This window comes from uncultured Pedobacter sp., from assembly GCF_913776295.1.
Taxonomy (GTDB): Bacteria; Bacteroidota; Bacteroidia; order Sphingobacteriales; family Sphingobacteriaceae; genus Pedobacter.
Genome location: NZ_CAJYOJ010000004.1, coordinates 1 through 100,996 on the forward strand (window position 1 = coordinate 1; position 100,996 = coordinate 100,996).

The following is a 100,996-nucleotide window of genomic DNA, read 5'->3' on the forward strand; positions in this document are numbered from 1 at the left end:
TTTACATGCGGCAGGACTCTCCAAAAAAGAACCGTTCGGAACCGGAATGGAAGCTGTTTACCGGGTAATTGACCATTTGGGCTATGTACAGTTAGATACCAACTATGTGGTAGAACGGGCCCACCACCATGCCTTGTTTACACGGGTTCCGGATTATGAAACTGAATGGCTTACAGCCCTTTGCGATGATGGTGAGGTGTTTGAATATTTTACCTCCGATGCAGGATTTCTGCCTATGCACGATTTCCGCTTTTCGCTGCCGGTAAAAAAGGCTTTTGCAACGCAAGGTAGCCCCTTAACAAAAGTACAATCGGATTTGATGAAGCAGATTTTAGATCAGGTGGAGCGTGATGGGGCGGTGATGGTTGGCGACTTTGAAAACGACCGCATAGAAGCCAGTTCGGGTTGGTGGGATTGGCGACCAGCAAAGGTTGCGTTAGAAAAACTTTACCTGGAAGGCAAACTGATGATCAGCCGAAATAGCGCTTTCCAAAAAGTTTACCATCTGCCACTGGAGGTGGTACCACCTGATACCGACCAAACTATGCCGTCAGCTGAAGAATATGCCCGTTATGTGATCAAACGCACTCTTGGCGCACTCGGCATTTCATCGGTAAAGGAAATGGCCTGGCGTGCCCGCCGTGTAAAAGGGAATCTGGTAAAAAAAGAACTGGAAAAGATGCTTCAGGGGCAAGAAGTTAAAAAGGTGATGGTAGATGGTGTAAAAGGACCGCTATTCATGCTTTCGGACACCGAAGTTAATGTTAATATAGAAGAAGAGGTTTTCATTCTGTCACCTTTTGACATCCTGAATGTTTTCCGTTTCCGTTTAAAAGATTTTTTCGACTTTGATTATCAGATTGAGTGTTTTGTACCCGCTCCTAAACGAAAGTTCGGCTATTTCTCTTTACCGATTCTGGCCGGAGAAAGATTTATTGCCAGAATGGATGCAAAAGCCGACCGGAAAAAGAAAACACTGATCGTTCACAACCTCCATTTTGAGCCAATTGAAATTGATGAGATAACGATCGGTAAATTCGTCGATAATTTAAAGGAATTTATTTTGTTCAATAAGTGTAACGATGTGATCTTTAAAAAATCAAACCGTAACGATCTGCTTAAATGCATCAGTAAAGCATTTGCGGATGGATACTGAGTTTGAAAGATCCACATCTGGAAAAAACTAAACTCTTGTGATGTTAACGACCGTTTATTAAGAGATAGCCAACAATGTTTTTATTTTAAAAAAAGAATGTAGGTTAACTTCAGTAAAAAAAGGCTGTATCAGAAATGATTTTTGGATTTTTGGCAGCATAATATTTTGAAGGCCGTCATTCACGTGAAAACCTATCGAGTGGATATATCCTTCTAAGCCCTTATTTGTTCTTCAGCGCTAATTTCTAAGGCGATCGTCATGCTGAGCCATCGGATTTATTTTACAAATAGAAATATGGTTTTCAATCGCCTTGTAGCTACTTCGTGGACAACATCTTTCATGCTTTTAAATGCCGTTGATTAAGAAAAATTATTTTTGCACAAAAATATTGTTTTTCCGCTCTATGCCACGGGGCATGGTAGTTTTTCGCTGTCGTAGTTGTTTTAGCTGTGCTCAAGAATGCTACGCATTTTGGAGCGCCAAAGTACCCAAAGCGCTTCGTCAATCCACTAGGAGCCTTTCGCACAACCAAACTCACATCAAAAAAACAGCGGCACTTCGTTTTGTGTTCAATTTTCTTTAGCAATTAAATTAATACTACGAACACAAAACCACTGCGTTTAAGGTTTGGTAATGCTATTTTTTCTTTCCTACAACTGTTTTTTTGATAGCTCCGGCTCTTGGGATTGACGGCGTTCTTCGGTAAAACCTGTAATCTATCAAAGCAAGCTAGCAAAGCGTATAAAAAAAACCAAAAGATGTGTCTACATGATAAGTGAAAATTGGGAACCTTAAGGTGCTCACCGAAGCTAATCTTAATTCGATGGAACAGAAAATAAGTACCTTACTGCCAAATCATTAAGATGACCGACGACACCGCCAGATTTAATTCTTTTGCCAGCGCTAAATCTGTTATTTTGATACCGCCCAATAAACCCGTCAGAAGAATTTAAATACCTGGATAGCTTCTTACGGCGGATAGCATCCTACTTAAATTTGAGGTTTAGTGATAGGATATTGGAAACCAGACTTGTCGATCGCGAATAATGCCCATATCTCAACTCCAGCATATTAAGTCTTTGCCAGCCAAAAACACCTTTGGGTGGCGCAAAACGAATACCTGCACCATAAAAGTTGCTTGTTAGTGTAGAGAGATCATAATCACTGGTAAAATATTGTTCAGACGGAGCATGTTGCCCATAAGGTGCAAAATACTTCGTGCCCACCTGGTTATTATAACGGTAAAAAGGACTGATGGAAAAGAAAGAATTAATCTTAACCGGAATCTCTAGTTCAGCTGTATGCGCCCTGATGCCCCAGTTATCCATATAGTACCGGTAAAAAGTGCGGATTACAAAATGATCATCGAGAAAATAGTTCATCCTCAAGCCGATGGGCAGCTTATAACGTTTATCAGGTAAGGTTTCTGCCCGCAGCGAACCATCAGTAAAATAATTACGCTGGTATTTGGTCGCCAGCAATCCCTTCTGATAGGAAGGCTCTAAAATCAAAGCGGCCTGAAATTTTTGGTTAATGACCTGAGATAGAGAGAAAGACGCGCTGAACGAATTTCTTGGTGCCGTATCGTACTGTTCGTGTCCCTTACCTATATTACCCGTTCGCAGCTCAATTGGTAAAATCACTGTCCATTGATCGAGAAAGGCCTGCAGCTTAAAATCAAACTGTGTATTTTTATCTTTTGATAAACGGGTTAAATTAAAGGCTGCACCCATCGATTGGTAATCAAATTCAGTAGAATAAGATCCGGTGAAACCGAATGAATTACCGGTATCTTCATTAGAATGTGTCCAGTTCAATGATGGATAAATACGGGTATCTGCCGAAGAAGCGGAAGAAATAGTATTTGGATCAATTTTATCTGAAGAAGCCGATGTATAATGGTCGATACCTAGCTCAAAAAGAAAAGTATTTTTTTTGCCTCTTTTATTGAACCTGGACATTTGAAGATCAATCGTATTCGCAAAATCACTCAGTTTCTCGGTACCAATACCACCGGTTACCGCAGAATTATTGCCATTCTGATGATAATAAGCTGAAACCAGATTGATTTCATCTACCTTGAGCTTTCTCGACTGGTACTTGCTGCTATCTGCTTTTGCGGGTTCCGGTCTGCTTTGCGCATAAGTGCTTAATATACCGAAATACATAAAAAGCACGTGGAGATATATTTTTCTCATTTCCGATCAATTAATTACAGCCACAACCACCACCACTTTTACCACCGTTGGCACCCGAAGCACCTTCGCGGTAAAGCTGAAAACTTTGTTCAAATTTCTGCACCTTTCGGGCCGAAAGGGTCATATCGGCATCGTTTATCTTATTTTTCTGATAAGGTTTTACGCTACTACAGGCACTAAGCATGCTGATTAGTGAAACAGCGCTAACCGTTGCAAGGAAAATTCTGGAAATTTTCATCTATCTATGATTTATTTTATTGACGATAGTTTATGTTTTTTATGGTATCAATGAGCTCGCAAGCTCGGTTTAAAGGTGATGAAGCGATCATGATTTTAAATATTCATTCCACTGGGTTTTGGTAAAATCATGAAGGTTTCATATTATATCACATTAATATTTTTTGTGGTAAAAACCCGATCATCATCATCTATGACGATACACGCTACCTGTTTAATCTGGTTAATGAGTTCCAGCCCCACCTTTGCGCCCATCACCACAACAGGTGTAGCCAGGGCGTCGGCCAATTCAGCACTTGGACAAATGATGCTCACACTTTTTACGCCGCTTACCGGAAGTCCGGTTTTTGGATCGATGGTATGCGAATAGCGTTTCCCGTTTATGGTGACATATTTTTCATAACTACCCGAAGTGGCAATGGCCATATCACTAATTTTTAGTGCAGAAAAGGGCCTGTCGGTTTGTTCCGGATCAGCAATGCCAACCGTCCATGCATTCCCTCCTATTTGCGTACCCCATGTAATCAAATCGCCGGCAGCATTTACAATCCCGCTTTTAATACCCATCTGTTGCAATACTAATTTAGCCCTATCGGCTGCGTAGCCTTTTCCAATCCCACCAAAACCGATCCTCATGCCTTTATTTTTCAACAGCACCGTCGACTGCTTTTTATCGATGATCACATTTCGATAATCAATCAATCCGACAGATTTGAGCGCAGTTTCTTCATCGGGGAGGCTGGTCATGCCCTGATCAAAATTCCACAATCTTTTATCTATAGAACCATAGGTTATGTCGAAGGCGCCATCGGTAATTTCAGATATTTTGATCGATCGCTCAATCAGGCTGATCACTTCTTCATCAACCTTTACCGGACGCAAACCCGCGTTTGCATTGATCAGACTTGTCTGACTGAGGTCGCTAAATGTTGTAAGCAGATATTCTATCCGCTGCACTTCTTTTATGGCTGCATCTATTGCTGCATTTCCCTCCTGCTCATGTCCGGCAATTACCGTAAACTCAAAGCGGTTTCCCATGAGTTTAAGTATCCGGTTTACAGAAACAGATTTAGCCATCTCGATTAAATTATTTTTTTAACTGACCCAATTCAGATACAAAAGCCTCAGCACTTTCGTTAGGAAATCCATCCCAGGTTTTGAGTACCTTTCCATCTTCGTCAACAAGAAGCGTGTACGGAAACTTACCATCTTTATTGTAGATTTCTGCTAATGCTTCGTTAAGTTTCACCTGCTCTTTTGTTAGCTGGTTTTTCTTCTGCCGTGGAAAATCTGCCCTTACCAAAACCAGGTTTTTGGCGGCATACTGCTCAAAGCTTTCAGATTGGAGGATTTCTTTGCGCAGGCGGATACAGGGACCGCACCAGTCTGACCCTGAAAAATTAATCAGAATCTGTTTATGTTTATCTTTTGCTTGTTTTTGCGCTTCTGTAAAGTTTTCCATCCATACGGCAGGAATGGTAAAAAAACCCAATAGGGCAACCAAAAGTAATTTCATTATTTTTTCTTAATTAAAGTCAGCAATACGGGAAGATCATCCAAACATCTGGTCATAATAACCTCCTACAAGTAATAAATATAGCTCAAAAAATTGTGTAAAATTCTACCTGTAAAAATTTCTGATTTTATTATGCTATTAAATTTCCGTTACGAACAATATCAGCAGGTAAATCTTTAACAAAACTATTCATCAAGTCTGAAGACTTTCTGAAGTTTGGAGAGAAAACTGTTAAATCTCTGTTAAAACAAACCCAAAACATGCTGAATGCCTCTTTAGCCAATCCATCTCGCAATCAAAAAGGCTGCCCCGGCTGCAATAAGTCCGATGGCGGTAACTTTAAAGGCGCCCTTAACTGGTGGCTGACCGGTTAACCTGCTTTTAAAATAGCCAAATACAAACAAACATACGGTAGTGAGTAAAGCAGACAGCAGAAGCCCATCCTGTGGTTTAGTGGTGAAAAAATAAGCTGAAAGCGGCAGCATACCACCAATACAGTAAGATAAGCCTATGGTAACGGCACTATTTCTGGCCCTGTTGGCATCTGGTTTTTCAAGCCCGAGCTCGAATTTCATCATAAAATCTACCCATTGGTCTTTGCTTTTGCTCAATTGATCCACCAGTAGATCCTGTTCATAGTCGTCTAATCCATAAGCAGCAAAGATTTCCTTGACCTCCTTTTTTTCGATCTCCGGAACATTTTCAACTTCCAGGTATTCCCTTCTCAATTCGCTCTCATAATGCTCCTGCTCCGTTTTTCCAGACAGATAGCCGCCCAACCCCATGGCGATGCAACCTGCAATAATTTCGGCAATACCTGCAGTAATAATGATCGAATTGCTACTTACTGCAGCACTTAAACCTGCGGCCAGTGCAAAGGGTACAGTAAGCCCGTCACTCATCCCGATCACGATATCGGAAATAAATGCGGAACTTTTTAGATGTTCTTCTTTATGTGACTTTCTCATTTTTTCAAAAAATAATGCCTGTCATTTTGCGGTGTTGCTTAGCCGCCGTTAATCATATCCGAAACGATTCCTTTTCCATCCTTTCGTTCGGCCAGAAAAATGCCAGCCAAATGAAGAACAATAAAGCCAAGGATCAGGTACATGCAAAAACCATGGAATTCCTTTATACTGTGGTTAATATTTCTTGAAAGGCCGGTATAATCTTCGAAGGCCAGCAATAAGCCTGTAACTACCATAACCAACAACAAAAGATAAAAAATAAGATAAAGCCCTTTTACTACCAATTCGTGCTTTGCTGCCTCCCGTTCTTTTTTTAAGATAAAATAAGCCAGGTAAGCTTTTTTAATTTTTGGAGAAATTCTCCGGGTGGCAGGCAGAAAAAATTCAGCAATCAACCTGAATAAAAAAAGCGCAGCAAGGACATAGCCAAAATAGATGTGGATGCCCCAAACCTGGTCCTCAAGCCCGTGTATTACCACTCCGGCCTGCTTATCACTTACAGAGGCGCCCGCATTTACCAGCGCTGCCTTAACGACGGTACGTTGCGCATGATCAAAGAGCGTAGCGTTAATGAGTACCGTGAAGAGGGATCCGAAAAGCACCATAAAATTTACCCAATGCCAGAACCGCAGGGTAGCAGGATATTTCTTCCCGGTGTTGATCGCTCCGATTTCCTGATTAACAGGTTCGATAATAGCCATATTCACTTAATGTTTAAATGTAATAGTAAAAGTATGCAAGTCTTGATGATAGGTATAATGTAACAGGTAATGCTGGCGGTTACAGATCTGCTTCAGTATCGCAAGCCCCAGTCCTGTACCTTCAGAAGCATGATCTTTATAAAAACGATCGAATATTTTTTCAGGATCGAGCGCCGGATGATGGCTGGTATTGGCAAATATCATTTTCTCATGATCCAAACGGATTTCAATCTGTCCGCCATCATAATTATGCCGGATAACGTTACTAAATAGGTTATTGATTAATATCTCCAGAAGTTGCTGATTTGCATAAATGCTTACATCCGTTAGCGCAAATTCAACATGTATATTCCGGGCATGGATAAGCTCCTGAAAATAAACGCATTTTTCTTCGATAAGCGACTTCAGGTTTATTTTTTCTCTATCCTGGAGCAAATTATTGTCAATTTTCACCAAAAGCAGTAATGATTGATTAAGCTTTGTTAAGCGAGAGGTAGCTTTGTACAACTCACCAAGCGTTTCTCCGTGTTCTTTCCCCAAAACATTCGACTGGAGCATATTATCAAGTTTTGAGTTAATCACCGCAAGGGGTGTCATCATCTCATGTGAGGCATTCTCCGTAAACAGCTTAATCTCATTATAGTCGGATTTAACTTTACCCGAAAGCTCCACCAAAACCTTGTTCAGCTGACGGAATTCAGCAACGGGCATTTCTACGGGTTGGTAGGGCACTTCATGATTAATATTAAATGCCGTAATATTTTTCAGCAGCTGTTCAAAGGGTGTCCAGATTTTCTTGAGCAAAATCCGGTTCACCAGCAGCACTAAGGCAAAAAGCAGCATCACCGGGATGAGAATAATCAGGCAGATGTTCTGGATCTGTTCCTGGCGCTCAGTTTTTGAGGCAATTACCAAAATCTGATAGGGTTGCCCCAAAAGTTCTAGTTCTGTTTTCAGGTATCTTGCGGTCTCCTTATGATGCTTTACCGGGTTATAGAAAATGGTATCGGCATAGCTGCTGGAAGGATTGGCTTTTTTTATTTTTTTGTATTGAACAACCAGATCCTCAAACTCATGGGGCTGGTAAAAATTTCCTTCTGAAGCATATTCTTTTACTTCCATAATCTCTTCTACCAGATCATGATCAATCTGCTGATCGAGATAATAGCCCAGCAACCGATAAAAAAGAGAACCGATCAGCAACAGCCCGAAAAGGCTGATCGCCATCAATATGATATTATACTTGGTAAAAAGCTTCATATCTCCATAAATTTATATCCCACACCATATACAGATTGGAAATAATCGCCACTTCCGGCATCAGTCAGTTTTTTTCTGATGTTTTTAATATGGGTATAAATGAAATCAAAACTATCGGCCATATCCGAATCATCGCCCCAAATATGCTCTACAGCTGCCGATTTAGAAATTACTTTCCCTTTATTGGCAACAAAATAAAGCAGGAGGTCAAACTCTTTTTTGGTCAGGTAAACCAATTTACCTTTTACCAGAACCTCTTTGGCATCCAAATCAATGCGGATTTCCTTAAATTCAATGTGGCGTTCCCCATGCGCACTTTTCCGCCGTACGATTGCAAGTATCCGGGCATTAAGTTCAGAAAGATGGAAAGGCTTGGTGAGGTAATCATCTGCGCCTAAACGCAAACCTTCTATTTTTTGATCAATCGAATTTCTTGCCGAGAGAATAATTACGCCCTCTGTCCTGTTTAGTCTTTTTAAATAGTTTAATAATTGAAGTCCTTCCCCGTCAGGCAAACCAAGATCAAGCAGGATGCAATCATAATCATACAGTTCTAACCGTTCAAGTGCCTGCGCATAAGTTGAAGCCAGACTGCACTGGTTGCCTTCCGACATCAGGTATTGCGCAATACTTTGTTGCAAACCCGGTTCATCTTCAATAATCAGAATTTTCATGATCAACAAATATGGTATAAGATACTGAAGACATGTTGAAGTTTTGCATAAAAAATACAGCTGCTGTAAATTATCTGGCAGGTATTATCAAACCATGAAGCCATACAGTCCCTATTTTGCTAACAGGATGTTGGCCATGCAACATCCACAACTTATACCTGTCTTATATACAAATCCATTACAATAAAATGAAAAAAACAATTTTTGGCCGCTTGGCAGCGTTGGCCATTCTATCGCTGATTTGTATTCCAACCGTTTTTGCACAGCAGAACAAAAGTTTATCTTCTACAAAATCATATTTCCCGCAAGAAAGGACAAAAGTGTTATTTGTGGGGTCTTTTCATTTTCACTATCCCGGATTAGATGCGCATGTAACATCAAACGATGATAAAGTAGATGTTCTTTCACCAACCAGGCAAAAAGAACTTACTGATCTGGTAAACTATATCAAAAAATTCAGACCTACAAAAACTGCAATTGAGGCTTTACCTGAATGGAAAGCGACACAGAAATTAAACGCCTACAAAAAAGGAGCCTATCGGACGGAACGGGATGAACGCTATCAGCTTGGTATGCGGATTGCAACTGAACTGAAGCTCGATACCATTTATTCGATTGACGATCATTCAATGGTTTCGGAATTGAGCAAAATTGATCCGGAGTATTTTAAAGCTTTGTTTAAAGATTACGATTATAAAAGTGAAGACCCTTACTCCAAAATGTATGAGCGTTGGTATAAAGCTGAAGACAGTTTACGCGCTAAAACTTCCTTGCTAGTATACTTCAAACAGACAAACTCTAAACGCTATCACCAGCTTGGGCATGGTGCTTACCTGGTTGGCGATTTTAAGTTAGATGATAAAAGAGGTGCAGATGCCCTTGCCATAAACTGGTACAGCCGGAACCTGCGGATTTTTAGAAATCTTCAGGAGATCACCGAAAGTCCGAAAGACAGGATTCTGGTGATATTCGGCAACGGTCATGGTGCAATTCTCCGACAATTACTGGAGAGTTCGCCGGAATATGAGTTCATCGAATTCGACAGCCTTAAATAATACAAGTAAATTAATTTCTGAAAAGCCAAGGGTTTATACCAGTAAATAAATGGCTGTACCAATAACGAAACCAAGCAGCAAAATGGTGGCGAAAAAGATGGCCATCAACTTTTCAAAGGAATCTAAACTTTCCATAAAAAACAAAAAACGTATGGTATGTAAAAATCAGGTGAAAAATTAAGACAGCTTAGCTAAGGTCATGCCGAGAATGGCGCTGATGAATAAACAAATGAAAAATACATGTAAAATAATTGAAAGTAGCCTCTTAAAAGTTTCCATGCCCAAGAAACGAAATCTCAAGCATTTGGTTTTTGAAAATTTAAAAAAAATAACTGCCAATCCCTGTAAGCTGAGTTGATGAACAGTTAAATTGTTAAAAAAATAAAAGAGGCTGTATTAGAAATAATTTTGGAGATTCTCGGCAGAATAATATTTTAAAAGGTCGTCATTCCCGTGGAAACCTTTCGTGTGGACACATTTTTGTTAGCCATTATTTGTTCTTTAGCACGTATTTCTAAGGCAATCGTCATGCTGAATTTATTTCAGCATCTTCCTTGCTATTAATGCCAATGATTAGGAAAATTTTTTTCAACAAAAAGATTGTTTTTTCCGCTCTATGCCGCGGGGCATGGTACTTTGGAGCGCCAAAGTACCCAAAGCGCTTCGTCAATCCAGCAATGAGCCTTTTGCACAATTCCATGCGCATCAAAAAAACAGCGGCACTTCGTTTTGTGTTCAATCTTTTTTAAAAAATTAAATCATCGTCATGAACACAAAACCACTGCGTTTCAGGTTTGCTAGTGCAAGTTTATCTGGACTACTACTGTTTTTTTGATTTCCTGGCTCCTGGGATTGACAGCGTCCTTAGCTAAAACCCGTGCTTTATTAAAGTTGGTTAGCAAAATGCCCATACCATTCTCAAAAAAGATGTGTCCACACGATAGGTGAAAACGGGAACCACGAAGTGCCCAGCGAAGCTAATCTTAACACGATAAAACGACAAATAAGTAAGTCCCTACCAAATCATTAAGATGCCCAGTCAAGCTGAGCATGACGACACCGCCAAAGTCGATTCTTTTGCCAACTCTGAATCTGTTATTTTGTTACAGCCTCAATCTACGGATCTGCAGGCGTATTTTGAATATTTAAATTGCATGATTTGGAGTGGAAACCATTAATCGCACTCCAAAACTTTACTCACTAAGACTGAATAAACGCTAAAATATCTTTATTAATTGTTTCAGCTTCCGTAGTTGGCATACCATGGGGGAAACCAGGATAAGTAATCAGTTTTCCGTTTTTCAACAGTTTGGCCGATTTTACACCCGCATTTTGGTAAGGAACAATCTGATCATCTTCACCATGAAGCACCAAAACCGGGATATCAACGGCTTTTAAATCTTCATTAAAATCTGTTTCAGAAAAAGCTTTGATGCCCTCGTAATGCGCAACAATTCCGCCCATCATGCCCTGTCTCCACCAGTTTCTTTGCACACCTTCTTTTACAACTGCACCCTCCCGGTTATAGCCATAGAACGGAATGGTCAAATCAACATAAAACTGTTGTCTGTTGTTTAATGTCTGGTCTCTGATATCATCAAAAACAGACATAGGCACCCCATCCGGATTGCTTTCACTTTGAACCATAATCGGTGGAACAGCACTAATCAATACTGCTTTTTTTGCCCTGCCATTGGCGTATTTATGAACATAACGAATCACTTCGCCACCACCCGTAGAATGGCCGATGTGAACCACATCTTTCAAATCAAGAAATTCTACCAGCTCGGCCGCATCGGCCGCATATTGTTCAATCGTATGGCCATAAATATCCTGGCTGGAACGGCCGTGCCCTCTCCTATCGTGCGTAATTACACGGTAGCCTTTCTGTAAAAAGAAAATAACCTGTGCGTCCCAATCATCTGATGATAAAGGCCATCCGTGGTGGAACATTAAGGTTGGTCCCAGACCCTGATCTTTGTAAAAAATCTCTGTTCCGTCTTTTAATTTTAGTGTACTCATGGTTTTTAGTTTTTTGTTTATGGTTGATTATATATTAAGAAAATGTTTTCTGTTCTTATTATAAATCAAATGTAGTGTGGTAAACACAAATCAATCTTGACCTATGGTATCTTTCACCTTTATCTGGTAAATCATTGATGCTCATTTCTATTTGGCAAAAATTATTCTTCTTCGCCAATCAGTTGAAATAAATCCTCCGTAGAACTCGAGAAAAAACAACTATTTAACTATAAAAACTTTAAAAGACTCATCACCAGTTAAATATAAGGTTAAACCCTATCAAAATCAATAAATATTTCTTAAATGTTAACGCGGTTTTGATTACCTTAGCACTCAAATTACAAATCTCATTAATGCCTTCATTTCTTCAATTGGACAACACCCGCCTAAGCATTTTGCCCTTTACATTTGCTTTATTCTTTTTATTAGTATACGGAGTGGCCTGCAAGAAAGCCGAAGTAACTACCCCTACTCCTACTCCAACAGTTGTTGATGATCTTCCAAAAGCGAACAACATAACCGCTGTAAGCATCAATCAGATTACCTTTACAGTGTCTTATACCTTAGATTTCACCACCTCTGCCACTGGTGTTACCTATGCTGCTGATTCTATTTCGCTGGTAAAAAATGCCGGTACAGACGTACATAGTTTTGTTAATAAATTGTCCTATCTGGCAAAAATTGAGTTAAAGGCTTATCCTACCGAGAATAAAGTTTGGTATCGGGTATATTTTTTTAGCAGCAGTGGTACTAAGGTATATTCAAAAATTTATCGCCATGAATTCTCCCTTTGGCAAGTACAGAATAAATATATTGTTAACGGACTTGCCGTTGATAATAACCACCCGAAAGATGGACTGGTTACCTATGACCAAACTCCCTATACAGGTTTAGACAATTCATTAACAGTATCTATTTATATGCCGGGTTATAATTATGAGGGCTATAGGGCAAAGATTAACGGCATAAATGCACCGTTAGGCAAATTTGTAGACAGCTGGGGCGTTATTGAAATTAAAAAACTTGTGTTTGATGTACCTGAAAATATCCCGATAGGCAATGCCAAATTTGAACTATACAATTACAACAAGCTGGTATACAGTACCGATTTAGTGGTGGTAAATGGTGGTTTATTAAACAAGGTATGGCACCCTACAGGCAACAACCAGGGCGGCGATTATATTGTTCACAATAACGAACTTTACACTTATATTAATAGATGGGTAGGATCTGGTACCGAACAACCACAATTTCATAAATGGTCGCCAGCTACCAATACCTGGACCAAACTTCCTAACCCGCCAGAAACCCGGTATTCTGAATACAATGGCGGCCAAAGCATTAATGGACTCATTTATTTTTGTCCTAATGTAAAAGATTATGGCAGTACCTATCCCTTTTTGTACGAAGAATGGCTGTGGACATTTAATCCAGCTAGTAATGTATGGAAAAAAACCATTCTATCCAGTAACGGACCATCAAACCGAACAAAAATTGACGAACAATTTTTGGGTTGTTTTAGCCATGGCGGCAAATTATATTGTCTTTTAAGCTATAAATCTTTTGGCACTGATTATTATGAAATGCATGTTTATGATCCGTCAGCTAACAGTTGGAAGAAGTTTATGGATTTACCAAACGATAAAAACTCAATTACGGTTTACAAAACGGTTGTTAATAATGGCAAAGCTTATTTGCTGGTATCTAAACGGGTGAGCTCTTCATATTCGGGTAGGGTGACTAAAAATCAGTTCTTTGAAATGGATATGGATACCAAAACATTAATACCCCGGAACTGGATTACTGACCCAGGCAAAAGCTGGGTAATTGCTAACGACAATGAGTTTGCTGTTGCTGCCCCGAATCTGGCCAGTTACAGAGGAAAAATATATGTGTATGGCGGAGGGAATACCATTTTTAGTTCTATTTATTCTTCTGTTTTTGCTGTTTACGATCCTGATGCCAATAGCTGGAGCAGCGTAAGCAGCTATAGCTATTACTCAGGTTGGGTAAGCAATAATTATGGTTACTTCGGAACAATAGGCGACAAATTGTATGTTGGCTTTGGCTACGACAGGCAGCATATCGAGTCAGCTGCGCTATATAATATAGCTATTAAATAGGCTTAGGTTTCGGTTATGTATAAAACTTTTGATTCTTTCCTTTTAATAAAAGAAGATGGTACTTTAAACTAAATGAAAATGGTGTTTCATGTTTTAGGCCAGGAACCTCCGGTTGGAAATGGGCTATCATTCAAAATTACCAAATGGGGTTATCAAAACGTTTAGCAAGAGATTAGCTTGCATCAGGTACTTAGTGTTGATGTTCAGAAAGTATGCGCTTTGGCTTAGCTCACAATGTATTTCGAAGAAATCAACAATAGTAATGTCCTGTCAGACTTTGCTTCTTCATAGTTTTCTTTCAGCAATTTATTGATATGGGGATTATGGAGTCGGATTGCCGCCATTTGTAAAATCTGAAAAGAAGCCATTTCTACACTTTCGATGTTCTGGAGGTAGAATATAATCGAAAGGTCCTGAAGTTCTGCTTCTCCTTTTTGTTCGTTAATGGCTTCGAAGGCATCATCAATTAAGCCGGAGAGGCCATGAATACTACCTTTCGAAGGATCAGTATCGAGCAGGGTATAAATCAGTTGTAAGCGGGCAAGTTGCTTCTCCACATTTCCAACGGTATCGAAAATGGCATTGCGAAGATCTTTAAAACGGGCCTCTTCGGCCAGCAGCGGTAACTTATGGGTTAAATGTATTTTAGCGGCATAAATACGGTCGAGATGTTTAATAAAAAAAAGCTTTAACCTTTCAGAACCAAGGTTGATCCTTTCCCAGGCATTTGGCGGATTGGTTTGTTCGGACATAGTATTTTAAAATTGCCCTAAGTTAGCAGTTTCTTTACTTTATCCATCAGATAATCGATATTAAAAGGTTTTGCAATAAAATCATCTGCACCACAGCGCCGGGCCAGTGCATGTAAATTCGATTCTGCCGACACCAATAAAACCGGTTTATCGAATAGGTGCTTATTGGCTTTGATTTCTGTACAAATATCAACCCCACTTTTTGCATAACCGATAATGTTTACATCAAGTAATACCAGATCGGGTGCTGCAGCAATAATTTCTGCCAACGGAATTCCGGATTGATAAGTAACGGTCTCAATTTGCTCCTGGTTCAAAATCGTCTCGAAAAGCCATAAAAGTTCCTTATCATCATCAATAACCAATACTTTCTTATCCATATACCCAGATTAAAACATTTTAATTTACAGCAGTGCTGTAACATCAATTCCATAAATGTTATAGAACATTTTTTTAAACCGGCTGGTGGAGGAAAAACCTGCCATTCTACCTAAAGCAGCCGGGCTGTGTTCTTTTCCTTTCGAGATCATCTCCCACACCATGTGCATTTGTACCATGGTTATGAGTTTTTTTGGCGTCATCGAAACAATCCTATCAATATAACGGTAAACCTGGCGTTCGCTCATGGCCATTTCCGCACTCAAAAACTTTAAATTCAGGTTTGCCGTACCTGCATGTTTACGCACAAGCATTTCAAATTTTTCCATCCACTTATGGTCGGCAACCGCTAAGGTATCGTTCAGTCCCAACCACCTGAAATCAGGCACTTCAGGGTGGATTTCAGGATTGATAAAGGCAATTTCCTGCGAAAACCTGGCCTTTTGCTCTTCTCCCAAACGGTTGAGGATGGAAACAATGTGACTTTGTTCTTCTTCTTTTTTCTTGCTGGTGATATCTTTTGCAATCGAGAAAAAAACCTGGTCGCGCTCTATAAAAACAGATGACCAGGAAAGCCATACCGTTTTACCGTCTTTGGTCAGCAAGCGGTTATCATACTCGGCGAAATGTTGGCTATTTACCTGTGCAGTTCTCACATGAGAAGCCACCTCCCGATCATCGGGATGGATAAAATCATCTATAGGTGAATTAAACAGCTCTTCATCCGAGTAACCCAATAAATTTTGAACGGCAGGATTGATTTTCTTCAGCAATCCGTCTCCACCCACAATGCACAGCAGGTTTGGGTATTGTTCAAAATAATATTCGAGGTCAGCCTGGTTATTAACGTATTTATCTTTCATTTTACATGTTTCTGCATGATAAACAGGCATGTTCCCCGTTCATACCTTATGCATTTGCAACACATAGTTATAGCTATTGTTTCATAATTCAATGAGATATAAAATTTTGTCAGTTTTTGGTTTAATATGGCAGTTTTATTACTGGATTTTAGCCCAAATTATCACATCATTAATGCTTAACCGTGGTAATTAAGCTACATTTTGATAGAAATTTGTTGCAATGTGGGTAATCCATGCCCTATTTAGACTGAAAAACGATCAGCCAAAATTCTTCGGGTAATTTTTCAATTATTATTGGCGATTTGAAATTTTATTTCGATATTGCTGATGCAAACTGTTAAATAATATATTTTTTCATCAAACATCGGAGATCCAAAACAGCAATTAATTTTTAACAATATTCCTGGTCGAGTGGTAGCCCCACATTTCCTATATCTCTGAAAAGAGTTATTTGGCAGTTTGCAGCGACCAGGATACTTTTTAATTTTTAGGTTATGCAAACTGCCAAAAGTAAAAATCAACACACACAGCTCCCTGTTCAGGTTGCAGCTGTACCGGCCAACATTAATGTATTGCCTGCCATTTGCGCGGTAAAAGCCACCTTACATCACATTGATGGGCAGGTTTCAGAAATCACCATGACTTTGCCACGCTACAGCGGTTGGGCAGAATTTTTAGAAGATGGGCAAAATGCCGTTCGGGAATATGTTTATCAGCTCACCCGGCATTGGATCCAGATTAGCCATTTCTTTATCGAAACCGGAACCCTCAACCCCAATGGTACAATAGCCTCTTGTTTTTTGCCCCGCCGGTTCGATATCCCACTCGGCAAATTTTATAAACCAATGGTACCCGGCGCCTGGGTAACCGCCAATCAACACCCGCACCACCCCAAGTATAACCAAAAAGGATCAGGCAAAAGTTTAACAGAGTTAATGACTATTGCAAACCGCAGAAATGATGTTGTTTATCATCAAGTAGAACCTGATACCATCCTTTGCGGTGTTCCAATTGAAAGTCAATCTGCTTACTTTGAAAACGGGGATGTTCCTATCGGGTATTTTGAAAAGAATGGGATTGAGTATGTAGTGATTTACAGTTATGTTGTTGGGAAAGGGAGTTTTGAGTGATGAGGGAGTGAAATAAATTTAAGCCCTTGCAGAGATTGTGGGGGCTAACCTTTCCAATATCTTTAATAAGCATCAAGAAATCGTAGAAATAGCGCTGCTTTGTTAGTTAAATTTTGGTCTTAGCGGGAAGCTAAGACCAGGAGGATTATTTTATCCTTTTTTAGATAGCCTCTAAGATTAATTGCAAAATCTTTCTAGCAGGTATTTAGAATAAAACGGTGCAGTTACTATCATCAGCAATGAAAAAATAAAAAAGAAAAGACTGAATACAAACGAAGCTATGTTGCTATTAAATAATTTTGGTTTTTCATCAATAATACGCTCCATTCTTTTTGATTGATAATAAATTCGGTAATTGGCAATAATAATAGCTATTAAAACACCAATCATTGGCCATTTAGATATATTATAACAAAAAAGAAGGATTAATACGATATTCAGTAAACCATTAATGATGAAACTCTCCATTAAACTTAGACAAAAAATAACTGTTGAATGAGGTTGATCATCTGGAAGAGTCTTCGTATAAAATAGATAGTAGTAGTAATAAAGAATTTTCATTAAGGTTTCAATTTGTCAATCATTTCTTGCAATTTTTCATTATAGCGTGGGTATTCATCTCGTTCAACACCTAACAAATCCTGAATTACTGGTCTCACATTTTTTCTATACCCGGGATCACTCGCAATTTCCCTATCTGTCCGTAGAGTTAAGCACAGCGACTCTGCTGATTATGGTATAGTATTGAGTTTCTAAACCCAACTTGGTTTTCATCTCTATTCGTAATCTCATTACACTCAACCTAAGGCTCAAGACTACGGACAGACGGGGGCATGTGATAATGATCTCCATCATTTTTCCTAATGAAACCAAGCAAGTTATCCAACTCTCTTTCAGCTGAATCCCACCAATTTGTTGACCAAATTCTATGAAAAACGAAACCAAACTTTTCCAACTGTTCCTGTCGAAACAGGTCCCATGCATACGCTTCGGGACTGCTATGATATTTAGCTCCATCACACTCTATTGCGATCATAGGCTTGCCAGGAACTTTGGGCTTAATGACCATGTCTATTTTAAACCCTCCTATTTTGTATTGCTGCTCAATTCTATCTGGACCTATATGCTGAGCGAGGCGGTCAAATACCTCATCCTCAAAGACAGATTCAGAACCTATTCCTGGTTCTGAATGGTCATATTGTTTGTCTACACAAAATTCGCCCAATAAATTAAGGATATTTTCTCTCAATTCATGATTCTGATCACTAACTGCCTTGGCATAGGCAAGATAAGCATAAAGAACCGCTCTACCTTTGTTACCCTTCGCTTGGATTAATTGTGAATATTGTCCAACATACTCTTTGGGAAAAGAGTTGCAAATAATTAACTTATCTTTTGCTCTAGTTATAATTACATTTAGCATTCTATGGCCTTTTCCTTGAATTATGGGGCCGAAGCTTTGCGAAAATGTACCATTGACCTTTCTTCCGAATGTTGTAGATATGATGATAATATCACGTTCATCGCCTTGGATGTTCTCCAAATTCTTGACAAAAAAACTATCGCCTAACCTGCTAATCAAAAAATCAAATCTGGCAGACATCCTACGAGCTTCAGCAATTTCCTCAAGAATCAAGTTTCGTTGATAAATATTAAAAGTTGCTATTCCGACAGACGGAAACGTTCCATCTGAACGTTCAGAAATCTGCTCACCCAGAATTTTTACTATTGCTAAAGCTTCTTCTTTATTAATCTGATTATCGTATATACCATCCACCTGGATAAATTCAATTGGCGTATATTCTTTTGAAGCAGGAACCGGGATTAATCGCTTTCCGTAAAACGCATAGTTGCTGAAATCAATCAAAAACGGATGGCGTGACCTATAGTGCACTGTAAGATACGATTCTTTAAATCCTCTATCCACCGCAAATGCCAATAAGGATTCACTATCGGCCAGATTGATCTGTGAGCGCTGAAGGGAGTGCTCTGATTCAATATCATCATCGCTTTCATCTTCTCCTTCTAAAGGTTCTAATGACGCCCCACTACCCTCGAAATAAGATGATGGAGCCATTTGATGCTTATCTCCGGATACAATCTTCGCCTTTCCCCTGACCAGTGATGCATAGGTATCCTCAAGCCTCAACTGACTGGCCTCATCAAATATTACAATATCGAATATCCCCTCCTCTAAAGGGATGATAGAACTACAAACCGATGGATTTAACAAAACCACTGGAAAGAAATCAGTAAACAATTCAAACTCACTTTTTATGATTGTCCTCAGCGAGTTTCGTCTCATACCTTTTGACCCTTTTTTATTGAATAGACTATTAACTGCATTTCCGCGGGACTTAAAAAAACGCACACTGCCTAGCTGCTTATCTTTCCATTGGGCAACAATATTTTCGAGTTGTGCAGCGTTGAAATCTTCTTTCAGTTTTACAAACTGCTGTAATTCGTAATCATTTTTTGGCAAGTTCTGAGGTTCATGATAGGAAAGCACCCAAAACAAGTACCAACATTCAAAAGCTTTATCCCAATTTTTTTCGACATTCAGAGCGACCAAATCAACGGTTTTTTTCAAAGCAGGGCTTAGACCTTGATAAAAACTTCTCCAATCATAATACAAACGGAATAACGGTTGGAAAGTTATGAACGCAGTGGATGTTGTCAGCAGTTTTTCACAGCGCTCAATAGCACCAGCAAAACTATCATAGGATAGATTGAGCTCATGACAAACATTGATTTCGGCATTTGAAATATCCTCAAAATAGAGGTACAATTCATTATATGCCTGCGCTCTCGAATCCAAATATTGGCGGAATTCCCTGTACAAACCCAGGATGTTACCTAGCTTGTCGATAATATTCGGAATTCGATCAATCAGCATATTGACCTCATCTAAATGCTCGGCCTCCAGGATATGATCACGGTTTATCATATCTTGAACTAAATCGGTATATTTTTTTAACGCAGTTTTGGTTAGATCTTCGAAAGTCTGAAATCGCTCATGGAAATGTAGCTCTTTCATTTTGGACACATACTTTTCAATAGTCTCCGGCACGGTTGCTTTCCAGTCTTCCAATTTGTCTTTCAGTTCATGCAGATTACCCACAAATACAGAAAGATCGACCGCAACAATTTCGTCATTATAGCTATGGACAAGATAATTTTCCGTCAGGTGAGTTGTACGGATATGCTTAATCCTAGCGATAATATCACCTCTACCGATAGCGATATCCCTGTATTTTTTTAGGAAGAGGCCTAGAAACTTCGTCTTAAGCTTTTCGCCCGGCCCATTTGAAAACACAGACTGTCCGTGGATTGATACCAAACCATTCACAAACTGAAAATATTCGGACAGAGCGGTGCCCAAATTTTCACTGTATGTATTATAATGACTCGTTAAGTCATCCCGGTATTGCTGTTTGATTTTTTTTGACTGGGTGTGAAGTATCGCAAGTTCATCGATTAGGGCGTGAACGGCTTTCTCAATCCCAAACTCCGTTGAAATTTTTGCATTTAATTGTTCGCCGGCTAGAAATGGTAACAGAGGCTCGAATTCAGATTTTATTGCTTTTGGCAACACGTTCACAAAGTCCTGAATCCACTTATCGTATTGATCTGAAAGCTTATTAATGTGTGCATTTATTTTTGGAGCATTCGATGATACCTTGGCCGTAAACGCTTCCAGCCGAACTCGGGCTTCTCCTACCGTTGAACCTGCAAAAAGACGGTCGGCCAATATACTGAAAATTTCTTGGCTTTCTAAAGACTGACGATAAAGATTGCTTGCCTTAGAAAGCAGACTAATTAATGCGTTCAGCTCATTTTCATTCTTAATAAATTCAAAATCCTGTGCATCCAGAATTCCTTTCAAAGGAACATGGTTGAAATTTTTCCTAAGCGACAGATACCTTCCGACAATCATGTCCCAGGTCTGACCTCTAAGAATAGGTTTGGCCAATGCAACATGCTGAGCATTGATTATGCCCGTAAGCTCATTTAGTTGTTCACTAGCCAGGGAATATTTCGACTTAACACGGTCGACATACTGGTAAGCAGGCAACGAATTTTGTCTATCGCGTACCGAATCGACAATGGCCTCTCTATCATCGTTAACGTCGTCTATCACTGCAACCAGTGAGGCCATTTGTGGATTGGCTTTCTCTATATTGCGGCGAATGACGTCCAGTGCAGTCTTTTTCTCGCAAACGACTAAACATTTGAGTCCATTAGCCAACGCATTAGTTACTAATGCTGTCAGAGACTGGCTTTTACCGGTTCCTGGGGGACCCTGAATTATCTGGTTGGTATGATTTCCCAATGCTTCGATAATTGCCTGTTGAGCAGGATCGGTATTCACCGCACTAAAGGGAGAGTCAGATAAATTTTCCACTGTAAGGTTTTCAAACTGGAACTCCTCATGCCTTTCCAACAACCGTGCGATGTCTGTGATTATACTTTCTTTCTGGGCTCTAAATAAGCCAAAGACACCGCCAAAATGGATATAGGCCTTGTTATTAGCTATTGCATCGATTCCGGCCGCATCAGGAAGCCAGTCTACCGGCGTTTTAAATTTCTCTGTTAAAATAGCTTCGTAGTCGGAGATTGAGCCGGAATTCAGTGCATTCAATACCGCTCCACAGGCATCGATAAGCTCTTTTTCATCAATCACAGCATCTTCCAAAGCCTCCTCCGATAAACTGGGCAGAACAATATCGTCCTCACCCTTGATAAAAGATAACAATACTTCGTTGATCGAAACAGAGTGGATATCCGAATCTATGGTCTCGCCAGAGGGCTGAACTACCTTATTTCTCAGGAAAGACCATTCATTTACTTTATTGCGGGATTTAATGGCTTCCAAAGGCCAAACGAATAGTGGCGCTTTGATAATTTTGGTCGGATCTTTAACAGACCGTTTAATCAGTATTGGATATCCGAAACCCAATGTTTTGACACCATGCTCTTTATGATAATCATCATTTTCTATGATTATTGAATTCATTCGCTTAGCAATGAGGCCAAGGCGCTTTTGTTCATCCTGATTTAAAGTATTTAGATCTATGCTATCAAAGGTTACTTTAAACTCAAATGCTTGTTTAGCTAATAAAGTCTTTAAGAATTTTTCTGCTAAGTTATTTTCTATAAGATCGAACTGCTTTAAATCTAATCTGGTAGCAAACCTTCCAGGAAGGGCATTCAAATGGATTGATCGGGAACTACCACCTTTTAGTTTACTCTGCAAAGCCTGCAGAAATATTTTAGAGGACATATAAAAGCAATTAATCTAAACACCAAAAATTTGAGATTCATAAATGTACAGAAATTTTGGATATCTCGAAATGACACCGCATTTTCTACGCGGGGACGAAAAATATCCCTTACTAGCGCGAGTCTTAGTGCATCCAGGTTTAAGCAATGGACTGACTTGTGCCCTAATTAATCACAGATTAATCCTGACTAATTATTGGTAACTATTCACTTTTTTATTGGTCCGATTAAAGCCAGGTATGGCCAGCACTATAAAAAACAAAAGAGTTTGGTAAAACCAAACTCTTTGTACCCAGAAGCAGATTCGAACTGCCACGCCGTTGCCAGCGCCACCCCCTCAAGATGGTGCGTCTACCAATTTCGCCACCTGGGTTTATTTTATCATACTGTCACTCCCAATTTGATGGTACATCTACCATCCCGACAGCTATCCGCCCACCTGGGTTTGAAGTTTGCAAATATATAAATTAACCCTAGTGTGCTGCAACATTCATAAAATATTTTTTGAAGTAAAATTGCAGAAACCAGGTCCGAACATCGTAAACTTATCTCTGCATCCGGCAAATGGTAAACTTATTCCAGTATGGAACACTGCACTGAACATACATAATAGTTTAACCTTTCCAACGGACTTTCGCCGTACTTAAGTCGGAGTTTCGTCGGATTTATGACAATTGAATCCGAATTAAAGCCGATGAAATTTAAAAGTAAACACCTCTTATTTGTTTATTAATCAGCTATTTTCTATTTTGTAATACATAAATTAATACGTATCATGGGAAAAATAGAAAACGGAATTAACGGTGGCTTCACCGGCTCGGTGGGCGCCGTGACGGGCTATTACCTGAACGGGAAATGGGTGATCAGGAGCAAACGCAGAAAATCTATCAAAAACAAAACCGGTAGTGCTGATCAAAAGGCCTGCAGATCGCGTTTTACCATCATGCAGACCTTCTTAAGTCCTATTGTTGCTTTTATCCGCATCGGTTTTAACCTGGAGTCGAAAAAACGGATGATGACTGCCCATAATGTGGCGAAATCCTATAACATGCTGAATGCCCAAAACGCCGGCGGCGAAATCGACTATGCCGCTGTGCGTTTAACCTTTGGAAACCTCAGCGGTGCGGAGGGCATTAAGGTGGAACACGACGATGCGGGTGTACATTTCAGCTGGAGGGATAATTCAAATGGCTATCACAACAGAAAATATGATCAGGTCATGCTGATGGCTTATGATGTGGAAAACAAAATGGCTTTCTTCGAAACAAGCGGCGCCAGGCGATTTAAAGAAAGGGAAAGCCTGGAAATTCCGTCCCTTTATAAAGAAAAAACATTTCACACCTGGATGGCTTTTATTTCAGATGATAGAATGGAAATATCAATGAGTACCTATTGTGGCAGTTTCATTTTTTAATAGAACCGGAATTAATCGCTACATTCTACGATTTCAACACTCAAAAGATAGCCCATCATAAGCCAGCCTGATGTTCGATGGCAAGTCTTTTCCCACATCAGCATGTTTACCCAGATTATGGCTGATATGCGTTAAATAAGTGGTTTCTGCTCCAACCTTTTTGGCAAAGCTAATGGCTTCGCTTAAGGTAAAATGAGAAATGTGCGGTTCTCTCTGCAAAGCATTAATCACGAGGATCTTTGTGCCCTTTATTTTTTCAAAACTTTGTTCTGATATGGTTTTAGCATCCGTAATGTAAGTAAAGTCACCAATTCGATATCCGGTAATCGGCAATAAGTGGTGCATCACCTCGAAAGGTGTAATGGTACTTTCGCCAATTTTAAAATCTTGGCCATTAGTTACCGTATGGAGGTTAATCTGTGGTAATCCATGGTATTTGGTTTCAGCAAAAATGTAATAAAATTCCCTTTTTAGGGCCGTTTGCACCCTTTCGGTAGCATATACGTCTATTACCTTATGTAATAAATAATTAAAGGGACGGATATCATCTAAACCGGCAATGTGGTCTTTATGTTCGTGGGTAAATAAAACCGCATCCAGATCTTTCACCTTTTCGCGCAAAAGCTGGTAACGGAAATCAGGTCCACTATCTACTACAATGGTTTTATCAGCTGTTTCAATTAAAATAGATGTCCTTAAACGGTTATCGCGTTTATCGGTAGAACGACAAACGTCGCATTTACAAGCGATTACGGGAACGCCTTGAGAGGTACCGGTGCCTAAAAACGTGATCTTCAAATTGCAGCAGTAATAAAGGTGAATGGGCTATTAGGCCGCAATTTAAAGCTTTTTATTTAAATATCGCTCTAGATATGATCCCGATAAACGATTTTGGCAATTTATTCTCTTTACGCAAAGCTTATAACAAGCTGTTAAAACAATTCGGTTTGCTGCAGGGAGAGGTAAAACTGCCTTTGCTTCTCCTCCAGCAGGTTTTCCTCCACGGTGGTTTGTTTTACGAGTGTGACCAGCGCCGCAATTTTCCCTTCCAGATTAGAAAATTTATTGACTACGATGATTTTGTTATGCTCCAGCACACAGGAACCCGTTTTAAAATTCCCTTTCTCATAGCGGACTTTATAGCCCATGGCCAAAAGCAGGGCTTCTAATTTCTCTAAAGTATGGTTTGTTAGCGGCAATGACATTGAAAACAAACTTAGATAAATCTGCGCAGCATTCATAAATACGGGAGGAAAAATTTATCAACCAGTGCATTCATTTCCATCCTGAACAATGTTCTATCGATTATAATTACTACGCGGTCATTATGCTGAACTTGTCTTAAAAGTCAATAGCTACTTCGCCGTCAGCATCTTTCCTGCCGTTAACTTGTCTTAATTACTTAAAATAATTTTAGGTTAATATCAATTTCCGCTCTATGCCGCGGTGGCATGGTAGTTTTTCGCAGTTCTTGTTGTTTTTAGCGGTGCTCAAGAATGCTTCGCATTTTGTCGCGCCAAAGTACCCAAAGCGCTTTGTCAATCCAGCAATGAGCCTTTTACACAATCCCACACGCATCAAAAAAACAGCGGCACTTTGTTTAATCAGTTGTGTTTGCGTCCTTTTTGGCCTGATTGAGCCCTGCGGGATTTGTGTTCAATTCTTTCAAAGCTTTGAATCATTTCTGATGAACACAAAACCACTGCGTTTCAGGTTTGTTAGTGCCATTTTACCTGAACAGCAACTGTTTTTTGATTTCTCCGGCTCTTGGGATTGACAGCGTCCTTCGGTAAAACCTGTGTATTATTAAAGCGAGCTAGCATAGCGCCGAAACTACGCTCAAAAAGATCTCTCCCCGCCTGTACGGGCAGGTACTACGGAGATGACGATTCATGATAAACTTGTCATCAAAATCTTCTAAAATCATTGTTTCTTAAAAGGAACAAGCCACTTAAACCCGACAGCAGCGGCAGCGCCCGATTCTTCATCGGGCCTATAGCAAATGGCGGGACTGCAACAACCGAAGCATTACTGCAATTGCTTTTCAAAAAAAATGCTACCTGTTTACACGATTTAATTGTTGTCCATCAATAGCTACTTATCACTAAATAAAATACGACCCCCGATTTAGGTCCTGTAAACAAAAAAAGGTCCAGCTGTTTCCAACTGAACCTTTCAGGTTTCATCCCGCCTTGGCGGTAATTTCTATTATCTTAAATCTACCACTTCAACACCAGGGTATTTTTTTGCATCGAAAGCAAAAGTAGTTTCCGGTACATTCACATTTGGTGAAAAAGTTTTCACATTGTAAGTGTATTTATTTCCGTTTTTATCAAACAATACCACATTGGCAATTTGCTTAGCGGCTTTATCAATACTTAAACGTACTTTAAAAATCGATTTTTTAGCATCTACAGGAGTCAAATCAATCATTTGATAGGTTTTCGCACCCGCTTTTTGTTCTCCCGTATAAACGTATTTAAATCCTTTTTCGTAAACGGTGAAAATTTTGGCCGGATTAATGGCATCGCCACTGTTATCTACATTACTTACCTGCACCTCTTTATCTTTTTTCAGGTAAGTCCACTGGCTTTTGCCGTCACTAAACAATTCCTGATTGGTCATGGCTACTTTATACTTGTTAGAATTGGCTTTAACATATAAAGTACCTTGCTGGGTTTCTTTTACTTTAGCCTTCGGATTATCGAGCGTAAAGGTAAAGTCTGTTTTCACCACATTGTACGACTTGTATTTTTTACTCACCTCAGCTAAAATGGCTTTAGCTTTCGCATCAGTTTGAGCATAAGTTGAAGTTGTAAAAGCCACCACAACCATTAATGCCGAAATTAATTTCTTCATCTGTTCTTTTTTAAATTTTTCCTTTGAAACGTTAGAGTAGATTTTTCGCTATTGGTTTAATCTAATCTTTGTCATCCATACTATTCAAGAATTGTTCCAAAGAATATTCGTCGGGATATAAAACTTCACGTGCCTTACTTCCTTCAAAGGGGCCAACAATTCCGGCAGCCTCCAATTGGTCGATGATACGTCCAGCGCGATTGTAACCTAACTTCAGTTTGCGCTGAATTAACGAGGTTGAACCCTGCTGATGCATCACGATCAGCCTGGCTGCATCTTCAAAAAACTTATCGCGCTCATTGGGATCAAAATCGGCTTTGCTGCCCTCCCCTGCCTCATCAATATATTCTGGCAGTTGATAAGCATCTGCATAACCACGCTGGTTGCCAATATATTCAGAAATACGGTCTACTTCAGGTGTATCAACGAAAGCACACTGTAGCCTGATTAAGTCGCTGCCTGTAGATAAAAGCATATCTCCGCGGCCAATTAACTGATCAGCCCCCCCACTATCCAAAATGGTCCGCGAATCGATTTTCGACAATACCCTGAAGGCCAGCCTGGCCGGGAAGTTGGCCTTAATGGTACCGGTAATAATATTTACCGAAGGCCTTTGCGTAGCCAGCACCAGGTGGATCCCGATGGCACGGGCCAGCTGGGCCAAACGGGCAATTGGTGCCTCTACCTCTTTACCGGCGGTCATCATTAAATCGGCAAACTCATCTACCACCAGAACAATGAAAGGCAAAAAGCGGTGACCAAGATTCGGGTTAAGCTTGCGTTTAACAAACTTATCATTATACTCCTTTAAATTCCTTACCTGCGCATCTTTCAACAGGTCATAACGCTGATCCATCTCGATACAAAGCGAGTTTAGCGTGTTCACCACTTTTTTGGTATCGGTGATGATGGCGTCAGCCTCTCCCGGCAATTTGGCTAAAAAGTGTCTTTCAATCCTGTTGAATAAGGTTAACTCTACCTTTTTAGGGTCAACCAGTACGAATTTTAGTTGTGCAGGGTGTTTTTTAAATAACAGTGAAACCAGAATGGAGTTAATCCCCACCGATTTACCCTGACCGGTTGCCCCGGCTACCAATAAGTGGGGCATTTTAGCCAGATCCGCAATAAATACCTCATTACTGATGGTTTTACCTAAAGCAATGGGTAAATCCATGGTATTTTGTGCCCATTTTTCGGTATTTAGGATACTGCGCATCGGCACCATTTCAGGATGCTGGTTAGGTACTTCAATACCAATGGTACCTTTGCCCGGCATTGGTGCGATGATCCGGATCCCCAAAGCCGCTAAAGAAAGTGCAATGTCGTCTTCCAGGTTTTTGATTTTCGAAATCCGTACACCCGGGGCGGGAATAATTTCGTAAAGCGTAACCGTCGGACCGATGGTTGCCTTAATCTTATCAATTTCGATATTGTAATGATTAAGTGTTTCAACGATCTTATTCTTGTTGGCTTCCAGTTCTTCGGCATTTACCGAAATTTTATTGGTGCCATAATTTTCTAACAGATCAACAGTAGGGTATTTATAACCCGATAAATCCAGTTTTTCATCATAATTGCCGAACTGCTCAACCAAATCATCCGATTTTTTATCTTCTTCTGTTTTTTCGATCGTAAAGGCAGGTTCCTTTTCTACCTCAATTGGTGGTTCTACCGTTAAAGGCAATGATGAAGCGGCAGCAGTAGCCAATGGCAAATTAGTGGCTAGTGGAGACAATACCACCGGGGCTACATTTTCCTCTTCTTCTTCTTTTTCTTCATAACGGCTCGGCTGTAATACAACGTTTTGTTGTTTGCGTTCGTTAGCTACAGGCTTATCGCGCACCGGAAATTCAATAGGTGCTGAAGGTTCTTCGAAGGTTTTGTTTTTAACGGCCTGCTCCCTAATATCATTTACATAATCTGGTGTTTCATTATCCAGGTAAACTTCTTTCGCTTTACGTTCCGGAAATTTAAAATCGATATTATAGGCGATGATTAAAATGGTTAATCCGGCAAAAGCGATTAAGCCGGCAACACCTGCAGCACCAATTTGGGCACTTAACAATTTATTGCTCCAATAGCCAAATTCACCTTCTAAATAATGTGGTGATTCTGACCAGAAACCATGCGCAAAACCCAAGGTTAATGAAATAAATAGCAAAAAGAAAAAGCTATATCCTAATGTTTTAGAGATAGAAAGAATTTTGACCTTGAACAATAAACGGTAACCGATAATAAAAAAAGCCAAAACAAATAAGAACGATGCAATACCAAACCATTCGTAAATAAATTGGTGTGACAAGAGCGCACCAAACTTACCCAACCAGTTCTGAACAACAGGGGTGGTAACGCCTGCACCCTTTAACTCTTCTGCTGTTTTAAAAAGATTGCTCCAGCCGCCGTTGGCATCGATTACATAACTCTGGTCGTCCTGCCAGGTGAACAAATAAGAAGTAAAGGCAATTAAAAAATATAATGACAAGATTACAAAAAACAGACCTACAATTTTAACTGCACGGCCATCTGCTAAATCGAAGCTTGGCAAAAAGTCCATTTTTCCCTTTGGCTGCCTGCCTAATGATGATCTGCCGGGTGCACTTTCTGCACCTTTGTCCCTGAATGTATTGGCCTTAAACTGGTTACCCCTTACCGACATTTTCTATCCTAAATAATTTAATATTGAACAAACTTAGATAAAACTGCGCAGCATTAACGAAAGCCTGACAAAAAAAATAATCACATTTTATAAGCATTGCTTTTATACACTTTCTACCACGCCTCCTGTTATTAACAGCAATATATTTAGCTGGAGAGTTATACTTACCATTTTTAACGTGCTTAAATTAAATAAAAATTGTTCATCAGGCATTAAACCTTAAACAGAAAATCTGGTCTATTATTTTAACAACACACAAGTTGTAACGTTTTGTCAAATGAAACGGATTTTGTTTTAGGTTTTATCCCGTTTTGCCTGGATAGGTGAAACGGGATTTTTTTTTCGTAGACCTTTAAAGACTCTGCAGGTTTTAAGAACCTGCGGGATCCAATTTTGCTAATTTGCCGCATGCTACATATATTTAGGCAATAAAGTTTACAATTTCTTAATTTTCGTTAATTTAAAGCGATTTTTGAAACCATATTATGGATATAGCGCAACTCGAGGAACAAATTGAAGCCGGAAATTTCCAGGCAGTAAAAGGAATTTTGGTTGAAAACCCAAAATTGGCAAATGTGGATACTTCCCACCAAATTTCGCCACTTTTACTGGCTTGTTATTACAGAAAGAAAGAAATAGCCGATCTGATTGCCGAATTTGCAGATTATTTAACCTTATTTGAAGCCTGTGCAGCAGGCAAATTTGATGCAGCTACCTTATTGATTTTTCAAAACCCCGCCAGTATCAATGAATTTTCTAAAGACGGCTTCACACCCCTTGGTTTAGCCTGCTATTTCGAACACGAAGAATTGGCCCGTTTTCTGGTTTTAAAAGGTGCTGATGTTAACCTGGCTTCAAAAAATGGTTTTAATGTATTTCCCATCCACTCAGCAGTTGCGGCTAATAATTTCAACATCACCAAAATGCTTTTAGATGCAGGCGCTTATCCAAATGTTTGTCAGAAAGCCGGTGTAGCCCCTTTACACACCGCTGCACAATTGGGAAATATCGAATTGATTATTTTATTGCTGGAACACGGAGCAGAAGTTTCTTTACGCATGGAAGGCGGAAAACGACCGGCAGACTTAGCTGCAGAAAAAGGATTTAATGAAATTGCAGAAATTTTAAGAGACGATGACTAATTTACAGTTCACAGTTTATAGTTCGCAATTATCAGTTGATTTAAACTGAAAACTGCCAACCGAATACTGAAAACTGCCAACTGAAAACTGCCAGCCGGACTATTCCCAGATCCGCAGCCGCATCCTTTTCATATACGTCCTGATATCGAGTACAACAGCAGCCAGGAAATAGAATAATATCGGAAAACCTACCGCTAAAAAAGACGAGTAAATAAAAAACAGGCGCACTTTAGCCGTACTCATATCCAGCTTATTGGCCAAATAGGTAGAAACTCCAAAACTCTGCTGTTCAAAATAAGTTATAATTCTCTGGAACATGTTAAGCTTATTTTAAAATCTTATGCTCTTCACTAAATAGGAACGCTCCAAAACCGGAATCATTATTTGATCAGATATTCTAATTTAGGAAATTTAATTGGTTAAATGCAATACTAAAATTCAAATCATTTATTCCAGAATCAGTTTTTCAAAATCCTGTTTATCTTCATGTTTGATGAAAAGCGTTTGTTGTTCTTCCAGTCCCGAAAAATTTTTGATCAGTTCTGCCTTAAATTGATGGATATCAACATCACTTTTCAAAATAATCGTTAAGGCATCGGCATTGCCCCTTACCTCGATAATCTGATTAGGATATAGTTCTTTTAGCTCGTGTGGAAATTCCATAATACGGAAACAGATTACAGCGCATAATGTTTTGCCGGAAAGCAGAAACTGTTAAGCCTGTTTTAAAATTTTAATTCCAATACCACAGGACAGACATTTTTTCTTGTCGCAATAATGCTTTTTTAGCTGCAAAATTCCCTGAGAGGCAAATGCATTTTCCATCTTCACTCCCGCCCCGGTAAATTTACCGGTAATTGCATTTTCTTCAGCGGGCAAACTTTCTAACAGTTTTACCGCCCTACTGATAAAATATGGCGCCGCAGTATGTTTTCCGTAAGCAAATAAAAACAACGCTACGGTATTTAGCAGAATGTTGTCTACTGATGTTTTCCCGATCTGTGTATTTACCGAAGAAGTTACCTTTTTAAAATGATAATGCGTTTTCCAGTAATCGTTTACCGGTAGGTTTTCAAATAAGGTACGAAGCTCAGCCACCTGCTTGATGTCCATAATTTTTGAAAAAAGATGATTGGCCTTGGTAATTAATGCAGCAAATTGTGCCAAACGGATGGTTGGAAAATTTTGAGGGCGCATACGCATAAATTTCCACATGGAAACATCAATGGGCACAAGCTTATATTTCTTTTGGAGAAACTGAAATTCAGCTTTTAACTTTTGAGGATATTCTTCTTCAAAATGATCATTTAAAAAGCCTGCCGCACCAAAAACCAACGCTTCTATCTGATGTGAATTGTTTTTGTGCCTGGCATAAATGTGCTGCGGAACTGCTTTGGCAAAAAGTTCAAAGGGTAAAGCATTTATTTTGAATCCAAAATTACGCGCCATAAAACGGTAAAATGTCTCATCCCAATTTCCCTTTAATTCATTTAAGGTCTCGGTAACTGCACTGGTTTTCTGCTCAAAACGCTCAACCAAAGTTCTGGATAAAAAAGCCCCTACAATCAATTCATCTACCCTTCCTATCTGAGCAATGCAGGGAAAATCTGTTAAAGTAAGGAAGAGGTTTTCGTACTTTCTGATGAGATCGGCAGAAATGCGGTCTTTAAGTTCCAGAACCGGCAAAACGGTTCCATCCATCCTGCTTATTTCGGCATCATGTTGATAAACAACATGCAAAATCACATTTTCATATGCGGGATCAGCCTGATGGTTGTGTTTTAACCAATCAGAAGATTTTAAATGAATTTCTACATTTCCCGCCCAGGTGGTTTCACCTATCTTAATCTTCGCATGGTTAAAATCCGGACCTGCATTTCGGTTGAGCAATCCGGTATTGATAATTTCCAGGTTTTCTCCATCACAGGTCTGCAGTCCGTTATAATCAAACGACCTGAACTGCCATACATAATGAAGAAAGTCTTCCGGAAAATTCATCCTTGAAGATAATGAATTTATCTGGTATAACTAACTTATAAGTTTAAATTTTGAGCCTCTCTTTCCGTCACCCTGAACCGAACTTAGCAAGCTCACCGAAGTAATTTATTTCAGGGTCTTACAAGTAAAAGATGCTGAAACACCGGTCCGGGCGGAAGTTTAGCATGACGTTGAAGCGAAGTTGGCTTAATTAAATTAGTTCCGCCTTAACCAAAATCTGCTCCATTTCCTGTTGCAGTTTTAAAGCCTCTTCCCTGGCCTTTTCTGCAAAATCTTCACCCTGGCTGGCATAGATAATTCCCCTCGATGAATTGATTAATAAGCCACATTGCGAGTTTAATCCGTATTTACATACTTCATTTAAATCTCCACCCTGTGCCCCAACCCCTGGTACCAACAGAAAATGATCTGGTGCCAGTTTACGTACATCACCAAATGCCGCACCACGTGTAGCCCCAACTACATACATCATCTGCTCAGCTGTAGCCCAGGTTTGTGAAGTTTTGATCACTTTTTCGAAGAGCTTTTCTGCTCCAACTTCCTGCAATTGAAAATCGGCATGCCCCACATTCGAGGTTAAAGCCAATAGAATGACCCATTTATCTTTAAAAGTTAAAAACGGCGTTACCGAATCGCTCCCCATATATGGCGCAACCGTAACCGAATCGAAACTCATCTCAGAAGATGCTGCATTAAAAAATGTTTCGGCATACATGGCAGAAGTATTGCCGATATCGCCACGTTTAGCATCTGCAATGGAAAAAATGTCCTGTGGAATATATTTCCACGTTTCAGTTAAGGTTTCCCAGCCTTTTTTACCGTAACACTCATAAAAAGCAGTATTTGGTTTGTAAGCAACACACAAATCTTTCGTGGCATCAATAATCTGTTTATTAAATTCCAGGATCGGATTTTCGTACTTTAACAGGTGTTGTGGGATCTTATCTAGCGAAGAATCTAATCCAACACACAAAAAAGAACGTTTTTTTTGTATCTGCTCAAAGAGTTGCTGCTTGGTCATATATGTGCTTATTTGCTGCAAATATGAAGATTTTTAAGTTTTCCGAGCGACAAAATAATGCTCACATTAATTATTTTTATAAACATTTTAAACTTTTGCTTGCAGATTACGTTTCAAATACATACAATTGCACCATAATTTCTCAACCGTTTATCTGAATATCCCAGAAAAATTTATCAAGACTTGTTTTTTGTTACCATTTTTTAAAAGCAACTATTGCTTGTTATTCAGCTTGTAAACAATTATGAAACAATTTGAGCATTATCCCTAATGAACTCATTTAATGTTTTATAGCCTTAAGAATTTATGCACAATGAAAAGCCGGGCTTGCGCTAACACAAATATTTTTTAAGCCTGTGCCAATTTATAACAGAAAACATCCGTTATAAACAAATGAAAAATTTCTTGAAACATATATATTTAGAATGTTTAGTAAAACAGAATTAAATGATAAGCTCACAACAGAATTACGTGAGCTGGCAAAAAGCTATGGCATTGAAGGTGCCGACTCCCTAAGAAAAATCGACCTTGTTGAAGTACTTTTACACCAGCAGGAAATTATAAATGCTGCTAAATCTGGTTCAGATCCTTATAGCGAAACTGAACCTGTTACAGCTACACGTACACCTAAAACCAAAGCTGCAAAAGCACCAAAAGTTGCCGCAGCAGCAACAGCAGCTTCTTCGGTAATTAATGAAAAACCTGCTGCTACAGACGAAAAGCCGGTTAAAAAAAGAGCAAGATTAACCAAAACTGAAGCTGCAGCACCTGTTGAAAAAAGAAGAGAAACCGTTACTTTATTTGACGAGCCCCAGCGGGAAAAACAGCCCGACAGAACTACTGAAGAGGAAGAAAGTGTAAAACCAATTTCAGCTTTGATAGAAGAAAGTGCTGAAGTGCTTCCGGTGGCGCCAAAACAAAAACAAGAGCCTAAAGAAAAACAGGAAAAACCACAACGTGACGAAAACCGACAGCAAAAGCAACCAGGCGGCGGTAATCACCACAAAAACGAAAACAGTTACTCTAACCTGGATTTCGATAATGTGATTACCAATGAGGGCGTTTTGGAAATCATGCCCGATGGTTACGGTTTCCTGCGCTCGGCAGACTATAACTACTTGACTTCTCCTGATGATATTTATGTATCTCAGTCTCAGATCAAACTTTTTGGATTAAAAACCGGTGATACCGTAAAAGGCAGCATCCGCCCACCAAAAGAAGGCGAAAAATATTTCCCTTTGGTTCGCGTAGAAACCATTAATGGTAGAATCCCTGCTGAAGTTCGCGATCGCGTTCCTTTTGATTATTTAACACCACTTTTCCCGACCGAAAGATTAAACCTGTTTACGGATACTAACAACTATTCTACCCGTATTATGGATTTATTTACCCCGATTGGTAAAGGGCAGCGTGGTTTAATTGTGGCACAGCCTAAAACAGGTAAAACCAATTTACTGAAAGAAGTAGCCAATGCCATTGCTAAAAACCATCCGGAAGTTTATTTAATTATCTTATTGATTGATGAGCGCCCTGAAGAGGTTACTGATATGGCACGAAGTGTAAGGGCTGAGGTAATTGCCTCAACCTTTGATGAGCCAGCCGAACGTCATGTTAAAATTGCCAACATTGTTTTAGAGAAATCGAAACGTTTGGTAGAAAGCGGACATGATGTGGTGATCCTTTTAGATTCCATTACCCGTTTAGCCAGAGCATATAATACGACAGCACCTGCTTCAGGTAAAATATTATCAGGTGGTGTTGATGCAAATGCCCTGCATAAACCAAAACGTTTTTTTGGTGCGGCACGTAACATCGAAAACGGCGGTTCACTGACCATTTTAGCTACCGCCTTAACCGATACAGGTTCTAAAATGGACGAGGTCATTTTCGAAGAATTTAAAGGAACTGGTAACATGGAGCTTCAGTTAGACCGTAAGTTATCTAACAAACGTATTTTCCCTGCTATCGATATTACCGCATCAAGTACCCGTCGCGACGATTTATTGCATGACAGAGACACCTTACAGCGAGTTTGGATTTTACGTAACCACCTTGCTGATATGAATAGCCAGGAAGCAATGGAATTTGTTCAATCTCAGATAAAAGGAACAAAAAGCAACGAAGAGTTCTTAATTTCGATGAATAGCTAGTTTAAGGCTGAAAGGCAAAAGGTGTAAGGTTTAAGGTTCCTATTTGGATGCCTAAACCTTATACCTTAAACCTTAAACCCTATACCTCATGAAAAAGCATCTCCCTAATGCGATTACCTGTGCAAACCTTTTATCCGGTTGTATCGGAATCGTTTTTGCATTTAAAGGCCATTTAGAAACCGCAGCTTATTTCGTTATTTTATCCGGAATATTTGATTTTTTCGATGGTATGGTTGCCCGTTTGTTAAATGTGAAGTCGGCCATAGGAAAAGATCTCGATTCTTTGGCAGATATGGTTAGTTTTGGGTTCTTACCCGGGGTGATTATGTTTCACTTATTAAAAGCAAGCGATTATTCTTCAGAATACCTGCCCTACCTGGGTTTTATCATCACAGTTTTCTCTGCAATCAGATTGGCAAAATTCAACAACGATAGCCGGCAAACAGAAGATTTTATTGGCCTGAATACGCCAATGAATACCTTATTCATCTGTTCGCTGCCTTTTATTGCACAAGATTATCCACAGATTATTTCATCCAGCATTTTATTAATAGCCATTACAGCTATTACCAGCTTCTTACTGGTAAGTGAAATCAAAATATTCTCTTTAAAATTTAGCAATTTGAGCTGGGCGAAAAATAAAATCAAATTTATTTTCCTCATCCTTTCGGCCATATTGATTGCATTTCTACAATTTGCGGCGATACCTTTTGTACTGATACTGTATATTGCTTTATCTTTTCTACATTTTAAAGGAGCAACACCAGATCAGAAGATTTAGTCTTTCCAATACCTAAAGGGTTGGCTGAATGATTTAGCTATCTTCTTGACCAATTAAATTTTTTTAACCTCAAGCGGATCGCTTATATTTTTGCAGATCGACAACATGGTTTCTCCAAGCACAGGATGCAAAACATCAGGGGCAATCTCAGCCAAAGGTTCCATCACAAATTTTCTATGCTGCATATGCGGATGAGGCACCTGAAGTTTATCGGGAATGTTGATTACATGATCTCCAAAAAGGATAAGATCAATATCAATTAAACGCTCCCCCCATTTATCTTTCCTCACCCTCCCCAGCTCCTGCTCAATAGTTAATGCAAGATCCAAAACCTCCAAAGCACTTAAACGGGTTTGCAAAGCAACAGCCTGGTTTAAAAATGCAGGCTGGTCGGTTTTGCCCCAGGCAGCCGTTTCATAAAGGGATGAGATGGCCGAAACCTTCCCCACTTTATCATTCAGTAGGTAAATGGCTTTTTTCAGATTTGCCACTCTATCGCCTAAATTCCCACCTAGTAACAAATAAGCCGTCTGGTACTCTAAAGCTTGATTAAGCATCATGTATTTTTATATCTTTACAGCACAAAATTAAAATTTAAATGAGAGAATTCTTTAAGTATTTATTTGCCTCCATGTTGGGCTTTTTCTTATCAATCATAATCGTTTTTGTAATCTGCTTCATCGTTGTAGTGGGATTAGTATCTTCTATTGATACTGACAAAACCATTACGGTTTCTAACAACTCAGTACTATTTCTGAATTTAGATCAGGCCATTACGGAGCGCACACCCAAAAAAACATTTGGTAACCTTCCGATTGTTGGAGGCGACGAAAAAGATGCCATTGGCTTAAACGATTTTCTAAAAGCCTTGCAAAAAGCCAAAACAGATGATAATATCAAATGTATTTACCTGAACGTAAGTAGTCCGAATGCGGGTTTTGCTACTTTGCGTGAGGTTAGAAATGCACTGATCGATTTTAAAAAATCGCACAAAAAAATTATCGCCTACAGCGAGGTGTATACCCAGGGAGCTTACTATCTGGCTTCAGTAGCTGATAAAGTATATTTAAATCCTGAAGGCGCTCTGGAATTTAAAGGATTCAGCTCAGAACTTACTTTTTTTAAAGGCACATTAGAAAAAGTTGGTGTAGAAATGCAGGTGATTCGTGTTGGAAACTACAAAAGTGCAGTTGAGCCTTTTATTTTAGATAAAATGAGCGATTACAACCGTAAGCAGGTAACGGCTTATGTTGGTGGACTATATAACACATTCTTAAGTGATATTGCCGAAAGCAGAAATATCCAGAAAGACAGCCTGTACAGCATTGCCGATAACTATAAAGTACAACAACCACAGGATGCGGTAAACTTTAAAATGATCGATGCTTTAAAATATAAAGATCAGATTTTAGAGGAATTAAAAGGATTATCCGGCAGAACAAGGGGAGAAAATATCCGCTCGGTTTCCATTAATGATTATGCGAAGAATAATAGCGATACCGGAGAAGGTAAAGACAAAGTTGCGGTAATTTACGCCAATGGTGAAATTAATGGCGGCGAAGGTTCTGACAACCAAATCGGCTCGGAGCGCATTTCCAGGGCAATCAGGAAGGCACGTTTAGATGATGATATCAAAGCAGTTGTACTCCGCATCAACTCACCCGGAGGCAGTGCTTTAGCTTCTGACGTGATCTGGAGAGAGGTTGTATTGACCAGAAAAGAAAAACCGGTTATTGCCTCATTTGGCGATGTGGCTGCATCTGGTGGTTATTACATCGGTTGTGCTGCAGACAGCATTTTTGTACAGCCGAATACCATTACAGGCTCTATAGGGGTATTTGGCATTATCCCCAATTTCCAAAATCTAATGACCAACAAACTGGGAATTACATTTGATGGCGTTAAAACAGGTAAATATGCAGATATCATGGCCACTAACCGCCCTATGACTGCAGGTGAAAGGTTTATCATTCAAAATGAACTGAACAGAATTTATAGTGGTTTTGTTAGCAGGGTGGCCGACGGCAGAAAGAAAAGTAAAACCTATATCGATAGCATTGGCGGTGGCCATGTCTGGATTGGTACAGATGCCGTTCAAATTGGACTGGCTGATAGAATCGGAGGTTTTAAAGATGCCATTAAGGCCGCTGCCAAAAAAGCAAAACTAAAGAATTATAAGGTCGTAGAATATCCGGATGTAATAGACCCATGGAAATCGTTACTGGATGAAGGTACAGATAAAATTAAAACCTATTATACCAAACAGGAACTGGGTGATCATTATATGCTTTACCAACAGATGAAAAAAGTGATCGCAAGCTCCGGAATACAGGCACGAATGCCATTTGAAGCGGTAATTAAATAGAAAATTAGTAAGATGGACGATGTAAAATGGAAGACGGAACTACCCCCTATTCCATTTTACACTTTACTTTATCCTTAATTAATCAGTTTCCATTCCGGGTGCAAGGTCAGATAAGTTTGGTTAAGCGCAATATTTGCCGGATGTACCGTTAAGGCAATGCTTTTTCCTTTTAAAAACTCAAAACCAATCCCCTCTTTTTTCGCATCATAAATAACTACGGTATCTTTTTTTTCATTCAGATAAGCGTAAAGTTTGTTGATGCCCGGGAATTTTAGCTTAGTGTCCTCCAAACTAACTCCGGTAGCTAAACCATCCCTTGTTTTAAATTCATTTGAAGTGATTCTGATCTGCTTTACATCTTTCACCTGCATACTGGTATCTCTGTAAGAAGAATAAATAGCAACCTCATTCTTTCTATTATCCGTTGAATCGCTGCTGTACCAAATTCCCCAGGCTTTGCCCATGGCTGCATCGCTGAAATCAGGTCTTCCCAGTTTTGCGCTTACCTGCTGCATATCTTCGCCAAGACTTATCTCTCCTATTGAATGACCTGCGACAACCAGGAAACGATCATCAACAGCTTGTGAGGAAACAGAAGTAGTGCCTGTTAACGAATCTGCCTTATTTTTATCGGTTTTCTTTGCAGATTGACAGGCAAGGAAACTGATGCTTAGTCCTAAGAGGACAGTTTTTGTAAATTTCATGAGTGTAAAACAACGCTTTAATAAAATTGTGTTTAGAAACTGATCAGCATGATCAAAATTTGAGGCATTATTTCCTAATTTTACCCTTTATGGAAAATAAGACCATCGCCCGCACCTTACGCCTCTTATCGCAGCTCATGGAACTGCATGAAGAAAATCCTTTCAAGATAAAATCAGTGGCCAATGCTTACTTTAAGGTAGATAAACTGCCTTTTGCCTTAAAAGACAAACCCCTGGATGAACTGTATAAAATTGATGGTATAGGTAAAGGATTGGCTTCTAAAATCATAGAACTGCTGCAAACCGGAGAACTACAGGAGCTTAACGAAATACTTGCAAGAACACCAGAGGGTGTAGTAGAGATGCTAAGTATAAAAGGCATCGGACCGAAAAAAATATTTATCATCTGGCGTACTTTGGGAATCGAAAATATCGGCGAACTATATTATGCCTGTAATGAAAACCGATTGATTGAAGCCAAAGGTTTTGGCTTAAAAACCCAGGAGGAAATCAAAAATGCCATTGAATTTAAACTGGCTGCCAACGGCAGATTTTTATATGCACAGGTAGAAGGTTTTGCCAAAATTTTATTTACCCAGCTTGCAGACTGGACTGCAAAAATTGACCCTGCTGCACTTTTAGGCTTTGCAGGGCAGTACCGCCGTGCATGTGAGATAGTTGATGAACTTGAAATGGTGATCGGCAGTGAACATGTTGATGTACTTAAACAAAATTTACCTGCTTTTGAACAGCTTTCGCTTATTGAAGCAGAGCAATCCTACATCTGTACCACTGAGGCCGGACTTAGGATCAAAATCTATGCGGTAGAAAAGTCAGCCTTCTATTTAGAATGGTTTACTTTGACCGGAAATAAAGAACACGTTGAAAAAGTGCTGGCTTTAGCAGGCAGTGGTCCATTCGTAAATGAAGAAGAAATTTACAGCAAGGCTGGATTAGCTTTTATCGAGCCCGAGCTTCGTGAAGATTTGGATGAAATTGAACTGGCTAAAGCAAATAAACTCCCAACGCTGATCCAATATGAAGATTTAAAAGGCAGCTTGCATAACCACTCCACCTGGAGCGATGGTGTGCATACTTTAGAGCAGATGGCGGTTTACTGTAAAGAAAATTTAAATCTTCAGTATCTAGGAATTTGCGACCACTCTAAAACGGCTGTTTATGCCAAAGGATTAAACGAACAACGCGTTTTTGGGCAGCACCAGGAAATTGATGAACTGAATAAAAAACTGGCTCCATTTAAAATTTTCAAAGGCATTGAAAGCGATATTTTAAGTGATGGATCGCTTGATTATCCAGACGATATCCTTAAAACATTTGATTTTGTGGTAGCTTCTGTGCACAGTAACCTCCGCATGGACGAAGCCAAAGCAACGGCCCGTTTACTAAAAGCAATTGAAAACCCTTACACTACCATTTTAGGTCACCCAACTGGTCGGTTACTGTTAAGCAGGGCCGGCTACCCTATCGATTATAAAAAAATTATTGATGCCTGTGCGGCCAATAAGGTAGTGATTGAAATTAATGCCAATCCTTTACGCTTAGATTTAGACTGGCGCTGGCACCGTTATGCACTTGAAAAAGGTGTGTTATTATCGGTGAATCCTGATGCGCACCGCACAGAAGGTTTCCATGATATGCATTATGGTATTTTAGTGGCCCGCAAAGGTGGTTTAAGCCCCGCTAAATGTTTAAATGCTTTCACTTTAGAGGAAATTACTGCATATTTTGGTAGTAGGAAGGTTTAGGGTTTAGGGTTTAGGGTTTAGGGTTTAGGGTTTAGGGTTTAGGGTTTAGGGTTTAGGGTTTAGGGTTTAGGGTTTAGGGTGGAACAGAACTCAAGTAAGCTTGTTTAAACTATCTTCAAAAACATCGGTGAAATCTAATAATCGGTGTAATCAAACCATAAAAATCTTTTAATATCTTTGCCCCATGATCAGTGAAATTGCCAACCGCATATTTAATCAGGTTATTACAGACTACCATAAGTTTGATGATATTGACCATCCGGTTGAAAACCCTTACGATGCCGAAAGTTTAGAGCATCTTTTCTATATCAAAAACTGGATTGATACTGCTCAATGGCACATGGAAGATGTGGTGCGCAATCCGCAGATTGATCCTGTTGAAGGTTTAAGCTGGAAAAGACGGATTGATGCTCAAAACCAGGTACGTACCGATATGGTGGAGTTTATAGATGGTTATTTTTTAAATCTTTATCAAGGAATTACGGCTCTGCCGGATGCAAAAATCAATACCGAAAGTCCGGCATGGGCAATTGACAGGCTTTCTATACTAGCCCTGAAAATTTACCATATGAAGGAAGAGGCTGAACGCGAAAGCGCATCAGCCGGGCACCGTGCACAATGCCAAACCAAACTTAACGTATTGTTATCGCAACGTGAAGATCTTTCAACCAGTATTGATGAGTTACTGGCAGATATTGAGGCGGGCAAAAAGTACATGAAAGTGTATAAACAAATGAAAATGTACAACGATCCGAGTTTAAACCCGGTGTTGTACAACAAGGTATAGAAAAACAGAACGACCAAAGCCGAAAGCGAAATTCATGTCATCAACCCAAAAAATTATCGTATTACGTTTTTCGGCTATGGGGGATGTGGCCATGGTAGCTTCCGTATTACAAGAATTTTCGGAGCAGAACCCATCGGCTGAACTTATTATGGTCAGCCGGCCGGCTTTTAAGCCATTTTTTAACCATATTCCCAACCTCATCTTCCACCCTATCCAGCCAAAAACCATTCATAAGGGCATTAATGGATTATATAAACTTTATCAGGAACTCCGTAGCTATAAGCCCGATGCTATAGCCGATTTACATGATAATTTAAGAAGCAGGGTAATTTCTACTTTTTTTCGCTTAACCGGAACAACTATTAAAAGAATAGATAAGGGAAGAGGAGAAAAAAAAGCCTTGACGCAAACCGTTAATAAAGTTTTTAAACCTTTAAAGCAAACGGTAGAACGTTACGCCGATGTTTTCCGCGAATTGGGTTTTAGTATTAAACTCAGTCACCAGATCAGCAAATCTGCGCAAGCTTTACCTGAAAAGGCCAAAACCTGGTTTAGTGATCAGACCCCAAAAAAAATTGGTATATCTCCTTTTGCACAGCATATTTATAAAGTATATGCATTAGAAAAAATGGAAACGGTGATAGCCTCACTCAGCCAATTAGGGTACAATCTTTTTATATTTGGTGGTGGCGAAAGGGAACAGCATGTTGCCGAAAACTGGGCTAAGACATATCAAAACACCTATAATTTAATTGGAAACTTTAATTTAACAGAAGAGCTGGCCATTATCTCAAACTTGGATTTAATGTTAAGCATGGACTCATCTGGTATGCATATGGCATCGCTTGTTGGTATACCTGTGGTATCCATCTGGGGACCAACACATCCTTATGCAGGCTTTTTGGGATATGGACAACAAGAAAGCGATTGCATCCAGATTGATCATCCAACCAGGCCAAATTCTATTTATGGAAACAAACCCTGCCTTTGCGGTGTTGAAAATTGTATAGATTTAATCGAGCCGAAAACCATCGTTAACAAAATTAAAGAGAAACTAAATGGCTAAACAACTACTTCTCATCCGCCATGGTAAATCGGATTGGGGAAACATAAACTTAAGTGATTTCGATCGTCCGCTGAACAAACGTGGCAAGGAAAACGCACCAGAAATGGCAGAAAGATTGCTTAAACGCTGTTTTAAAATCGATCTGATGGTGAGCAGCCCCGCAAAAAGGGCCAAATCTACTGCCAAATACTTTGCTGAAGCTTATAATATTGATCACATCCAGTTCGAAGAATCTATTTATGAGGCCAATACCACAGCCTTACTTCATATGGTTAACCAGCTGAATAATGGTGCAGATCATGTAGTGATGTTTGGTCATAATCCTGGTTTTACCGATTTTGCGAATGAGTTATGCGATGCCGACATTTACAACATTCCAACTGCAGGTATGGTATTAATTTCTTTCCCCTTTGATTCATGGCAAATGGTAAGTAAAGGGACAGGAGAACTGGTGTTTTTTGATTACCCGAAAAATAGTGATGAGGTTTAAGTCTTGTTACCATTAAGTGATTAAGATCATTAAGGTAAGTAGATAGTTAATTAATTGCCACGGAAACACTGATTTGCACGGAAATTATCGTGGATTTGCATTTAACATGGCTTTAGCAACTATATAAATACTTAAACGGGCTTTAACCCATCGACGCTGAAAAGGCTTTTCCGACGAGCACAGTCCACAGTTTAATAAACCCGGTAGTAGCGGGCAGCTCCCGATCCTTCATTGAGACTGTAGCGGATAACGGGGCTGAATAAGCCAAGAACTATTGAACGAAAATCTACAAAAAAATCCAACTAAAATATCGCAATTTAGATAAGCATATTACGAATCAAATAATTTTAATTACCTTTGAATATAATATAAAAAACGAGAGTCCGGCAATAGACATTTCGGTGAATTCATAACCTAAACTCTTCTGGTTATTTCATAATTCGTATCGCCGGAGTATTTACCCATTAATTTATCTGTACATGAATTTTGACTATAATACTACGCGTAGCCATTTAATTTTATCTGAATATGGCCGTAACGTACAAAATATGGTGAAGTATATCTGCGAATTACCCACCATTGAAGAACGTAATAAATATGCCCAGGCCGTTATTGACCTAATGGGTTTTCTACAACCACATTTACGTGATGTCGCCGACTTTAAACATAAACTTTGGGATCACCTGCACATTATTTCTGGCTACCAGATTGATGTGGATAGCCCATATCCAAAGCCATTAATTGAAAATGCCTACATCAAACCGGAGCCCCTGGCCTATCCTCAACAAAGAATTACCTACAAACACTATGGTAAAACGGTAGAAAATCTGATTGAAAAAGCCATGCGTGAAGAAAATCCGGAAATTAAAAAGGCAATGGTGCAGAGCATCGCCAATTTTATGAAAATGGCCTATGTTACCTGGAATAAGGATAATGTGAGCGATGATACGATTATTAAAGATCTGAAATACCTTTCTGGCGGATTGTTATCACTTGATGAAGGTGTTAATCTGGCCAAGGTAGAATTCAGAACACAAAATCCTCGTCAAAGCAATAACAACAATAACCGGGGCAGAAACAATAATAATAACAACAACGGAAAAAACCGTCAAAATAACAACAACAATAATAATCGTCAACGTAACAACAACAATAAACCTAAATATTAAAGGAAAGGTAAAAGGCAGAAGGTAGACAGAAGGAAGGTTAAATGTACCCAATCTTAATACTTGATACTTAATACTTGATACTAATTACTACAAGAGATATGAACGCATTTGAAATAACAGGCGGAATTAAATTAAAAGGCGAAATCACTCCTCAAGGTGCCAAAAACGAAGCTTTACAGATTTTATCGGCGGTATTGCTTACCGAAAAGAAAGTAACCATCAGTAATATTCCAGATATTAAAGATGTAAATAAACTGATTGAACTACTTGGCGATTTGGGCGTTATTGTTGAACGCATGAATAAGGATACCTATTCGTTTGAAGCCAAAAACATCGATTTAAATTTCTTTGAATCTGATACTTTTAAAGCCAAAGGAGGTGGTTTACGCGGTTCAATTATGATTGTTGGACCATTATTGGCACGTTTTGGTAAGGCAGCAATCCCGAAACCAGGTGGCGATAAAATTGGTCGCAGAAGGTTGGATACCCACTTTATCGGTTTCGAAAAACTGGGTGCAAAGTTCGTTTACGACAGCAAAAAAGCTTTCTTTAATGTTGATGCTACCAATTTAAAAGGCGCTTACATTCTGTTAGATGAAGCCTCGGTAACCGGAACGGCAAACATTGTGATGGCCGCTGTTTTAGCCAAAGGTACTACTACCATTTACAATGCGGCCTGCGAACCCTACTTACAACAACTTTGTAAAATGCTGAACCGCATGGGTGCAAAAATTTCGGGCATTGGTTCTAATTTATTAACTATTGAAGGCGTAAAGGTTTTAGGCGGAACCGAGCACAGAATGTTGCCGGATATGATCGAAATTGGTTCTTTTATTGGTATGGCTGCGATGACAGAATCAGAAATTACCATTAAAGATGTTTGTTATGATGAACTTGGGGTAATACCGGAGGTCTTCAAAAAACTGGGGATCAAACTAGAGCGTCGTGGCGATGATATTTATGTCCCCTCGCAAAAACACTATGAAATCGATACGTTTATCGATGGTTCTATTTTAACCATTGCCGATTCACCATGGCCAGGCTTTACGCCTGACTTATTGAGCATTGTTTTGGTTGTAGCTACACAGGCAAAAGGAAACGTACTCATTCACCAGAAAATGTTCGAAAGCCGCTTATTCTTTGTGGATAAACTGATTGATATGGGCGCACAGATTATTCTTTGCGATCCGCACCGTGCTACGGTTAATGGTATTGATAAAAAATACAAACTTCGCGGAATCAGCATGACTTCTCCAGATATCAGAGCCGGGGTTTCCTTGTTAATTGCAGCTTTATCAGCAGAGGGTAAATCAACCATTTACAATATAGAACAGATTGAACGTGGTTACCAGGATATCGACACCCGTTTACGGGCATTAGGTGCGCAAATTAAACGTGTAAATGCGGATGCACCGAGCCATTAAAAACGTGAAAGGCAGAAGGTTTAAGGCTTAAGGTAGAACCCAAAGAGACAATAGCATAACGAGAAACGCCCCGGTAAAAATTTACCAGGGCGTTTTCTATGGTTAGCATATAAGGAGAATCGTCATGCTGAATTCATTTTACAAGTAGATATGATGTTTTCAATTGCCTTGTAGCTACTTCGTGGTCAGCATCTATCCTTTCTTAAGACCTTGAAATAAATCCGATGCCTATCGGATCAGGGTGACGACTTTGGAATACGCTAGCTAGTCGGGATTTGCAATCCCGTTTTTCAGGTGATAGCAGGAATTACATCATTGTCCAGTTCACATCTTACATGTTACATCTCACTACCCCGATATCGCGTTGATAATATCATACTGCGTGATAATCTCAATTTTACCCATTTCATCTTCCACTAAAACTGCCGAATTTTCTTTGTTAATTAAGGAAGAAATTTTATCAATAGAAGTATTCAGATCAACAAACGGGAAGGTAGCCGTCATAATTTCAGAGATCGGAGCTGACTTTAATCCCGGATTTTCCAATAAGGCACTTAAAATATCACTTTCGGCTACTTTACCCACAATCATCCCCTGCTGTGTTACCGGGATTTGAGAGATATTCATTGATTTAATGGTATTAATGGCCTCAAGCACCGTTTTTTGAGCGTCAAGGGTTACAATCTCTGCGCTTTCTTTTTTAGACAAGATTGATTTTGCGGTTAGTTTTTCATCCTGTAAAAATCCACGTTCACGTAACCAATCTTCATTGTACATTTTACCCATGTAACGGCTGCCATGGTCGTGAAAAATAACCACCACTACATCTTCCGGCTTGAGTTTATCTTTTAACTGAATTAAGCCACCAATGGCAGCACCGGCAGAGTTACCCACAAAAATACCCTCTTTACGTGCAATATCGCGGGTCATTAAAGCAGCATCTTTATCCGTCACTTTTTCAAATAAGTCAATCACATCAAAATTCACATTTGCCGGCAGAAAATCTTCGCCAATACCTTCGGTGATATAAGGATAAATTTCATCCTTATCAAAAATACCCGTCTCCTTGTATTTTTTGAAAACCGAACCATAGGTATCAATGCCCCAGACTTTAATGTCAGGATTTTTTTCTTTCAGATATTTCCCGGTTCCGGAAATGGTTCCACCTGTACCCACGCCTACCACCAGATGCGTAATTTTACCTTCTGTCTGCGCCCATATTTCCGGGCCAGTTTGTTCATAATGCGCCTGAGAGTTGGCTAAATTATCATACTGATTGGGTTTCCATGAATTTGGAACCTCGCGTTCTAAACGTGAAGAAACAGAATAATACGAACGGGGATCTTCAGGTTCAACGTTTGTAGGACAAACGATTACCTCAGCACCAAAAGCACGTAAAGCATCTACCTTCTCCTTCGATTGTTTATCCGTTGTGGTAAAAATACATTTATAACCTTTAATAATGGCGGCCATAGCAAGGCCCATACCGGTATTTCCGGATGTCCCTTCAATAATGGTTCCTCCCGGTTTTAGCTTACCACTTTTCTCCGCATCTTCGATCATTTTAACCGCCATACGGTCTTTAATGGAATTGCCGGGATTAGTAGTCTCTATTTTTGCCAGGATTGTTCCCGGAACTCCCTTTGTTATCGTATTTAATTTAACCAAAGGCGTATTGCCTATCGTTTCTAAAATATTATTGTACCACATGTTTACAAAATTAAGCAAAGGCATTAACTATTTTACAAACTATATTTTATTTAAAACATAATTTTAAAAAGTAAAAAATAAAAGAATTTAATTCTATAATCTATAATTATGATAGGCATTATAGATTGATTATTGGGTAAAATACCATTTCGGTTACAGGTACTTTGCCTATGTTAAGTATACCAAATTAAAATCTAGTTACGCATTGTTTCGTTTGAGATTTAAGCCAATTTATAAATTTTCCCCGGCAAAGACACAATTATGCCCTGCATCTCTAAGGTCAGAATCACAATGGCGAGTTTACTTTGCTGAATATTCAAATGATGGGAAAGCTCATCTATTGAAAGCTGACCATTTTGTAAAGCATCAATAACCCGTTGTTCATTAGGGGTAAGACTTAATTGTAAGGTAGTTTGTTGCGTATTGTGTTTAATCTTTATTTCATCATCCCAGCCCAGATAATAAATCAGGTCGTTAACATTGGTGATCAATCCCGCTCTGTTGGTTTTGATCAGGAAATTACATCCTTCCGAAAAAACGTCATTTGTTCGGCCAGGAAAAGCATATACATCTTTATTATAGGAATTTGCGATTTCTGCGGTAATTAAGGCACCTCCTTTTATTGATGCTTCAACTACAATTGTAGCATCTGCAATACCTGCAATAATGCGGTTTCTTTGCGGAAAATTGGGCCGGTCGGGATTGGTAAGGATGGGAAATTCGGTAAGCAGCCCCCCGTTCAAAACCATTTTCTGTGCAACCGTTTTATGGATTTTTGGATACATCCGGTCTAAGCCATGGCCAAGTACGCCAACGGTAGCGATCTGATTGGCCAGACATTCTTTGTGAGTGGTTACATCAATGCCATATGCGAGTCCGCTAACAATTAAAACATGGTATGGTGCTAAAACTTCGCACAACTCTTTGCAAAGATTTTTACCATAATTTGTTGCATTACGGGTTCCAACAACGCTGATGATACGAGGCTGGTTAAAATCAACGGTACCTTTTGCATAAAGCAATATGGGTGAATCGATACAATTCTTTAACCTTTTAGGATATTTTTCGTCTGAAAAAAACAATACCTCTATCCCATGTTTTTCCACAAAATCCAATTCCTGCCTGGCCCTGGTCAGCGCATCGGTACCGCGAATAGCTTCAATTGTTTTTTCTCCAACGCCCGGAATCTGCAGGAGCTGCTTTTTGCTTGCCGAAAATATATTTTCGGCACTTCCGCAGTAGGCCAGCAGGTTTTTGGCCGTTACCGGACCAATGGATTTAATAAAAGTTAAGGCAATTTTATGTAGCGTGCTCATCATCTAATAAGGTTAAATAAATTCGGGATGATTTATTTCCTTAAGGCAAGCTTAAAAATCGATATCAATTAAACTTTTTAATGGAATATGAATATTGTTTTTTAGCTGAATATATTTCTCTGTTACCGCCCAAACGGTAGTATCAACACGTTTCGGGCCGATGGTGGTATTAAAAGTAATGACGGCTTTTGATTTAAATTCATTACCTAATCTTTGTGCTTCATCAAGTTTGGTTTGCAGTTCCTGAGAATGATCTTCCTTCGCGTTGATAATATTTAAATAACTGATGTGTTCCTTTTCTACAATTTCTATCGGCATGGCTCTCTTTAACGATTAATGTTAAACAAGCTTATCAAATTTTTATAAAAAAAGCAATACCTATTTACTCAAAAATTGTAATTAATATATAAAAAGGGCCGGTTTTAAAATACAAAACCGGCCCTTTTAGTACAAAATATGCGTCAGTTATTTAAACTTCAGTTTTCTGGTTTCAACCATTCCTTTGAACTCGTGATCGAGTTTTTCGTTAGCTGTATCTGTCTGTTGTCTACCGATGCCGGAAGTACTGCTAATGAGGTTATCTTTAGCCAGTGCAGAGAAATTATTATTTGCAGAATAGTACAGCGCCTGAGCCAGCATTTTTTCTGATGGGTCACCAAAATCCCTGGTCAGGTCATCTGAAACATCTTTGTCAACGGTCATGCCCGCAAAATAATCGCCCTGATCTAACTGATTTTTAGTTTGGAACTGCGGAATGTACAAATCATTTTTATCAATTCGGATCGAAAAGAAACCTACGGGTTTGCCATAAGTGGTTTTACCGATTAACTTCACATCTAATACCGGTTTTAAATTATTGATTAATAATTCGCTGGCAGAAGCGGTGCCACTGGTAACCAGGAAATAGACGCGTGTTAACCCATTTAAAGATCCACGTTTGGCAAAAACTTCCTGATTGCCCGCTGCTATGGTAGGCTTATAGGAATAATCGAAATAGGAATAAAGCCTGGTTACACCATCATTCCCCTTAGCGTAAAATTTCTGGTTCTGTAAGATAGTTGCATTACCATCCTGCATGGTTTTGGTCCAGTAAGTCGTGTACATCACTTTACCATTTTGCGCAGGGGGTGCAATTAAGTTGGTAAACAATTCGGAAGTAGCCACAGAGCCGCCACCGTTATACCTTAAATCTACCACCAGCTCGGTAACGCCATCTGTAGTAAATTTCGAAAAAGCAGCATCTAAAGCAGCAGTAGCATTGGTGGTAAAACTGTTAAATACAATATAGCCTACTTTTTTTGCGCCAACTGTATAAGTATTCGTAAATAAAACAGGGTTGATGTTGTAGCTGGCGCGGTTAATAACGATATCCTGTGTGCCGCCACCGGGTTTTACAAAGGTTAGTGAAATTGAAGGGTTATCGCCAAATATAGAAGCATTTAAGTTGGCAATATCGGCACTTGATCTTGAAGTACCACCTCCATTAACTTTAGTAAGCTGATAACCACGCTTTAGACCTTTTAAATCAGCAGGAGATCCTGGATAAACATATTTAACCCGCAAAAGGTCAGATCCATCGAAATTAGCAGAAAAACCATAATCTTCACCTGCCCCACTAAGCTGACTGGCTACCGATCCGTCATCAATAAAAGAATATTTATCTTTTCCGCCAGTACTCGGCAAAGCTTTAATTGCTGCAATAACTGCATTGTTTGAGCTATATTTCCTTGGATTAAAGGTATCGTAACCTGGCATGCCCACGTTCCAATAATATGTTTGCTGTGCATAAAGATAAATCGAATCTTTGGTTAATTCATCCCTTGTTCCTGATGCACCTTGCGGCACACTTTCTTTATCAGGAGTGTTACTCGATTTTTTACATGATGCGGTAAACCCAAGCACAATAATCAAAGCACAGAAAAATGTGTTCTGTGAAATAAATTTTTTAAGCATACTTATTTGTAAATTTCTAATGATACAATATACTGCAAATTAATTGATTTGGATTGTTGCTCATCAAATTTATTTGCACCAACAACTAACGCCTGGTTCACCAATAAATTGTTGTCATTTAATATGTTCTGAAAAATTTCTGCTTTAGGCTGTCCCAGCTCATCAACAAAGTACACGGTAAGATACTGCTCCAGTCCATTCCATTCGGTTTGCTTAATTTTATTAAGCTGTTGCTCAGGATTACCCGCCGTTACAATAATGATTTTTTTCCGGTCTACCACGAGGTTCTGCATAAATCCGAGCATGTTTTTATAAAGCAATAGCTTTAAAGGCAAACGGGCATTTTGGTGCAGCAAATTGAAATTGTACTCATATTTATGATCAATGCCAAACTGCGTCGCAGTTTTTTCAAAAAGCCTATCAGCACCACTCACCTCATATTCGCTACGCATAAACTCCAGAATGGGTTGCGCATTTTTTTGCTCGGTATACTCTATAAATTGGGCAAACAGATAATAAACCTGCAGTAAATAATCTTTCTCCGGAAATAGCACATCATCCAGCTCAAAAATTACCAGCTGCTTATCTTTAGCATATAGGCTTGCTTCCATATTAAATTATAAAAAGTTTTAGTTCATCATCGGCGATATTATACCCAAACACACCATTCAATTTTTCATCAGTTCTGACAAAAATTTCTTCCCCGCTGGCAAAAATGCATTCGCCTGACACAAAAACAGCAAAATTTTGATATGCAGTTGCTCCATTGGCCAGATAGCCGGCTATTAAACTCGCATCAGGCAATAAAACCTGAATGCCATATTCGCCAAAAAGTACAGCCGATTTAGCGATTGGTTCCACTTCAAATTGGTGGAGCGGGATAATGGAATCAATCCCCTCTGTTATGCAAAAATTTAATAGAATATGGGCGATGCTTTCTTTGTTGAGCTGTCCCAGCGATGAAAAAGCATAGTTTTCGGTAACCATTCCCGGAACATCCCCGTAATCAGCCAATAAAACAAAATGAGTAGGAAAAGCTTTCATCAGCTTTAATGCTTTTGCATGATTGCCACCTGTAATGAGTATTTTCAAAATTTAATGATTGAATGAATAAATAGTGAATGATTAAATGGATTTTCTATTTCTTAAAATCCACAGCCCTTTAATCTTAAACGATCAACCCGTCTTTCATCATTACCACCCTGTCACTGGTTTTGGCCAGGTGTTCATTGTGCGTAACAATTACAAAAGTCTGGTGGAAATTATCGCGCAAACTCACAAATAATTGATGCAAGCCCGCGGCATTTTCGGAGTCTAAATTCCCCGAAGGCTCATCAGCCAATATAATGGAAGGATTATTGATCAACGCCCTTGCTATGGACACGCGTTGCTGTTCACCGCCCGACAATTGGTTGGGTTTATGCTGTGCCCTATCTTTAAGTCCGAAAAGATCTAAAAGTTCAAGCGCTCTTGTTTCAGCCTGTTTTTTGCTGGTCTTGGCGATAAACGCAGGGATACAGATATTTTCGATGGCACTAAACTCTGGCAGTAAATGATGGAACTGAAACACAAAACCAATATTCTGATTTCGGAAATTACTCAACAGATCGCCATTCAGTTTATTGATAACCGTACCTTTTAATTCTACAGATCCTGCATCAGGCTTATCCAACGTACCTAAAATATGCAATAACGTACTTTTCCCGGCACCAGATGGTCCAATGATACTCACGATCTCCCCTTTCTGTACTTCAAAATTTACTCCTTTTAAAATGTGTAGATTTCCGTACGATTTTCTGATTCCAGTGGCTTTTAGCATGGTTCAAATTTAGTAAAATGGTTGGTTAGTTCAATAGTTTATTGGCCAATGGTTTATTGGTTCATAGTTGATGATTTATTAGTTCATATTTACTTTTTCCAATAGTTTAATCGTTTAATGACTCATGAATAATCGCCTAATAGCTGATTAGCTTACGCTTTAACTGACAATAGTTTATTGCTTATTGCACATTGATTATTAGACAATTATTAATAAATGTATCTCTTGAATATTCAGACTATCAACCATGAACGATGTGACCATTAACCAACTACTAACCTACCATTAACCAACAAAATTGAAAAAAGATTTGGAGGAGTAAATTTTATATTTAACTTTGAAAAACAAAGTACTTTTAAAATGAACACTCCAGAAGAACAGTTAAACACCTTAAAAGATATCAGAAATATGATGGATAGATCATCCAGATTTATTTCTTTGAGTGGTTTGTCGGGTATTTTTGCGGGTGCTACAGCCTTGGCAGGTGCTTACTTTGCAAACAACGAAATCAACAAATTCATCCAGAAAAGAGGTTATGGCTATGGAGTAGGCGGAGAATTGGACCTGGAATTTAACCTGATCAAACTCGGGATTTTTGTATTGGTAATTGCTTTAGCCGGGGGTGTTTTATTTACGTATAGAAAAAGTCAGAAAAATAAGCTTCCCATCTGGGATAAAACCTCTAAATCACTTTTGATCAACCTATTTATTCCTTTGTTTGCCGGAGGACTATTTATTATCGCCTTATTGATCAACCATCCGAACACCTATAGTATCATCGCGCCAAGCTGCCTGATTTTTTATGGGCTGGCACTGATTAACGCCAGTAAATTTACCTATAGTGATATCCGCTATTTAGGCTTTTGCGAGGTGATATTGGGCTTGGTCTGTATGTTTTATGTGGGATATGGATTAATTTTCTGGGCTTTAGGCTTCGGTGTACTACACATTGTTTATGGTCTTTTGATGTATTTTAAATATGAGAAAGGTCAGTAAGGATGAAAAACCCGATAGCAGATTTAAATAAAATATTCGATAGCCGGATCAGGCTGGGCGTGATGTCTATGCTGGTGGTGAACAAAGAAATTGGCTTTAACGACTTAAAACAAATGCTCGAGTTGACGGACGGCAATTTGGCTTCACATCTAAACACCTTAGAACAGGCCGAATTTATCAAGGTACATAAGGGCTTTATTGGTCGTAAAACCAATACTACCTACTCCATTACCGATTTGGGAAGGCAGGCATTTAAAGCACACTTAGATGCACTTGAAAAAATGATCAGGAAGCTATAAGCTATTTTTTTTAAGCATTTACTTTGAAATACAAAGCACTTTTAAAAAACATAAAGATGGAAGATATACGAGAACCTCAAATGAATTACGTAGGCAAAAGACTCGCTTACTATTCTGCGCTCATGGGAACATTGATATTCATAACCTACCTGATATCAGGATCTTTTCTCCTATTAGTCACCGGAGCTGTTTTTACGCTAAGTGCAGCACTTATAAATATTACGGTAGTGGCGTTAATCGTAATAGAATTTATCAATTACCGAAATCATTGGAAAAATTCCCTGACCACAATCGTCTGCATGCTCTTGAACATCCCGTTAGCCGCTAGCTACATGCTTATATTAACTTATTTCCATTCTTAAATCTTAAATTAAATGAAAAATAAATCGAACCTCTTACTATTATCGGTCCTACTGGGCGGCCTCTTGTTTACTTTTCTTTTTTGGGAAGAAAGACTCGCGTTTAATCTCCTTATTTACAGTATCTATTTGCTGGCCATCACCTTTATTAATCCGGATGTGATTAAAAGTACCAAACTAAAAATTTACGGCCTGGCACACCTGCTGGCAGCGGTTCTGGTGGTGATTAACAATTCTGATTTAGCTTTGGTAACTTACTACATCAGCCTGCTCTTATTTATTGGTTTTGGTCATCAACAGCAAATCCGGACCATTTTTACTGCTTTTTTAGCAGCCATTCTGCAGATTGTCACTGTGCCTTTTAATGCGATCAAACGATTAAGCCAGGTCAGTGTAGGCAAAGTGAGCCTTAACCCATTTTTTACCCTAATCAAATACATCTTTATACCAGTTATCATTGTAATCTTCTTTTCATGTCTTTATGCAGCCGCAAGTAACGTTTTTGCACATTATGCAGAAACCATCTTAACTAATATTGGCGACTTCCTGGATCATTTGTTTCACTTCTTTTTTAAAGACCTGAGTTTTGAGCGCATCATGCATGTAGGCCTTGGACTGTTATTAACAGGAGGTTTATTGCTCGCATTTTTGGATAAAAGTCTCGAAAAAGCGGAACTGAAATGCAAAGAACAATTGGTAAGGATGAGAAGACGTATCGGACAAAAAACGGTATGGTACAACATCGCAGAAACATTTACCGGCAACCTGTTAACCCGGAAAATGGCTTTAAAAACGGAATATATTGTGGGCATTATTTCTTTTGCCGCACTTAATCTGTTGTTACTGATGTTAAACACCATCGATATCACAACACTTTGGTTTGGCTATGAACCTTCGGGCAATTTTTCTGAAGAACTGCACCAAGGTACAAATTCATTGATCCTTAGCATTGTAATGGCCATGGCAGTAATACTCTATTATTTCAGGGGAAACTTAAATTTTTATCCCAAAAGTAAAACGTTGAGGGTATTGGCTTACGCCTGGATGGTCCAGAATTTTATCCTGGTCATATCCGTATTTATTCGCGATGCTTACTATATCGAATTTCATGGTTTGACTCATAAAAGAATCGGCGTATTGGTATTTGCCACCCTTTGCATCATTGGTTTGGCAACAGTTTATTTTAAAGTAGCCAAACAGAAAACCATCTTCTATCTTTTCAAAGTGAATGGAAATATCTGGTTTGCCCTGCTGTTGACATTTAGCTTTATTAACTGGGATGTTTTAATTGTGAAATACAACCTCAATCATGTTGACGCTATTGCTATTGATCCTTATTATCTGACTTCCTTATCAGAAAAGACACTGCCTTTGTTAGATAAAAACCGGTCAAAAATACATCCTTCAGTCCACAACGATTCAGAAATCGCCAAGGTATACCAGCCAGAAGCAGATTTAATGAGAAAACTGGATCAACGGATCGATTATTTTAAGGAAAGGTATGACCGAGAAAGTTGGTTATCATGGAATTTACAGGATTGGAATACAGCAGAATATTTTGGGCTTAAAAAATAAGAAAATGGAAAAGAATCGTAATCTGATGTATTATTTATTTGGCATCTTATTATTCGTGTGTTTTAAGTTAGCCTATATAACAATGGATGCTGAAAAGTTATCATTTATACTTAGTCCAACTGATTACTTCGTTTCAAAATCAACAAATTCCAATAGCAGATGGATTGAGCATTTAGGTTATTATCATCAGGATCTTAATATTACAATAGAGAAATCGTGTTCAGGCTTCAATTTTTTCTCTCTAAGTTTTTTAATTACTTATTGCCTATCCATTAGCTATTTGAAGCGTTTTAAATTAAAATGGATTACATTACCCGGTTCCCTGTTATTCAGCTGGATATTAACCATATTCGTTAATACTTCACGAATAAGCTCTTCCATTTTTATAGCTAACAGCATCAATATTCCAAAGCAGTATCAACCGCTTGTTCATCAAGCAGAAGGTACATTCATCTATCTATTCTTTTTGATATTAACCTACAAATTAATTAATCATTTACTAAAAACATACGCTGTTCATTATGAAAAACCTGCTTAATCCAAAATGGCTTATCGTAATTAGCATTATTCCATCAATAATACTGCTGCTGCTTTTCTACGGCCAATTCAGCATTATTAAAAGTTTGCTAAAAACAGAAACTGTAGAAATATGGTTAAATTTTTCATTAACAATAATGCTGTTGACCTGTGCACAGTTGGCTTATACCCTATTTAGCAGATACAAGAAGTACAACATATCTATATTTTATGCTTTTTTTAGCTTGTTGGCTTATACTATTTTTCTATATGCATATGCACAATATGCCGATATAATAATTCCGTTCTCAGTTCCGCAATGGATGATTAATGTGGATGTAATTTTATATCCGGGCACCTTTTTAATGCCCACTCTAATTCATTCACTTTTTATTTTGGTCGAGTTTTCGAGCCGGAAAAGCAGATCATCGTCAGCCTGGTTAAGTTTTATGTATGGAATCTCAATACCTATACTAGGATATGTATTTTTACAGATTGTACTTCCCTTATGGAAAAAACCGGAAAGCAGTTTTGATACAAATGTATTGATGATATTATTCATCATTGCCTCTGTACTATTCCTATTCTTTATTTGTCGTGGCATCTATATTATTACAAAATTAAATACTCTAAAATTTTCAAAATATATTGTTTTCATCAAAGTACTAATTGCCATTATTTTACCAATTGTCGGATTATTGATTAACAATGGGAGACTTAGACTTACAGGTAACTTGGGTGAATCTATATTTGGAAATTTTAGCAGCATTTGGTTCTATATCATTGCTATCATAAATGGGATATTGGTATGTTTGCCCAGCTTCAGAAACGTCCATATACGTTTGCTCCGATTTTTAGCGCTTGCGATCTGCTTTCCCTATACACTCTATTTTTTTCTTGTCTTTTTACCTTATTTACCTTTAGCGATAATTGCAATAATTGTTATTGGTGCAGGTTTTCTGATGTTGGCACCACTCTGTCTATTTGTTGTACAGATTAATGAATTACTTAAAGATTTTAATGCTTTGGCAAGAAATTACTCCCGCACAAGACTAACAGCCTACACAAGCATTGCTTTATTAACCATCCCAGTTTGTATTACTACCCTTTATTTACACGACAGGTACGTCTTGAACAAGGCGTTGGAGTATGTGTACAATCCAGATTATGCTAAAAAATATAACATTGATAAGCAATCCTTAGCCAGAACATTGTTGAGAATACGACAGCAAAAAGGAAGAAGTAATTCCTTATCGGAAGAGAAATCGCCATTTTTAACACCGTATTATAATTGGCTGGTATTTGATAATCTGGTTTTGTCCGAAAACAAGATTAATACTTTAATGGCCATTTTTTTAGGCGAAAGTGAGCAAGAGCAAGTTCCAGCCATTCAAACCACCAGTAAAGTAAAAATATCTAAAATTTCGAGTGTAACTAAATTTAATCAGGCACAACAGGCATGGATCAGCAACATTGATCTTGAACTTACAAACCCCGAACAAACAAATTTAGAAAGCTATGAAACAGCATTTATTTTACCTGAAGGTTGCTGGATCAGCAATTTCTATTTAAATATCGGCAATAGAAAGGAATATGGAATATTAGCCGAGAAAAAAGCAGCACTTTGGGTTTTCTCACAGATCAGAAACGAGAACCGCGATCCCGGTATTTTGTATTATTTAACCGGGAATAAAATTGCATTTAAAGTTTTTCCTTTTTCATCCCGACAAACCAGAAAAAGTGGAATAGAATTAATCCATAAAGTGCCAATAAATCTCAAAATAGATAACAAAATTATTTTACTTGGCGATAGCAACACACCTAGAAGTCATAAAATCGAATCCATCAATGGAACAGTTTACCTACCTGCTGCTGAGAAAGCAAAGTTAAAACTGATTAAAAGAAGACCAGAATACCATTTTATTATTGACGTTTCCAAAACTTGCGCAACAAGTAAAGCCGAATATGTTAAACGCATCAATAATTTTATAAGCAAAAATCAAATCGATCAACAGAACATCAGATTAAATTTTGTGAGCACTTTTAATGAGGAAATAGCCTATACAGCCGATTGGAAAGATAAACTCTACAGACAAAGTTTCGATGGTGGTTTTTATTTGGAAGGAGCGATCAAAAAAATCTTAGTGGAGAACTATACAGCCAACAGTAGTGCACATCCGATTATGGTGGTGGTAAGCAATACATTAGCGAAAAGCATATTACAGAATGATCTTGCCAATTTTAAAATAACATACCCAGAAAGTGATGATTTTTATGAGCTTGATCAATCGGGTAACTTGTATAGCCATTCGCTAGTGAATAAACCCGAACAGCGGTTGAATGCCGTGCAGGCAATAAATAACCCCGCAGTTTACTGTTGGCCTGATCCGCTGAAAACGAAAGCTTATCTGGCGAATGATGGACAGCCTTCCATCATTATCGATCGCTCTATAAAAGCAGTTAGCCAAAATGCTATTGATAAAAGGAATTGGCTATCTGGCTTGAACTTACATGGAATGTGGCTTAAAAGCCAGATAAATTGCGAGCAGTATAACCAATCACAACTCAATCTAATAAAACAGAGCATGCGAACAGGCTTTTTATCCAGATCAACATCCTACTTAGTTGTTGAGAATGAAGCGCAAAAACAGATGCTAAAGAAAAAACAAAATCAAATTTTATCGGGTAACAAAAACTTAGATCCTGATGAAGACACGCAAAGCATGGACGAACCAAACTTATATATCCTCATTACCATAATAATCATGTTTTTCTTATGTTATTCCAGAAATAAACTAAACTTTTCATCTAAAACAAACAGTAATTAAACCCACTTACAATTAACCTCTCCACTCTTCCAGCCTAAGCTGGAATTTTCCCCTGATGCAACTGCTTCAGAGGAATTAAAAACAATTAATCGTACATTAAAAATCATGAAAAATTTAAAGTCAACATTTGTTTCACCGTCAACACGTATTGCCATCATCGTTGGGATTACAGCGTTCATTCTAAGCATTCCGCTTATCGCTATGCAATTTACAAACGAAGTGGATTGGACGCTATCCGATTTTCTAACCGCAGGAATTTTATTGCTCAGCACAGGTTTTGCCACTGAACTGGTTATTAGAAACCTAAAAACCGGCACATTAAGAACAATAATTCTCCTTGTCATTTTGCTAATGCTATTCCTGATCTGGGCAGAGCTTGCCGTGGGCGTTTTCGGAACGCCGTTTGCAGGCAGTTAACTGCTGCCATTAACTATTTGGTTCCCGCAGATTTAGTGTGATTAACGCCCAGGATTTTTTTTGCATTTGGCTACAATAACATTGTTTTTAGCCTGATTGCAGCGCTAAGCCCGGATCCCGATTTTTACATCGGGTGAGGACTTATAGCGGAAAGCAGGGCCGCCGGCCGCCATTAGTAACCGGCCCCTCACTTTCAAATAAAAATATCTGCTAAATCAGCCCGATACCATAAATCAGCATCCATTACCGATACCTATTCCCTGTTTAACACAAAACGCTCATTTTATTAAAAAATCGGTAAATTCTATTTGTTTAAAGGCTGTGAAATTGTAGCTTTGGGCAAATTTTGTAGCAAATGAACCCAATGCTGTTAAAACCATTATTTTGATAGTAAAAGGCTCCATCTGACAGATAAAGAAAAAATATAAACAGATGAATATTCACGAATACCAGGGTAAACAAATATTAAAAAGTTTCGGTGTTAACGTTCAAGAAGGAATAGTTGCCGATACTCCTGAGCAAGCTGTTGAGGCCGCTAAGCAACTGAAAACCGATTACAACTCTGACTGGGTTGTGATTAAAGCGCAAATCCATGCTGGTGGTCGCGGTAAAGGTGGCGGTGTTAAATTGGCCAAAAACCTTGAAGAAGTTAAACAACGTGCTACCGACATCATCGGCATGCAATTGGTAACGCCTCAAACCGGACCGGAAGGTAAAAAAGTGAATAAAGTTTTGGTAGCCCAGGATGTGTATTATCCAGGCGCTTCTGAAACCAAAGAATTCTATATCTCTGTATTATTAGACCGTGCTAAAGGCCGTAACATCATCATGTACAGTACCGAAGGCGGTATGGATATCGAAGAAGTTGCAGAACACACACCACACTTAATATTCAAAGAAGAAATCGATCCTAAAGTTGGTTTACAGGGCTTTCAGGCACGCAAAATCGCCTTCAACTTAGGTGTTAGCGGTAATGCGTTTAAAGAAATGGTAAAATTCGTTACTGCTTTATACAAAGCTTACGAAGCAACCGATTCTTCCATGTTCGAAATTAACCCGGTATTAAAAACATCTGATGATAAAGTAATTGCAGTTGATGCCAAAGTGAATCTGGATGAAAACGGTTTGTTCCGTCACCCGGATTATGCGGCAATGCGCGATGAAACCGAAGAAGATCCAATGGAAGTTGAAGCAAGTGCAAGCAACCTGAACTTCGTTAACCTTGATGGTAACGTAGGTTGTATGGTTAACGGCGCAGGTTTGGCAATGGCTACCATGGATATCATTAAATTAGCTGGTGGTGAGCCTGCTAACTTCCTTGACGTAGGTGGAACAGCAAATGCACAAACGGTTAAAGCCGCTTTCAATATCATTTTGAAAGATCCTAACGTTAAAGCCATCCTGATCAACATTTTTGGTGGTATTGTACGTTGCGACCGCGTTGCTCAAGGGGTTATCGATGCATACAAAGAAATCGGAAATATCCCTGTGCCAATTATCTGCCGTTTGCAAGGTACAAATGCCGAAGAAGCTAAAAAATTAATCGACGAATCTGGCTTACAGGTTTATTCAGCAATTGCTTTAAAAGAAGCAGCTGATCTGGTAACTAAAGTTTTGGCTGAGCAAGCATAGTGAGCTTAAAGCAAAAAGACTAAAGCTTAAAGCAATATATATTTTGAAACCTTTCAGTTTAAACTGGAAGGTTTTTTTATTTCGCTCTATCACAGGAGTGTCTGCAGGACCGGTGTCGGATGCAAATAATTTACTTTTGTTTCGGTTCATGGTGAAACGAAACTCGACTCAGTTAATTTTATTTCAATTGACCAAATTGCTTTAGTTGGACAATATTTTTTTTTTGGAAAGCAAGGTTCTGTACATTTCGGCTCCGAAAGCCCTGCTATCCCTCCAAGTCCTCGCTCATGCTTCGCTCCGGGCTTTCCGTTTTATCAGGTTTATGTAACCAGGGCAGCTGGTTCTTGGGAATATTCAAACCTCGCAGGTTTTTTGAAACCTCCGAGGTTTACTCAGCGCGGAATTCCAGGATATCACCAGGCTGGCAATCCAAAACCGAACAGATAGCCTCCAACGTTTCTAAACGGATCGCCTTTGCCTTGCCTGTTTTTAGGATAGACAGATTGGACATCGTGATCCCCACCCGATCACTCAATTCAGTAAGCGACATTTTACGCCGGGCAAGCATCACATCTAAATTTATAATTATGGGCATTTTGAATCGGTAAAGTTAGAAATGTTTTCAACTAACCTAAATGGTTAAATCGTTTTCTTGTTTAAGTTTTCTCGTGTACACAATAAACTGGTAAGTTGCATTTGCCAGTATAATCAAGCCCATTGAATAAAGGCTGGAAAAGCCGTGTGTATGGTCATGTTTAAATGATCCACCAGTTAAATTACCAACATATTCATCCATCACCGTCATGCCTCCGATACTTATAGCCAAAAATAAAAACATCACGATTACCAATAACTGATAAATATTCTGTTCTTCAAGCCTATCAATATTAATCAGCCTATACCTGATGGCCAATAAAATGGCGCTACCTAAAATGAGAAAAAAAAACAACTCCTGAACCACCATCATCAAAAATTTGATTTTCAAGGGCAAGCGATTGCTTCAGGCTGGGCCTTAACTGTATCTTTCCTACTCCGCTATTGGTAAAATTAAACCCCTTAATATTTAGTTTGCTTACCGGTGCATTCCTGACCACATTAATAGTTAAACTACCTTTGTTGAAATCTATAACAGCATAAATAAAATGTGCAAAAACAGAAACCAAGGCATAAAAAATCAGGCTGTAAGCCGAGTTTCTCAGAATTTTTATTGCGTTGCTCATGGTTAAATCGTTAAATCGTTTTCTGCCTGAATTTCTATGCCACTGTTTACCAGCTGTACAATAACAAAAAGTATAATGGACATAAAAAACCATACATCAGCGCCGCCAAGATTTAATGATTGAAGATTGGGTGTCTCAATTCCGTGTGCCGCTAACCAAATGATATACTTATTGCCTGAATAGGTGAACAACCCTATCCCTAGCGCTAGAAAAGCTTCTTTTGAAATAAAATGCCTTAATTCTATACCGAAAGGCTGAGTAATACTGATTTTTTTCTGGGTAAAAACTTGTATAATCAAATAGAATATTATGGCTTTTAATACAGCTACAATAATAATTACTGTAGAGATAACAAGAAAATATCCCTGATCGAGTTTGTAGACACGAGCTAAATAATCTGCGCCATCCCAAAAATTGCGTACTCCATGCATATGTATACACAATGTAGTAACCATGTTTACCAACATTCCGCCTGCTTCAATACATAGTGCAGTAAAAATCACCCAGGAAAGCACCTGTAATACCTTGAAAATCAGCTTACTTTTTATTTTAATTTCCATAGTTATATTTCATTTTAAAAGGTTTGTGTTAAGATTTGACCTGTAAATGGTCGAGTCGTTTTTTCCTTTATTTTTTATTTCTTATCAGGATTGCCAAAACATAGAAAACCGCCATAGACAACAAAGAGGACGCATAAAATAGTTGAGGTGAAATGTCTTTCCAATATTAAATCCCATAGTATCTAAAAAAATTCAAGAAGTAGAAAACTGCATTGATACCTAACCATCTGACAAAAATTCTTAAGCTCAAAATCAGCTGGTCAATGGTAGATGCAGTTTTAGCTTTAAAAAAAAGAAATTTAAGAAACGTCATATTTATTCAATTAATTCCTCAACAAACATAAAAAAATATTTATTACAAATCAAAATAAATTTATTGAATTACAATAAATAAATATTATAAAGCAGCTATATCAGGATGTATCAAACAAAATAGATCGAAAACTTTCTTGGAATGATTTTTGTTATAAGTAAAAGCATAAAAAACATGTGCAAACGATAACATTTTCAGCATTTTATCCTTTCGGATTGCCATACAAATTTCGTAACTTTGCACACTTCAATAATTAAAGAGCACACAAAACGTATAAATGAGACAACTCAAGATAACGCAATCCATTACCAACCGTGAAAGTCAGTCATTAGACAAATATCTGCACGAAATTGGTAAAGTAGATTTAATAACAGCAGAAGAGGAAGTAATTTTAGCAAGAAAGATTCGTGAGGGTGATCAGGCTGCATTAGAGCGGTTAACCAAAACCAACTTACGTTTCGTTGTGTCTGTTGCAAAACAGTATCAAAATCAAGGTTTAACTTTAGGCGACTTAATTAACGAGGGCAACTTAGGTTTAATTAAAGCTGCAAAACGCTTTGATGAGACTAAAGGTTTCAAATTTATTTCTTATGCGGTTTGGTGGATCCGTCAATCTATTTTGCAAGCTATTGCCGAGCAAAGTCGTATCGTGCGTTTGCCGTTAAACCAGGTAGGTTCCCTAAGTAAAATCAGCAAAGCTTTTTCTAAGTTAGAGCAGGAATACGAACGTGAACCTTCTCCGGAAGAATTAGCAGATATTTTAGAAACTACGGTTGATAAGATTTCAGATACTTTAAGTAATTCAGGCCGCCACGTATCCATGGATGCTCCTTTTGTACAAGGTGAAGAGAATACTTTATTGGATGTATTGGAAAATCACGAGCCCAATACAGATAGCTCACTGATCAACGAATCTTTATCTGAAGAGATTAAACGTTCTTTATCTACTTTGACCGAAAGGGAAAGAGAAATTATCGTTTTATTCTTCGGTTTGGGTTCTAACCACCCACTTTCGTTAGAGGAGATTGGGGAGAAATTCAACTTAACACGTGAACGTGTTCGCCAGATTAAAGATAAGGCGCTGCAACGTTTACGTCATACGTCAAGAAGTAAAATATTAAAATCTTATTTAGGATAATAAATCAGATTCAAACAGATACAAAAAGACCGGTTAAAGCCGGTCTTTTTTTGTTTATTAGGTTTCTCCTTTATAATGGAAATATCGATTACAGACTACTAATCTTCTTATTGCAGTAACTAAATTTATCGTTATGATTTTATATCTTTAAATCATGTCGGTTGCTTTACTCAAAAAATCTATAATTATATACAGACCCATTTTTTTATGGAATATACTAATTAGTCTTTTAACTGCGGTATTCTTCCTTTTAAATGGATTCCGGCAACCTGGAATTTATTCTTTATCCATTTTCATCAAACTTATCGGCTGGTCATCTTCTATAGGCATATATTATATGTTTTACCAATCTACCGCCTACTTTTTCAAAAATCAAGGTATAGGACTTAAAAAAATCATTGCAAACTTAGTTTTATATGATTTAATCTTTTTAATCGTAATCTTACTTATATCATTCATATGCAGAGACTTTTTATCGACAGTGTTAATCAATCTTTTGCAGACAGGGCAGTATTAAGCAGCGTTTATCTCAATTGCAATATTGGAGAAGTAGTTGGCTTGCTGGGCAGAAATGGTTCGGGTAAATCTACGCTGCTAAAAATCATTTTTGGAAGTGTAAGAGCCAAATTTAAATACCTGAATATAAATAACAAGGTTTACAGCAAAGGCTATTTATCAAAAAACCTCTCCTACCTGCCGCAAGATAGGTTTATCCCGGATCAGATTAACGTTCTGCAGGCAATCAATCTTTTTTGCAAGAAACACTTCGCCGAATTGCATCAGATTGAATTTGTTGCTAAAAATTTAAAATCAAAGTTCTACGATTTATCAGGCGGCGAATGCAGATTTTTAGAATGCCTGCTCATGATTTATAGTGATGCAGATTATATACTACTAGACGAGCCATTTTCACAGCTCTCACCCTTGCTGGTTGAAGAAATTAAAAGCCATATCCAGCTATTTAAAGCCCATAAAGGCTTCATCATTACGGATCATTTTTACCAATCTATTTTAGATGTTTCTGATAGAATTGTACTGCTTCATAATGGCTGTAATTATAACATCAGGAATGAGGATGATTTGGTATTATACCAGTACTTACCTGAATTTACGCCTTAAATCTAAAGACTGGGTGATGCTGATTCGATAGCCGGCTATTGGATTGATCTCATCAGATTATCGTTTAATAACTGAAGTTAAAAAATCCTGAAACACCCGTCCGCCCGGCCGGGCGGAAGTTCAGGATGATTAACCAAAAATCAATGCGTGATCTGATCAGATAGCTACTCCCAGCCTCAAAATATACTAAAGCCCCTTAAACACCCGTGTGACCGGCCGGGCGGAAGTTTAGAGTGACGATCATTACAGGATAACGTTTTTGTATTTAAAACAACAGATGTTTAACCGTTAGTCCGTTATTGATCAATTGCTTTAATGAATCGATACCGATACGCAAATGCGTTTCCACATATCTTTCGGTTACGGTACTATCACTTTCTGCAGTTTTAACGCCTTCAGGAATCATCGGTTGATCGGAAACCAAAAGCAAAGCACCAGCAGGGATTTTATTCGCAAAGGCCGTGGTAAAAATAGTTGCCGTTTCCATGTCTACTGCCATTGCGCGTAAAGTTTTCAAATACTTTTTAAATTCTTTATCGTGTTCCCAAACCCTACGGTTGGTGGTATAACAGGTTCCTGTCCAATAATCCCGACCATGATCACGTATAGTTGTAGAAATGGCCTTCTGCAGGGCGAAGGCTGGCAAGGCCGGTACTTCTGCAGGCAGATAATCATTTGAGGTACCTTCTCCCCTAATAGCTGCAATAGGTAAAATTAAATCACCCAATTGGTTTTTCTTTTTTAAACCGCCGCATTTACCTAAAAACAATACAGCTTTAGGCTTAATGGCCGTTAGTAAGTCCATCATGGTAGCTGCCAGCGGGCTTCCCATACCAAAGTTGATAATCGTAATACCGTTTGCGGTGACACTTTGCATCGGCTTATCTAAACCCATAATCGGAGCATGATCGTTCCACTCCGAAAACATGCTTACATATTTACTGAAATTGGTCAGCAGGATATAATCGCCGAATTGATCTAACGGCCTGCCAGTATAACGTGGCAACCAGTTTTTAACAATTTCATCTTTTGACTTTAGGCCTGATTTAACCGGACTTTCTACTTCTTTTACTTTTTTCGATTTCTCAACAATTTCCTCGTCTTTTTTTACGTCTTTTTCTTCGTTCATAATAATTAGTTTAGCGCTATGCGCCATGCGCTAAGTGTAATACAAAAAATCCTCCAGCTTTCGCGAGAGGATTTGAACTTTATGCGGCCTGCAGCTTTTTAAAGTCGGCCTTTTCAAATTTCTCTATCGCGTAATCGAGATTGATGTGCAACTCCTTTACGTCAGCCTGTGTCGGTGTATCAAACATCGCATCCAGCATAATTGCTTCACAGATCGACCTTAAACCACGGGCCCCTAATTTATATTCCATTGCTTTATCCACAATAAAATCCAAAACTTCATCGTCAAAAACCAACTTCACATCTTCGTAAGCAAAAAGCTTCACATACTGTTTGATCAATGAGTTTTTAGGCGCTGTTAAAATATTCCTTAACGACGCTTTATCCAATGGATTTAAATGTGAAAGAACCGGTATACGACCAATTAATTCCGGAATTAACCCAAATGATTTTAAATCCTGAGGGGTAATATACTTATAAAGATTTTTAAGATCCAATACCATCTCATCTTTCTTTACTTTGTAACCTACTGCCTGTGTACGTAACCGGTTGGCAATTTTCCGTTCAATCCCATCAAATGCACCCCCACAGATAAAAAGAATATTATTGGTATTTACCGGGATCATTTTCTGATCGGGGTGCTTGCGTCCGCCCTGAGGTGGAACGTTTACGACCGTACCTTCCAGGATTTTCAGTAAGGCCTGTTGAACACCCTCGCCTGATACATCGCGTGTAATGGAAGGATTATCGCTTTTACGTGCTACCTTATCTACCTCATCGATGTACACGATACCGCGTTCGGCAGCAGTTACATCATAATCGGCAGCCTGCAGTAACCGGGTCAAAATACTTTCCACATCTTCACCAACATAACCTGCTTCAGTTAAAACCGTAGCATCGCAGATACAAAATGGTACATGCAAAATTTTAGCGATGGTTTTAGCCAACAAGGTCTTTCCTGTACCCGTTTCGCCCACCAGCATGATATTGGATTTCTCAATCTCAATCTCGTCTTTATCAACCTTTTGATTTAAACGCTTATAGTGGTTATAAACCGCAACAGAGAGTACCTTTTTTGCATCATCCTGACCAATAACATACTGATCCAGATGTTGTTTAATTTCAAGAGGCTTCAATAAGTTGATGGCCTCCTGAATATTTTTTGTGCCTTTAGTGCCTAATTCCTGTGCAAGCAACTGATTGGCCTGGGTAACACATTTATCGCAGATAAATGCATCCATGCCTTCAATCAACATTAATGTTTCATGCTTGCCAGAATGGCAGAATGAGCAACGAGATTCTTTATTTTGTTTCGCCATCTTTTTTTGCGTTTCTCGATAATACTTCATCAACCATACCAAATCCTTTAGCCTCTTCAGCTGTCATCCAGTAATCGCGGTCTGAAGCTTTCTCTACCCAATCATATGCCTGGCCAGAGTGCTCAGAAATAATATCGTATAATTCTTTTTTCAATTTCAGCATCTCTCTTAAGTTGATCTCCATATCAGATGCTACACCTTGCGCACCGCCTGATGGCTGGTGAATCATTACTCTGGAGTGCGGTAACGCAGCACGTTTACCTTTAGCACCCGCCACCAATAAAACAGCACCCATTGATGCCGCCATACCTGTACAGATGGTAGCTACATCCGGCTGAATATATTGCATGGTATCATAAATACCTAAGCCTGCATACACAGACCCGCCTGGAGAGTTAATGTAAATCTGAATATCCCTATCAGCATCTGTTGATTGTAAAAATAATAACTGAGCCTGAATGATATTTGCATTCTGATCATAAATTGCATCACCTAAAAAGATGATACGGTCCATCATTAACCTTGAAAAAACATCCATCTGAGCCACATTTAACTGACGCTCTTCAATAATGTATGGCGTCATGTTCTGAGGGTTCAGATTAGCCTGTGCAATAAATTTATCTACGTGTAAGCCGCCAATTCCCTGATGTTTAACGGCAAATTTTCTGAATTCTTGTGAGTCTATGTTCATGATTATAGAGTTTGGCGTTTTGCGGTGAGCGTTAAGCCTTCCAAAAACACTATTTATTTTAATAAATATTTCCTGAAGTTGGTTAATTTCCGTGCCAATTTATCTAATTCTTCCAGATAATCATTCAACTCTGTGTCAGAAATATATTTTCTCCGTTCTAAAACTACTAAAATATTTGTATTCTCAAACGTAGAACGATGTGCAATATTCAGATAATGAGCGAATTCCTTATTGGAAACCGAACCTGACCCCTCAGCGATATTATTGGATATGCTAAGAGCAGCCCCATTGAGCTGCTCTGCAAATCTGTATTTTTTATCAACTGACAATCGGTCAGCAATATCTAGTAATTTATCAGTTAACTCGATTGATAACTGCCAAACTTCAAGCGATTGAAATTTAAATTGTGCCATAACTAAATATAGCAATAGCACAATCATTTACAAAACAGCTTAGGCACTTTGCTAAACGCTTAGCGCCACACGCTAGCCGCTTTTACTTTTTCTCCACTAGCGCCACAAACTTATCATAATCAATATCTTTTTGCTCCAAAGTCACAACAGATTTGATTTGTTCGAAAGTTTTTAATGCTTTTACTTCTTCGAAAACACGGTTTGCATTTTCTTTTTCCTGTAAAAATTGAACAGCATATTGTGCCAATTGATCTTCAGGAAGCGGGCTTGGGCTATACATTCTGAATTGTGCATCCAATTTAGCTTTAGCTGCCTGAACTACATCCTCATATTTGATTTCAATACTGTTATCTTTGATAATCTTGTTTTCGATCAAAGTCCATTTCAGGTTTTTAGCGAAATCATCATAACCTTCAGCCAATTCTTCGTCTGTTAATTTTTCATTTGTGGCTTTTAACCAACGACGTAAAAATTCGTCAGGCAATTCAAAAGTGTGTTTAGCTAATAATGCTTCATAAATATCGTTAGATAATTTACGTTCTGCATCTTGTTTAAACATGCTTTCTACTTCTTCGGTAATTTTTGCCCTGAAACCAGCTTCGTCAGTTACCGTACCCTCACCAAATAATTTATCAAAAAACTCCTGGTTTAAGTCAGATTCCTCTAAACGATTAACATTTTTGACATGAAGTTTAAAGCTTCCTTGCAAAGCTCCGGCTTCTTCTTCAGTAATATTGAGAACTTTTGCAATTACAGCAGCCTCTTCAAATGCTTTTTGGATATCGATGGTTACTTCATCATCTTTCTTTAAACCAATGAGCGATTTAAGGATTTTTTTATCTTTGATCTGATCTAAACGAACACTTCCGGTACTGGTAATGCCGCCTTCAACAGTGGTACCATCTTCAGCTACCTGGGTTAATTCAGCGTAAAGTACGTCGCCATCAGCTGAAACTTCAGGATTGGTCATTTTACCGTAACTACGACGGATATTTTTGATCCGGCTTTCTAAAGTTTCCTGATCAGCTTTAATTACGTATTCGGTAAATTTATCTTTAGATGAAAGATTCACGTCAAAAGCAGGTGCTAAACCCAATTCATAATCAAACTCGAAATCATCTGTATTATCCCATTTAAATTCGCGTTCATCATCCATTTTAGGAAGTGGTTGACCTAAAATCTCTAATTTTTGCTCAGCGATATAGTTAGATAAGGTATCATTCAACAAGTTGTTCACCTCTTCTACTAAGATACTTTTGCCATACATTTTTTTAATGTGGGCAGCAGGAACCATTCCTTTACGGAAACCAGGTAATTGTGCTTTTTTAGCTTGATCTTTAATGGCTTTCTCTACCTTTCCAGTGTAATCAGCAGGTGCGATCTTGATTTTTACAACAGCATTTAAGTTGCCGGTTTTTTCCTGTGTAATATTCATTTTTTCTGAGATATAGTACGATGTACAGTTAGACGGGAGATATGAGATATGAGATTTTAGAAAAAACCATATATCGCCATAACCGGCACAGTACATCAATTTTTATTAATCAATGTTTTTAAAAACAAAACCGTTCCGATGTAAACATCGGAACGGCCTTTATCTTGTTGTGCGGAAGAAGGGACTCGAACCCCCACGCCGTGAAGCGCCAGATCCTAAGTCTGGTGCGGCTACCAATTACGCCACTTCCGCAGTTAGGATGTTATAAGGACTGCAAAGATAGAAACAAGATTGAATAATCAAAAGGCATCACCCATATTTTAGTGCATATTCTTTAAAATAAATGCTAACTCATTAATTTTTAGAGAGAAAATTTTATAACCAGAAGTCTTTTTTAAGAGTATGAATCTGCTTCAACAAGCCTTGTCCTTTTGTTTATGATATTTTCAGCATGTGAAGACAACAGCGTATAGGAAAATTATAAAGGTTGGTGCCACATCAACTTTTTGTCTAGAATGAGAATATGAAAAAATACCAAACGTTCCTACGGAACGAAACGCCAATTGGCAATTGGCTACCGAGGAGTCGTCGCAAGGGGACGGTCTTTTTCTAAAGGTTGGTGCCACATCAACTTTTTATCTGGAATGAGAATATGAAAAAATATCAAACTTTCCTACGGAACGAAACGCCAATTGGCAATTGGCTACCGAGGAATCGTCCCGAGGGGACGGTCTTTTTCTAAAGGTTGATGCCACATCAACTTTTTGTCTGGAATGAGAATATCAAAACATACCATACGTTCCCACGGAACAAAACGCCAATTGGCTACCGGGGAATCGTCCCGAGGGGATGGCATGCAAAACTTTCAATTTAAAGGTTGGCGTCTTGCTGACCTAGTTTAAATGCATGAAACCAGAGGTTTAGTGCCCTCACCGATCTCCATTTCATGTTTCTTTCACTCCCGGTCATGCATGGTAATTGTTTATAAAAATTTGTTTCAGCCGATGGTAACGGGCAGATAAGATCAATGATCAGATTTGCAAACCAGGTCATCATCATCAATCCTTAACGTCATAAAAAAACCGTCCTGGGTTATCAGAACGGTTTATATATCGTGCGGAAGAAGGGACTCGAACCCCCACGCCGTGAAGCGCCAGATCCTAAGTCTGGTGCGGCTACCAATTACGCCACTTCCGCAGATAGGATGTTTTAAGGATTGCAAAGATAGAAACTTAATTGAATAATCAAATTTTTATCACTTATAAAAATTTATTCACATTGCCTGAGAGACCTTAAAAAAAACACAACTTGCTAATCAAGTCACATTTTCAAATTATCTATAATTTCACCAGTGTTACATCAACCAGTTCCGGTCCACCGTCAATAGGATAACCCTCCACTTTTTTCCCTTTAACCGTAACCTTTTTATCCAAATAAGTATCCAGGTTTACGGTTGCACTTTTTAAAGCGTAAGTTTTATTACCGGCTTTTAATAAATGTGTACCATATTGAAAAGTACTCATTCCCAGTTTTTGAATAGTTCCGCTAGCAGTAACCGAGGTGGTATCTTTTGTATCTTTGATGGAGCTACAGCCTGAAATTACCGCAATAAACAGGGCTAATCCTAATATTTTCTTCATGATGACTTAAACGGTAAAATTTAATTTTATGCTACAATTTAGAAAATTAAAACGCTATGCACCATCAAGTTGTTTTTGGAATTCGAAAAAATACTGAACAGCTTTAACCAGCCTGCTACCATACCAACTGAACATTTCCCCATCAACCAACATCACTTTAGCATCGGGAATGCCTGCCTGGATTTCTTCGATGTGTCTTTCGTTAAAAGGATAAGGCTCTGATGAAAGCAGGATAAGTTCGCAGTTCGAAATTTTCAGCTCCTCCAGTGTTATTTCCGGGTAGCGTTCCTGAGCGATAATGTTGGCCATCCCGTTGGTTGTCAAAACATCATCAATAAAAGTATTTTTTCCAGCGGCCATATAAGGTTTTCGCCAGATGAGATAGGCTACCTTCTTATCAATTTGATTTTGAAGCGCAAGTGTTTTCAGGTCATTAAATCCAGCTGATATCAGGTGATTGAGGTAGCTGGCTTCCGGCTGTCGGTTTACCAGCTCCCCGATCTGCGCTATGGTCTTCATGGCATCATCTAAGGTTAAGATATCACTCATCCATACCGGAAAATATTCGGCCAGTTCTTCTATATCATTCTGTGTATTTTCCTCTTTATTGCCAATAATGAGATCGGGATTTAAATCTTTAATCAGATCGATGTTTAGTTTTTTGGTACCTCCCACCTTCGTCCGTTCTGCAAACTTCTCTATCGGATGGATACAAAATTTGGTTAATCCGATAATTTCTGTATCGAGGCCAAGATCAAACAACAGCTCGGTTTGCGAAGGCACTACAGAAACAATCCGTTTGGGCGGAAAATTAATGGCAACCTCCCGACCCATCTGATCGGTAAACGTTTTTTGCATAGTACAAAGGTAATTAACCCCAGTTAAAAAGGGTTACTACCGGTGGAAATATCTAAGCTTTAACCGCCAAATCTTCTTTTACCACGCCATCGGCAATATGTAATATCCGGTTTCCATACTGCGCGTTCCTTTCTGAATGGGTAACCTGAATAATGGTAATCCCCTCCTCTTCATTCAGCTTTTTAAACAGCGTCATGATTTCTTCTGCCTGCGCCGATTGCAGATTACCTGTTGGCTCATCAGCCAGAATAATAGAGGGTTGTGCAGCCAAGGCCCTGGCAATGCCCACTAACTGTTGCTGACCTCCGGATAACTGATTGGGAAACAAATCCTTTTTAGCCACGATATTAAAACGGTCAAGCAAATCAGCTATCCTGCTGGCTCGCTCGGCGCTGCCTATCTTCTTGTATAATAGAGGGGCTTCAATATTTTCGTACACGGTCATTTCGTCAATTAAATGGTAAGCCTGAAATACAAAACCGATATGGTTTCGGTAAAGCTCAATTCGTTTACGTTCATTTAAACTGGTTACATCTTCGCCCATAAAGTAATAATTACCATAAGTGGGCTCTTCTAACATGCCTATAATGTTAAGCAAGGTAGATTTTCCGGCACCGGATGGCCCCATGATGGAAACAAATTCGCCTTGATTTATGGTAGTGGTGACCAGGCGTAATACATAATTTTTAACGCCTTTGCTGGCGTAGTACTTTTCGATATTGGTAAGTTGTATCATATTTTTTAAGGTTGAGGGTTAAAAGGTTAAAGGTTTGAAGGTTTTGGACAATTTCGCCTTCTACCTAAAAAACTTCTGCCTTCTCGCCGTTATTCATATTTAAGTGCATTCACCGGATCAGTCACAGCGGCCTTTCTTGCCTGTATACTCACCGTAAGGATGGCTATAATTACAGAAATTAATGTAGCAGCAGCAAAAGGCATAAAGGGTACGTCTATGCGGTAAGCAAAGCCTTCGAGCCATTGTTTTATAATGATGTAGGCGATAGGCCAGCTCACTAGGTTGGCCACGATAACCAGAATTAAAAACGATTTGTTAAGCAAACTTATAATCTGGATATTTGATGCACCGAGCACTTTCCTTACTGCAATCTCCTTGGTCTTCCGCTTAGTCACAAATGTAGAAAGCGCAAATAAACCAAGCAATGAAAGGGAAACAGAAACCAGGCTGAACAGGATAATCATGTTCATAAACCGCCTGTTTTCTTCCAGGCTTTTTGAAAAAGCATCATCCATAGAATAGTACTCTATCGGAAAGTTCGGATACAGCATTCTCCACTCCTTTTCAATTTTGCCGATGATCTCTTTAGGTCGCGCCGTATTGAAACGAACCAGTAAATTGTTTGTATTTGAAGTACCTCCAAGTCTGGTTACCTTATAAACCGTTGGCAAAACTGCTTTATCAAAGCCTTCGTTATGATAGTTTTTAATAATGCCAACCACCTGAAAAACATTGTTCTTCCCTTCCCAATCAGTTTTTTGATAGGTCTGCCCGATTAAATTTTTTCCGAATAAATTTGCCGCTGCTTCGTTTAAAACTACAGTATTAACCGTATCGCTTTTATATTCCCGGGAAAAAATCCGGCCTTGCAATACTTTCACACCAAGCGCCGGCAGAGCGTCCATCGTAACGGTAACGGTATTTAACTTTATGGGTTTACCCTTGTATTTAATTTCTTCAGGCACATTAAAACTATTTCCCAACACCTGCGTAGTAGTTGCGACATATTGAATGCCGGGTATTTTCTTCAGCCTATCGGCAAATTTGTCTTCATAACTGGTTTTAATATTGATCAGATTTCCTCTTTCAAAGCCTAAATCCTTGCTACTCATAAACCGGGACTGCATTTCCATTACACCAATGGATATGATAAACGTCACCGAAATGACAAACTGAAAGATAACCAATACGTTACGAAGAACTACGCCTCGCAAACCGTTTTCGTAATTGCCTTTTAAAACAGCTACAGGATTATAATTAGATAAAACCCAGGCCGGGTATAAACCGGCAAGCAAGGTTACAAACACAAACAGTCCTACCAGCTGAGCAATCAGGACCAATAACCTGGCATTGTGCCAAAAACTTAAAGCCACATTAAACTGCTGGTTAAAAGCTGGCAAAACCATTTCAATTAAAACAATACAGAGAAAAAGCGAAATCAGGCTCTGCAACCCCGATTCAACCAAAAACTGAGTGGTCAATTGGCTTTTATAAGAACCCAGTACCTTTTTTACCCCTACTTCCTTGGCCCGCTGAACAGATTGTGCCGTGGCCAGATTGATAAAATTAATGATGGAAACCAGGAGTAAAAATGCCGATATGGCCATTACAGGTTTTAACTTTTCGAACCAGCTCAGGGTATACGGCGGATTGGAATGCACAGTTGCTAACGGGATGACTTTTAAGCCCGGCAACTTTTTAGGTTTTTGCATATCTTCATAATCCTCCTCCTGTCCTTTCAATAAGTTTTTCCTGAAATCGACATATAATTTCTGTAAAGTCTGGTTCAATACCAACGTATCGCTGGCTTTATTCAGTTTAATGAACATCAGGCAATAATTGTTATTGGTCGGTTCATCAGGGTCTTTATCTTTAGTTCCGGTTCTCATAATGGCACTAAAATGAACACTTTGTGGCGTTTTAGGCTCACTGATTATTCCGGTAACCGTTAATACATTGCCTTTATCGTCCCTCCAGCGGATAATTTTTATTGTTTTACCCAAAGCTTTTGTTGTGCCGAAAAGCTTTAAGGCAAGGCTTTCTTTTAAAACGATCGTGTTCTTGTTTTCAAGCGCTTTATCGGCACTGCCCTGAACAAACTGATAATCGAAAACCTTAAAAAAGCTGCTATCCGAATCTTTGATCTTATTCACCATAACCGGATCGGCGTTGTCTGTTTTAACCGAATAACCACTGCCAAAACTCCAGTCGTTATCTACTTTAGTCACTGCAACTGCCTGTGGCAATTTCGTCCTGATCAAATTTGCGATGCGGCTATTTGAAACCTCATTCCAGTGTTCCTTATTATCAGGGGTAAAAAAATCATGTTTTTCTCTGATTTGATAAACATTTTTTAATTCGGGAGACCATTTATCGTAACTCTCTTCATGATTAATATATAAAATCATAAGCACAAAAGCAGTTAAACCAAGTGCCAGTCCGACGATATTGATAGCGGCATATACCTTGTTTTTCCAAAGGTTTCGTAAAGCGATTTTAAGGTTAAGTTTAAACATCTTTTTAAGGTTTAGGGTATGGCGTTTAGCGATGAGCGGGAAAATTACGCTGTACGCTAAGCGCTTACCGCAGGTTATTATTCATATTTAAGTGCATCAATGGTATTTGCCGAGGCCGCTTTATATGAGCGAACACTAACCGTAACCAGTGTAATTGCCATTGATATGGCCATAGCCAATGTAAATGGCCAGATACTGATATCAATTCGATAGGCAAAACCGGCTAACCATTTCGAAACAAAAAGGTAAGCCACGGGCCATGCCACAATGTTGGCAACGAAGACCATAACAAGGAAAGACCCATTCAGCATTTTTACGAGCTCAAGCGTTGAAGCTCCAAGAACTTTGCGGATAGCAACTTCTTTGGTCCTTTGTGTGGCCACAAATGAAATTAATCCGAATAAACCGATAAATGAAATGAAAATAATCACACCGGCAAATATTTTAAACAACACCCCCATAATCTGTTCGCTTTCATAATAACCGTTAATAGTTTCATTTACAAAAGCTGAATCAAAAACCCCATTAGGAAAAGTACTGTTCCATATTTCATCAATCTCTTTCATTGTAGCAGCAATTTGTTTGCTGTCTATTTTAACCGCCACATTCCAATACTCATTTTTTCCGGGAAAAATGGCAATTGCCGAAATCTGCTCGCGTAATGATTGGTCGTTAAAATCTTTTACCACACCCACAATCGGCACGGTATTTCCGCTCGTAACAATCACTTTTCCAATAGCCTCCTGAGGATTAGTAATTGACATTTTCTTTAAAAAGGTTTCGTTAACCACACAGCCATTTGCGGTATCACTCTTACGATATAATTTTCCGGCAATTAATTTTAAATCAAAAACCTTGAAGAAATTTTCATCTGCCCGAATATTCCTTAATTCGAAATCTTTGTTTTTGACACCATTATAGGTAAAATCGCTGGAGTTAATATTACTGGATAATGGCGGCGACTGGCAAAAACTGATGTTGTTAACACCCGAAAGTTTGCTTATCCGCTCTTTAAAAGTGTTGTATTTGATTTTACTTATACTGTCATTAGGGATACCAACCATAGCTACAGCACTGGGATTGAATCCCAGCGATTTTTGCTGCACGTATTCCATCTGCCTGATCACTACCAAAGTTCCGACAATAAGTGTTACTGTAATTGCAAATTGAGCTACCACTAAAATTTTTCGAAGGCTTAACCCTCCCTTATTCAAGGCAATTTTATTTTTTATGGCCAGTGCAGGTTTAAAACCGGAAATAACAAGTGCCGGATAAAAGCCAGCAAGAAAAGAAATGAATATAACCAGTATGGCCATGAATGAAAAAATTGATGGATGACCAAAAAGGCTGAATTCGATCCTGCCCCTGAAAAGATGCTGCATGGTCGGTATGGCGAGTTCAGTAACTACACATGCAATAAGTAAGGCGGCTAAACTGACTACAAAAGTTTCGGTTAAGAACTGATAGATCAGTTGGCTGCGTTTGCTGCCCATTACTTTACGAACCCCAACCTCTTTTGATCGGGTTACTGATTGTGCAGTACTTAAATTAATGAAATTAATACAGGCAGTAATGATCAGGAACAAACCAATTATAGCCAGCCCGTAAATCTGGCTTCTGTTGATGGAACTGTTTGCAAAATTATCGTATTTATCGCTGAAATGAATAGCTCTTAATAACTGTAATTTATTTTCTTGATTACCGGCTATTTTATTAACAGGATAATATTTCTTATTAAAGTTGGCTATTGATTGTTGCAAATCTTCAGCTTTAAGACCTTCTTTTAGCAGCACATAACTACAAAAGGCGGAGTTGACTGAATCCCAGTTACTATTAAACCGACCTTTGTAGGTTTCGTAACTAATTACAATTTTTAAAGGGAAACTACTGTTCTGAGGCATATCCTGAATAATGCCAGCTACTTTCAGGGTAATTTTTTCGCCAAGCCTGATATTATTTCCAATCGCTTCTTTCACGCTACCAAAAAACTTTTTAGCATATTGGGCTGACAGCACCACAGTATTGGGTTCTGCCAGGGCCAGTTCCGGCGCACTGTAGATCCACCTAATATCACTTAAGACATTAAAAAAATCGGGTTGCGCATAATATACAGCCTCCTGACTTTTCATTTTCTCTTTTCCGCTGGCATCGTTTATCTGTAGAAAGGCATTTCTTTTTACAATTGAACCCACTTTTTCAAATCCTGCAATTTCATTCCTGGCGGCTGCAGCAAAAGGTACGGGTACTCCTGAAGAAAAATCTTCGTAGGCGCTATATTTCCAGTCGGTAACTACCCGATAAATCCGATCCTCATTTTTATAACCTTCATCGAAACTGAGCTGAAAACGGATAAAAATGAAAATCAGGATACAGCTTGCCATCCCTATAGATAAGCCAAGAATATTGATCAGCGTATAACCTTTGTTTTTCCAGAGGTTTCGCCAGGCGATTTTGAGGTTGAGTTTGAACATATGGTTTAAGGTTTAGGGTGTAGGGTTTAAGGTCTGGGCGCTTTTACCTTACGCCCTCAACCTCCAAACCTTCTGCCTCATTCGTATTTAAGTGCATCAACAGCATTGGCTTTGGCAACTTTAAACGTTTGCAGGCTAACTGTAATCAAAGCAATCAGTATCGATGTTAAAAGTGCCAGCAAAAAAGGCCATGGGTTTATCGAAATTTTATAATCATACTTTTCCAGCCATTTAGCCACGAGGATGTAAGCCACCGGAATGGCAATCAGATTGGCAATAACCACCAACTTCATAAAATCTTTGTTCAGCAGGATTAAAATATCGGAAAGGTTAGCACCTAATACCTTGCGGATGCTGATTTCTTTGCTGCGCTGTTCGGCCATATAAAGCGCCAGCCCTAATAAGCCAAGGCACGATATAAAAATAGCGAAGCCTCCAAAGATATTAGAAAGTACACTTAAAAGCTTTTCGCTTTTTATTTTTTCAGCCATGCCGTCGCTTACCAATCTTATTTCTATTGGATATGCCGGATTTAAACGTTGACTGACCTGTTTAATAGTTTCAAGCGACGCTGTTAACGACTGCCTGGTATTTAGCCTAAGCAACAGTGTCTCGCTTTTTTTCGCATTATAATAATAAACGGTTGGTGAAACTCTGGCTCCTAAAGATTCGTTAAAGAAATCCTGTACAACTCCGACCACTTTTAGCGGTGGATTACCAGCCCATGTAATAACGGTTCCAACAGGATTTTTCAATTTCATTACCTTTACAGCTTCCTGATTTAATAATAAAGAAGTCGCTGTATCTGCAGGAAATTGCGGTGCGAAGTCTCTTCCTGCAACAATTTTAATACCTGCTGTATTGGCAAAGTTAAAACCGGTACTTCTATAACTGATGATCGAAACATCATTTTTGGGTTTATCAGGCCATGAAATATCGCTTGTAATGTTTCCACTACGCGTAAATGAACTGGCATATTCTGTAGCTGATTCAATTGCACCAGCACGTTTAAGCTCGTCCTTGAAAACTTCCAGTTTACTTGGATTTGTTAACATACCTTCCAAATCTATTTGCGCAAGTGCAGCAACATCAAATCCAAGCGGTTTATCCCGCATGTACTGCATCTGCTTATAAATTACTATGGCAGATATAATCATGCAGATGGAAAGACTAAACTGTAATACCACCAATGTTTTGCGGATAGAAAATGAACCTGTTGAACCTTTAAAACCTTTAAGCACTTTTACCGGAATAAAAGAAGAAAGGTAAAATGCCGGGTAGCTTCCGGCAAGTAAGCCCGTAATCAATATCATTGACAGTAACAGTACCCAAAACGGGTAAGAACTGTAATCAATCTTAATGGAAATATTAAGCAGGTTATTAAAATAGGGCAAGGAAAGTTCGAGCGTAATGAAAGCAATGGCCATCGCTACAACTGACAATAATAACGATTCGATCATAAATTGTCCCATAATGGTATTTCGGGTGGACCCCAAAGCTTTCCGCACACCAACTTCCCTGGCCCTTTTTTCTGATTTTGCCGTAGAGAGGTTCATGTAATTGATGCAGGCAATAAGCAATACGCAAATGGCCAGAAAAACAAATAGACGCAATTGATCTATTTTACCTCCAGCCGATTTTCCGTTCTCAAAATGATCGTACAAATGGAATTTAGCCAAAGGAAAAAGAAAAAGCTGGTATGTCATTTCTTTCAGATCAGCTTCTTTATTCACGATAAAGTTTTTAATGGCTGTGTTAGTAGCGGTTAAATCGGCATTATCTTTTAGCTGGAATAAAGTTAAACAGGTGATAGCGCCCCATCCGTTTTCTCTCTCGCCCGGATTTTCCTGTTCATAAAATGTCCAGGGCTGTAAAACATCAAACTGAATGGTCTGGTTTTTAGGCAGGTCTTCAATTACTGCACTTACCTTCAAACTGATTTTATTGTCGTAAGTAATAAGCTGGCCCAGCGGATTTTGATTGCCAAACAACTTCTTAGCTGTAGAGGTATTGATCAATACATTATTCGGTTCGGCCAATGCTGTTTCTGGATTACCATAAATAAATTTCTGACCAAGGATTTGCAAGAAACTTGGATCCGCACTTAATGCTTCCAGTTTAAAATGATTCTGATCATGGCTGTAAAGCCTGGTGTTGCCAGGCATGGTGATGCGTGCAGCATTTTTAATACCCGGAAGTTCAATCATGGCAGCATTGGCCAACTTATTTGGCACCGCCATGGTTGTAGCTAACTTGCCGTTATATTTCAGGTTTAAAGTTGCGAAATAAACATCATCGGCATTTTTATATTGTTTATCGAAACTCCATTCGTAATTGACATACAGCAATAACATTAAGCAACAAGCCATACCAATAGCCAGGCCACCAACATTGATTAATGTAAAGCCTTTGTGTTTCCATAGGTTGCGTAAGGCGATTTTTAGATTTAATTTGAACATAAGGTTTAAGGTTTATGGCATAAGGTTTAGGGTCTGGCGCACCTTACGCCTCCGACCTTTCAACCTTCTGCCTTATTCGTATTTTAAAGCATCAACTGGGTTGGCTTTCGCCGTTTTATAAGCCTGAAAGCTTACCGTAACTAAAGCCATTAGCAAAGTACCAAAAGTAGCTACCGGCATAATCCACCAGCTAAATTCTGTGTGATATTCAAAATTATTCAGCCATTTCCCCATTATATAATAACTTACTGGAATGGCAATTACAATGGCTACAGCGATCATTTTAAGGAAAGACAGGGATAGTAACTGCATTAAATTGGCTACCGATGCACCTAAAACCTTTCGAACACCAAATTCTTTGGTACGTTGTTCTGCACTGTAGGCAACCAAACCAAATAAACCCAGGCAGGAAACGAAAATGGCCAGGCCACCAAATAAATTGGAAAGAATACCCAAGGTTTTTTCTGATTTATATTTTTCCTGATATAATGAATTTATAAAGGTAATTTCCGTTGGATATGCAGGATTAAAAGCCTTTGTAATCCTGCTGATGGTTTCGATGTTACGCTGGAGGTTATTTTTATTATTCAAACGCATGGTGATGGTGCCTGTTTGATACTGATTTAAAAAGATCACCTGAGGGTTATTGGATTTGTAAGGTGAATCCCAAACGTAATCATCAAAAACCCCGATGATGTTTACATTCGACCCGAAAATCGTTATTTTTTTCCCGATAGGATCCTGGTAACCGAATACCTTCACAGCCGAAGCACTCACCATAACCCCGCTGGAATCGGAAGCAAAGTTTTTTGAAAAATCGCGGCCTGCTATCAATTTAATGCCATTTGTTTTGATGAAATCGTAAGTGGTAGCCACCTGGTTAAACATCACTGTATTTTCTGGCTTCGTCATGCCATCCCATTTGACATCCATAAAGTTACGCCCATGGTGAGACAGGCTGACGGACGACTGATACATCGACGTTACCGCACCCGACCTCAACATTTCGGTTTTGAACAAGTCAAATTTATTTTTCAGTTCGCCATCCTGAGGAAGTTCGACAAGTGTATTCACGTCGAAACCAACCGGTTTATTCTTAATGTACTGAATCTGGCGGTAGATGACCAAAGTGGCAATAATTAAAATAATGGCGAAACAGAACTGCCCGACAACGAGTACCTGCCTCAGGCTTATGTCCGCAACCCCCCGGGATGAGATTTTCCTTCTTAAGGTTTGAATCGGATTAAACGCAGACAGATAAAACGCGGGATAGCTCCCTGCAATTAAGCCGGTTGCAAAAACAATTCCTAAAATACCAAGCCAACTTGCTGAATTAAAATACGATATGCCCAGATTAATGTTTAACAGCCTGTTGAACGCCGGCAGGCATATCTCCAGCAATGCAATGGCTATGATGACCGCCACAAAAGTCAGTACCATCGATTCTGTTAAAAACTGCATCACCAGCGAGGCGCGGTCTGCACCGATTGTTTTCTTTATTCCAACTTCTTTGGCGCGTTTCTCCGATTTAGCGGTCGCCAGGTTCATGAAGTTGATACAGGCGATTAATAATATTCCGAATGCCATTCCTACGAAAAGCCAGATTTGTTCGATATCACCCCCTGCCGGTTTGCCATTATCAAATTTACCATAAAGATGCAATTTGCTTGCCGGATATAAAAAATTTGGTTGCCATTGCCCGTCCTGATCTGTATTTGCCTTAACCAGTGCTTCAATTTTCTGATTCACCAGTTCGATATCTGCATCCGGCCGCAATGAAACCATCGTAACAAAACTATAATTGGTCCAGTTTAAATCTCTTGCATTATCATCTACAATTTCGTAAAACGACCAGGGCATTAAAAAATCGAAGCGGTTGGAACTGTTTTCAGGTAAATCTTTGATTACTCCGGTAATGTTCAGGTTTTCCTGATCCTGGTAACGAACCGATCTGTTCAGCACGTTGGTGGTTCCAAATAAAGTCCTGGCGGTACTTTCCGTCAAAACCACTGAACGCGGATGACTCAGCGCCGTTTTGGCATCCCCGGCTATAAAATGATAGTCATACATTTTCAGAATGCCCGGTTCTGCAAATTTCGACTCTTTTTTATAGCTGTTCTGTCCGTTAGCAATCAGGCTTTTTCTGCCATAATCCATTCGGGCAATGTATTTCACTTCAGGCAGTTCCTGTTTTAACAGCGGGCCCAATGCAGTTGTCGAACCATTAAATGTTCCTGCAATTTTACCACCATCGCCCGGCACGTTCGTCATGGCAACATATACATTGCGCCAGTTTTTCGCCTGCCTATCAAAGTTCCACTCATAGGTTACGTAAAGTAATAACATCAAACAAGCGGTCAAGCCAATAGCCAGGCCAATTACATTGATGAAAGAAGAGGTTTTGTTCTTCCACAGATTCCGTAATGCGATTTTTAAGTTGAGTTTGAACATATTTTGAGATTGAGGTTAAAAAGGTTGAGGGTTGAGGGATTTGGGCGTTTTAACCTTACGCCCTAAACCTTTAACCCTACACCTTATTCATATTTAAGCGCATCAATAGGATTGGCCTTTGCCACTTTTACCGACTGCAAACTGACCGTTAACACGGCAATTAAAACGGAGATAACGATGGCTAGCAAAAAGGGAATAAATGAGATAGCCACACGATAATCAAAAGCAGATAACCATTTATTGATGATGACATAAGCTAACGGAAAGGCAATCATATTGGCAATGGCCACCAGCTTTATAAAATCTTTATTTAACAATACCAGGATATTGCCGGTGCTGGCACCTAAAACCTTACGGATACTGATTTCCTTTTTGCGTTGCTCGGCCATAAAAAGCGCCAGCCCCAATAAACCTAAACAAGAAATAAAAATGGCGAAACCACCAAACCAGTTCGAAAGTGAACCCAGTAATTGTTCATTTTTAAATTTTCCTTCGAACGATTCATTTACAAATTTGCGGTTAACAGGATAATTCGGTTCCATTTGCTTTACCAGGTCATCAATTTTAGCCAAAGATGAACTGATGTTTTGATTAGGATTTAACCTTACTATTAGCACCCGCGCATCGCCATTTGTATTTGCTCTGAAAATCATCGGGGCTACTCGTTGATAAGCACTTTCTACCACAAAATCTTTTACTACACCAACTGTAGTTAATTTTTTGCCCCAAAAAGTAATTACCTTGCCAATCGGATTTTTCAATCCCATCATTTTCACCGCGGCTTCATTCAACAATACACTTGCCGTATCATTTGGAAATTTTACTGAAAACTCCCGACCACTCATCATTTTTGTGCCGATCGTTTCAACAAAATCATATCCTATTGCCCTATGGTTAAAAGAAATAGCCTCGTTCGGATTTTTACCTTCCCAATCTACAGCCGTAGTATTGTCTCCACCTTCAGTAAAATCGGTACTAAAAGTTGTAACGTTGCTTGCTGCTCCTGATGCCAGAAGCTGGGTTTTAAGCAATTCCAGTTTAACGACATCATTTATCTTGCCTACCACGGCTATTTGAATCAAATTAGACTTATCATAACCGATGGGTTTATTCTTAACATAATTGAGCTGCTGATAAATAACTGCTGTACACACAATTAAACCAGCGGCAAAAACAAATTGACCTACCACCAGTACTTTCCTCACTAAAGCCGATGAATCGGTTTTAAGGGTAAAGCCTTTTAACACTTTAATTGGTTCGAAAGAAGATAGATAAAGTGCCGGATAACTGCCGGCAATCAATCCGGTCAAAATCATTAATCCCAATAAGGTTAACCAAAACAGGGTATTATGATAATCGATTGTCAATTTAATATCCAGCAAAGTATTAAAGTATGGTAAACTAACTTCAATTAAAATAAAAGCTAAAACTGTAGCGATAAAAGTGAGAAGCAAGGATTCTAAGAAGAACTGATTGATCAAAGCTTTACGTGTGGACCCTATTGCTTTACGTACACCAACCTCTTTTGCCCTGCGCTCCGAGCGTGCAGTAGATAAATTCATAAAATTGACACAGGCAATCAACAAGATGCAAAAGGCCAGCAATAAGAATATCCTAAGCTGATCTATTTTTCCCCCTACCGATTTGCCATTCACAAAATCATCGTACAGGTGCCATTTGTTTAATGGATGTAGTAAAGCTACAGACGTGTTATCTTTCTGATTGCGTTTATAGATATCATGCATCAAATTATTTGCAGCGCTGAAAAAGTTGTTATCCTGTAACTGAACAAGGGTTAAACACATATTATTTCCCCAATTGTCCTTCTTCATCCAGGGTTCTCGTTGTTCGAACAACGCCCAGGGCATAATACACTCAAAAGCCAAACTGCTATTGGCAGGCACATCTTCTATTACGGCCTCAACCTTTAATACCTCCTGATTTTCAAGCTTTACCATTTTATTAACAGGATCTTCATTTCCAAATAACTTTTTTGCAAAAGATTTGGTAAGGATGATGGTATTCACATCTTGTAAAACCTGGGCCGGGTTACCTTCAAGAAATTTATAATCTAATATTTTAGTAAAATTTCGATCAGCAAATATGGCACTGCTATTTATTTTATTGTCGCCGACAGTAATTAACTGTTTTCTTGGATAAGTAGTGTGGGAGGCATACTTAACCCCAGGAATTTTTTCCTGTACTTCTTTGGCCATCACATTAGGTGTCCACGCCCAGCTAAAAGTTTTACCACTTGCTTTCATGTTTTGATAAACTACATAAGTTTTATCGTGATTGGAGAATTGTTTATCGTAACTCCATTCGTAAGCCACATAAAGCAATAAAACTATACAACTGGCCAGGCCGATGGCAAGTCCGCCGATATTGATCAGCGAGAAACCCTTGTTTTTCCAGAGGTTCCGTAAAGCTATTTTCAGGTTTAATTTGAACATATTTGTTAAGGTTGAAGGTTGGAAGGTTAAAAGGTTTGAGCGAATAAACTATACGCCTTCTACCTTTAAGCCTTTTACCTTGTGGTTGCCAATCCCGGATCTCCCCATCCGGGAAGATCACTGAGCGGCTATTATTAACTAAACTAAAATCTCTTTTAGGGTTGGAAGGCGGTAAGGCGGAAGGTTAAAGGCCGATACAATTCCACCTTCTACCTTAAAACCTTCAGCCTCTCTCCTTATATCAATTCTTCATTCCTGCTTTTATTTATTTTTTCGGATATCACATGTCCGTCTTTCAGGTTGATAATCCGGTTAGAGAAACTGGCATCGTGACTGGAGTGGGTAACCATTATAATGGTGGTTCCGGTCTCATTCAGCTCGCAGAGCAACTCCATTACCTCATTACCATGCGAACTATCCAGGTTTCCGGTAGGCTCATCGGCCAGAACCAATTTTGGTTTGGTAACCAGGGCCCTTGCTACGGCTACTCTTTGCTGCTGTCCGCCGGACAATTGTTGTGGAAAATGCCCGCTACGGTTTACGATATTCATCCGCTCAATAATTTCATTTACGAGTATCTTGCGCTCGCCAGCAGGAATTTTGTTATAAATTAACGGTAATTCAATATTTTCAAAAACGGTTAATTCATCAATCAAATTGAAATTCTGGAAAACAAATCCCATATTTTTCTTTCGGAAATTGGAACGTTCCCTGTCGTTTAAGGTTAAGAGCTCTGTGCCTATAAATTTGTAACTTCCGCTTTCGGGCTTGTCTAATAAACCCATTACATTTAACAAGGTAGATTTCCCACAGCCGGATGGCCCCATGATAGAAACAAACTCTCCTGCTGCAACATGAAGGTTAATGCCATTAAGCGCTGTAGTTTCTACTTCTTCCGTTTTGTAAACTTTTTCCAGATTTTCTATTTTTATCATAATTCTAGTATCAAGTATTTTGTATCAAGTACTTAGTAGCAAGTATCAAGACCTGATTATTTTATATTAACTTTAAACCCATTTTCTTAAAAACGCCAAACGCCAAACGCCAAACGCCAAACGCCAAATGCCAAACGCAAACCCTATTTGTTAATCTCCACCTGATCGTATTGGTTAAACTGATCGTAAGATGAAGTAATCACTTCGTCGCCTTTCTGCAAACCATCTAATATTTCATAGTATAGATAGTTTTTCCTCCCGATTTTAACATTTTTCTTGATCGCTTTTCCGTTGGTTACCACAAAAACCCATGAGCCGCCTGTACTTTGAAAAAACTGTCCCTGGGCAAGAAGTAATGATTTGCTATTATCAGACAAAGTTAATTTTGTTTGTAATGTCAATCCACGGCGTAAACCTTCGGGTGCTGAACCTTTAAAAACCATCTCTACCTGGAACTGACCGGATGTAACCTCGGGAATTACTTTGCTTACGGTTAAGTTATAGGTTTTACCGTTAAATTCACAGTTGGCCGTTTGTCCTTCTTTAACCCTGTTGATGTAATATTCATCAACTCCCGCCTGCAATTTGTAGCCTTGTAATACGTCGATCTTCCCAATCATTTCGTTGGCATTATAAGATTTACCGATTACCGGATCATAAGAAGAGAGCTTGCCGGAAACCGGAGCTTTAATGGTCATATTTTCGATGTTTTTACGGATCATCTCCAAACTTTCGTTCATTTGCCCCATCGATTGGTCTATTTGAGCCAGTTGCATTTTACGGCTTTGATTTTCCTGTTTTATAGCCTGGCGTACAATTTTTAATTTCCCCTGGTAGTATTCGTAATCCTGATTAGATTTATTAAACTCCTGTAGCGTGATTACCTTTTTGGCAAAAAGTGCACTATCTAATCGATATTGGCGGGTAGCCGTACGTAAATTATTCTCTACATCTAATACATCCTGATTCAAAATTCGTTGATTCTGCTCCAAATCTAATCTCGATTTACGCAATTGGTTAATCTGCTCAGTAGCGGCTGTTTGTTGTGAGGTGTAGCCCAACATGGCATTCGAATTTGCGATCCGCAACAATGGTGTACCTTTCACTACAGATGCCCCATTTTCAGTAAAAATCTCCGCAACCGTTCCACCTTCTGATGAACTTACAATAACCGAGGTTAAAGGAACCACACTGGCATTTAACAGCACTACATCTTCGAAATCGCCATATTCTACTCTACTGATGGTTAATTTGTCGGCATCGGCACTATAAACTTTTTTGAGGGATAGAGTATAGCCATAAATTACAACTGCTACAAAAGCAAGTATGCCGCCTATCATTAACAGGGTTTTAGTGCTAAATCTTTTCTTCTCTATTTTCTTATCCATGTGTTCGGTTGTAGGGTCTGGTTTCACTAGTAACCAAGCATGTGCCAAAACCTAAAAAACACATAACAAACTGATTATCAATTGTAAATTAAATATTCTATTTTTTATATGTCCGTTATCGAACAGTTGATGTGCGCGAGCGGACAGTTTTATTAAATTTGCCCATTCCCTTCATCAACTCATAGAAGGGTTGAGTAAACTGGAATAATAAATAAATAAGGCTAGATGATGTTAGACGCCACTGTTTTAATTATTGATGATGATGACGATATCCTGCTAAGCGCCCGTTTGTTTTTAAAACAACAGGTAAAGCAGGTAATTACCTGCAAATCTCCTAAAGAGATCAACGTTTTATTGAGCAAAAATGAGATTGATATCATCCTGTTGGATATGAATTACCAGAAAGGTGCCAGCGATGGCAGAGAAGGCCTTTACTGGTTAGAACATATTCTGTCGATTGATAAGGATTATGTGGTTATACTAATGACTGCTTTCGGGAATGTTGAGCTGGCAGTAAAAGCCATAAAAAAAGGAGCTACGGATTTTATTCTTAAACCCTGGGAAAACGAAAAGCTCTTTGCCACCCTGTCTGCTGCATCCAGGCTTCGGGAATCAACCAGAAAAGTAAAGAAACTGGAAAAAATCCACAACTCATTACACAAAGATATGACCCGCGGTTTCGAACACATTGTCGGAGCAGCAGAGGGCATCAGGCAACTTCAGAATACACTCCTTAAAGTGGCCCCAACCGACGCCAATGTATTAATTTTAGGTGAAAACGGAACCGGAAAACAGGTGTTCGCCTATGAAATCCATGGCAATTCGCATCGTAAAAATCAGGTATTTATGCATGTAGATTTAGGCTCTCTGAACGAGAATCTTTTTGAAAGCGAACTTTTTGGTTATGCCAAGGGGGCTTTTACCGATGCAAAAGAGGATAAACCCGGCCGCTTTGAACTGGCCGATGGTGGAACAATTTTTTTAGATGAGATTGGAAATTTAACATTACCGCTCCAGGCAAAATTATTAAGTGTTCTACAAAACCGCACGGTTACCCGCCTGGGCGAAAGCAAGGAACGTAAAGTAAATGTACGCCTCATTACAGCAACCAATATGCCCCTGAATGAGATGGTTGCCAAAAATACATTCCGGCAGGATTTACTCTTCCGTATTAACACCGTGGAACTTTTACTGCCACCACTAAGGCAACGTGGAAACGACATCATCTTACTGGCCAATCATTTTATGCAGGCATTCAGTTCTAAATACCATAAGGAAATAAGAGGCCTAAGCCCCGGGGCCGAGAGCATGTTACTGAAATACAAGTGGCCGGGCAATGTACGCGAATTACAACATGTGCTGGAAAGAGCGGTTATTATGAGCGATGGAACAGACATTACCGAAAATGATTTGCAGTTAAGTCCAAATCGATACGCACAGAACAATGCGCTGCCAGATGAAATGGCTTTGGAAGATATGGAGAAAATGATGGTGCAGAAAGCCATTGATAAACACAAAGGAAATATATCAAAAGCTGCGGCAGAACTAGGCTTAACTCGTGCGGCACTTTATAGAAGAATTGAAAAATTTGGAATCTGAGAAAGGCTTGAGGTATAAGGTGTAAGGCATAAGGTAGAAAAGACCATTATCAGCCCAAAACCTTAAACCTTAAACCCTAAACCTTAACTATGTTCTACCAACGCTTTACCTTTCGTTTAATATTCCGCCTGCTGATCATTAATCTGCTGGGCTACTTTTTGTTCTACCTGATTAAAAACACTGAACTCTGGTTTACCATCATAGGGGTTGCACTGATTTTATTGGGTACCATTATATCCCTTTACTACTATATCAATCAGATCCGGTCGGATATCAACCGTTTCATATTAGCCGTAAAAACCAGAGATCACACTTTAAACTTCAGAAACAAAACAACAAAAGGCAGTTTCCCCGAATTATACGAATCGTTTGGTGATATTTTACAAGTACATAAACAAATCCGATTGGAACAGGAAGCTATGTTTCAGCTCATCAAAACCATTTTAGAACAGGTTCCGGTTGGTGTAATTGTAATGAGCCATTCAGCAGCAGAAAAAGGGGATGAAATTGCGTTTTTCAATCAGGCCGCTTCTAACCTTTTAAGCGTACCGGCCTATAAATACTGGCACCGGTTAAAACAGCATCTTCCGGTATTCGGGGCAGAAATAGAGCAGATTTCTACAGGTGGAAAACGGTTTCTGGAACTCAAAATTCAGGACAAACTGATCCAGTTATCTACTGAGGTGATTCCTGTAAACCTTTATGGCAAAAACTACATCATCATCAGCTTCCAGAACATTAAAGACGAAATTGAGCAAAAAGAAACGGAAGCCTGGAACAGATTAGTGGGCGTTATTTCGCATGAAATTTTAAACTCCATCACGCCTATCAGTTCATTATCGGATACGATTAATAAAATGGTAACTGATAAAAAGGATTTGACAGAAGACGAGATGGACGACCTCAAAACAGCGCTGCATACCATCCAAAGGCGTTCATCCGGTTTATTGGATTTTGTAAAAGATTACCGCTTAATTGCCGAACTCCCTACACCAAATCTTCAACCGCACACCATTGGCGAAATATTGAAGCACATTAAAGTACTGATGCAGCCATTTGCGAAAGTTAAAAATGTGGTGCTGGATGTAGAACAGACCTCATCAAAAATCACCATTCAGCTGGATTTGAAATTAATAGAACAAGTATTGATTAACCTGATTACGAATAGTATTTATGCCGTCGAAGATAAGGATATGCCTTATATCAATGTAAACTACCGTTTAGAAAACACGAAACTATATATAGATGTTACCGATAACGGAAAAGGCATAGAAACTGATGATCTGGAAAAAATCTTTGTTCCATTTTATACCACCAGGAAAAACGGATCGGGCATAGGATTAACCATTAGCCGCAACATTATGAAGATGCATAGGGGAAGTATCGAAGTAATTTCTACTCCTCAAAGTGGTACAACTTTTTCACTGGTATTTAATTATGTTTAATCATCTGAATGTTTTTTTGACCTAAAAATTCAAACAAAACCATTTTGATATGCTTTTAAAGATATAGATACATTCAATACGAGCATGAAGACAGTTATAATATCGAATAGACTCCCCGTTAAAATCATTGAAGAGAACGAAGAATACACGTTTATCCCCAGCGAGGGCGGCCTTGCTACCGGCCTTGGTGATGTGTACAAATCGGGCAACTCCATCTGGATCGGATGGCCAGGAATTGAGGTTCCGGAAGAACGTCAGGAAGAAGTTACACAAAAACTCGCCGGGTTAAACCTCTATCCTGTTTTCCTTACCCAAAACGAAATTAATTTATACTACGAAGGTTTTTCAAATGAAGTATTATGGCCTGTATTTCATTATTTGGTTACCTATGCGCATTATGAACAAAGTTATTGGGATTGCTACCAATCCGTTAATGAGAAATTTGCAAAAAGTGCCATGCAGGTGTTGGGCAGAAAAGATAAAATCTGGATTCAAGACTATCAATTGCTCCTTCTACCTGGCATTTTGAGAGAAAAACTACCAAATGCTACCATCGGTTTTTTCCAGCATATCCCTTTCCCGTCCTACGAAATTTTCAGGTTAATCCCCTGGCGGGAAGAACTGTTAAACGGCTTAATCGGTGCTGATTTAATCGGTTTCCATACCTATGATGATGTACGGCATTTTATCAGCACCGCCACACGTTTACTTCCTGTAAATTCATCATCAAACGTACTCAATAGCCACGAAAGGCAAATTGTGGTAGAAGCTTTCCCTATGGGGATTGATTTTGATAAATATTCTGATCTACCGGCTACAGAAAAAGTTAAAGAAGAAATTGATTATTTCAGGACTGGAAAAGAAGCGATGAAAGTAATCCTTTCTATTGATCGGCTCGATTATAGCAAAGGTATACTCGAAAGGTTGAAGGCTATGGAATTACTCCTTCAGCACCATCCTGAATATATAGGCAAAATCGAACTTTTCATGATTGTGGTTCCTTCACGGGATACCGTACCGCAGTATAGTGAGTTGAGAGATCAGATTGACCAATTTGTTGGAAATTTAAATGCCAGGTACCGCTCCATGAACTGGATTCCGGTAAATTATTTTTACCGCTCTTTCCCTATTGAGGTGTTATCTGCGCTTTATTCAACTGCCGATATTTGCCTGGTAACACCTATGCGAGATGGAATGAACCTGGTAAGTAAAGAATATGTGGCCAGCCGGAACAACAATGATGGTGTGCTGATTTTAAGCGAAATGGCCGGCGCTTCCAAAGAATTAACGGATGCCGTAATTGTTAATCCGAATAATATGGGCGACATTATGGAAGCGATTGTAACTGCATTAAAAATGCCGCTGGAAGAACAACAGCAACGAATGAAAGCCATGCGGGCTATAGTAGAAAAATTTAACGTTAAACATTGGGTTAACAATTTTATTTTAAGATTAAACGAAGTGAAAGATTCTCAAAAATCGTTATTGACCAAACATGCAGTAAATTCCATTAACGAAGTAATTGCTGCTAAATATGCCACAACAACCGATAGGGTTCTATTTTTAGATTATGACGGCACCCTGGTAGACTTTACCGGAAATATCGATGATGCCTCGCCTGATGATGAACTTTATGATCTGATCGAAAACCTTACTATTGATCACACCAATAAAGTGGTGATCATCAGCGGAAGGCGACATGAAACATTGGAAGAGTGGTTTGGCCATTTAAAGGTAGATCTGATTGCTGAGCATGGTGCATGGCAAAAATCGTATGGAGATAAGTGGAACAGTCTGCCCCTGCTCACCGACCAATGGAAACAGGAAATAAAGACTTTATTGGAAACCTATACCGATCGTACTCCAGGATCGTTTATTGAAGAAAAAAGCTACTCATTAGTGTGGCACTACCGAAAAGCAGAAGAGGGATTAGGTGATTTAAGGGCGAATGAAATTGTGAGCCACATGAAAATCCTCGCTGCCGATAAAGGATTGCAATTAATGCCAGGCAATAAAGTAATCGAGTTTAAAAATATAGAAGTTAACAAAGGAAAAGCTGCTTTAAACTGGTTGTACGATAAAAACCCAGATTTTATTCTGGCGTTAGGCGATGACCATACCGATGAAGACATTTTCAAAGTATTGCCAGATGATGCTTTTACCATAAAAGTGGGCAATAACATTTCGGAAGCAAAATACTACCTCAATGATTTTAAAGAGGTAAGAAAACTACTTTGGAGTTTGGTAAAAGAAGAGTTTGTAGAGCGGGGTTAATAAATATATAGTCAATTAATACCATGATGCCAAGGTCTGTGTCCCCAGAGATCTTTCTTAAATAGCTTCGACAACTTTGATATGCGGTGTGCGTGTTAAAGTTGTCGAAGCTTAATCTATAATCTTACAAAAATATCGGCCTGTCCAGCTTAATGGCAATGCGGTAAGCTGCGTTCATTAAACCTACATGACTATAAGCTTGCGGGAAATTACCCCATTGGCTACCTGTTTTGGCATCAACATCTTCGCTAAATAACAGCAGGTGGTTGCAATATTTAATGATATTTTCAAACTCTTTTATGGCTTCGTCAGTACGGCCCACACAGGCTAAAGCTTCTACATACCAAAAAGCACAGATTAAAAAGGTGGTTTTGGGTTTACCGAAATCATCAGCATGTAAGTAACGATAGAACAGTCCGTCTTCAGTTTTCAGCTCTTTTTCCAAAGCAATTAAATGGTCCTTTGCCCGATCAGAGGCTGGATCAAGATAATTCATCATAATCAATTGTAGCGTGCTGGCATCTAAATGCGGGCTTCCCACTGCATTGGTATATACTTTTCTTTCCGGATCGTAGCAGGCTTCTATATGTGCTGAAGCCTTATCAATCAGTACTTTCGCGCGCCTTTCAAAATCTTCATTACCAATCGTTTTGGCCATTTTTAACGCGGCCTGTGCGCCTGCCCATTGAAAAAGGTTACTATAACAATGTACATTGGCAATGTTTCTGAATTCCCATATTCCCGCATCTTTTTCGTCAATGGTACGCTCAATTTTGGAGAGTACACTTTCAATCCACTTTACCGAATCGCCACGTTCCGAAAAAACAAAACGATGATCGGTATAAAGTGGCAACATAGAAATTAAAACCTGCCCGTAAATATCATTTTGAATATGTTCATAGGCCTGGTTTCCTATCCTGATCGGCTGTTCTCCTTTATATCCTTCCAAATGATCGAGGGTACGCTCCGTAATTTGTCTCTCGCCCGCAATACCGTACAAAGGTTGGTAACGTACATCTTCAGCACGAGAAATATCAGAAAGGTAATTAAAATACCGCTCCATTTCCTCAAAATGGCCGATATGGTTTAATGAGGTAAGTACATAGTGCGAATCGCGAAGCCAGCAATAACGGTAATCCCAGTTTCGTGTGCTGCCTGGCGATTCTGGCAAACTGGTTGTACTTGCGGCTATAATCGCACCTGTATCTTCATATTGATGGATTTTTAAAACGAGGGCAGATCGGATGACAAATGGCTGGTAAAAACCTGCTATCGATGAGTGTTTAATCCATAAACGCCAGTAAGAAATCGTTTCCCTTAAAAAGTTTTCTGCTGTACTAACTATGGGGGCTTCCAGGTTTTGTCCATAAGTCATCACCAGGTACTTAGGCTCATTTAGAACAAATGCTTTCTCGTCAAAAATATAAGTAAGCGATACATTGGTACTTAAGCGAATATTTTCATCGCAACCCAGATAGTCGATATGATTGCTGCCCCTGCTCGATTTCATTTTACCGTTTCCATAGTCACAAACCGGCTCACATTTAATGGTAATGCGAGGGTTGCCCTCCAAAGGTTCAATCTTTCTGATAAACATCAGCGGTTTAAAATAGCGATCGTATAGATGGAAGCGTGGTGCAAAATCGGTAATACGGTATTTCCCATCCTCAGCAGTAATCTCTGTCCTTAAAACATTGGTATTTTCGATGTAATATTGATGAGAGGTGAATTCACCCTGTGGCAAAATCGAAAATTCGCCGCCTTTCTTTTCGTCCAATAAACTCCCAAATACAAAAGGGCTGTCAAAGCGTGGCCAGCAAAGCCAGGATATATCGGTATTTTTATTTACATGAGCAATGAAAGCGCAATTTCCTATAATTCCTGTTTGATAAAGGTGCTGTTCGGTCATAAACTATTTTTTGTTTATCTACTAACAAGCTTATAGGGAAAATGTTGGGTAGAAAGGTTAAAAAAGACTTTTTAGATATCTGGCCTTTTCAGTTTTAAAAATTGAGATCTTTTGATTGGCGAAAAGTTCATTTTTTTTTTGGAAAGGTATGGTTTTACTTTGATGGCGGCCAGCACTCCTGCTATCGCTTCAGGTCCTCGCTCGTTCCTCGCTCCGGGCTTTTCGCTTTATCACCTGTCCGTTGCAGGGGGGTTATAAATAAAGGGGGCTGTAATCACAATCTATAACAGAAAAGACCCTACAGGTTTTTGAAACCTGCAGGGTCTGTAAAGAATCATCAACACATTCAAGGTGACAAGGTATTTAAATTACGGTACCGCTTGGCACCACTGCGCCTTTTTTAATCACTACTATACCATCTTTAACAGCGTAAAGCTCGAAATCGCCGTCTTCCAAATGGTCGCCGCCATTAATTTTAACGTCATTTCCAATCCGACAATTTTTATCAATGATGGCGTTATTGATAAAACAACGATCGCCTATCCCGATCAAAGAATTGCCTTTACTGTTTTCTTCCTCAATTTCTTCCAGAGTCTGATACCGATCGCTACCCATAATATAGGCATTGGTAATTACCGTATCTTTTCCAATTCTCGACCTGATCCCCAAAACAGCGTGTTCTACTTTTTTGGCCTGAATAATACAGCCTTCAGCAATAATAGTTTTATCTAAAGTAGTACCCGAAATTTTCGATGGAGGCAACATCCTTGCCCTGGTGAAAATAGCATGATTGCTATCAAACATGTTAAATTTAGGTATTTCATCCGTTAAGCCTAAATTGGCTTCGAAGAAAGATGAAATGTTACCAATATCAGTCCAATACCCTTCATATTGATAGCTTAGGACTCTACTCTCTGTAATGGCTCTTGGTAAAATTTCCTTACCAAAATCCTTTTCTTCTTCATTCTCATTTAAAATGTTGATCAGGTATTCACGGTTAAAAACATAGATACCCATCGATGCCAGAAAATTACGTCCCTCGCCTTGCATTTCTTCGCCGGTATCCGAAACCCAGTCCTCCAACCCGGTCTTAGGTTTTTCGATAAAAGAGGTAATCATGTTTTCCTCATCAGCTTTTAGAATACCAAAATCAGTTGCATCCTTCGCCGTTACCGGAATGGTGGCAATGGTAATTTCCGCGGCAGCTTCGATATGTTTTTCAATCATATCTTTAAAATCCATCTGGTAAAGCTGGTCGCCGGAAAGGATTAAAATATAATCAAATTCATGAGAAACGATGTGATGCATACACTGACGGACAGCATCTGCTGTACCCTGGAACCAACCAGAGTTTTGTACCGTTTGTTCGGCAGCCAAAATATCAACAAAAGCCGTACTGAAGTGACTAAAATGATAGGTGTTTTTAATGTGTTTGTTAAGGGACGCCGAATTAAACTGGGTTAACACAAACATGCGGTGAATACCCGAATTGAGACAGTTCGAGATCGGAATGTCTACCAAACGGTATTTACCAGCTATCGGAACTGCCGGTTTAGAACGTGTTTGTGTGAGTGGCGATAATCTAGAGCCCTGGCCACCGCCAAGGATAACGCCTAAAACTTTGTCAGTCATGCTTAAGCTTATTTTAAATTTTGGTATAATTCTATATAATTCAAGGCTGCCCTGTCCCACGAATGATCGATTTTCATCATGGTTTTTCTTACAGCTTTAAAGGCTTTTTTATCATTGTAAAATCCAACAGCCCGGTTAATGGAATGGGTAACATCCCAAATACTGGTTTGATCGTGGCAAATCCCGAAACCATTGTCGCCGATATCAATTACCGTATCTCTCAGGCCACCTACCCTCCGCACAATCGGAACCGTTCCGTATCGCAAGGCATATAGCTGGTTAAGGCCGCAAGGCTCCACTCTCGATGGCATGATCAGGAAGTCAGCACCGGCATACATCTGATGTGAAACCTGTTCGTTATAACCGATATAAACATTGTATCTGCCGCCAAAGAAATCCTTCAACTGGTTTAACCTTCCTTCCACCCAGCTATCTCCCGATCCTAATACCAAAATATTGATGTTATCGCCATGCTGTTGCAAGGCGGTATAAAAAATGTCAGGTAAAATATCGGCACCTTTCTCATCAACCAATCTTCCTATAAAAGTAAACAGAGGCTTAGATGAATCTAACTGAAAAACATCACAAAGTGCTTTTTTGTTTGCCAGTTTTCCAGCTTCAACCGTTTTTAACTGATAACCTTTGTTTAACATAGGGTCTGTTTCCGGATTCCAGACTTCATTATCAATTCCATTTAATATTCCAACTGATTTCCACCGCTCCTGCCTCAACAAACTTTCCAGTCCACGGGCATTGCCCATCATTTCTTCCAGGTAAGTTGGCGACACCGTAGTTACTTTCCAGGCGCATTTAATAGCCGACGCCAATGGGTTTATGGCATCATCCCAACCCAGTAAGCCACCCTTCCACAAATCAAATGCGGGTAAATAGTATAATTTATCCCAGCCAAACTGCCCCTGATATTGTGCATTATGAATGGTTAACACAGTTGGAACATTACTTATCGGCTTGTATTTTACGCAATTTGAAACCATAAACGGCGTTAAACCGGTATGGTGATCGTGACAATGAATTACATCCGGACGATGTTCCCATTGAACAATCCAATCAAGTGTAGCAATCTGAAATGCAATGAATCTTTCTGTATCGTCATGATATCCATATACATTCGGGCGGTCGGTTAAGCCTTGTATATGCACAATATATAAATCAAAACCAAGTTTATTGGTCTTTTCTTTTAATATACGATATTGAAAGTGGTTATTTCCGTAGTTTGCCCAGGCATCATAGGTAACCTCAAATTCACTTTCGCGGATAAATTTGGTATCGTAAGCAGGAACAACCACCTTGGCAATATGGCCTAGTTTATTTTGGTATTTAGGTAAGGCCCCTACTACATCGGCTAAACCACCAACTTTTGCAACAGGGTAACACTCGGCACTTATGTGTATAATTTCCATCAAATATTTGGTGTAGATAACCCAAGTAAGTTACTAATTGTTTTGAGTTTTGCAAATAATGAAAATTATATTTTTAGTTGATTGTTTTAGGATAAAAATCGTTGTATCGACTGAAACCACGTGGGATGGGGAGCTAATTCAGTTAATTACTAAGCTTTTTTTATTTGAAAGTGAATGTTCAGTTTTTGTGGCGGCCTCCAGCCCTGCTATTCGCTGCAAAGCCTCGCTTCGTGCCTCATCTTCGGATTTTCCGCTGCTATCAGGCTTATGAACAAAGTTGGTCCCTATCAGATGCCAAAAAATGGAATTTGTGCCGATCTTTTTTAATCTGCGGGAATAAATTGCTTATCATCTCCCGCTGATTTCGCAGATAAACGCAGAGATTTTTTTAAAACAGCTATTTACTTCAAAAAAAAACCTGAAACAAGTGCAAGGTGACGTCACGTATGATATCAAATCTTTGATATGAAATTCAGCACATAAAAAAACCGCTTAAATCATAAGCGGTTCTTAACAACAAAACAAATATATTTTTTGGTTTACGATAGTTAATATTCTTCAGCGAGAATTTCATAGAAATCTCGGATAGGCTGAAACTGTGGGTGTAATGATACTACATCACCAAAAACCAATAGAGCCGGCGCCGTTATTTTTTTATCTTCAACAATCTCTGCGATGGTATCAACAATACCTACCACGATTTTCTCCTCAGGTGTAGATCCGTTCTGAATTACCGCAACTGGCAACAGATTTTTATTTTCTGCCTGAAAAATTGCTGCAATCTCTTTTACCTTTTCAATTCCATTTAAAACAACAATCGTCGCTTTGGTTTTCGCAGCAATGTACAAATCTTCCGAAATATCGCCTTTCGAATTTGTTCCGGTTACTGCCCAGAAGCTTTCGCTCATGTCTTTATAAATCATGGGGATCTTCTGCAAACTTGGTGCACCTGTAGCACTCGAAATACCCGGAATAATTTCAGTGGGAATACTATATGATTCTGCCGCATCTATCTCTTCATATCCTTTTGCAAAGAAAAACGGATCGCCACTTTTCAAACGTACCACATGGCCATAGTTTAACGCATAATCGATGATGAGCTTATTCACTGCATCCTGAGAAAATGATTCATCATCAGAACGTTTGCCCACATAAACTTTCGGAATGCCATCTGGAGCATGACACAATAAAGCCTCGTTCACATTTGCATCGTACAAAACAACATCAGCTGTTTTTAATGCTTTAACCCCTTTTAAACTAAATAAATCCGGGTCACCTGGACCTGCACCTATTAAGGTAATTTTTGGTTCAATGTTCGCTTTTTCTACTTTATTCAAAATCATAACTGAAAGTTTATGCTCGTTATACGTTTGTTTAATTACACAAATATATAAAGTCTATAGAAATTGTAGTAATTTATTTTAAAATATTTTTCCCTGTCATTCTGAACGAAGTGAAGAATCTTTCTATAGTTCTCATCCAGATCTTTTAACTATCGCTTGAAATGATAGTCAAGCGGCACGGGGCTTAACAAGCAAAAAAGCTAGCTTTCCGTGTCTCTGTGGCACAAAAACTAAACAGGGTCTTAGCCAGACGCTAAGACTAGAATTTTTGGAATGAAAGATCCTTCGTTACGCTACTATTGACGTTATTTTGTTATCTTTTGATAGTTAGACACTTGTGCGCAATGCATTTCCGTCTTACAAGGCCTTCGCACTGTGCTCCCGTTCTACTCAAGTCCGGCCTAACAAATTTTTCGGATTCCAATAACCGAGCCCTATTACTGGTTTGAAAGAAAACGGCGTAGCCCTCATGAATGCAGCTGAAAACTATTAAAACGAATGAATAAATTTTCAGCCGGCATTTTATTAATGTTTGTCTATTGTTTTTTATCTGTATTAATGAGCTCGGCAATGCCTCGGTTTTGTTACTTTTTGATGCCAAA

General features: G+C 39.0%; 80 protein-coding genes and 3 tRNA genes. 27 read left to right on the plus strand and 56 right to left on the minus strand.

Annotated elements, in window-relative coordinates; translation table 11 throughout:
• Window positions 1-1,156 (plus strand): crosslink repair DNA glycosylase YcaQ family protein (locus QZ738_RS00495; protein ID WP_293782895.1); only part of this gene is annotated, 1,156 nt, incomplete at its 5' end.
• 986 nt (window positions 1,157-2,142) lie between these two features.
• Here QZ738_RS00495 and QZ738_RS00500 read toward each other — a convergent pair.
• From QZ738_RS00500 to QZ738_RS00535, 8 genes are all read right to left on the minus strand, one after another.
• Window positions 2,143-3,354: a DUF3570 domain-containing protein gene (locus QZ738_RS00500; protein WP_293782898.1), complete on the minus strand. Its 1,212-nt coding sequence runs from the start codon at window positions 3,352-3,354 to the stop codon at window positions 2,143-2,145.
• 10 nt (window positions 3,355-3,364) lie between these two features.
• Window positions 3,365-3,592, minus strand: a complete 228-nt coding sequence (locus QZ738_RS00505) for a DUF4266 domain-containing protein (protein WP_090988009.1) — start codon at window positions 3,590-3,592, stop codon at window positions 3,365-3,367.
• A 143-nt stretch (window positions 3,593-3,735) separates the two neighbouring features.
• Window positions 3,736-4,629: an FAD:protein FMN transferase gene (locus QZ738_RS00510; RefSeq protein WP_293782901.1), complete on the minus strand. Its 894-nt coding sequence runs from the start codon at window positions 4,627-4,629 to the stop codon at window positions 3,736-3,738.
• A 49-nt stretch (window positions 4,630-4,678) separates the two neighbouring features.
• On the minus strand, window positions 4,679-5,107 hold the full coding sequence (locus tag QZ738_RS00515) for a thioredoxin family protein (protein WP_293782904.1): 429 nt from the start codon (window positions 5,105-5,107) through the stop codon (window positions 4,679-4,681).
• Between the two features lie 275 nt (window positions 5,108-5,382).
• Window positions 5,383-6,075, minus strand: coding sequence for a VIT1/CCC1 transporter family protein (locus QZ738_RS00520; protein ID WP_293782907.1), 693 nt, complete (start codon window positions 6,073-6,075; stop codon window positions 5,383-5,385).
• 38 nt (window positions 6,076-6,113) lie between these two features.
• Entirely contained in the window at window positions 6,114-6,776 is a 663-nt protein-coding gene (locus QZ738_RS00525) for a cytochrome b/b6 domain-containing protein (protein ID WP_293782910.1), read from the minus strand.
• 6 nt (window positions 6,777-6,782) lie between these two features.
• Window positions 6,783-8,036 (minus strand): cell wall metabolism sensor histidine kinase WalK, encoded by a 1,254-nt coding sequence (locus QZ738_RS00530; protein WP_293782913.1) that lies wholly within the window; start codon window positions 8,034-8,036, stop codon window positions 6,783-6,785.
• Window positions 8,033-8,710: a response regulator transcription factor gene (locus tag QZ738_RS00535; RefSeq protein WP_293782916.1), complete on the minus strand. Its 678-nt coding sequence runs from the start codon at window positions 8,708-8,710 to the stop codon at window positions 8,033-8,035. Before QZ738_RS00535 ends, QZ738_RS00530 begins: the two co-directional genes overlap by 4 nt.
• 188 nt (window positions 8,711-8,898) lie before the next feature.
• Here QZ738_RS00535 and QZ738_RS00540 point away from each other — a divergent pair, with 188 nt between their 5' ends.
• The gene (locus QZ738_RS00540; RefSeq protein ID WP_293782919.1) at window positions 8,899-9,765 is read left to right on the plus strand and encodes a DUF5694 domain-containing protein; all 867 of its coding nucleotides are present in this window, start codon (window positions 8,899-8,901) and stop codon (window positions 9,763-9,765) included.
• A gap of 1,200 nt (window positions 9,766-10,965) precedes the next feature.
• Here QZ738_RS00540 and QZ738_RS00545 read toward each other — a convergent pair.
• Window positions 10,966-11,787: an alpha/beta hydrolase gene (locus QZ738_RS00545; protein ID WP_293782922.1), complete on the minus strand. Its 822-nt coding sequence runs from the start codon at window positions 11,785-11,787 to the stop codon at window positions 10,966-10,968.
• Between the two features lie 353 nt (window positions 11,788-12,140).
• Here QZ738_RS00545 and QZ738_RS00550 point away from each other — a divergent pair, with 353 nt between their 5' ends.
• Window positions 12,141-13,910: a hypothetical protein gene (locus QZ738_RS00550; RefSeq protein WP_293782925.1), complete on the plus strand. Its 1,770-nt coding sequence runs from the start codon at window positions 12,141-12,143 to the stop codon at window positions 13,908-13,910.
• 224 nt (window positions 13,911-14,134) lie between these two features.
• Here the strand turns inward: QZ738_RS00550 and QZ738_RS00555 are convergent, their stop codons facing one another.
• From QZ738_RS00555 to QZ738_RS00565, 3 genes are read right to left on the minus strand one after another with little or no spacing between them, the layout of a single operon-like run.
• Complete coding sequence (locus QZ738_RS00555) at window positions 14,135-14,662, minus strand: DUF892 family protein (protein WP_293782928.1); 528 nt, start codon at window positions 14,660-14,662, stop codon at window positions 14,135-14,137.
• 17 nt (window positions 14,663-14,679) lie between these two features.
• Window positions 14,680-15,042 (minus strand): response regulator, encoded by a 363-nt coding sequence (locus tag QZ738_RS00560; RefSeq protein WP_293782931.1) that lies wholly within the window; start codon window positions 15,040-15,042, stop codon window positions 14,680-14,682.
• A 24-nt stretch (window positions 15,043-15,066) separates the two neighbouring features.
• Entirely contained in the window at window positions 15,067-15,903 is an 837-nt protein-coding gene (locus QZ738_RS00565; RefSeq protein ID WP_293782934.1) for a PAS domain S-box protein, read from the minus strand.
• A 494-nt stretch (window positions 15,904-16,397) separates the two neighbouring features.
• Between QZ738_RS00565 and QZ738_RS00570 the strand changes: the two genes are divergently transcribed.
• Window positions 16,398-17,033: a hypothetical protein gene (locus QZ738_RS00570; RefSeq protein WP_293782937.1), complete on the plus strand. Its 636-nt coding sequence runs from the start codon at window positions 16,398-16,400 to the stop codon at window positions 17,031-17,033.
• Window positions 17,034-17,835: 802 nt separating this feature from the next.
• Here QZ738_RS00570 and QZ738_RS00575 read toward each other — a convergent pair.
• Window positions 17,836-22,317, minus strand: a complete 4,482-nt coding sequence (locus QZ738_RS00575; RefSeq protein ID WP_293782940.1) for an AAA domain-containing protein — start codon at window positions 22,315-22,317, stop codon at window positions 17,836-17,838.
• A 288-nt stretch (window positions 22,318-22,605) separates the two neighbouring features.
• Window positions 22,606-22,689, minus strand: a tRNA-Leu gene (locus tag QZ738_RS00580).
• Window positions 22,690-23,091: 402 nt separating this feature from the next.
• Between QZ738_RS00580 and QZ738_RS00585 the strand changes: the two genes are divergently transcribed.
• On the plus strand, window positions 23,092-23,730 hold the full coding sequence (locus tag QZ738_RS00585; protein WP_293782943.1) for a DUF6266 family protein: 639 nt from the start codon (window positions 23,092-23,094) through the stop codon (window positions 23,728-23,730).
• Window positions 23,731-23,763: 33 nt separating this feature from the next.
• On the opposite strand, the gene QZ738_RS00590 is transcribed toward QZ738_RS00585, so the two are convergent.
• The 4 genes from QZ738_RS00590 to QZ738_RS00605 form a co-directional block, all read right to left on the minus strand.
• Complete coding sequence (locus tag QZ738_RS00590; RefSeq protein WP_293782946.1) at window positions 23,764-24,528, minus strand: MBL fold metallo-hydrolase; 765 nt, start codon at window positions 24,526-24,528, stop codon at window positions 23,764-23,766.
• Between the two features lie 134 nt (window positions 24,529-24,662).
• Window positions 24,663-24,935 carry a hypothetical protein gene (locus tag QZ738_RS00595; protein WP_293782948.1) on the minus strand — a complete coding sequence of 91 codons (273 nt, stop codon included), beginning with the start codon at window positions 24,933-24,935 and terminating at the stop codon, window positions 24,663-24,665.
• 1,003 nt (window positions 24,936-25,938) lie between these two features.
• Window positions 25,939-26,589, minus strand: a complete 651-nt coding sequence (locus QZ738_RS00600; protein ID WP_132401030.1) for an outer membrane lipoprotein carrier protein LolA — start codon at window positions 26,587-26,589, stop codon at window positions 25,939-25,941.
• Window positions 26,590-26,650: 61 nt separating this feature from the next.
• Window positions 26,651-29,245 (minus strand): DNA translocase FtsK, encoded by a 2,595-nt coding sequence (locus QZ738_RS00605; RefSeq protein ID WP_293782958.1) that lies wholly within the window; start codon window positions 29,243-29,245, stop codon window positions 26,651-26,653.
• 485 nt (window positions 29,246-29,730) lie between these two features.
• Here QZ738_RS00605 and QZ738_RS00610 point away from each other — a divergent pair, with 485 nt between their 5' ends.
• On the plus strand, window positions 29,731-30,387 hold the full coding sequence (locus QZ738_RS00610) for an ankyrin repeat domain-containing protein (RefSeq protein WP_293782961.1): 657 nt from the start codon (window positions 29,731-29,733) through the stop codon (window positions 30,385-30,387).
• A 99-nt stretch (window positions 30,388-30,486) separates the two neighbouring features.
• Here QZ738_RS00610 and QZ738_RS00615 read toward each other — a convergent pair whose 3' ends face one another.
• From QZ738_RS00615 to pyrF, 4 genes are all read right to left on the minus strand, one after another.
• Window positions 30,487-30,705 (minus strand): PspC family transcriptional regulator, encoded by a 219-nt coding sequence (locus QZ738_RS00615; protein WP_293782964.1) that lies wholly within the window; start codon window positions 30,703-30,705, stop codon window positions 30,487-30,489.
• Window positions 30,706-30,834: 129 nt separating this feature from the next.
• Window positions 30,835-31,050 (minus strand): hypothetical protein, encoded by a 216-nt coding sequence (locus QZ738_RS00620; protein ID WP_293782967.1) that lies wholly within the window; start codon window positions 31,048-31,050, stop codon window positions 30,835-30,837.
• Window positions 31,051-31,101: 51 nt separating this feature from the next.
• Window positions 31,102-32,385, minus strand: a complete 1,284-nt coding sequence (locus tag QZ738_RS00625) for a DUF2851 family protein (RefSeq protein ID WP_293782970.1) — start codon at window positions 32,383-32,385, stop codon at window positions 31,102-31,104.
• Window positions 32,386-32,575: 190 nt separating this feature from the next.
• Window positions 32,576-33,406 carry an orotidine-5'-phosphate decarboxylase gene (gene pyrF, locus QZ738_RS00630; protein WP_293782973.1) on the minus strand — a complete coding sequence of 277 codons (831 nt, stop codon included), beginning with the start codon at window positions 33,404-33,406 and terminating at the stop codon, window positions 32,576-32,578.
• A gap of 425 nt (window positions 33,407-33,831) precedes the next feature.
• On the opposite strand from pyrF, the gene rho reads away from it, so the two are divergent.
• Window positions 33,832-35,556, plus strand: a complete 1,725-nt coding sequence (gene rho, locus QZ738_RS00635) for a transcription termination factor Rho (RefSeq protein WP_293782976.1) — start codon at window positions 33,832-33,834, stop codon at window positions 35,554-35,556.
• A gap of 88 nt (window positions 35,557-35,644) precedes the next feature.
• Window positions 35,645-36,337 carry a CDP-diacylglycerol--serine O-phosphatidyltransferase gene (gene pssA / locus QZ738_RS00640; protein WP_293782979.1) on the plus strand — a complete coding sequence of 231 codons (693 nt, stop codon included), beginning with the start codon at window positions 35,645-35,647 and terminating at the stop codon, window positions 36,335-36,337.
• Window positions 36,338-36,390: 53 nt separating this feature from the next.
• On the opposite strand, the gene folK is transcribed toward pssA, so the two are convergent.
• Window positions 36,391-36,897 (minus strand): 2-amino-4-hydroxy-6-hydroxymethyldihydropteridine diphosphokinase, encoded by a 507-nt coding sequence (folK, locus tag QZ738_RS00645; RefSeq protein ID WP_293782982.1) that lies wholly within the window; start codon window positions 36,895-36,897, stop codon window positions 36,391-36,393.
• Window positions 36,898-36,935: 38 nt separating this feature from the next.
• Between folK and sppA the strand changes: the two genes are divergently transcribed.
• Window positions 36,936-38,702 carry a signal peptide peptidase SppA gene (gene sppA / locus QZ738_RS00650; protein ID WP_293782985.1) on the plus strand — a complete coding sequence of 589 codons (1,767 nt, stop codon included), beginning with the start codon at window positions 36,936-36,938 and terminating at the stop codon, window positions 38,700-38,702.
• Window positions 38,703-38,776: 74 nt separating this feature from the next.
• Here the strand turns inward: sppA and QZ738_RS00655 are convergent, their stop codons facing one another.
• Window positions 38,777-39,406 carry a hypothetical protein gene (locus tag QZ738_RS00655; protein ID WP_293782988.1) on the minus strand — a complete coding sequence of 210 codons (630 nt, stop codon included), beginning with the start codon at window positions 39,404-39,406 and terminating at the stop codon, window positions 38,777-38,779.
• An 89-nt stretch (window positions 39,407-39,495) separates the two neighbouring features.
• On the opposite strand from QZ738_RS00655, the gene QZ738_RS00660 reads away from it, so the two are divergent.
• The 6 genes from QZ738_RS00660 (at window position 39,496) to murA (ending at window position 46,108) form a co-directional block, all read left to right on the plus strand.
• Window positions 39,496-41,172, plus strand: coding sequence for a DNA polymerase/3'-5' exonuclease PolX (locus QZ738_RS00660; protein WP_293782991.1), 1,677 nt, complete (start codon window positions 39,496-39,498; stop codon window positions 41,170-41,172).
• Between the two features lie 184 nt (window positions 41,173-41,356).
• Window positions 41,357-41,959 (plus strand): DUF4254 domain-containing protein, encoded by a 603-nt coding sequence (locus QZ738_RS00665; protein WP_293782994.1) that lies wholly within the window; start codon window positions 41,357-41,359, stop codon window positions 41,957-41,959.
• Window positions 41,960-41,993: 34 nt separating this feature from the next.
• Window positions 41,994-43,025 (plus strand): glycosyltransferase family 9 protein, encoded by a 1,032-nt coding sequence (locus tag QZ738_RS00670; protein WP_293782997.1) that lies wholly within the window; start codon window positions 41,994-41,996, stop codon window positions 43,023-43,025.
• Window positions 43,018-43,515: a histidine phosphatase family protein gene (locus QZ738_RS00675; protein WP_293782999.1), complete on the plus strand. Its 498-nt coding sequence runs from the start codon at window positions 43,018-43,020 to the stop codon at window positions 43,513-43,515. Before QZ738_RS00670 ends, QZ738_RS00675 begins: the two co-directional genes overlap by 8 nt.
• Window positions 43,516-43,994: 479 nt before the next feature.
• Entirely contained in the window at window positions 43,995-44,684 is a 690-nt protein-coding gene (locus QZ738_RS00680) for a DUF4290 domain-containing protein (RefSeq protein WP_293783001.1), read from the plus strand.
• Window positions 44,685-44,782: 98 nt separating this feature from the next.
• Window positions 44,783-46,108, plus strand: a complete 1,326-nt coding sequence (gene murA / locus QZ738_RS00685; protein ID WP_293783003.1) for a UDP-N-acetylglucosamine 1-carboxyvinyltransferase — start codon at window positions 44,783-44,785, stop codon at window positions 46,106-46,108.
• A gap of 348 nt (window positions 46,109-46,456) precedes the next feature.
• On the opposite strand, the gene QZ738_RS00690 is transcribed toward murA, so the two are convergent.
• The 7 genes from QZ738_RS00690 to QZ738_RS00720 all read right to left on the minus strand — a co-directional run bounded on the left by QZ738_RS00690 (window position 46,457) and on the right by QZ738_RS00720 (window position 52,906).
• On the minus strand, window positions 46,457-47,818 hold the full coding sequence (locus QZ738_RS00690; protein ID WP_293783005.1) for a pyridoxal-phosphate dependent enzyme: 1,362 nt from the start codon (window positions 47,816-47,818) through the stop codon (window positions 46,457-46,459).
• 221 nt (window positions 47,819-48,039) lie between these two features.
• Window positions 48,040-49,134: a DNA-processing protein DprA gene (dprA, locus tag QZ738_RS00695; protein ID WP_293783120.1), complete on the minus strand. Its 1,095-nt coding sequence runs from the start codon at window positions 49,132-49,134 to the stop codon at window positions 48,040-48,042.
• A 51-nt stretch (window positions 49,135-49,185) separates the two neighbouring features.
• Complete coding sequence (locus QZ738_RS00700; protein WP_293783008.1) at window positions 49,186-49,452, minus strand: hypothetical protein; 267 nt, start codon at window positions 49,450-49,452, stop codon at window positions 49,186-49,188.
• A 147-nt stretch (window positions 49,453-49,599) separates the two neighbouring features.
• Window positions 49,600-51,087, minus strand: coding sequence for a S41 family peptidase (locus QZ738_RS00705; protein WP_293783011.1), 1,488 nt, complete (start codon window positions 51,085-51,087; stop codon window positions 49,600-49,602).
• A 2-nt stretch (window positions 51,088-51,089) separates the two neighbouring features.
• A complete protein-coding gene (locus QZ738_RS00710) occupies window positions 51,090-51,698 on the minus strand; it encodes an HAD hydrolase-like protein (RefSeq protein WP_293783014.1) in 609 nt (202 codons plus the stop codon).
• A gap of 1 nt (window position 51,699) precedes the next feature.
• Window positions 51,700-52,179 (minus strand): hypothetical protein, encoded by a 480-nt coding sequence (locus QZ738_RS00715; protein ID WP_293783017.1) that lies wholly within the window; start codon window positions 52,177-52,179, stop codon window positions 51,700-51,702.
• 76 nt (window positions 52,180-52,255) lie between these two features.
• Window positions 52,256-52,906 carry an ABC transporter ATP-binding protein gene (locus tag QZ738_RS00720; RefSeq protein ID WP_293783020.1) on the minus strand — a complete coding sequence of 217 codons (651 nt, stop codon included), beginning with the start codon at window positions 52,904-52,906 and terminating at the stop codon, window positions 52,256-52,258.
• A 360-nt stretch (window positions 52,907-53,266) separates the two neighbouring features.
• Here QZ738_RS00720 and QZ738_RS00725 point away from each other — a divergent pair, with 360 nt between their 5' ends.
• From QZ738_RS00725 to sucC, 7 genes are all read left to right on the plus strand, one after another.
• Complete coding sequence (locus QZ738_RS00725) at window positions 53,267-53,902, plus strand: hypothetical protein (protein WP_293783023.1); 636 nt, start codon at window positions 53,267-53,269, stop codon at window positions 53,900-53,902.
• A gap of 2 nt (window positions 53,903-53,904) precedes the next feature.
• The gene (locus QZ738_RS00730; protein WP_293783026.1) at window positions 53,905-54,201 is read left to right on the plus strand and encodes a transcriptional regulator; all 297 of its coding nucleotides are present in this window, start codon (window positions 53,905-53,907) and stop codon (window positions 54,199-54,201) included.
• A 374-nt stretch (window positions 54,202-54,575) separates the two neighbouring features.
• Complete coding sequence (locus tag QZ738_RS00735; protein WP_293783029.1) at window positions 54,576-56,135, plus strand: DUF4173 domain-containing protein; 1,560 nt, start codon at window positions 54,576-54,578, stop codon at window positions 56,133-56,135.
• Window positions 56,136-56,160: 25 nt separating this feature from the next.
• A complete protein-coding gene (gene xrtK / locus QZ738_RS21275; RefSeq protein ID WP_367268551.1) occupies window positions 56,161-56,673 on the plus strand; it encodes an exosortase K in 513 nt (170 codons plus the stop codon).
• Window positions 56,657-59,479 (plus strand): MSEP-CTERM sorting domain-containing protein, encoded by a 2,823-nt coding sequence (locus QZ738_RS00740; RefSeq protein WP_293783032.1) that lies wholly within the window; start codon window positions 56,657-56,659, stop codon window positions 59,477-59,479. The genes xrtK and QZ738_RS00740 overlap by 17 nt, the downstream gene beginning before the upstream one ends.
• A gap of 105 nt (window positions 59,480-59,584) precedes the next feature.
• Entirely contained in the window at window positions 59,585-59,896 is a 312-nt protein-coding gene (locus QZ738_RS00745) for a hypothetical protein (protein WP_293783035.1), read from the plus strand.
• 432 nt (window positions 59,897-60,328) lie between these two features.
• Window positions 60,329-61,528 (plus strand): ADP-forming succinate--CoA ligase subunit beta, encoded by a 1,200-nt coding sequence (sucC, locus tag QZ738_RS00750; RefSeq protein ID WP_293783037.1) that lies wholly within the window; start codon window positions 60,329-60,331, stop codon window positions 61,526-61,528.
• Window positions 61,529-61,916: 388 nt separating this feature from the next.
• Here the strand turns inward: sucC and QZ738_RS00755 are convergent, their stop codons facing one another.
• From QZ738_RS00755 to QZ738_RS00770, 4 genes are read right to left on the minus strand one after another with little or no spacing between them, the layout of a single operon-like run.
• The gene (locus QZ738_RS00755) at window positions 61,917-62,123 is read right to left on the minus strand and encodes a helix-turn-helix transcriptional regulator (RefSeq protein WP_293783040.1); all 207 of its coding nucleotides are present in this window, start codon (window positions 62,121-62,123) and stop codon (window positions 61,917-61,919) included.
• Window positions 62,124-62,159: 36 nt separating this feature from the next.
• Complete coding sequence (locus tag QZ738_RS00760) at window positions 62,160-62,513, minus strand: hypothetical protein (RefSeq protein WP_293783043.1); 354 nt, start codon at window positions 62,511-62,513, stop codon at window positions 62,160-62,162.
• Window positions 62,452-62,748 carry a hypothetical protein gene (locus QZ738_RS00765; RefSeq protein WP_293783046.1) on the minus strand — a complete coding sequence of 99 codons (297 nt, stop codon included), beginning with the start codon at window positions 62,746-62,748 and terminating at the stop codon, window positions 62,452-62,454. The genes QZ738_RS00760 and QZ738_RS00765 overlap by 62 nt, the downstream gene beginning before the upstream one ends.
• A gap of 2 nt (window positions 62,749-62,750) precedes the next feature.
• The gene (locus tag QZ738_RS00770; RefSeq protein WP_293783049.1) at window positions 62,751-63,308 is read right to left on the minus strand and encodes a hypothetical protein; all 558 of its coding nucleotides are present in this window, start codon (window positions 63,306-63,308) and stop codon (window positions 62,751-62,753) included.
• A 590-nt stretch (window positions 63,309-63,898) separates the two neighbouring features.
• Here QZ738_RS00770 and QZ738_RS00775 point away from each other — a divergent pair.
• Window positions 63,899-64,759 (plus strand): RNA polymerase sigma factor RpoD/SigA, encoded by an 861-nt coding sequence (locus QZ738_RS00775; RefSeq protein WP_010601359.1) that lies wholly within the window; start codon window positions 63,899-63,901, stop codon window positions 64,757-64,759.
• 459 nt (window positions 64,760-65,218) lie between these two features.
• Complete coding sequence (locus QZ738_RS00780) at window positions 65,219-65,878, plus strand: ATP-binding cassette domain-containing protein (RefSeq protein WP_293783052.1); 660 nt, start codon at window positions 65,219-65,221, stop codon at window positions 65,876-65,878.
• 265 nt (window positions 65,879-66,143) lie between these two features.
• Here QZ738_RS00780 and QZ738_RS00785 read toward each other — a convergent pair whose 3' ends face one another.
• The 17 genes from QZ738_RS00785 to QZ738_RS00865 form a co-directional block, all read right to left on the minus strand.
• Complete coding sequence (locus QZ738_RS00785) at window positions 66,144-67,007, minus strand: AMP nucleosidase (RefSeq protein ID WP_293783055.1); 864 nt, start codon at window positions 67,005-67,007, stop codon at window positions 66,144-66,146.
• Window positions 67,008-67,086: 79 nt separating this feature from the next.
• The gene (clpX, locus tag QZ738_RS00790; RefSeq protein ID WP_293783058.1) at window positions 67,087-68,325 is read right to left on the minus strand and encodes an ATP-dependent Clp protease ATP-binding subunit ClpX; all 1,239 of its coding nucleotides are present in this window, start codon (window positions 68,323-68,325) and stop codon (window positions 67,087-67,089) included.
• Window positions 68,309-69,016, minus strand: a complete 708-nt coding sequence (gene clpP, locus QZ738_RS00795; RefSeq protein WP_293783061.1) for an ATP-dependent Clp endopeptidase proteolytic subunit ClpP — start codon at window positions 69,014-69,016, stop codon at window positions 68,309-68,311. The genes clpX and clpP overlap by 17 nt, the downstream gene beginning before the upstream one ends.
• A 53-nt stretch (window positions 69,017-69,069) precedes the next feature.
• Window positions 69,070-69,429, minus strand: a complete 360-nt coding sequence (locus QZ738_RS00800; RefSeq protein ID WP_293783064.1) for a four helix bundle protein — start codon at window positions 69,427-69,429, stop codon at window positions 69,070-69,072.
• A gap of 82 nt (window positions 69,430-69,511) precedes the next feature.
• Window positions 69,512-70,864, minus strand: coding sequence for a trigger factor (gene tig, locus QZ738_RS00805; RefSeq protein ID WP_293783067.1), 1,353 nt, complete (start codon window positions 70,862-70,864; stop codon window positions 69,512-69,514).
• A 170-nt stretch (window positions 70,865-71,034) separates the two neighbouring features.
• A tRNA-Leu gene (locus tag QZ738_RS00810) sits at window positions 71,035-71,116 on the minus strand.
• An 863-nt stretch (window positions 71,117-71,979) separates the two neighbouring features.
• Window positions 71,980-72,061, minus strand: a tRNA-Leu gene (locus tag QZ738_RS00815).
• A gap of 140 nt (window positions 72,062-72,201) precedes the next feature.
• Window positions 72,202-72,504: a hypothetical protein gene (locus QZ738_RS00820; protein WP_293783070.1), complete on the minus strand. Its 303-nt coding sequence runs from the start codon at window positions 72,502-72,504 to the stop codon at window positions 72,202-72,204.
• A gap of 54 nt (window positions 72,505-72,558) precedes the next feature.
• Window positions 72,559-73,362 (minus strand): helical backbone metal receptor, encoded by an 804-nt coding sequence (locus QZ738_RS00825; RefSeq protein ID WP_293783073.1) that lies wholly within the window; start codon window positions 73,360-73,362, stop codon window positions 72,559-72,561.
• Between the two features lie 52 nt (window positions 73,363-73,414).
• Complete coding sequence (locus QZ738_RS00830; RefSeq protein ID WP_293783076.1) at window positions 73,415-74,098, minus strand: ABC transporter ATP-binding protein; 684 nt, start codon at window positions 74,096-74,098, stop codon at window positions 73,415-73,417.
• A gap of 89 nt (window positions 74,099-74,187) precedes the next feature.
• The gene (locus tag QZ738_RS00835) at window positions 74,188-76,614 is read right to left on the minus strand and encodes an ABC transporter permease (RefSeq protein ID WP_293783078.1); all 2,427 of its coding nucleotides are present in this window, start codon (window positions 76,612-76,614) and stop codon (window positions 74,188-74,190) included.
• A gap of 77 nt (window positions 76,615-76,691) precedes the next feature.
• Window positions 76,692-79,085, minus strand: coding sequence for an ABC transporter permease (locus tag QZ738_RS00840; RefSeq protein WP_293783081.1), 2,394 nt, complete (start codon window positions 79,083-79,085; stop codon window positions 76,692-76,694).
• A 77-nt stretch (window positions 79,086-79,162) separates the two neighbouring features.
• Complete coding sequence (locus tag QZ738_RS00845; RefSeq protein ID WP_293783084.1) at window positions 79,163-81,544, minus strand: ABC transporter permease; 2,382 nt, start codon at window positions 81,542-81,544, stop codon at window positions 79,163-79,165.
• Window positions 81,545-81,616: 72 nt separating this feature from the next.
• Window positions 81,617-83,995 (minus strand): ABC transporter permease, encoded by a 2,379-nt coding sequence (locus tag QZ738_RS00850; RefSeq protein ID WP_293783087.1) that lies wholly within the window; start codon window positions 83,993-83,995, stop codon window positions 81,617-81,619.
• A gap of 83 nt (window positions 83,996-84,078) precedes the next feature.
• Complete coding sequence (locus QZ738_RS00855) at window positions 84,079-86,448, minus strand: FtsX-like permease family protein (RefSeq protein WP_293783090.1); 2,370 nt, start codon at window positions 86,446-86,448, stop codon at window positions 84,079-84,081.
• 236 nt (window positions 86,449-86,684) lie between these two features.
• The gene (locus QZ738_RS00860) at window positions 86,685-87,383 is read right to left on the minus strand and encodes an ABC transporter ATP-binding protein (RefSeq protein WP_293783093.1); all 699 of its coding nucleotides are present in this window, start codon (window positions 87,381-87,383) and stop codon (window positions 86,685-86,687) included.
• 143 nt (window positions 87,384-87,526) lie between these two features.
• Complete coding sequence (locus QZ738_RS00865; RefSeq protein WP_293783096.1) at window positions 87,527-88,771, minus strand: efflux RND transporter periplasmic adaptor subunit; 1,245 nt, start codon at window positions 88,769-88,771, stop codon at window positions 87,527-87,529.
• 225 nt (window positions 88,772-88,996) lie between these two features.
• Here QZ738_RS00865 and QZ738_RS00870 point away from each other — a divergent pair, with 225 nt between their 5' ends.
• From QZ738_RS00870 to QZ738_RS00880, 3 genes are all read left to right on the plus strand, one after another.
• Window positions 88,997-90,370 (plus strand): sigma-54 dependent transcriptional regulator, encoded by a 1,374-nt coding sequence (locus QZ738_RS00870; protein ID WP_293783099.1) that lies wholly within the window; start codon window positions 88,997-88,999, stop codon window positions 90,368-90,370.
• Between the two features lie 89 nt (window positions 90,371-90,459).
• Window positions 90,460-91,815, plus strand: a complete 1,356-nt coding sequence (locus QZ738_RS00875) for a PAS domain-containing sensor histidine kinase (RefSeq protein WP_293783102.1) — start codon at window positions 90,460-90,462, stop codon at window positions 91,813-91,815.
• 84 nt (window positions 91,816-91,899) lie between these two features.
• On the plus strand, window positions 91,900-94,089 hold the full coding sequence (locus tag QZ738_RS00880; protein ID WP_293783105.1) for a bifunctional alpha,alpha-trehalose-phosphate synthase (UDP-forming)/trehalose-phosphatase: 2,190 nt from the start codon (window positions 91,900-91,902) through the stop codon (window positions 94,087-94,089).
• Between the two features lie 124 nt (window positions 94,090-94,213).
• Here QZ738_RS00880 and QZ738_RS00885 read toward each other — a convergent pair whose 3' ends face one another.
• The 4 genes from QZ738_RS00885 to cobA form a co-directional block, all read right to left on the minus strand.
• Complete coding sequence (locus QZ738_RS00885) at window positions 94,214-95,998, minus strand: glycoside hydrolase family 15 protein (RefSeq protein ID WP_293783108.1); 1,785 nt, start codon at window positions 95,996-95,998, stop codon at window positions 94,214-94,216.
• 363 nt (window positions 95,999-96,361) lie between these two features.
• Window positions 96,362-97,630, minus strand: coding sequence for a glucose-1-phosphate adenylyltransferase (locus QZ738_RS00890; protein ID WP_293783111.1), 1,269 nt, complete (start codon window positions 97,628-97,630; stop codon window positions 96,362-96,364).
• Between the two features lie 8 nt (window positions 97,631-97,638).
• Window positions 97,639-99,051, minus strand: a complete 1,413-nt coding sequence (locus tag QZ738_RS00895) for a glycogen synthase (protein ID WP_293783114.1) — start codon at window positions 99,049-99,051, stop codon at window positions 97,639-97,641.
• A 548-nt stretch (window positions 99,052-99,599) separates the two neighbouring features.
• On the minus strand, window positions 99,600-100,394 hold the full coding sequence (cobA, locus tag QZ738_RS00900) for a uroporphyrinogen-III C-methyltransferase (RefSeq protein ID WP_293783117.1): 795 nt from the start codon (window positions 100,392-100,394) through the stop codon (window positions 99,600-99,602).
• Window positions 100,395-100,996: the final 602 nt, after the last annotated feature.

Bases quoted from the DNA above. Each gene is read 5' to 3' on its own strand.
- QZ738_RS00500 (WP_293782898.1), bottom strand. From the start codon at position 3,354: ATGAGAAAAATATATCTCCACGTGCTTTTTATGTATTTCGGTATATTA.
- QZ738_RS00505 (WP_090988009.1), bottom strand. From the start codon at position 3,592: ATGAAAATTTCCAGAATTTTCCTTGCAACGGTTAGCGCTGTTTCACTA.
- QZ738_RS00510 (WP_293782901.1), bottom strand. From the start codon at position 4,629: ATGGGAAACCGCTTTGAGTTTACGGTAATTGCCGGACATGAGCAGGAG.
- QZ738_RS00515 (WP_293782904.1), bottom strand. From the start codon at position 5,107: ATGAAATTACTTTTGGTTGCCCTATTGGGTTTTTTTACCATTCCTGCC.
- QZ738_RS00520 (WP_293782907.1), bottom strand. From the start codon at position 6,075: ATGAGAAAGTCACATAAAGAAGAACATCTAAAAAGTTCCGCATTTATT.
- QZ738_RS00525 (WP_293782910.1), bottom strand. From the start codon at position 6,776: ATGGCTATTATCGAACCTGTTAATCAGGAAATCGGAGCGATCAACACC.
- QZ738_RS00530 (WP_293782913.1), bottom strand. From the start codon at position 8,036: ATGAAGCTTTTTACCAAGTATAATATCATATTGATGGCGATCAGCCTT.
- QZ738_RS00535 (WP_293782916.1), bottom strand. From the start codon at position 8,710: ATGAAAATTCTGATTATTGAAGATGAACCGGGTTTGCAACAAAGTATT.
- QZ738_RS00540 (WP_293782919.1), top strand. From the start codon at position 8,899: ATGAAAAAAACAATTTTTGGCCGCTTGGCAGCGTTGGCCATTCTATCG.
- QZ738_RS00545 (WP_293782922.1), bottom strand. From the start codon at position 11,787: ATGAGTACACTAAAATTAAAAGACGGAACAGAGATTTTTTACAAAGAT.
- QZ738_RS00550 (WP_293782925.1), top strand. From the start codon at position 12,141: ATGCCTTCATTTCTTCAATTGGACAACACCCGCCTAAGCATTTTGCCC.
- QZ738_RS00555 (WP_293782928.1), bottom strand. From the start codon at position 14,662: ATGTCCGAACAAACCAATCCGCCAAATGCCTGGGAAAGGATCAACCTT.
- QZ738_RS00560 (WP_293782931.1), bottom strand. From the start codon at position 15,042: ATGGATAAGAAAGTATTGGTTATTGATGATGATAAGGAACTTTTATGG.
- QZ738_RS00565 (WP_293782934.1), bottom strand. From the start codon at position 15,903: ATGAAAGATAAATACGTTAATAACCAGGCTGACCTCGAATATTATTTT.
- QZ738_RS00570 (WP_293782937.1), top strand. From the start codon at position 16,398: ATGCAAACTGCCAAAAGTAAAAATCAACACACACAGCTCCCTGTTCAG.
- QZ738_RS00575 (WP_293782940.1), bottom strand. From the start codon at position 22,317: ATGTCCTCTAAAATATTTCTGCAGGCTTTGCAGAGTAAACTAAAAGGT.
- QZ738_RS00585 (WP_293782943.1), top strand. From the start codon at position 23,092: ATGGGAAAAATAGAAAACGGAATTAACGGTGGCTTCACCGGCTCGGTG.
- QZ738_RS00595 (WP_293782948.1), bottom strand. From the start codon at position 24,935: ATGTCATTGCCGCTAACAAACCATACTTTAGAGAAATTAGAAGCCCTG.
- QZ738_RS00600 (WP_132401030.1), bottom strand. From the start codon at position 26,589: ATGAAGAAATTAATTTCGGCATTAATGGTTGTGGTGGCTTTTACAACT.
- QZ738_RS00605 (WP_293782958.1), bottom strand. From the start codon at position 29,245: ATGTCGGTAAGGGGTAACCAGTTTAAGGCCAATACATTCAGGGACAAA.
- QZ738_RS00610 (WP_293782961.1), top strand. From the start codon at position 29,731: ATGGATATAGCGCAACTCGAGGAACAAATTGAAGCCGGAAATTTCCAG.
- QZ738_RS00615 (WP_293782964.1), bottom strand. From the start codon at position 30,705: ATGTTCCAGAGAATTATAACTTATTTTGAACAGCAGAGTTTTGGAGTT.
- QZ738_RS00620 (WP_293782967.1), bottom strand. From the start codon at position 31,050: ATGGAATTTCCACACGAGCTAAAAGAACTATATCCTAATCAGATTATC.
- QZ738_RS00625 (WP_293782970.1), bottom strand. From the start codon at position 32,385: ATGAATTTTCCGGAAGACTTTCTTCATTATGTATGGCAGTTCAGGTCG.
- pyrF (WP_293782973.1), bottom strand. From the start codon at position 33,406: ATGACCAAGCAGCAACTCTTTGAGCAGATACAAAAAAAACGTTCTTTT.
- rho (WP_293782976.1), top strand. From the start codon at position 33,832: ATGTTTAGTAAAACAGAATTAAATGATAAGCTCACAACAGAATTACGT.
- pssA (WP_293782979.1), top strand. From the start codon at position 35,645: ATGAAAAAGCATCTCCCTAATGCGATTACCTGTGCAAACCTTTTATCC.
- folK (WP_293782982.1), bottom strand. From the start codon at position 36,897: ATGATGCTTAATCAAGCTTTAGAGTACCAGACGGCTTATTTGTTACTA.
- sppA (WP_293782985.1), top strand. From the start codon at position 36,936: ATGAGAGAATTCTTTAAGTATTTATTTGCCTCCATGTTGGGCTTTTTC.
- QZ738_RS00655 (WP_293782988.1), bottom strand. From the start codon at position 39,406: ATGAAATTTACAAAAACTGTCCTCTTAGGACTAAGCATCAGTTTCCTT.
- QZ738_RS00660 (WP_293782991.1), top strand. From the start codon at position 39,496: ATGGAAAATAAGACCATCGCCCGCACCTTACGCCTCTTATCGCAGCTC.
- QZ738_RS00665 (WP_293782994.1), top strand. From the start codon at position 41,357: ATGATCAGTGAAATTGCCAACCGCATATTTAATCAGGTTATTACAGAC.
- QZ738_RS00670 (WP_293782997.1), top strand. From the start codon at position 41,994: ATGTCATCAACCCAAAAAATTATCGTATTACGTTTTTCGGCTATGGGG.
- QZ738_RS00675 (WP_293782999.1), top strand. From the start codon at position 43,018: ATGGCTAAACAACTACTTCTCATCCGCCATGGTAAATCGGATTGGGGA.
- QZ738_RS00680 (WP_293783001.1), top strand. From the start codon at position 43,995: ATGAATTTTGACTATAATACTACGCGTAGCCATTTAATTTTATCTGAA.
- murA (WP_293783003.1), top strand. From the start codon at position 44,783: ATGAACGCATTTGAAATAACAGGCGGAATTAAATTAAAAGGCGAAATC.
- QZ738_RS00690 (WP_293783005.1), bottom strand. From the start codon at position 47,818: ATGTGGTACAATAATATTTTAGAAACGATAGGCAATACGCCTTTGGTT.
- dprA (WP_293783120.1), bottom strand. From the start codon at position 49,134: ATGAGCACGCTACATAAAATTGCCTTAACTTTTATTAAATCCATTGGT.
- QZ738_RS00700 (WP_293783008.1), bottom strand. From the start codon at position 49,452: ATGCCGATAGAAATTGTAGAAAAGGAACACATCAGTTATTTAAATATT.
- QZ738_RS00705 (WP_293783011.1), bottom strand. From the start codon at position 51,087: ATGCTTAAAAAATTTATTTCACAGAACACATTTTTCTGTGCTTTGATT.
- QZ738_RS00710 (WP_293783014.1), bottom strand. From the start codon at position 51,698: ATGGAAGCAAGCCTATATGCTAAAGATAAGCAGCTGGTAATTTTTGAG.
- QZ738_RS00720 (WP_293783020.1), bottom strand. From the start codon at position 52,906: ATGCTAAAAGCCACTGGAATCAGAAAATCGTACGGAAATCTACACATT.
- QZ738_RS00725 (WP_293783023.1), top strand. From the start codon at position 53,267: ATGAACACTCCAGAAGAACAGTTAAACACCTTAAAAGATATCAGAAAT.
- QZ738_RS00730 (WP_293783026.1), top strand. From the start codon at position 53,905: ATGAAAAACCCGATAGCAGATTTAAATAAAATATTCGATAGCCGGATC.
- QZ738_RS00735 (WP_293783029.1), top strand. From the start codon at position 54,576: ATGAAAAATAAATCGAACCTCTTACTATTATCGGTCCTACTGGGCGGC.
- xrtK (WP_367268551.1), top strand. From the start codon at position 56,161: ATGTATTATTTATTTGGCATCTTATTATTCGTGTGTTTTAAGTTAGCC.
- QZ738_RS00740 (WP_293783032.1), top strand. From the start codon at position 56,657: ATGAAAAACCTGCTTAATCCAAAATGGCTTATCGTAATTAGCATTATT.
- QZ738_RS00745 (WP_293783035.1), top strand. From the start codon at position 59,585: ATGAAAAATTTAAAGTCAACATTTGTTTCACCGTCAACACGTATTGCC.
- sucC (WP_293783037.1), top strand. From the start codon at position 60,329: ATGAATATTCACGAATACCAGGGTAAACAAATATTAAAAAGTTTCGGT.
- QZ738_RS00755 (WP_293783040.1), bottom strand. From the start codon at position 62,123: ATGCCCATAATTATAAATTTAGATGTGATGCTTGCCCGGCGTAAAATG.
- QZ738_RS00765 (WP_293783046.1), bottom strand. From the start codon at position 62,748: ATGAGCAACGCAATAAAAATTCTGAGAAACTCGGCTTACAGCCTGATT.
- QZ738_RS00770 (WP_293783049.1), bottom strand. From the start codon at position 63,308: ATGGAAATTAAAATAAAAAGTAAGCTGATTTTCAAGGTATTACAGGTG.
- QZ738_RS00775 (WP_010601359.1), top strand. From the start codon at position 63,899: ATGAGACAACTCAAGATAACGCAATCCATTACCAACCGTGAAAGTCAG.
- QZ738_RS00780 (WP_293783052.1), top strand. From the start codon at position 65,219: ATGCAGAGACTTTTTATCGACAGTGTTAATCAATCTTTTGCAGACAGG.
- QZ738_RS00785 (WP_293783055.1), bottom strand. From the start codon at position 67,007: ATGAACGAAGAAAAAGACGTAAAAAAAGACGAGGAAATTGTTGAGAAA.
- clpX (WP_293783058.1), bottom strand. From the start codon at position 68,325: ATGGCGAAACAAAATAAAGAATCTCGTTGCTCATTCTGCCATTCTGGC.
- clpP (WP_293783061.1), bottom strand. From the start codon at position 69,016: ATGAACATAGACTCACAAGAATTCAGAAAATTTGCCGTTAAACATCAG.
- QZ738_RS00800 (WP_293783064.1), bottom strand. From the start codon at position 69,429: ATGGCACAATTTAAATTTCAATCGCTTGAAGTTTGGCAGTTATCAATC.
- tig (WP_293783067.1), bottom strand. From the start codon at position 70,864: ATGAATATTACACAGGAAAAAACCGGCAACTTAAATGCTGTTGTAAAA.
- QZ738_RS00820 (WP_293783070.1), bottom strand. From the start codon at position 72,504: ATGAAGAAAATATTAGGATTAGCCCTGTTTATTGCGGTAATTTCAGGC.
- QZ738_RS00825 (WP_293783073.1), bottom strand. From the start codon at position 73,362: ATGCAAAAAACGTTTACCGATCAGATGGGTCGGGAGGTTGCCATTAAT.
- QZ738_RS00830 (WP_293783076.1), bottom strand. From the start codon at position 74,098: ATGATACAACTTACCAATATCGAAAAGTACTACGCCAGCAAAGGCGTT.
- QZ738_RS00835 (WP_293783078.1), bottom strand. From the start codon at position 76,614: ATGTTTAAACTTAACCTTAAAATCGCTTTACGAAACCTTTGGAAAAAC.
- QZ738_RS00840 (WP_293783081.1), bottom strand. From the start codon at position 79,085: ATGTTCAAACTCAACCTCAAAATCGCCTGGCGAAACCTCTGGAAAAAC.
- QZ738_RS00845 (WP_293783084.1), bottom strand. From the start codon at position 81,544: ATGTTCAAATTAAATCTAAAAATCGCCTTACGCAACCTATGGAAACAC.
- QZ738_RS00850 (WP_293783087.1), bottom strand. From the start codon at position 83,995: ATGTTCAAACTCAACTTAAAAATCGCATTACGGAATCTGTGGAAGAAC.
- QZ738_RS00855 (WP_293783090.1), bottom strand. From the start codon at position 86,448: ATGTTCAAATTAAACCTGAAAATAGCTTTACGGAACCTCTGGAAAAAC.
- QZ738_RS00860 (WP_293783093.1), bottom strand. From the start codon at position 87,383: ATGATAAAAATAGAAAATCTGGAAAAAGTTTACAAAACGGAAGAAGTA.
- QZ738_RS00865 (WP_293783096.1), bottom strand. From the start codon at position 88,771: ATGGATAAGAAAATAGAGAAGAAAAGATTTAGCACTAAAACCCTGTTA.
- QZ738_RS00870 (WP_293783099.1), top strand. From the start codon at position 88,997: ATGATGTTAGACGCCACTGTTTTAATTATTGATGATGATGACGATATC.
- QZ738_RS00875 (WP_293783102.1), top strand. From the start codon at position 90,460: ATGTTCTACCAACGCTTTACCTTTCGTTTAATATTCCGCCTGCTGATC.
- QZ738_RS00880 (WP_293783105.1), top strand. From the start codon at position 91,900: ATGAAGACAGTTATAATATCGAATAGACTCCCCGTTAAAATCATTGAA.
- QZ738_RS00885 (WP_293783108.1), bottom strand. From the start codon at position 95,998: ATGACCGAACAGCACCTTTATCAAACAGGAATTATAGGAAATTGCGCT.
- QZ738_RS00890 (WP_293783111.1), bottom strand. From the start codon at position 97,630: ATGACTGACAAAGTTTTAGGCGTTATCCTTGGCGGTGGCCAGGGCTCT.
- QZ738_RS00895 (WP_293783114.1), bottom strand. From the start codon at position 99,051: ATGGAAATTATACACATAAGTGCCGAGTGTTACCCTGTTGCAAAAGTT.
- cobA (WP_293783117.1), bottom strand. From the start codon at position 100,394: ATGATTTTGAATAAAGTAGAAAAAGCGAACATTGAACCAAAAATTACC.